The organism is Neobacillus sp. PVCKKU3 (genome assembly GCF_058323225.1).
Window position 1 is genome coordinate 1 of sequence record NZ_JBLVQN010000012.1, and the last position, 115,343, is coordinate 115,343.

General features: G+C 42.3%; 110 protein-coding genes, 1 pseudogene and 1 other annotated feature. Of the genes and pseudogenes, 109 read left to right on the forward strand and 2 right to left on the reverse strand.

Annotated elements, in window-relative coordinates:
* The 43 genes and pseudogenes from ACNQGS_RS10125 to pyrE all read left to right on the forward strand — a co-directional run.
* Nucleotides 1-351: glycosyltransferase (locus ACNQGS_RS10125; protein ID WP_491487203.1), on the forward strand; the 351-nt coding region annotated here is incomplete at its 5' end.
* 185 nt (nt 352-536) lie between these two features.
* Nucleotides 537-968: a division/cell wall cluster transcriptional repressor MraZ gene (gene mraZ, locus ACNQGS_RS10130; protein WP_213140844.1), complete on the forward strand. Its 432-nt coding sequence runs from the start codon at nt 537-539 to the stop codon at nt 966-968.
* A 71-nt stretch (nt 969-1,039) separates the two neighbouring features.
* On the forward strand, nt 1,040-1,972 hold the full coding sequence (rsmH, locus tag ACNQGS_RS10135; RefSeq protein ID WP_491487204.1) for a 16S rRNA (cytosine(1402)-N(4))-methyltransferase RsmH: 933 nt from the start codon (nt 1,040-1,042) through the stop codon (nt 1,970-1,972).
* 32 nt (nt 1,973-2,004) lie between these two features.
* Nucleotides 2,005-2,364 (forward strand): cell division protein FtsL, encoded by a 360-nt coding sequence (gene ftsL / locus ACNQGS_RS10140; RefSeq protein ID WP_213140842.1) that lies wholly within the window; start codon nt 2,005-2,007, stop codon nt 2,362-2,364.
* Nucleotides 2,361-4,598 (forward strand): penicillin-binding protein, encoded by a 2,238-nt coding sequence (locus tag ACNQGS_RS10145; protein ID WP_491487205.1) that lies wholly within the window; start codon nt 2,361-2,363, stop codon nt 4,596-4,598. Before ftsL ends, ACNQGS_RS10145 begins: the two co-directional genes overlap by 4 nt.
* Before the next feature lie 128 nt (nt 4,599-4,726).
* Nucleotides 4,727-6,646, forward strand: coding sequence for a stage V sporulation protein D (locus tag ACNQGS_RS10150; protein WP_491487206.1), 1,920 nt, complete (start codon nt 4,727-4,729; stop codon nt 6,644-6,646).
* 169 nt (nt 6,647-6,815) lie between these two features.
* Nucleotides 6,816-8,285 (forward strand): UDP-N-acetylmuramoyl-L-alanyl-D-glutamate--2,6-diaminopimelate ligase, encoded by a 1,470-nt coding sequence (locus ACNQGS_RS10155; RefSeq protein WP_491487275.1) that lies wholly within the window; start codon nt 6,816-6,818, stop codon nt 8,283-8,285.
* A 20-nt stretch (nt 8,286-8,305) separates the two neighbouring features.
* The gene (locus tag ACNQGS_RS10160) at nt 8,306-8,734 is read left to right on the forward strand and encodes a hypothetical protein (RefSeq protein ID WP_491487207.1); all 429 of its coding nucleotides are present in this window, start codon (nt 8,306-8,308) and stop codon (nt 8,732-8,734) included.
* A gap of 1 nt (nt 8,735) precedes the next feature.
* The gene (gene mraY, locus ACNQGS_RS10165; RefSeq protein ID WP_491487208.1) at nt 8,736-9,710 is read left to right on the forward strand and encodes a phospho-N-acetylmuramoyl-pentapeptide-transferase; all 975 of its coding nucleotides are present in this window, start codon (nt 8,736-8,738) and stop codon (nt 9,708-9,710) included.
* Nucleotides 9,711-11,063 carry a UDP-N-acetylmuramoyl-L-alanine--D-glutamate ligase gene (gene murD, locus ACNQGS_RS10170; protein ID WP_491487209.1) on the forward strand — a complete coding sequence of 451 codons (1,353 nt, stop codon included), beginning with the start codon at nt 9,711-9,713 and terminating at the stop codon, nt 11,061-11,063.
* 150 nt (nt 11,064-11,213) lie between these two features.
* Nucleotides 11,214-12,278 (forward strand): stage V sporulation protein E, encoded by a 1,065-nt coding sequence (gene spoVE / locus ACNQGS_RS10175; RefSeq protein WP_378581848.1) that lies wholly within the window; start codon nt 11,214-11,216, stop codon nt 12,276-12,278.
* A 147-nt stretch (nt 12,279-12,425) separates the two neighbouring features.
* Nucleotides 12,426-13,517, forward strand: coding sequence for an undecaprenyldiphospho-muramoylpentapeptide beta-N-acetylglucosaminyltransferase (gene murG, locus ACNQGS_RS10180; RefSeq protein ID WP_491487210.1), 1,092 nt, complete (start codon nt 12,426-12,428; stop codon nt 13,515-13,517).
* An 80-nt stretch (nt 13,518-13,597) separates the two neighbouring features.
* Complete coding sequence (gene murB / locus ACNQGS_RS10185) at nt 13,598-14,506, forward strand: UDP-N-acetylmuramate dehydrogenase (protein WP_491487211.1); 909 nt, start codon at nt 13,598-13,600, stop codon at nt 14,504-14,506.
* Between the two features lie 251 nt (nt 14,507-14,757).
* Nucleotides 14,758-15,549 carry a cell division protein FtsQ/DivIB gene (locus ACNQGS_RS10190; protein WP_491487212.1) on the forward strand — a complete coding sequence of 264 codons (792 nt, stop codon included), beginning with the start codon at nt 14,758-14,760 and terminating at the stop codon, nt 15,547-15,549.
* Entirely contained in the window at nt 15,533-16,234 is a 702-nt protein-coding gene (locus ACNQGS_RS10195; RefSeq protein WP_213141307.1) for a DUF881 domain-containing protein, read from the forward strand. Before ACNQGS_RS10190 ends, ACNQGS_RS10195 begins: the two co-directional genes overlap by 17 nt.
* Before the next feature lie 42 nt (nt 16,235-16,276).
* Nucleotides 16,277-17,008 (forward strand): DUF881 domain-containing protein, encoded by a 732-nt coding sequence (locus ACNQGS_RS10200; RefSeq protein WP_491487213.1) that lies wholly within the window; start codon nt 16,277-16,279, stop codon nt 17,006-17,008.
* Complete coding sequence (locus ACNQGS_RS10205; RefSeq protein WP_491487214.1) at nt 17,008-17,370, forward strand: small basic family protein; 363 nt, start codon at nt 17,008-17,010, stop codon at nt 17,368-17,370. The genes ACNQGS_RS10200 and ACNQGS_RS10205 overlap by 1 nt, the downstream gene beginning before the upstream one ends.
* A 121-nt stretch (nt 17,371-17,491) precedes the next feature.
* Nucleotides 17,492-18,787: a cell division protein FtsA gene (gene ftsA, locus ACNQGS_RS10210; protein ID WP_213140833.1), complete on the forward strand. Its 1,296-nt coding sequence runs from the start codon at nt 17,492-17,494 to the stop codon at nt 18,785-18,787.
* A gap of 41 nt (nt 18,788-18,828) precedes the next feature.
* A complete protein-coding gene (ftsZ, locus tag ACNQGS_RS10215) occupies nt 18,829-19,980 on the forward strand; it encodes a cell division protein FtsZ (RefSeq protein WP_423801641.1) in 1,152 nt (383 codons plus the stop codon).
* 215 nt (nt 19,981-20,195) lie between these two features.
* The gene (gene spoIIGA / locus ACNQGS_RS10220; protein WP_491487215.1) at nt 20,196-21,134 is read left to right on the forward strand and encodes a sigma-E processing peptidase SpoIIGA; all 939 of its coding nucleotides are present in this window, start codon (nt 20,196-20,198) and stop codon (nt 21,132-21,134) included.
* Between the two features lie 45 nt (nt 21,135-21,179).
* Nucleotides 21,180-21,899 carry an RNA polymerase sporulation sigma factor SigE gene (gene sigE, locus ACNQGS_RS10225; protein WP_213116408.1) on the forward strand — a complete coding sequence of 240 codons (720 nt, stop codon included), beginning with the start codon at nt 21,180-21,182 and terminating at the stop codon, nt 21,897-21,899.
* 169 nt (nt 21,900-22,068) lie between these two features.
* On the forward strand, nt 22,069-22,848 hold the full coding sequence (gene sigG, locus ACNQGS_RS10230; RefSeq protein ID WP_040204876.1) for an RNA polymerase sporulation sigma factor SigG: 780 nt from the start codon (nt 22,069-22,071) through the stop codon (nt 22,846-22,848).
* 403 nt (nt 22,849-23,251) lie between these two features.
* Entirely contained in the window at nt 23,252-23,515 is a 264-nt protein-coding gene (locus tag ACNQGS_RS10235; protein ID WP_213116407.1) for a YlmC/YmxH family sporulation protein, read from the forward strand.
* Between the two features lie 81 nt (nt 23,516-23,596).
* Nucleotides 23,597-24,415, forward strand: a complete 819-nt coding sequence (pgeF, locus tag ACNQGS_RS10240; RefSeq protein WP_491487216.1) for a peptidoglycan editing factor PgeF — start codon at nt 23,597-23,599, stop codon at nt 24,413-24,415.
* An 8-nt stretch (nt 24,416-24,423) separates the two neighbouring features.
* On the forward strand, nt 24,424-25,101 hold the full coding sequence (locus ACNQGS_RS10245; RefSeq protein ID WP_423801644.1) for a YggS family pyridoxal phosphate-dependent enzyme: 678 nt from the start codon (nt 24,424-24,426) through the stop codon (nt 25,099-25,101).
* Nucleotides 25,102-25,111: 10 nt separating this feature from the next.
* Nucleotides 25,112-25,564, forward strand: coding sequence for a cell division protein SepF (locus ACNQGS_RS10250; RefSeq protein WP_213140828.1), 453 nt, complete (start codon nt 25,112-25,114; stop codon nt 25,562-25,564).
* Nucleotides 25,565-25,568: 4 nt separating this feature from the next.
* Complete coding sequence (locus tag ACNQGS_RS10255) at nt 25,569-25,832, forward strand: YggT family protein (protein ID WP_213116401.1); 264 nt, start codon at nt 25,569-25,571, stop codon at nt 25,830-25,832.
* A 28-nt stretch (nt 25,833-25,860) separates the two neighbouring features.
* Nucleotides 25,861-26,634: a YlmH family RNA-binding protein gene (locus tag ACNQGS_RS10260; RefSeq protein ID WP_491487217.1), complete on the forward strand. Its 774-nt coding sequence runs from the start codon at nt 25,861-25,863 to the stop codon at nt 26,632-26,634.
* Nucleotides 26,635-26,715: 81 nt separating this feature from the next.
* Nucleotides 26,716-27,231 (forward strand): DivIVA domain-containing protein, encoded by a 516-nt coding sequence (locus ACNQGS_RS10265; protein ID WP_213116399.1) that lies wholly within the window; start codon nt 26,716-26,718, stop codon nt 27,229-27,231.
* 48 nt (nt 27,232-27,279) lie between these two features.
* Nucleotides 27,280-27,519, forward strand: a binding site (T-box leader).
* 72 nt (nt 27,520-27,591) lie between these two features.
* Complete coding sequence (gene ileS / locus ACNQGS_RS10270) at nt 27,592-30,363, forward strand: isoleucine--tRNA ligase (RefSeq protein ID WP_491487218.1); 2,772 nt, start codon at nt 27,592-27,594, stop codon at nt 30,361-30,363.
* A gap of 142 nt (nt 30,364-30,505) precedes the next feature.
* The gene (locus ACNQGS_RS10275; RefSeq protein WP_491487220.1) at nt 30,506-30,799 is read left to right on the forward strand and encodes a hypothetical protein; all 294 of its coding nucleotides are present in this window, start codon (nt 30,506-30,508) and stop codon (nt 30,797-30,799) included.
* 79 nt (nt 30,800-30,878) lie between these two features.
* Nucleotides 30,879-31,370 carry a signal peptidase II gene (lspA, locus tag ACNQGS_RS10280; RefSeq protein ID WP_213116396.1) on the forward strand — a complete coding sequence of 164 codons (492 nt, stop codon included), beginning with the start codon at nt 30,879-30,881 and terminating at the stop codon, nt 31,368-31,370.
* The gene (locus tag ACNQGS_RS10285) at nt 31,342-32,253 is read left to right on the forward strand and encodes an RluA family pseudouridine synthase (protein ID WP_213140823.1); all 912 of its coding nucleotides are present in this window, start codon (nt 31,342-31,344) and stop codon (nt 32,251-32,253) included. Before lspA ends, ACNQGS_RS10285 begins: the two co-directional genes overlap by 29 nt.
* Before the next feature lie 169 nt (nt 32,254-32,422).
* The gene (gene pyrR / locus ACNQGS_RS10290) at nt 32,423-32,965 is read left to right on the forward strand and encodes a bifunctional pyr operon transcriptional regulator/uracil phosphoribosyltransferase PyrR (RefSeq protein ID WP_464493551.1); all 543 of its coding nucleotides are present in this window, start codon (nt 32,423-32,425) and stop codon (nt 32,963-32,965) included.
* 176 nt (nt 32,966-33,141) lie between these two features.
* Nucleotides 33,142-34,449 carry a solute carrier family 23 protein gene (locus ACNQGS_RS10295; protein ID WP_491487221.1) on the forward strand — a complete coding sequence of 436 codons (1,308 nt, stop codon included), beginning with the start codon at nt 33,142-33,144 and terminating at the stop codon, nt 34,447-34,449.
* A gap of 160 nt (nt 34,450-34,609) precedes the next feature.
* Entirely contained in the window at nt 34,610-35,551 is a 942-nt protein-coding gene (locus ACNQGS_RS10300; protein WP_491487222.1) for an aspartate carbamoyltransferase catalytic subunit, read from the forward strand.
* Nucleotides 35,511-36,797: a dihydroorotase gene (gene pyrC, locus ACNQGS_RS10305; RefSeq protein ID WP_491487223.1), complete on the forward strand. Its 1,287-nt coding sequence runs from the start codon at nt 35,511-35,513 to the stop codon at nt 36,795-36,797. The genes ACNQGS_RS10300 and pyrC overlap by 41 nt, the downstream gene beginning before the upstream one ends.
* A pseudogene (locus ACNQGS_RS10310) lies at nt 36,794-37,911 on the forward strand (carbamoyl phosphate synthase small subunit). The gene pyrC and the pseudogene ACNQGS_RS10310 overlap by 4 nt, the downstream one beginning before the upstream one ends.
* Nucleotides 37,878-41,084 (forward strand): carbamoyl-phosphate synthase large subunit, encoded by a 3,207-nt coding sequence (gene carB / locus ACNQGS_RS10315; RefSeq protein WP_491487224.1) that lies wholly within the window; start codon nt 37,878-37,880, stop codon nt 41,082-41,084. The pseudogene ACNQGS_RS10310 and the gene carB overlap by 34 nt, the downstream one beginning before the upstream one ends.
* Nucleotides 41,081-41,854, forward strand: coding sequence for a dihydroorotate dehydrogenase electron transfer subunit (locus ACNQGS_RS10320; protein ID WP_491487225.1), 774 nt, complete (start codon nt 41,081-41,083; stop codon nt 41,852-41,854). Before carB ends, ACNQGS_RS10320 begins: the two co-directional genes overlap by 4 nt.
* On the forward strand, nt 41,851-42,762 hold the full coding sequence (locus tag ACNQGS_RS10325; RefSeq protein ID WP_491487226.1) for a dihydroorotate dehydrogenase: 912 nt from the start codon (nt 41,851-41,853) through the stop codon (nt 42,760-42,762). Before ACNQGS_RS10320 ends, ACNQGS_RS10325 begins: the two co-directional genes overlap by 4 nt.
* A gap of 1 nt (nt 42,763) precedes the next feature.
* On the forward strand, nt 42,764-43,480 hold the full coding sequence (gene pyrF, locus ACNQGS_RS10330) for an orotidine-5'-phosphate decarboxylase (RefSeq protein ID WP_491487227.1): 717 nt from the start codon (nt 42,764-42,766) through the stop codon (nt 43,478-43,480).
* On the forward strand, nt 43,477-44,109 hold the full coding sequence (gene pyrE, locus ACNQGS_RS10335; RefSeq protein ID WP_491487228.1) for an orotate phosphoribosyltransferase: 633 nt from the start codon (nt 43,477-43,479) through the stop codon (nt 44,107-44,109). Before pyrF ends, pyrE begins: the two co-directional genes overlap by 4 nt.
* Nucleotides 44,110-44,145: 36 nt before the next feature.
* On the opposite strand, the gene ACNQGS_RS10340 is transcribed toward pyrE, so the two are convergent.
* Complete coding sequence (locus ACNQGS_RS10340; RefSeq protein ID WP_491487229.1) at nt 44,146-45,855, reverse strand: Rqc2 family fibronectin-binding protein; 1,710 nt, start codon at nt 45,853-45,855, stop codon at nt 44,146-44,148.
* Between the two features lie 220 nt (nt 45,856-46,075).
* Here ACNQGS_RS10340 and ACNQGS_RS10345 point away from each other — a divergent pair, with 220 nt between their 5' ends.
* The 18 genes from ACNQGS_RS10345 to spoVM all read left to right on the forward strand — a co-directional run bounded on the left by ACNQGS_RS10345 (nt 46,076) and on the right by spoVM (nt 64,141).
* A complete protein-coding gene (locus tag ACNQGS_RS10345; protein WP_491487230.1) occupies nt 46,076-48,754 on the forward strand; it encodes a calcium-translocating P-type ATPase, SERCA-type in 2,679 nt (892 codons plus the stop codon).
* 95 nt (nt 48,755-48,849) lie between these two features.
* On the forward strand, nt 48,850-49,725 hold the full coding sequence (locus tag ACNQGS_RS10350) for a YicC/YloC family endoribonuclease (RefSeq protein WP_491487231.1): 876 nt from the start codon (nt 48,850-48,852) through the stop codon (nt 49,723-49,725).
* Nucleotides 49,726-49,785: 60 nt separating this feature from the next.
* Nucleotides 49,786-50,049, forward strand: coding sequence for an extracellular matrix/biofilm regulator RemA (gene remA, locus ACNQGS_RS10355; protein ID WP_213116381.1), 264 nt, complete (start codon nt 49,786-49,788; stop codon nt 50,047-50,049).
* A gap of 12 nt (nt 50,050-50,061) precedes the next feature.
* Nucleotides 50,062-50,676, forward strand: a complete 615-nt coding sequence (gmk, locus tag ACNQGS_RS10360) for a guanylate kinase (RefSeq protein WP_213140809.1) — start codon at nt 50,062-50,064, stop codon at nt 50,674-50,676.
* A 1-nt stretch (nt 50,677) separates the two neighbouring features.
* Complete coding sequence (gene rpoZ, locus ACNQGS_RS10365; RefSeq protein WP_491487232.1) at nt 50,678-50,896, forward strand: DNA-directed RNA polymerase subunit omega; 219 nt, start codon at nt 50,678-50,680, stop codon at nt 50,894-50,896.
* 64 nt (nt 50,897-50,960) lie between these two features.
* Nucleotides 50,961-51,149 (forward strand): hypothetical protein, encoded by a 189-nt coding sequence (locus tag ACNQGS_RS10370; protein ID WP_491487233.1) that lies wholly within the window; start codon nt 50,961-50,963, stop codon nt 51,147-51,149.
* A gap of 122 nt (nt 51,150-51,271) precedes the next feature.
* Nucleotides 51,272-52,486 (forward strand): bifunctional phosphopantothenoylcysteine decarboxylase/phosphopantothenate--cysteine ligase CoaBC, encoded by a 1,215-nt coding sequence (gene coaBC / locus ACNQGS_RS10375; RefSeq protein ID WP_491487234.1) that lies wholly within the window; start codon nt 51,272-51,274, stop codon nt 52,484-52,486.
* Nucleotides 52,483-54,894, forward strand: coding sequence for a primosomal protein N' (gene priA / locus ACNQGS_RS10380; protein ID WP_491487235.1), 2,412 nt, complete (start codon nt 52,483-52,485; stop codon nt 54,892-54,894). The genes coaBC and priA overlap by 4 nt, the downstream gene beginning before the upstream one ends.
* Nucleotides 54,895-55,069: 175 nt before the next feature.
* Entirely contained in the window at nt 55,070-55,555 is a 486-nt protein-coding gene (def, locus tag ACNQGS_RS10385) for a peptide deformylase (protein ID WP_491487236.1), read from the forward strand.
* Nucleotides 55,552-56,496 carry a methionyl-tRNA formyltransferase gene (gene fmt, locus ACNQGS_RS10390; RefSeq protein WP_491487237.1) on the forward strand — a complete coding sequence of 315 codons (945 nt, stop codon included), beginning with the start codon at nt 55,552-55,554 and terminating at the stop codon, nt 56,494-56,496. Before def ends, fmt begins: the two co-directional genes overlap by 4 nt.
* 1 nt (nt 56,497) lies before the next feature.
* Complete coding sequence (gene rsmB / locus ACNQGS_RS10395; RefSeq protein WP_491487238.1) at nt 56,498-57,850, forward strand: 16S rRNA (cytosine(967)-C(5))-methyltransferase RsmB; 1,353 nt, start codon at nt 56,498-56,500, stop codon at nt 57,848-57,850.
* A 3-nt stretch (nt 57,851-57,853) separates the two neighbouring features.
* Entirely contained in the window at nt 57,854-58,942 is a 1,089-nt protein-coding gene (gene rlmN / locus ACNQGS_RS10400; protein ID WP_491487239.1) for a dual-specificity RNA methyltransferase RlmN, read from the forward strand.
* A gap of 4 nt (nt 58,943-58,946) precedes the next feature.
* On the forward strand, nt 58,947-59,699 hold the full coding sequence (locus ACNQGS_RS10405; RefSeq protein ID WP_491487240.1) for a Stp1/IreP family PP2C-type Ser/Thr phosphatase: 753 nt from the start codon (nt 58,947-58,949) through the stop codon (nt 59,697-59,699).
* On the forward strand, nt 59,699-61,681 hold the full coding sequence (gene pknB / locus ACNQGS_RS10410) for a Stk1 family PASTA domain-containing Ser/Thr kinase (RefSeq protein WP_491487241.1): 1,983 nt from the start codon (nt 59,699-59,701) through the stop codon (nt 61,679-61,681). The genes ACNQGS_RS10405 and pknB overlap by 1 nt, the downstream gene beginning before the upstream one ends.
* Before the next feature lie 37 nt (nt 61,682-61,718).
* The gene (gene rsgA, locus ACNQGS_RS10415; RefSeq protein ID WP_491487242.1) at nt 61,719-62,600 is read left to right on the forward strand and encodes a ribosome small subunit-dependent GTPase A; all 882 of its coding nucleotides are present in this window, start codon (nt 61,719-61,721) and stop codon (nt 62,598-62,600) included.
* Between the two features lie 2 nt (nt 62,601-62,602).
* Nucleotides 62,603-63,247 carry a ribulose-phosphate 3-epimerase gene (gene rpe, locus ACNQGS_RS10420; protein ID WP_491487243.1) on the forward strand — a complete coding sequence of 215 codons (645 nt, stop codon included), beginning with the start codon at nt 62,603-62,605 and terminating at the stop codon, nt 63,245-63,247.
* Between the two features lie 48 nt (nt 63,248-63,295).
* The gene (locus ACNQGS_RS10425) at nt 63,296-63,946 is read left to right on the forward strand and encodes a thiamine diphosphokinase (RefSeq protein WP_423801672.1); all 651 of its coding nucleotides are present in this window, start codon (nt 63,296-63,298) and stop codon (nt 63,944-63,946) included.
* Nucleotides 63,947-64,057: 111 nt separating this feature from the next.
* Nucleotides 64,058-64,141: a stage V sporulation protein SpoVM gene (gene spoVM / locus ACNQGS_RS10430; protein ID WP_042356285.1), complete on the forward strand. Its 84-nt coding sequence runs from the start codon at nt 64,058-64,060 to the stop codon at nt 64,139-64,141.
* Nucleotides 64,142-64,283: 142 nt separating this feature from the next.
* Here spoVM and rpmB read toward each other — a convergent pair whose 3' ends face one another.
* The gene (gene rpmB, locus ACNQGS_RS10435; protein WP_007087786.1) at nt 64,284-64,472 is read right to left on the reverse strand and encodes a 50S ribosomal protein L28; all 189 of its coding nucleotides are present in this window, start codon (nt 64,470-64,472) and stop codon (nt 64,284-64,286) included.
* A 283-nt stretch (nt 64,473-64,755) separates the two neighbouring features.
* Between rpmB and ACNQGS_RS10440 the strand changes: the two genes are divergently transcribed.
* The 48 genes from ACNQGS_RS10440 (at nt 64,756) to rbfA (ending at nt 115,268) form a co-directional block, all read left to right on the forward strand.
* The gene (locus ACNQGS_RS10440) at nt 64,756-65,118 is read left to right on the forward strand and encodes an Asp23/Gls24 family envelope stress response protein (protein ID WP_213116367.1); all 363 of its coding nucleotides are present in this window, start codon (nt 64,756-64,758) and stop codon (nt 65,116-65,118) included.
* Between the two features lie 15 nt (nt 65,119-65,133).
* Entirely contained in the window at nt 65,134-66,816 is a 1,683-nt protein-coding gene (locus ACNQGS_RS10445; protein ID WP_491487244.1) for a DAK2 domain-containing protein, read from the forward strand.
* A gap of 113 nt (nt 66,817-66,929) precedes the next feature.
* Nucleotides 66,930-67,592 (forward strand): L-serine ammonia-lyase, iron-sulfur-dependent subunit beta, encoded by a 663-nt coding sequence (gene sdaAB / locus ACNQGS_RS10450; RefSeq protein ID WP_491487245.1) that lies wholly within the window; start codon nt 66,930-66,932, stop codon nt 67,590-67,592.
* 27 nt (nt 67,593-67,619) lie between these two features.
* A complete protein-coding gene (sdaAA, locus tag ACNQGS_RS10455; protein WP_213116364.1) occupies nt 67,620-68,504 on the forward strand; it encodes an L-serine ammonia-lyase, iron-sulfur-dependent, subunit alpha in 885 nt (294 codons plus the stop codon).
* A complete protein-coding gene (gene recG, locus ACNQGS_RS10460; protein ID WP_491487246.1) occupies nt 68,501-70,549 on the forward strand; it encodes an ATP-dependent DNA helicase RecG in 2,049 nt (682 codons plus the stop codon). The genes sdaAA and recG overlap by 4 nt, the downstream gene beginning before the upstream one ends.
* Nucleotides 70,550-70,760: 211 nt before the next feature.
* Nucleotides 70,761-71,327 carry a transcription factor FapR gene (gene fapR, locus ACNQGS_RS10465; protein WP_491487247.1) on the forward strand — a complete coding sequence of 189 codons (567 nt, stop codon included), beginning with the start codon at nt 70,761-70,763 and terminating at the stop codon, nt 71,325-71,327.
* A 12-nt stretch (nt 71,328-71,339) separates the two neighbouring features.
* The gene (gene plsX, locus ACNQGS_RS10470; RefSeq protein WP_284037542.1) at nt 71,340-72,341 is read left to right on the forward strand and encodes a phosphate acyltransferase PlsX; all 1,002 of its coding nucleotides are present in this window, start codon (nt 71,340-71,342) and stop codon (nt 72,339-72,341) included.
* Nucleotides 72,342-72,354: 13 nt separating this feature from the next.
* A complete protein-coding gene (gene fabD, locus ACNQGS_RS10475; protein WP_491487248.1) occupies nt 72,355-73,302 on the forward strand; it encodes an ACP S-malonyltransferase in 948 nt (315 codons plus the stop codon).
* Nucleotides 73,299-74,042 (forward strand): 3-oxoacyl-[acyl-carrier-protein] reductase, encoded by a 744-nt coding sequence (gene fabG / locus ACNQGS_RS10480; protein ID WP_213116359.1) that lies wholly within the window; start codon nt 73,299-73,301, stop codon nt 74,040-74,042. Before fabD ends, fabG begins: the two co-directional genes overlap by 4 nt.
* Before the next feature lie 65 nt (nt 74,043-74,107).
* Complete coding sequence (gene acpP / locus ACNQGS_RS10485; protein ID WP_213116358.1) at nt 74,108-74,341, forward strand: acyl carrier protein; 234 nt, start codon at nt 74,108-74,110, stop codon at nt 74,339-74,341.
* 152 nt (nt 74,342-74,493) lie between these two features.
* On the forward strand, nt 74,494-75,240 hold the full coding sequence (gene rnc, locus ACNQGS_RS10490; protein WP_491487249.1) for a ribonuclease III: 747 nt from the start codon (nt 74,494-74,496) through the stop codon (nt 75,238-75,240).
* 51 nt (nt 75,241-75,291) lie between these two features.
* Nucleotides 75,292-78,858: a chromosome segregation protein SMC gene (gene smc / locus ACNQGS_RS10495; RefSeq protein WP_491487250.1), complete on the forward strand. Its 3,567-nt coding sequence runs from the start codon at nt 75,292-75,294 to the stop codon at nt 78,856-78,858.
* Between the two features lie 17 nt (nt 78,859-78,875).
* On the forward strand, nt 78,876-79,862 hold the full coding sequence (gene ftsY / locus ACNQGS_RS10500) for a signal recognition particle-docking protein FtsY (protein ID WP_217032884.1): 987 nt from the start codon (nt 78,876-78,878) through the stop codon (nt 79,860-79,862).
* Between the two features lie 274 nt (nt 79,863-80,136).
* The gene (locus tag ACNQGS_RS10505; RefSeq protein WP_213140788.1) at nt 80,137-80,469 is read left to right on the forward strand and encodes a putative DNA-binding protein; all 333 of its coding nucleotides are present in this window, start codon (nt 80,137-80,139) and stop codon (nt 80,467-80,469) included.
* A gap of 12 nt (nt 80,470-80,481) precedes the next feature.
* Entirely contained in the window at nt 80,482-81,834 is a 1,353-nt protein-coding gene (gene ffh, locus ACNQGS_RS10510) for a signal recognition particle protein (protein WP_491487251.1), read from the forward strand.
* Between the two features lie 268 nt (nt 81,835-82,102).
* Entirely contained in the window at nt 82,103-82,375 is a 273-nt protein-coding gene (gene rpsP / locus ACNQGS_RS10515) for a 30S ribosomal protein S16 (protein ID WP_213116352.1), read from the forward strand.
* 13 nt (nt 82,376-82,388) lie between these two features.
* Complete coding sequence (locus tag ACNQGS_RS10520; protein WP_213116351.1) at nt 82,389-82,619, forward strand: KH domain-containing protein; 231 nt, start codon at nt 82,389-82,391, stop codon at nt 82,617-82,619.
* An 82-nt stretch (nt 82,620-82,701) separates the two neighbouring features.
* On the forward strand, nt 82,702-83,091 hold the full coding sequence (locus ACNQGS_RS10525; RefSeq protein ID WP_213140785.1) for a YlqD family protein: 390 nt from the start codon (nt 82,702-82,704) through the stop codon (nt 83,089-83,091).
* Between the two features lie 6 nt (nt 83,092-83,097).
* The gene (gene rimM, locus ACNQGS_RS10530; protein ID WP_491487252.1) at nt 83,098-83,616 is read left to right on the forward strand and encodes a ribosome maturation factor RimM; all 519 of its coding nucleotides are present in this window, start codon (nt 83,098-83,100) and stop codon (nt 83,614-83,616) included.
* A complete protein-coding gene (gene trmD, locus ACNQGS_RS10535; RefSeq protein ID WP_491487253.1) occupies nt 83,613-84,356 on the forward strand; it encodes a tRNA (guanosine(37)-N1)-methyltransferase TrmD in 744 nt (247 codons plus the stop codon). Before rimM ends, trmD begins: the two co-directional genes overlap by 4 nt.
* Before the next feature lie 142 nt (nt 84,357-84,498).
* On the forward strand, nt 84,499-84,843 hold the full coding sequence (gene rplS / locus ACNQGS_RS10540; RefSeq protein WP_213116348.1) for a 50S ribosomal protein L19: 345 nt from the start codon (nt 84,499-84,501) through the stop codon (nt 84,841-84,843).
* Nucleotides 84,844-85,014: 171 nt separating this feature from the next.
* Nucleotides 85,015-85,575 (forward strand): signal peptidase I, encoded by a 561-nt coding sequence (gene lepB, locus ACNQGS_RS10545; protein ID WP_213116347.1) that lies wholly within the window; start codon nt 85,015-85,017, stop codon nt 85,573-85,575.
* 42 nt (nt 85,576-85,617) lie between these two features.
* Complete coding sequence (gene ylqF / locus ACNQGS_RS10550) at nt 85,618-86,487, forward strand: ribosome biogenesis GTPase YlqF (RefSeq protein WP_491487254.1); 870 nt, start codon at nt 85,618-85,620, stop codon at nt 86,485-86,487.
* A 57-nt stretch (nt 86,488-86,544) separates the two neighbouring features.
* The gene (gene rnhB, locus ACNQGS_RS10555; RefSeq protein WP_491487255.1) at nt 86,545-87,342 is read left to right on the forward strand and encodes a ribonuclease HII; all 798 of its coding nucleotides are present in this window, start codon (nt 86,545-86,547) and stop codon (nt 87,340-87,342) included.
* Nucleotides 87,343-87,549: 207 nt separating this feature from the next.
* Entirely contained in the window at nt 87,550-88,710 is a 1,161-nt protein-coding gene (gene sucC / locus ACNQGS_RS10560; protein ID WP_491487256.1) for an ADP-forming succinate--CoA ligase subunit beta, read from the forward strand.
* Between the two features lie 23 nt (nt 88,711-88,733).
* Nucleotides 88,734-89,636 carry a succinate--CoA ligase subunit alpha gene (gene sucD / locus ACNQGS_RS10565; protein WP_213140779.1) on the forward strand — a complete coding sequence of 301 codons (903 nt, stop codon included), beginning with the start codon at nt 88,734-88,736 and terminating at the stop codon, nt 89,634-89,636.
* Nucleotides 89,637-89,718: 82 nt separating this feature from the next.
* Nucleotides 89,719-90,597, forward strand: coding sequence for a DNA-processing protein DprA (gene dprA, locus ACNQGS_RS10570; RefSeq protein ID WP_491487257.1), 879 nt, complete (start codon nt 89,719-89,721; stop codon nt 90,595-90,597).
* A 317-nt stretch (nt 90,598-90,914) separates the two neighbouring features.
* Entirely contained in the window at nt 90,915-92,993 is a 2,079-nt protein-coding gene (gene topA / locus ACNQGS_RS10575; protein ID WP_491487258.1) for a type I DNA topoisomerase, read from the forward strand.
* Nucleotides 92,994-93,144: 151 nt separating this feature from the next.
* Nucleotides 93,145-94,449 carry an FADH(2)-oxidizing methylenetetrahydrofolate--tRNA-(uracil(54)-C(5))-methyltransferase TrmFO gene (gene trmFO / locus ACNQGS_RS10580; RefSeq protein ID WP_491487259.1) on the forward strand — a complete coding sequence of 435 codons (1,305 nt, stop codon included), beginning with the start codon at nt 93,145-93,147 and terminating at the stop codon, nt 94,447-94,449.
* 328 nt (nt 94,450-94,777) lie between these two features.
* Nucleotides 94,778-95,320 carry an ATP-dependent protease subunit HslV gene (gene hslV, locus ACNQGS_RS10585; protein ID WP_213116339.1) on the forward strand — a complete coding sequence of 181 codons (543 nt, stop codon included), beginning with the start codon at nt 94,778-94,780 and terminating at the stop codon, nt 95,318-95,320.
* Nucleotides 95,321-95,339: 19 nt separating this feature from the next.
* Nucleotides 95,340-96,743: an ATP-dependent protease ATPase subunit HslU gene (hslU, locus tag ACNQGS_RS10590; protein ID WP_213140775.1), complete on the forward strand. Its 1,404-nt coding sequence runs from the start codon at nt 95,340-95,342 to the stop codon at nt 96,741-96,743.
* A gap of 89 nt (nt 96,744-96,832) precedes the next feature.
* Nucleotides 96,833-97,612 carry a GTP-sensing pleiotropic transcriptional regulator CodY gene (codY, locus tag ACNQGS_RS10595; protein WP_491487260.1) on the forward strand — a complete coding sequence of 260 codons (780 nt, stop codon included), beginning with the start codon at nt 96,833-96,835 and terminating at the stop codon, nt 97,610-97,612.
* Between the two features lie 192 nt (nt 97,613-97,804).
* Nucleotides 97,805-98,509: a 30S ribosomal protein S2 gene (gene rpsB / locus ACNQGS_RS10600; RefSeq protein ID WP_213116336.1), complete on the forward strand. Its 705-nt coding sequence runs from the start codon at nt 97,805-97,807 to the stop codon at nt 98,507-98,509.
* Between the two features lie 132 nt (nt 98,510-98,641).
* On the forward strand, nt 98,642-99,526 hold the full coding sequence (gene tsf / locus ACNQGS_RS10605; protein ID WP_491487261.1) for a translation elongation factor Ts: 885 nt from the start codon (nt 98,642-98,644) through the stop codon (nt 99,524-99,526).
* Between the two features lie 118 nt (nt 99,527-99,644).
* Nucleotides 99,645-100,370, forward strand: a complete 726-nt coding sequence (gene pyrH / locus ACNQGS_RS10610; RefSeq protein WP_491487262.1) for a UMP kinase — start codon at nt 99,645-99,647, stop codon at nt 100,368-100,370.
* Nucleotides 100,370-100,927 carry a ribosome recycling factor gene (gene frr, locus ACNQGS_RS10615; RefSeq protein ID WP_213116333.1) on the forward strand — a complete coding sequence of 186 codons (558 nt, stop codon included), beginning with the start codon at nt 100,370-100,372 and terminating at the stop codon, nt 100,925-100,927. Before pyrH ends, frr begins: the two co-directional genes overlap by 1 nt.
* Before the next feature lie 248 nt (nt 100,928-101,175).
* Nucleotides 101,176-101,952 carry an undecaprenyl pyrophosphate synthase gene (uppS, locus tag ACNQGS_RS10620; protein WP_213140770.1) on the forward strand — a complete coding sequence of 259 codons (777 nt, stop codon included), beginning with the start codon at nt 101,176-101,178 and terminating at the stop codon, nt 101,950-101,952.
* A gap of 32 nt (nt 101,953-101,984) precedes the next feature.
* Nucleotides 101,985-102,773: a phosphatidate cytidylyltransferase gene (locus ACNQGS_RS10625; protein ID WP_491487263.1), complete on the forward strand. Its 789-nt coding sequence runs from the start codon at nt 101,985-101,987 to the stop codon at nt 102,771-102,773.
* Between the two features lie 29 nt (nt 102,774-102,802).
* Nucleotides 102,803-103,945 carry a 1-deoxy-D-xylulose-5-phosphate reductoisomerase gene (dxr, locus tag ACNQGS_RS10630; protein ID WP_491487264.1) on the forward strand — a complete coding sequence of 381 codons (1,143 nt, stop codon included), beginning with the start codon at nt 102,803-102,805 and terminating at the stop codon, nt 103,943-103,945.
* Nucleotides 103,946-104,032: 87 nt separating this feature from the next.
* The gene (rseP, locus tag ACNQGS_RS10635; protein WP_491487265.1) at nt 104,033-105,295 is read left to right on the forward strand and encodes an RIP metalloprotease RseP; all 1,263 of its coding nucleotides are present in this window, start codon (nt 104,033-104,035) and stop codon (nt 105,293-105,295) included.
* Between the two features lie 154 nt (nt 105,296-105,449).
* Nucleotides 105,450-109,775 carry a PolC-type DNA polymerase III gene (locus ACNQGS_RS10640; protein WP_491487266.1) on the forward strand — a complete coding sequence of 1,442 codons (4,326 nt, stop codon included), beginning with the start codon at nt 105,450-105,452 and terminating at the stop codon, nt 109,773-109,775.
* Nucleotides 109,776-110,030: 255 nt separating this feature from the next.
* Nucleotides 110,031-110,501 carry a ribosome maturation factor RimP gene (gene rimP / locus ACNQGS_RS10645; RefSeq protein ID WP_213140765.1) on the forward strand — a complete coding sequence of 157 codons (471 nt, stop codon included), beginning with the start codon at nt 110,031-110,033 and terminating at the stop codon, nt 110,499-110,501.
* A gap of 38 nt (nt 110,502-110,539) precedes the next feature.
* Nucleotides 110,540-111,667 (forward strand): transcription termination factor NusA, encoded by a 1,128-nt coding sequence (gene nusA / locus ACNQGS_RS10650; RefSeq protein ID WP_491487267.1) that lies wholly within the window; start codon nt 110,540-110,542, stop codon nt 111,665-111,667.
* 17 nt (nt 111,668-111,684) lie between these two features.
* Nucleotides 111,685-111,969, forward strand: coding sequence for an RNase P modulator RnpM (rnpM, locus tag ACNQGS_RS10655; protein ID WP_213141303.1), 285 nt, complete (start codon nt 111,685-111,687; stop codon nt 111,967-111,969).
* The gene (locus ACNQGS_RS10660) at nt 111,966-112,268 is read left to right on the forward strand and encodes a YlxQ family RNA-binding protein (RefSeq protein WP_213140763.1); all 303 of its coding nucleotides are present in this window, start codon (nt 111,966-111,968) and stop codon (nt 112,266-112,268) included. Before rnpM ends, ACNQGS_RS10660 begins: the two co-directional genes overlap by 4 nt.
* Nucleotides 112,269-112,288: 20 nt before the next feature.
* Nucleotides 112,289-114,601 carry a translation initiation factor IF-2 gene (infB, locus tag ACNQGS_RS10665; RefSeq protein ID WP_491487268.1) on the forward strand — a complete coding sequence of 771 codons (2,313 nt, stop codon included), beginning with the start codon at nt 112,289-112,291 and terminating at the stop codon, nt 114,599-114,601.
* Nucleotides 114,601-114,879, forward strand: a complete 279-nt coding sequence (locus ACNQGS_RS10670; RefSeq protein ID WP_213141302.1) for a DUF503 domain-containing protein — start codon at nt 114,601-114,603, stop codon at nt 114,877-114,879. Before infB ends, ACNQGS_RS10670 begins: the two co-directional genes overlap by 1 nt.
* 17 nt (nt 114,880-114,896) lie before the next feature.
* Nucleotides 114,897-115,268 carry a 30S ribosome-binding factor RbfA gene (gene rbfA / locus ACNQGS_RS10675; RefSeq protein ID WP_213140761.1) on the forward strand — a complete coding sequence of 124 codons (372 nt, stop codon included), beginning with the start codon at nt 114,897-114,899 and terminating at the stop codon, nt 115,266-115,268.
* Nucleotides 115,269-115,343 lie beyond the last annotated feature (75 nt).

Below are 115,343 nucleotides of genomic sequence, written 5' to 3' on the forward strand. Positions count from 1 at the left end.
ATTAAGGGGAGGCTTTCTGCGGGTTTGAGCACAACTGAGCATTGTGTCCTAATAGTTGGCGGGTCGAGAGGGGCGAGGCCTATAAACGAGGCGGTTATTAAGGCGATTCCTGAGTTTGCAGGTAAACCATATCAGGTGCTTTATGTAACCGATGAAGTGCATTATGAAGATGTTAAAAAAGAAGCCGAATTGATTGGAAACCCCTTTTTATTTGTTTGCTTGGGGAGGAAGTCTGTTGGTTTCCGCCCCAGGGGCTCGCTTTCCGCGGGCGTTACGCAGGACCCCCCCGCGGAAAGCGAGTGCCCGGAGCGGAAATCGACAGGCCCATTAGCAGGGGCAATCGATCAATAAAAAATTGCTGAGAAAAATACATTTTTTACAATCCGAGAAAACTTCGCCTATGTGGGGTTTTCTTTTTTTTGAAAAAATCACCACTTTATAAAGGATTTTTGGGTTTTAAGAAGAATAGTTAAAAAATAGGTGGTGGAAAGTGGGGGAATGTGGTACATTTTTAATAGAAAGTGGGGGTAGTGGGTATGTTCATGGGTGAATACCATCATAGCATTGATAACAAAGGCCGAATGATTGTGCCCTCCAAATTCCGCGATGAACTCGGCGAGATGTTCATCATCACTAGGGGTTTGGATCAATGTTTGTTTGGTTACCCATTATCAGAATGGAAGCTGATTGAAGAAAAATTAAAAGGCTTGCCGCTGACGAAAAAAGACGCCCGTGCCTTTACACGATTCTTCTTTTCCGGTGCAACAGAGAGTGAACTGGATAAACAAGGAAGAATCAACATCCCCGCACCATTATTGCAGTATGCAAAATTAGATAAAGAATGTGTGATTTTGGGTGTTTCCAATCGAATCGAAATTTGGAGCAAGCAGATTTGGGAAGACTATTTTTCACAGTCTGAGGAATCTTTTGCGGAAATTGCAGAAAATATGATTGGCTTTGATATATAATGGATAAAGTTATCTTAATATATTTTCTGCATACAAATGTTTTGCGATAGATTGGAAAAGGTGGTACGTAAATGTTTAAACATACAACTGTGTTATTGGATGAAGCGGTAGAAGGCTTGAATATTAAGCCTGATGGTATTTATGTGGATTGTACATTGGGTGGTGCCGGGCATAGCTCTTTAATCCTCTCGAAACTTGGGACAGAAGGCAAATTGTTTGCATTTGACCAGGATGATACAGCCATCAGAAATGCAGAGCAGAAATTAGCCGAATATGGCGACCGCTTAACCATTATTAAAAGCAATTTTTTACATTTAAAAGAAGAGCTTGAAAAACAAGGAATTCAAAAAGTTGATGGAGTTCTGTATGACTTGGGTGTGTCCTCCCCGCAGCTTGATACTCCTGAGAGAGGCTTTAGTTATCATCATGATGCCCCTCTCGATATGAGGATGGATACGGGTGCGCCAATCTCTGCCTACGATGTCATTAACCATTGGTCTTATGAGGAATTAGTCCGAATCTTTTTTCACTATGGTGAGGAAAAATTCTCGAAACAAATCACCCGTAAGATTGAAGCGGCGAGAGCGGTCAAACCAATTGAAACGACATTTGAATTGGTGGACTTGATCAAGGAAGCGATTCCCGCTCCAGCAAGGAGAAAAGGCGGACACCCTGCCAAACGAATTTTTCAAGCGGTCAGAATTGCAGTGAACGATGAACTGGGCGTGTTTGAGAAGTCTTTAAACCAGGCGATTTCTTTGCTGAATAAAGGCGGACGAATCAGCTGCATCACGTTCCATTCGCTTGAGGACAGAATTTGTAAAGCAACATTTAAAAAGGCAAGTGAAACACCACCGCTGCCGCCAGGTTTGCCGATCATTCCGGATGAGTACAAGCCTATTTTAAAATTAATCACAAGGAAACCGATTCTTCCATCTGAAGAAGAGGTGGAACACAACAATCGCGCGCGGTCGGCAAAGCTACGTATTGCCGAAAAAATATAGAATATAAATAATCAAACCGGAGGGGAAAAAGATTGAGTAATCTTGCCAGGAAAGTTCAAGAGCAGCAGCGAACAGAACAAACAGTACGCGACGAAAGACAGGTAAAAATAAAAAAATCCTGGCTTACTCCAGGGGAAAAAATAATCGGAGTTGTTTTTGCGGGTGTCGTTTGCTTTGGGGCGGCCCATCTCCTAAACAATCAGGCAAAAATCTATGACGTGAATAAAGAAATCCAAACGGTTGATGCCAAAGTGAAGGAACAGCAGAAAGTTAATAGTGACCTGCAGGTACAAGTTAGTGAATTAAGTACGTACGAACGGATATATGAAAAAGCCAAACAAATGGGATTAATATTAAACGAAAATAACGTCAAGGTTGTGCAGCAGAAATGATCAAGAAACAGCCATATATAAATTCCGGAGCAGCGATATTGTTTATAATATTCAGCCTGCTCTTTTTTGTCTTATTGTGCAGATTTCTTTTCATTCAAGTTACTGGTGAAGCAGCAGGCCAGAAGTTATCAGCACTTGCTCAGGAAAAATATAACCGAAATGGAACTATCCCTGCAGTACGGGGAGTTATTTACGATCGGAATGGTGAGGTGGTTGCGGAGGATACTGCATCTTATACCTTAGTAGCAATCCTTGATAAGAAAATGACGACTGACCCGAAGAAACCGATGCATGTGAAGGATCCGGACAAAACGGCAAAAGCGCTGGCCAAATATTTAAAAATGGATGAATCAGAGATTTATCGGAGACTGACGATTAAAGGCCGATTTCAAGTGGAATTTGGTAAAGCAGGAAGAGATATTTCCCATGATACCAAAACAAAGATAGAGGCACTGAAGCTGCCGGGAATTACATTTCTTCGTGATTCGAAAAGGTTTTATCCAAATGGTACATTTGCCTCGCATTTAGTTGGTTATACAGACAGCGTTAAACAAAAGGATAATACCTTCAAATATGAAGGAATAATGGGTGTTGAAAAATCGTATAACGATGCCTTATCTGGCATAGATGGAAAAATACAATATGAAAGTGATAAATGGGGATATATTCTTCCTACTGGAAAGGAAAAAGTCACCCCCGCAAAAGATGGAAATGATGTCTATTTAACGATTGATAAGAAAATCCAGACATTTTTAGAGGATGCCATGGACAAAGTGGTTAAGGATTACAAGCCGAAGAAAATTATTGCGATTGTGGCCGACCCGAAAACAGGAGAGATATTAGCGATGGGCCAGCGGCCGTCCTTTGATCCAAAGACAAAAGACGGGATTGATAAAAGTTGGCATAACGAAGCGATTGAAACTTCGTTTGAGCCTGGTTCGACGATGAAAATCTTTACACTTGCTGCAGCCGTTCAAGAAAATGTGTTTGATCCAAATGAACTGTATCAGTCCGGGTCTTATCGGGTGACGGATAAGGATAAAGCCATCCATGACCACAACGGGTCTGGCTGGGGCAGCATTACGTATCTTGAAGGTGTACAGCGCTCCTCAAACGTGGCGTTTGCGAAAATTGCTAAGGAAAAATTGGGCTTTGAAAGATTCAGAGAATATTTAACGAAGTTTGGTTTTGATAAGCCGACAGGCATTGAACTGCCAAATGAAACATCTGGGAAAATTCAATACACTTATCCAATTGAAAAAATTACCACCGCATATGGTCAAGGAACAGCGATCACACCAATGCAGCAAATCCAGGCGGCTACGGCCGTTGCCAATGGCGGGAAAATGGTAAAGCCGCATGTGGTCAAGAAAATTGTCAATCATGATACTGGCGAAACAATAAAAGAAGAAACTGCCGAGGTTGTTTCTAGCCCGATTTCTGCCGAAACAGCCAGCAAGGTTCTCGATTACCTAGAAACGGTGGTCACCTCTCCAAAAGGCACCGGCGGGCGTTATAAAATTGACGGCTACAGTGTGGCAGGGAAAACAGGAACAGCTAATATTCCCGGTCCGGATGGAAAATACCTAAGCGGGGTTAACAACTATATGTTTTCCTTTTTAGGGATGGCTCCAAAGGAGGACCCGAAACTGATTGTTTATGTGGCCGTACAGCAGCCGGATCTGAAAGGACTTGATGCAGGCCAAGGCGCCATTCCTGTGTCCGCCATTTTTAACCCTGTCATGCAGAATAGCTTGCATTACTTAAATATTCAGCCTTCCACTACAGAAAAAACGAATGTCAGCGAATTGCCTGATTTACAGGGAATGGACGTGAATGAGGCGGTAAAAAGTCTAAAGGACAAGGGAATTGAGGCGGTGGTTCTCGGAACCGGAACCGAGGTGGACAAGCAGCTGCCTAAAGCCGGAACGGAGATTCTCGAGGGTGAAAAGGTGGTTATTCGAACAAATGGTGAATTGACTGCTCCGGATCTAACAGGCTGGTCACTAAGGGATGTCATGAAGGTTGCCAATTTGGCAGGATTAAATTTGAATCCAAAAGGCAAAGGATATGTTGTTAGTCAAAATATTCAACCACAAGCGTTATTGCGTAAGGATGATTTCTTGATTGTCGAACTTAAAACGCCCGAAGAACAATGGACAGAGGAAATAAATGGGCAGCAGCAAGAGGGAACAAAGCAAGAGGACAATCAGGAAGAGAAAGTGCAGGATTAACTAAGGGAAGAGGCTGTAATCGGACAGCCTCTTTTCCGCGGTTTGAACCGTTTGGACCCGTTCTAATCAAGGAAGTACAAGCATATAAATGAACGATAACGTAAAGGAGTAGGAGGCATTGTTCAAATATGCGCGTTTCAAATGTAACGGTCCGTAAACGGTTATTACTTGCACTAATCATCGGAATTATGATCTTTTTGATTATTGATGTCAGGCTAGGTTATGTACAATTTTATCTCGGAGACATGTTGACTGGACGTGCAAAGGATTCTTGGAGCCGGAATATTCCATTTGAGCCCCAGCGAGGCGAAATTGTTGACCGCAATGGTGTTCCGTTAGCGACTAATATGAGTGCCCCAACTGTCTGGGTTGTCCCAAGGCAGGTTAAAGACCCGGCGGCAACAGCTGAAAAACTGGCCTCAGTCTTAAATATGCCTAAAGAAACAGCCTATCGCGAGATAACACAAAAAGAAAGAATTGTTCGGATAAAGGAAGGTCGAAAGATCTCCCATGAAAAAGCAAAGGAGATCCGGGCATTAGGTCTTGAAGGTGTATACATTGGGGAAGATTCTAAACGACATTATCCTTATGGCAGCTATTTAGCCCATGTTCTAGGCTTTGCAGGAGTGGACAACCAGGGATTGATGGGTCTTGAAAAATATTATGATAAAGAGCTGAGCGGGGAAAGAGGCTCTGTTAAATTTTATGCAAATGCCAAAGGCGAACGAATGAATGATATGGCGGATGATTATGAGAAGCCCGTCAATGGTCTTGACCTAAAATTAACGATTGACACAAAGGTCCAGACGATTGTAGAAAGAGAGCTGGATATTGCTGAAGCTAAGTATAACCCTGATGGACTTATTGCCATTGCGATGAACCCGAACAGCGGGGAGATTTTAGCGATGTCAAGCAGGCCATCCTTTGACCCGGCAAATTTTCAAAACGTTCCGCAGGAGGTTTACAACCGGAATTTACCTGTCTGGATGACGTATGAGCCGGGGTCGACTTTTAAAATTATTACGCTGGCAGCGGCATTGAATGAGGGAAAGGTAGACTTAGAGAAAGAACATTTTCATGATTCCGGCTCAGTTCAGGTAGCCGGTGCCAGGTTGAAATGCTGGAAACGAGGCGGACACGGAGATCAAACCTTCTTAGAAGTGGTGCAGAATTCCTGCAACCCCGGATTCGTGGAGCTTGGTCAAAGGCTGGGAAAGGAAAAGCTTTTCCAATATGTAAAGGATTTTGGCTTTGGACAAAAGACAGGGATAGATTTACAGGGGGAAGGAACCGGGATTCTATTTAATATGAACCGCGTCGGCCCGGTTGAATTGGCAACAACTGCTTTTGGACAAGGGGTGTCTGTTACGCCAATCCAGCAGGTTGCTGCAGTGTCTGCCGCCGTAAACGGCGGGATCTTATATAAACCTTTTATTGCAAAGGAATTAATCGATCCTGTAACAAAAGAAATTGTAATGAGAAATACTCCAGTTGAAAAGCGCAGGGTTATTTCTGAGGAAACATCTAAAGAAATTCGCCATGCCCTAGAAAGTGTTGTTGCCCAAGGAACTGGAGGTAAAGCATTTGTTGATTCATATCGGATTGGCGGCAAAACTGGGACAGCCCAAAAAGCCCAGGGCGGCCGATACTTAGAAAATAATTTTATCGTCTCGTTTATTGGCTTTGCTCCCGCGGATGATCCCCAAATTGTTGTTTATGTGGCTGTTGATAACCCGAAAGGCGTAACCGCATTTGGAGGTACTGTTAGTGCTCCGATTGTAGGGAATATAATGAAGGACAGTTTAAGTGCGATGGGAGTAGAACCAAGAAAAGAGCAAATTGAAAAAGAAATCAAATGGCCTGATACTGCACCAATCGAACTGCCTGATTTTGTCGGCATGACAAAAATTGAGCTTATGGAACAAATCTTGAACCTTCGAGTTGATGCAAGCGGCGAGGGCGATGTTGTTGTGAGACAATCTCCTGCACCTGGAACGAAAGTTAAGGAAGGTTCAAAAATTAGACTATACTTCGGCAGTGGTGATTAATTAATAAGTCTTAAATCATTTCTCACCTCTAGTTTTTGCCGATACAAAGAACAAAATGGCAAAAAAATTTATTTTCAGGTAAAATAAAGTGAAACTTTCGCCCACTAGTCTCTTCTAAAGGGGCATCGGCAAAAACAGAGGTAAGGTAATGAGAGGATTTGAGATGAACATGAAGCTGAAAAAGCTGCTTGAGAGTTTGCATCTGATAATTCCCTATGAAGGAGAAGACCGGGAAATCACTTCAATCGAAAATGACAACCGCAAGGTGCAAAACGGGAGCTTATTTATTTGTATTAAAGGCTACACCGTGGACGGTCACGATTTTGCTGAATCGGCCGCAGCGAGCGGTGCTGCTGCTATTCTCGCGGAACGTCCGCTTAAGCTTGATGTTCCTGTAATCGTCGTGAATGATACAACAAGAGCGATGGCGGTGCTGGCTGATACCTTTTTCGAACAGCCTTCAAAGAAACTGCATTTGATTGGAATTACAGGTACAAACGGAAAAACAACAACCAGCCACATGATTGAAAAAATTTTTGCTGATTATGGGCGGACTACCGGATTAATTGGCACGATGTATACAAAAATAGCTGATAAGCTGATTGAAACTAAAAATACCACACCTGAAAGCTTAACGCTGCAAAAAACCTTTAAACAAATGGTGGATGATGGGGTGGAAACAGCCATCATGGAGGTTTCTTCACATGCTTTGGATTTAGGAAGGGTCCATGGCTGCGACTTTGACGTGGCTGTATTTACCAACCTTACTCAAGACCATCTCGATTATCATAAGACAATGGATGAATACCAACGGGCGAAGAGTCTATTATTTGCTCAGCTTGGCAACACCTTTAACCAGCAAAAAGCTAAATTTGCCGTGTTAAATGCTGATGACCCTGCGTCAAGCATGTTTAAACGGTCGACGGCCGCCCATGTTGTGACCTATGGGATCGATTCAAAAGCGGACATTCAAGCGGAAAATATCCAGATGAACGCATCAGGCACCGAATTTGAGGTCGTGTTTGGCAATCATAGATATCCCGTAAACATTCAGTTTATCGGCAAATTCAGCGTTTATAATGTTTTGGCCAGTATCTCGGCCTCTCTGGTATCAGGGCTTCCAATAGAGTCGATTATTCGTTCTCTTGAAAGTATTAAGGGAGTGGCAGGAAGGTTTGAGCTTGTGCAAGCAGGACAAGATTTTACCGTGATTGTCGATTATGCCCATACACCGGACAGCTTGGAAAATGTTTTGAAAACAATCCAGCATTTTGCCGAGAAAAAAATCTTTGTTGTGGTCGGGTGCGGCGGCGACAGGGACAGGACGAAACGTCCGCTGATGGCGCAAATTGCCTGTCAATATGCAACTGATCCGATTTTCACTTCGGATAATCCACGCAGTGAGAATCCGCTTGAAATTTTAAAGGAAATGGAATCGGGGGTTCAAGGCAGGAACTATATTTATCGGGTGATTCCTGACCGTAAAGAAGCCATTGGTGAAGCGGTAAAGCAGGCAACAGCAGGTGATGTCATTTTGATTGCCGGCAAGGGACACGAAACCTATCAGATTATCGGCAGTGAAGTTTATGATTTCGATGACCGGCTTGTCGCTAGGGAAGCAATTGAGGAGAGAAAATAATGGTTTTGACCTATCGGGACTTGGCTGAAATTTTTTTGGAAAAACAAGGAGTCCAAGGCGATTTTGCTTTTTATACGGTGACTGATATGGCGGGGGATATACAGCCAAAGGGACTGTTTATCCCTATAAGTGAAAATAGCGGCAGTCTATCTGAAGCGATTGCTCAAGGTGCTATTGCGGTTCTTTGGGACAAACGAAAAAAACTGCCGAATTACACTCCAAATCATTTTCCGGTATTTTTTACAGATGATTCAGGGGATGCAATTGTACAGATTTTAACACGATATATCGAAAAATTGGATGGAGAAGCAACTGCAAAAATGGAGACAACTAACTTTAAATTTTCAAATAAAAAACTTCTTAATAAAAATAACGAATCATATGATATTGCTGTAATGCTAAAAAAAATAATCGAAAAACAAGAAAAGATACACGGGGGGAGGGGATAATATGCTGGAGCAAGTTATATTTTTCACAATCATCATGGCGTTTCTAATATCGGTGCTGCTTTCACCAGTTTTTATTCCCTTCTTAAGAAGGTTGAAATTTGGACAAAGCATCCGGGAGGAAGGACCTAAATCACACCAGAAAAAATCAGGAACACCAACGATGGGCGGCATCATGATTTTATTTGCCATTGTCATAACAACGCTGGTGATGACGGGCAAATTTTCCGAACCGACAGTTAAAACGTATTTGCTGCTTTTGGTCACGCTTGGGTTTGGTTTATTGGGATTTTTAGATGATTTTATAAAAGTAGTCCTGAAGAGAAACCTGGGATTAACCTCCAAGCAAAAGTTTTTAGGACAAATTATTATTTCCTTTATATTTTACTTGGTGTACAAACAAAACGGGTTTTCAACCGAAATCATCCTTCCATTTACCGACAAGTCGCTTGATTTGGGATGGTTTTTTGTCATTTTTATTGTTTTTTGGCTAGTTGGTTTTTCCAATGCAGTCAATTTAACGGACGGATTAGATGGCTTGGTGTCCGGTACTGCTGCTATTGCGTTCGGCGCGTTCGCCGTCCTTGCCTGGAATCAGTCGCAAATGGAAGTTGCGATTTTTTCTGTTGCCATTGTCGGTGCTGTCCTTGGCTTTTTGGTGTTTAATGCCCATCCGGCCAAGGTTTTTATGGGGGATACAGGCTCGCTTGCGCTGGGAGGGGCGATTGCCGCCATTTCGATCCTAACGAAACTAGAAGTATTGCTCCTGATCATTGGCGGGATATTTGTGATTGAAACATTATCAGTCATTCTTCAGGTTGCTTCCTTTAAAACAACTGGAAAGCGAATCTTCCGAATGAGTCCCCTGCATCATCATTATGAGCTTGTCGGCTGGTCTGAATGGAGAGTAGTTGTTACTTTTTGGAGTGTCGGCCTAATTTTTGCGATTCTTGGAATCTATATCGAGGTGTGGTTGTAATTGAAGCAGATTGAATCTTATCGCCATAAAAAAATTCTTGTCTTAGGGTTAGCCAAAAGCGGAGTAACGGCCGCCGCTCTTTTACATAAACTTGGAGCCTTTGTAACAGTTAATGACAAAAAACCACTGTCGGAAAATCCTGAGGCTCAAGGGCTGTTAGAACAAGGGATTAAAGTAATTTGCGGGGAGCATCCGGTTGAACTGCTGGATGAGGGATTTGAGTTGATTGTCAAAAATCCCGGAATTCCATATACCAATCCAATGATTGAAGGCGCACTTGAAAAAGGCATTCCTGTCATAACTGAAGTGGAGATTGCCTATGAAATCTCAGAAGCCCCACTTATCGGAATTACCGGAACGAATGGGAAAACCACTACGACAACCCTCGTTTATGAAATGCTGAATGAGGGTGCAAAGCAGCCGTTAATTGCAGGGAATATCGGGACAGTTGCTTCTGGTGTTGCTGAGATAGCGGGGAAAGACAATACCATTGTTATTGAATTATCATCGTTTCAATTAATGGGGATTGATACTTTTAAACCGAAGATTGCTATTATTACAAACATCTACGATGCCCATCTGGATTATCATGGGACTAGAGAGGAATATAAAAGGGCAAAAGCAAACATTACGAAAAACCAAACCGAGGAAGATTATCTGATCGTAAACGCCGACCAGGAAGAAACTTTCGAAATGGCCCGCCATTCGAAAGCAAAAATCATTCCTTTCTCCACCAAAAAAGTGCTGATGGAAGGGGCCTGCATCAAGGACGGCTGGATTTGTTTTAATCAAGAAAAAGTCATGGAAATTGAAAAAATTGCACTGCCGGGCCGCCATAATCTTGAAAATATCTTATCGGCTATGGCTGCTGCCAAACTTTCTGGTGTAGAAAATGAGGCTATTCAGGAGGTTCTGCTTACATTTACCGGTGTTAGACACCGATTGCAGTATGTTTCTGAGGTAAATGGGAGAAAGTTCTATAATGATTCAAAAGCAACCAATACGTTAGCCACAATAAATGCTCTGTCAGCATTTAACAGTCCGATTGTCCTGCTTGCAGGCGGTCTGGACCGCGGGAATGAGTTTGATGAACTGATTCCTTACTTTAAAAATGTAAAAGCAATGGTTACATTCGGCCAGACAGCACCGAAGCTTGAACGCGTGGGGAAGGAAGCGGGAATAAAATGCATAAAGCGTGTCGATAATGTTGACATGGCTGTACCTGCTGCATTCGGATTTTCGGAACCGGGTGACGTTATTTTGTTATCTCCTGCCTGCGCCAGCTGGGATCAATATAAAAGTTTTGAAATCAGGGGAGACATTTTTATCGAAGCGGTGCATAGACTTAAGTAGGGGACTTGTCCAAAGAAAAGCTTCAAGCGCCTTCGGACCAAGCACAACTTGGTTCTGCGATTGTCCTAAGAAGCTTTCCTTTGTGCCCTAAAACTTGTAGTTGAGGTGTTTGTGGTGCCGACAAAGAGAACAACTCCCGATTTTATTTTAATGATCGTTACCTTTACCTTGCTTGCCGTAGGGTTGATTATGGTGTACAGCGCGAGTGCAATCTGGGCTGAATATAAATTCGAAGATTCCTTTTTCTTTGCAAAACGGCAAACCTTATTCGCGGGTGTAGGCATACTGGCTATGTTTTTTATTATGAATATTAACTACTGGACATGGCGGACGTGGTCTAAAACTATTTTAATTGTTTGCTTTGTTTTATTAATTCTCGTCCTAATCCCGGGTATCGGAAATGTTCGGAACGGGTCACGAAGCTGGATTGGCGTAGGGGCGTTCTCGATTCAGCCGTCAGAATTTATGAAGCTTGCGATGATTGCCTTTTTGGCAAAGTATCTTTCGGAACGGCAAAAATTGATTACTTCCTTTAAAAAAGGACTTGTACCTTCATTGGGCCTCGCTTTCGTTGCGTTTGCAATGATTATGCTTCAGCCTGATTTAGGGACTGGTACCGTCATGATGGGCACGTGTGTGGTGATGATCTTTATCGCGGGGGCTCGCATCAGTCATTTTGCCTTTCTGGGACTCATGGGAGTAGCCGGATTTGTCGGCTTAATTGCCTCTGCTCCCTATCGGATTAAAAGGATTACGTCGTTTCTAGATCCGTGGTCCGACCCCTTGGGAAGCGGATTTCAAATTATTCAATCGCTTTATGCCATAGGCCCTGGCGGTTTGTTCGGGCTTGGTCTTGGTGAAAGCCGGCAAAAGTTTTTCTACCTGCCAGAACCGCAAACCGATTTTATTTTCGCGATTCTCTCGGAGGAACTGGGCTTTATTGGTGGATCATTCGTTATTCTTTTATTTGCGCTTTTATTATGGCGCGGGATCCGTATTGCCTTAGGAGCACCTGACTTATATGGGAGTTTTCTAGCCGTCGGAATAATCGCAATGGTTGCGATTCAGGTTATGATTAATATAGGTGTTGTTACAGGACTGATGCCGGTTACGGGGATTACCCTGCCATTCCTAAGCTATGGAGGATCTTCCTTGACACTTATGCTAATGGCAATCGGTGTGCTCCTGAATATAAGCCGCTATTCAAGATATTAAAGAGTACCCTGTTGGTTGACAGGGTCTTTTTGTTTGTTTCTAATTTTCTTTTTTCATTACAAATAGATAACATTCTTTTTTCGATAGCTTTTTTCATATAATTTTTATAGTAGAATGTGTTTAGCTGACTTTTAAGAGGTGAGAAATTTGAAAATAGCGGTAAGCGGCGGCGGTACAGGAGGTCATATATACCCTGCACTTGCACTTATTCGAGAAATCCAAAAGGAAAATAATCAAGCCGAATTTCTATACATAGGTACAAATAATGGTTTGGAGAGTAAACTTGTTCCCAGGGAAAATATCTCTTTTAAGTCTATCCACATTACAGGCTTTAAGAGAAAGCTATCCTTTGAAAATGTGAAAACGATTTGGCGGTTTCTTAAAGGAGTAAGAGACAGTAAAAAAATATTAAAAGAATTTAAACCGGACATAGTGATTGGGACAGGCGGATATGTTTGCGGGCCGGTTGTCTATGCTGCTGCCAAACTGAATATCCCTACGATTATCCATGAGCAAAATAGTGTTCCTGGCTTAACAAACAAGTTCTTGAGCCGTTACGTCAGCAAAATTGCCATTTGTTTTGATGAAGCGAAGGAATTCTTCCCTAAAGACAAAGTAGTCTTTACAGGTAATCCCCGCGCATCTGAGGTTATTGGTACGGATGGCATTAAGGGGAGGCTTTCTGCGGGTTTGAGCACAACTGAGCCTTGTGTCCTAATAGTTGGCGGGTCGAGAGGGGCGAGGCCTATAAACGAGGCGGTTATTAAGGCGATTCCTGAGTTTGCAGGTAAACCATATCAGGTGCTTTATGTAACCGGTGAAGTGCATTATGAAGATGTTAAAAAAGAAGCCGAATTGATTGGAAACCCCAAAAATGTCGTCATCAAACCTTTTATTCATAATATGCCCGAAGTTTTGGCAGGGACTGATTTAGTGGTAGCGAGAGCAGGGGCTACCACATTGGCAGAGCTCACTTCGCTTGGAATACCTAGTATTTTAATCCCAAGTCCGTACGTAACGAATAATCATCAAGAAAAAAATGCCAGGTCACTTAGCAGTCATGGAGCTGCACAAGTATTACTGGAAAAGGATTTAACCAGCGTGGCCCTTGTTAAGGAAATAGATCGGATTTTGCTAAATAAAGAGATCCTGAAGGAAATGAAACAAAAATCTAGGGAAATGGGTGTTCCGGATTCAGCTGTTAGACTTTACAAACTGATGAGGAATCTGATGAAATAATGGTAATCATTAGTAGCCCAAATTATTTTTTTGGCATAAACTAAAACGATATGTAAGTTAGGAAAGCTAGGTGGTATAAATTGGTTGAAGCTGTAAAAGAATTGCAAGAATTAAATATCGGAAAAGTGAAGATAAATGAACCTCTTGCCCATCACACCACAATTAAAATCGGCGGTCCCGCTGATATATTTATTGAACCTTCTTCAGTTGAAAATTTGCAAAAGGTAATGGAAGTTATTAGAAACCATCACTTAAATTGGAGGGCCATCGGCAGAGGCTCCAACCTTTTAGTGTCAGATAAAGGAATTGAGGGAGTTGTCCTTAAACTGGGCAATGGCATCGATTCGCTTGAGATTAATGGAACTGAAATGACTGTTGGGGGTGGACATTCGCTTGTTAGTCTATCTACCCTAATTAGCAAAAAAGGTCTATCCGGTCTAGAATTTGCCAGCGGAATTCCCGGTTCTGTAGGCGGGGCCGTGTACATGAATGCTGGAGCGCACGGGTCTGACATCAGCAAGGTTCTTACAAAAGCCCATATCCTATTTTTGGATGGTTCAATGGAATGGCTTTCTAATGAGGAGCTAGAGTTTTCTTATCGGACCTCCATTCTGCAGAATAAACGTCCGGGTATCGTCGTCGAAGCTGTATTTCAACTCGAGGCAGGAGAAAAGAACTCGATAGTAGCCCAGATGCAAAAAAACAAAGATTACAGAAAGGAAACTCAGCCTTGGAATTTTCCGTGTGCAGGCAGTATTTTTCGGAACCCGCTGCCTAATTACGCCGGAAAACTAATTGAAGTAGCAGGCCTCAAGGGCTTTAGTATTGGCGGTGCAAAGATTTCCGAAATGCATGGGAATTTTATTGTCAATGCCGGCAATGCCACGGCAGGGGATGTGCTTGCCTTAATTCAGCATGTTAAAGATACGATTTACCATTTATATCAAATAAAAATGGAAACAGAAGTTGAAATCATCGGGAGAAAATAAGCAATGCCGCCTGTGGTATTTTCCTGACATTAGTTCCAAAATTTTACCCTTATTTTGAGCAAGAAATGTCTTACGAATGACAAATATTGTGATATAATTACTGGTAATATTATAGGGAAAATGCGGTAGAAAATGAATGACGGCATGACTTTTCGTGCCGTTGTTTCTCTTTCTTAGAAGCGTCTTCCAATGTTTTGGACAAGCAGGACAATAATAAAGGGAAACCACTTTTTATGGTGGAGGAATTATAAATGGAAAATGGAAAAATAGTTGCTCTAGAGGATCGAATTCCTAAATTAAAAGAACAAAGGCGGAAAAAAGCAAACAAAAGGCTTGTGCTTTTATTGTTTTTGTTTTTTACGATGATAGCAGCTGTTGCTTATACACAATCACCGTTAGCCCATATAAAAAAGATTACCATAAAAGGAAATGAGGTATATTCCCAAGCCGAAATCATCAAAACAAGCGGCCTAACGAACAGCACGAACATTTGGGAAGTCAGAAAGGATAATGTAGCCGCCAACCTGAAACAGCTATCTGAAATTAATAGTGCTGAAGTTAAGGTTGTATGGCCGAATTCAATTATGATCCAAGTAAAAGAACATAAAAGGATGGCTTACCTATACCAAGACAATGCCTACCTTCCGGTGATGGAGAACGGAAAAATCCTAACCAATAAAAAAACTGATATGATTCCCAGCAATTCTCCGATTCTAGTTAAATTCAAAGAAGGACCAGTCCTCGATGAAATGGTTGAAGGGTTAAAAAATCTTCCGGTTGGAATTGTGAACTCCATTTCTGAAATTCATTACACTCCGAAAAAAACCGACAAATATCATATTACTCTTTTTATGAATGATGGTTTTGAGGTAAGTGCGACACTTAGAAGCTTCGCTGAAAAGATGGTCCACTACCCTTCCATAATCAGCCAGTTAGACCCAAATAAAAAGGGCATTATTGATTTAGAGGTAGGTTCATATTTTAAGGCTTTTGATACGGAAGTGGAGGAAAATAAAGTTGAAAATCATGAAGGTGAAGGGTAATCATCTCGTTTTATCCCTTGTCTGTTTAGTTTTGGGGTTCATCATGGCATTCTCCTATCATTTAACCCAATTGGAACATGAATCGGAAAGGACAAGCCTTTCTGATAACCAATATAAAACAACGCTAGCCTTACGAAACCAGTTAATTTCGCAGGAAGAGGAGAATCGAAAACTGCAAAAGGAACTGCGACAAAAACAGGCCAGTGTGACAGAAAACGAAAAAAACCTGGCAAAGGAAGCACAGGTGTTTACCAACCTTGCCGAGGATGCAGAAAAATACAGGATGTTTTTAGGTAAGGTAAAGGTAACGGGAAAGGGAGTAAAAATTACTCTGACTGATGGTGCTTACAATCCGAAAGAACAGAATATAAACAGTTATTTGGTTCATGAACATCATGTTTTCAAGGTGATCAATGAGCTTTACATATCAGGAGCGGCTGCGGTTGCAATAAATGGCCAAAGGTTAACGAGCCATTCTTATATTAACTGTGAGGGCCCTGTCATAACGGTTGATGGAGTGCAGCATCCAGCCCCTTTTGTCATCACAGCTATCGGAGACCCTGAGGTCCTTGCTTCATCTATTAACTTAGTCGGCGGGGTGAAGGATCAGCTGGTTAACGATAATATTATTTTCACATTAGAAAAAGAAAGTGAAATTGCTTTAAACCCTATTCTTGGCGGTTAATAATGTGTCCACGAGTATATATGAGAAGGCTGGGTGGAAAAAGTGGACAAACGGAAAATGAAAATAAACTTTACCCTGATTGCGGCGATAATTGGTTTTATGATTGCAGTCCAATTTCAAACGGTAAAAAAGCCTGAGCTCAGGGATACAAGGGACATTTGGCAGCTTAGAGAAGCCTTGTTAAAGGAAAAGGAGCTGCAATCTAATTTATTGAATGAAATTCGATCAAATGAGGAAAAACTATCAGCCTACAAATCTAAAAGAGAGCAAAGCAAAGAAAAGGCTTTGCGAGACACCCTAAATGAATTAAAAACAGACGCGGGCTTAACAGAAGTAACTGGCCCGGGAATTACTTTAATGATTGAACCCGTCATGGAAAATATTCAACTTGGGGAAACGACGAAGAATGTTGTTTCACCGGAACTCTTGAAAAGACTGTTAAATGAGGTAAACATGTATGAAGCAAAATATGTTTCGATTGATGGCCAAAGGGTTATTAATACGACTGTTATCCGGGATATCAATACCGAAACAAAAATTGATGGCCATACCATAAAGGAATTGCCAATCGAGGTAAAAGTAGTCGTCAATGACCTTAGTACGGCTGAAAAATTATATAACCGAATGAAAGTTTCCAAAGCGAGAGACGAATTTTTTACGGAGAACTTAAGGCTCGATGTGAATGCACCAAATCCGGAAATAACAGTCCCTGCTTATCAGAATCCAATTCGTATCCGGTATATGGAGCCGGTTAAAGAGGGGAGCGGTTCCTAATGTGGCTTCCGGTCGTGGGGTTAATAATTGGCATTATTCTAGGCTTGCTGACAGAAATTCGGATTCCTGAAGAATATTCCAATTATTTGTCGATTGCTGTCTTAGCAGCACTCGACACATTATTCGGAGGAATCCGTGCCTATTTGCAAAATATTTATGATGAAAAGGTCTTTGTTTCTGGATTCTTTTTTAATATAATACTTGCGGCAAGTTTAGCTTTTCTCGGTGTTCATCTTGGTGTAGACTTGTATTTAGCAGCGGTTTTTGCGTTTGGCGTAAGGCTTTTTCAAAATATTGCTGTAATTCGTCGAATTTTGTTAACGAAATGGTCAACAAAGAAAGAAAAATTAGAAAAAAGTTGAAAATTTTTAAAGGGAATCATTTAGTTTTGACGAATATTTTTATAAGATATGACTATGAATAATTCATTTGAACAAATAAATTGTTGTTCAATAAAAGGGAAATTAAAGGAGGTGCCAGAGAATGAACAGCAATGAAATATACGTAAGTCTTGACATCGGTACATCCAGTGTAAAAGTAATCATTGGTGAAATGGTCAATGACTCAGGAAAAGGCTCGTTAAATATAATTGGAGTTGGCAATGTAAATTCTGAAGGCTTGCGCAAAGGCTCAATCGTCGACATGGACGACACCGTTCATTCTATTAAAAGGGCGATTGAACAAGCGGAAAGAATGATTGGAATGGAAATTCATGAGGTTGTTGTCGGGATACCGGGACACAATATCATGATGCAGCCCTGCCATGGAATTGTAGCAGTCTCTGGTCAAAACCGGGAAATTACGAACGATGACGTTGCACGTGTTATTGAAGCTTCCTATGCTGGTTCTATACCACCTGAGAGAGTGAATATGGGGGTTATCCAAAGGCAATTTATTTTGGATGGAAAAGATGAAATCAATGACCCTCGCGGGATGATAGGTGTCCGCCTTGAGATGGATGGAACACTTGTGACCGGATCAAATTCAGTTCTGGCAAATATCATTCGCTGCGTTGAGCGCGCCGGACTTCAATTTTCAGATATTATTCTTCAGCCTTTGGCAGCGGGAGATTACGCTTTATCAAAGGATGAAAAAAATCTTGGCGTTGCTATGATTGATATGGGTGGCGGCTCGACTACAATTGCGGTTTATGAGGAAGGCTATTTAAAAGCTACAAGTGTCATTCCTGTAGGTGGGGATTTGCTCACGAATGATCTATCTAAAGTGCTGCACACATCCACGGAGGATGCAGAAAATATAAAATTAAAATATGGACATGCATTCTATGATCATGCATCTGAAGATGAATTTTTCAGTGTACCGATTATCGGAAGCGACCAACATCAACAATTCAATCAGCTTTATGTATCAGAGATTATTGAAGCCAGAATGGAAGAGATTTTTGAGCTTATAGCAAAGGAATTAAAACGCATGGGCGTGTCCGACCTGCCAGGCGGTTTCGTGTTAACGGGCGGAACAGCCAATATGCAGGGGTTACTGGAACTTGCTCAGGATATGTTTAAAAATCCCGTCCGTATTGCCCGTCCCGATTATATAGGCGTAAGAGAGCCTCAATATACAACAGCGGTTGGCTTGATAAAGTATGCTTACAAGAATGCTAGATTACCAGGGAGCGTGGCGAGCCCGCAATCCGCAGTTTCAGAGCCAGTCGAAAAGAGGGCCCCGAAGCAGCAGCAGCCAAAAACAAAAGTAGAAAAGCATCCGGAAGAAAAAATGACTTCAAGAGTAAAAAAATTCCTTGGATACTTTTTCGAATAAGCTAAATTGAAAAGGATATCGAAGAATTAGGAGGATTTTTCATGTTAGAGTTTGATACAAATTTAGATTCTCTTGCCACAATAAAGGTAATCGGGGTTGGCGGCGGCGGTAATAATGCAGTAAACCGAATGATCGAGCATGGTGTGCAAGGTGTGGAATTTATTGCAGTGAATACAGACGCACAAGCGTTAAATCTTTCAAAAGCAGAAGTAAGAATGCAGATCGGCGCTAAGCTAACCCGTGGTCTTGGGGCAGGGGCAAACCCTGACGTGGGCAAAAAGGCCGCTGAAGAAAGCAAAGAGCAACTTGAGGAAGCATTGCGCGGTGCGGATATGGTGTTCGTTACAGCCGGTATGGGCGGCGGTACTGGAACTGGGGCTGCACCTGTAATTGCTCAAATTGCCCGTGATTTAGGAGCTTTGACAGTAGGAGTAGTTACCCGTCCGTTTACGTTTGAAGGTAAAAAGCGGGCTACACAAGCCTCCGGCGGAATCGGCTCAATGAAAGAGGCAGTGGATACACTAATTGTGATTCCAAATGACCGCCTGCTTGAAATTGTGGACAAGAGCACTCCAATGCTTGAAGCATTCCGTGAAGCGGATAATGTTCTTCGCCAAGGTGTTCAAGGTATTTCCGATTTGATTGCCGTGCCTGGTCTTATTAACCTGGACTTTGCCGATGTTAAAACGATTATGTCGAATAAAGGTTCTGCTTTAATGGGTATCGGTGTATCTGCAGGTGAAAACCGTGCTGCAGAGGCGGCGAAGAAAGCCATCAGTTCTCCTTTATTGGAAACTTCCATTGACGGTGCTCAAGGGGTCCTAATGAACATTACCGGCGGAACGAACTTAAGCCTTTATGAGGTTCAAGAAGCTGCAGACATCGTTGCTTCTGCTTCCGACCAAGAAGTTAATATGATCTTCGGTTCTGTCATCAACGAGAACCTTAAAGATGAGATCATCGTAACAGTAATTGCTACAGGCTTTAAGGAAGAGGTAATCCAGCCTAAGGTAACACGTCCAACCTTTGGACAAGTTAAACCTCCAGTCGGCGGCGTCAAGAGAGAGCCAAAACGCGAAGAAGCACCACAACAGCAGGCTCCACAACAAGAGCCAGTTCGCAATAATAACAATTACCAGGAAGACACACTCGACATCCCAACCTTCCTGCGCAACCGCAACAGAAGACGATAGAAATTTTATATTAAATAAATGGAAAAGGTATGGCCTGATATAAAAAGGCTGTACCTTTTTTATTTTTAAAAAATCATCTGACAAATTCCGAATAGAATAGGGAAAATTTCTGTTTTTTTGATTACAGAAAGTGACACACTTCAGACATACATCTAAGGTATACTTTTCCATAATCAGAATAATAGAAAGGGCCTTGAAGAAGGAGGAAGCGTTTTTTGATTGTCTATTTGGATGTGATTTGGGCTCTAAACCTGCTATTTGATAGTCTTCTCCTTTTTTTAACAGCTATTATTCTCAAAAGAAGGATTCGGCTGTGGAGAATCTTTGCCGGGGGATTCATTGGTTCACTGATCATTCTATTATCTTTTACGCCAGTAAATGCCATCTCCGGCCACCCGCTTTCAAAACTGTTATTTTCGATTGTGATGGTCTTAATAGCCTTTGGGTATAAGCGTTTGTCCTTTTTTATAAAGGCATTGATGACGTTATATGTGTCAACTTTTTTAATTGGCGGCGCATTAATGGGTGTTCATTTTTTTATCCAATATGACCCAAAACTTACCGTCGGTGTTCTAAGGTCGAGTGTGTTGGGATTTGGCGATCCGATTAGCTGGCTGTTTGTCCTTATCGGGTTTCCTGTTGCGTGGCACTTTTCAAGAAAAAATATTGAAAGTATGGAAATGACAAAAATTCAATACGATCAAATTGTAACTGTAACCGTAGTGATTGAGGAACAGACTTTATATTTGAAGGGCTTAGTCGATAGCGGCAATCAGCTATATGACCCTCTGTCAAAGCTACCTGTCATGTTTGTTTCTATTAAGAATCAATTTGATAACATGTCGGACCTAATTAAGAAAATGGCGGCGGACCCTGAAGCACTTGTATTAGGTAATTCTGAGTTTCCCGAAGAGTGGCAGAGCAGAATGAGAATTATCCCTTACCAGGTAGTAGGCCAAACTTCTCAGCTCATTATTGCGGTTAAACCCGATAGGATATTGATTGAACATAATGGTTTCGAATACTTGTGTGATAAGGGGCTGGTAACATTTACACTTCAGCAGCTTTCATCTGATGATGTATTTCAGTGTATTGTTCATCCAAAAATGTTAACCGGGCCAAGGCAGAATGGGGAAACAGTGAAGGTAAGTTAATATTACTATACTCAGAAAAACAAAATTTTAGAAGGAGGAATACACATGAAAAAATGGAGACTTCGCTTATCCTATTATTGGTATAAACTATTAATGAAATTAGGTCTAAAAACAGATGAAATATATTATATTGGCGGAAGCGAAGCCCTGCCGCCTCCTTTAACAAAAGACGAAGAAGAAATGTTATTAAAGAAACTGCCTGGCGGCGATAAGGCGGCAAGATCGATATTAATCGAGCGAAATCTCAGACTCGTAGTCTATATCGCCAGGAAGTTTGAAAATACCGGCATCAACATTGAAGACTTAATCAGCATTGGGACAATTGGCTTAATTAAGGCCGTTAATACATTTAACCCGGAAAAGAAAATTAAACTGGCTACATACGCTTCAAGATGTATCGAAAATGAGATTCTCATGTACCTTAGACGCAATAATAAAATCAGGTCAGAGGTTTCCTTCGATGAGCCGCTTAATATTGATTGGGACGGCAATGAGCTGCTTTTGTCAGATGTTTTGGGAACGGATGACGACATCATTACAAAGGATCTTGAAGCAAATGTGGACCGAAAATTGTTAACCAAAGCATTGCATCAGCTTAGCGACCGGGAAAAGCAAATCATGGAGTTAAGGTTCGGCCTCACAAATGGGGAAGAAAAGACACAGAAGGATGTTGCCGATATGCTTGGCATCTCCCAATCCTATATATCAAGACTTGAAAAAAGAATCATTAAAAGGCTCCGCAAGGAATTTAATAAAATGGTCTAAAAGACTAGGACTAGAAAAAATTTTTTCCATAAAAAAGCTTTGAAAAATATTGCCTCTAATGCATTTTTCGACAATAGCTTACTTTTCCTTCCATTCATCAAGTGCATATTTTTCCTCCTCAAGGAGATACTGTTTTTTGTACAGCAGCTCTCTCGAGGAGGGAAAAGAATTGACTCGAAATAAAGTAGAAATTTGCGGTGTAGATACATCAAAACTTCCTGTACTGAAAAACGAAGAAATGAGAATACTCTTCAAGCAAATGCAAGAGGGCGATATAAGCGCCAGAGAAAAGCTAGTAAACGGCAATTTACGCCTCGTATTAAGTGTTATCCAACGGTTTAATAACCGGGGCGAGTTTGTTGATGACCTGTTTCAGGTTGGCTGTATTGGACTGATGAAGTCTATCGATAATTTTGATTTAGGTCAAAACGTGAAGTTTTCCACTTATGCCGTGCCGATGATTATTGGCGAAATCCGGCGCTATTTGCGTGACAATAATCCAATCCGAGTATCCCGCTCCCTTAGGGATATTGCTTACAAAGCCCTCCAGGTAAGGGAGAGGCTGATGAGTGAAACCTCTCGGGAACCGACTGCTGAAGAAATCGCGAAGGTCCTGGAAGTACCCCATGAGGAAATTGTCTTTGCGCTAGATGCAATACAAGACCCGGTATCACTTTTTGAACCGATTTATAATGATGGCGGGGATCCAATTTATGTAATGGACCAGCTAAGCGATGAGAAAAATAAAGATATCCATTGGATTGAAGAAATCGCCCTTAAAGAGGGAATGAGAAGATTAAATGAACGAGAAAAATTGATTTTGAGAAAGCGTTTCTTTCAGGGGAAAACACAAATGGAAGTTGCGGACGAAATTGGCATCTCCCAAGCGCAAGTATCCCGCTTAGAAAAAGCAGCAATCAGACAAATGAATAAGAATATCCAAAGCTAAGCTGCCTTTTAAGGGCAGCTTATTATATTGCCGGGAAAGGGTATTTTCTCGGCAATTTTTTGTTTAAATGAATGGATTGTCTATGCTAACGGGCCTGTTGATTTCCGCTCCGGGCACTCGCTTTCCGCGGGGAGGTTCCTGGAGCCTCCTCGGCGCTGAAAGCGCCTGTGGGGTCTCCAGTGACCTCTCTATCCCGCAGGACAATGAAAAGCTTCCTCGAATCGGCCCACGCACGAAGGAAATGCGATAGCATTTTCGAGGAGTCGAGTGCCCTCCGCTCCAATCAACAGACCTATTGAGACATAAAAGGCTATCAAAAGGACAGCTTAATTTTTTCCTTTCTAATTTACCTAATACAAACATATATTTTTTATAGTATCGTAAGATTGGGAGTGGTTGTTTAATGGTTAAAATTTCCGATTTTCAGATAAAAGATGTTGTGAATGTTTCAGATGGCAAAAGACTAGGGAATGTTGGAGATATAGAAATTAATTTAACGACGGGAAAAATAGAAGCGGTTGTCATTTCCGGAAACGGGCGAGTGCTTGGCTTTTTTGGGAAGGACGAAGATATAGTGATCCCGTGGAAAAACATTATCAAAATTGGGCAGGATGTCATCTTGGTCCGATATAAAATCAGCGATGAAAAAATAACGGAAGAAGAGTAGCCTTTGCATGAAATAAAACTGCTTCGGTGACCAATGCCCGGTTTCATGGTAAACTATAGAAAAAAGTTCAGAGGTAATGGAATGGAACCATTTATTATAAAGAATGAATCTTTATTAACCATCGACGGTTGGATGAATAGCAACCCTGGCCTTGTTGCCGGAATAACAACTAAGCTGGGGGGACAAAGTAAAGGCAGCTTTGAAGCCCTAAATCTTGGCTTTCATGTTGGTGATATTGTCAATGATGTTTGCGCAAATAGAATGAAAGTTTCCGAACTGCTTGATTTTCCATTAGATTCATGGGTTAGCGCTGAGCAAACACATGATATTTTCCTGCAAAAAATAACAAAAGCAGATCGCGGGCGAGGGTCTATTTCCTACGAACAGTCTTTTAAGAGCACGGACGGCTTCTATACAAATGAAGAGGGAATATTGTTAACGCTCTGTTTTGCCGACTGTGTCCCTCTTTTTTTTATTGCTCCCGAATATCGGATGATTGGGGCGGCACATGCTGGATGGAAGGGGACGGTAGGACAAATTGCCCGTGAGATGATAAAAAAATGGGAAGAGGAAGGCATCAAGGCTGAGAAGGTTTTTGTCGCAATCGGTCCATCAATCTGCGAAAAATGTTATATTGTGGATGAACGTGTCGTTAACTTGGTTGAAAATATACTAGAAGATGTCGATAGAAAACCCTATAATTTAATTAGTGAAGGTCAATATTCATTAAACCTAAGGGAATTGAACAAGCAGATTCTCGTTAAGGCAGGAGTACCAAAGGAAAATATAATCGTCACCGATTATTGCTCAAGCTGTAACAACCATTTGTTTTTTTCCCACCGGAAGAGCCATGGCAAAGCCGGAAGAATGTTAAGCTTTATTGGCTGGAAGGAGAATTAGAACCGCTTATGAGAGTAGCAGCAAAGTATGAACTTATTAGACAGCAAATAAATGAAGCGTGCGAAAAGACAGGCAGGAAACCAGATGAAGTAACTATAATTGCCGTTACAAAATACGTCAGTACCCAAAGAGCGCAAGAAGCGCTTGATGCAGGCATTCAGCATCTTGGCGAAAACCGGGACGAAGGAATGCTTGAAAAATGGGAAGTTCTTAAGGACAAGCCAATTTGGCATTTTATTGGAACCCTGCAGACACGAAAGGTAAAGAATATTATCGATAAAGTGGAGTACATTCATTCTCTTGACCGTCTTTCTTTGGCACAAGAAATAAATAAACGTGCCAATTCAAAAGTAAAGTGTTTGGTACAGGTTAATGTAGCAGAAGAGGACTCAAAACACGGTTTAGCGGTTGAAGAAGTGATCGACTTTATTAAATCACTTGGGTCCCTAGAGAATATTATTGTTGCTGGTTTAATGACAATGGCCCCACTCACGGACGATGAAGAAGTCTTGCGTGATTGTTTTCAAAAACTTAGAGAACTTCGTACTCAAGTTCAATCCTGTCACTTAGACTATGCTCCTTGTTCAGAGCTGTCGATGGGGATGTCTAATGATTTTGCCATTGCCATCGAAGAAGGGGCTACGATGGTAAGAATAGGTACAGCGCTTGTTGGTGAAGCTGGTTAGGAGAGTTGATATGACAATTAAATCTAAACTAAAAACATTTTTCTTTTTAGACGACGACAATGATGAGCAAAATGAAGATTATAGTGAGCCGAAGGAACCAATAAAGCAGAAAAAACAGCCGTTAAAAAGTCATAATGTAGTCAGCCTGCAAAGTGTGCAAAAGCCACCTGTCCAAGTAAAGCCCTCAAAGCTTATTTTGGCGGAACCGCATTCCGAATCTGAGGCAACCGAGATTGCCGACCATCTAAAAAACCGCCGTCCAGTGGTGGTGAATTTGCAGCGGATTGATCAAGAGGAAGGCCGGCAGATCGTTCATTTCTTAGGAGGAGTAGTATATGCTCTAGGTGGGGAAATCCAGAAAATTGGCGCCAATATTTTCTTGTGCACCCCGGATAATATGGAAGTATCGGGGAATATTTCGGAACTGCTCCCTGACCACGAAAATATGAATACGAGGTGGTAAAGAGATGTTTTTTGTTATCGGTTTAATACAAAAACTCATTTGGGCTTACTCGTGGGCATTAATTATTTACATATTGATGTCCTGGTTTCCGGGTGCTAAAGAATCTGCGATCGGTCAATTCTTAGCAAGAATTTGTGAGCCATATTTGGAACCATTCAGAAGGATTATTCCCGCAATCGGCATGATTGACATTTCTCCGATTGTCGCATTTCTTGTGCTCAACTTTGCAACACGGGGCTTAAGCTATGTAGCTGTCTGGCTCTCATAATAATTAAAAATAGGTTGGTTTTTAGAGCATGAATATATATCAGCATTTTCGTCCAGAAGAACGGGATTATATTGACCAGGTCATGCAGTGGAAAAACACTGTGGAACTTCAGTATGCCCCGAAATTATCGGACTTTCTTGACCCAAGAGAACAGAATATCTTAAAAACGATCATCGGTGAAAATGGTGATGTAAAATATCAACTCTTTGGAGGATGGCCAGGGGCAGAACGAAAAAGGGCTCTTCTTTTCCCGGAATATCTAGTCCCAGCTCAAGAGGATTTTCAAATCAGCTTGTTTGAAATTGACTATCCAAAGAAGTTTGTCAAAATTGAACATCCCAACGTCTTAGGCACATTGATGTCGTTGGGACTAAAACGTGGGAAATTTGGCGATATTCTTGTCGATGATGGACAAATCCAGTTCTTGGCAGCCAAGGAAATCGGCGGCTATATCAGCAGTAATCTTGAATCAATCGGTAAAGCAACGGTTCATTTAATCGAGAAGCCGCCCGAAAACATAATTTCCCCTAAAGAATTATGGGAGGAACATGAATTAACAGTATCTTCATTAAGGCTGGATACTGTTATTTCTGGTGTTTATAATCTTTCCCGGCAAAAATCGCAAAACTATATTGCCGCAGGCTTAGTTAAGGTCAATTGGACTCAGATTGAAAGCCCGGCCTTTATTTGTGAAATTGGCGATATGCTGTCGGTCCGGGGCCATGGAAGGGTAAGATTGTCCAGTATTGACGGAAAAACAAAGAAAGAAAAATGGCGAATTTCTGTCGGAAGACAAAAATAATTTATTTTCTTGCAGGATTTTCGAAAAACTTGTCGAATATTCACATTTACATATATTGCACAGATTGTTGGAGGTGGCATCATGCCGTTAACGCCGTTAGATATTCATAACAAAGAATTTAATAAAGGATTTAGAGGGTATGACGAGGATGAAGTAAACGAATTTCTTGACCAGGTAATCAAGGATTACGAACTTGTCCTTAGAGAGAAAAAAGAATTGGAAGAGCGCTTAACTGACCTGCAGGAACGTTTAGGGCATTTTACAAGTATTGAAGAAACACTTAATAAATCGATTGTGATTGCCCAGGAGGCAGGGGAAGAAGTAAAACGCAATGCGCAAAAGGAAGCGAAATTAATCGTCAAGGAAGCGGAAAAGAATGCAGACCGTATCGTTAACGAATCCCTATCTAAAGCGAGAAAGATTGCTCTGGAGATAGAAGATTTAAAGAAGCAGTCGAAAATTTTCCGCACCCGTTTCAAAATGCTGATTGAGGCACAGCTCGATATGCTGAATACTGACGATTGGGATCACCTTTTAGAGTACGAACTTGATGCCACCGAGTTGAAAATCCACGAAGAAGAGGATTCATTAGCTTGACGAACAGCTATTTAGTAGCATATAATTTCTTAACAGATTAATTGAATGAAAATGACGAAGACAGGGACAGTACAATTTTTCAAAAAAGCTTATTAGCGAGTCGGGGACGGTGGAAGCCCGATAAAGCCGAAAGATTGGAAAATCACCCTCGAGTTCCGAGGTCGAACCTCTAAATTTAGAACAGTAGACTAAGGCGTGTATTCACGTTACGAATTCGCAAGAGGATAGAATAAGACAGTTCTATCAATCAGGGTGGTACCGCGGGAATAAAACCTTCTCGTCCCTTTTTTGGGATGAGAGGGTTTTTTTATTTGCAAGAATGTCAATTCTGTTCAATAGAAAGGTATTGGAGGAAATAAAATGGAATACAAAGACACGTTATTAATGCCGCAGACGGATTTCCCAATGCGCGGTAATCTTCCGCAAAGAGAACCGGATATGCAGGCAAAATGGGAAGAAATGAATATTTACCAAAAAGTACAGGAGCGCACTAAAGGGCGTCCGATGTTTGTTTTGCATGATGGCCCTCCATATGCAAATGGTGACATCCATATGGGCCACGCCTTAAATAAAATCTTAAAGGATTTTATTGTCCGCTATAAGTCAATGAGCGGCTATCATGCCCCATATGTGCCGGGCTGGGATACGCACGGTCTGCCGATTGAACAGGCTTTAACCAATAAAGGGGTTAAACGGAAAGAAATGTCCGTAGCTGAATTCCGCCAGCTTTGTACAGAATATGCGCTTGAGCAGATCGACAATCAACGAATCCAGTTTAAACGCCTTGGTGTCCGCGGTGATTGGGAGAATCCATACATCACCTTAAAGCCTGAATACGAAGCCCAGCAAATTAAGGTTTTCGGAGAAATGGCGAAAAAAGGTTATATCTATAAGGGATTGAAGCCAGTATATTGGTCTCCGTCAAGTGAATCCGCTTTGGCTGAGGCAGAAATTGAATATAAAGATAAACGTTCACCATCCATTTATGTTGGTTTTCCGGTGAAGGATGGCAAGGGAGTTCTTGATACGGATACGGAAATCGTCATCTGGACAACAACCCCATGGACCATTCCTGCCAACTTGGGAATTTCGGTTCATCCTGAGCTAACTTATGTGGTTGTTGCGGTAAATGATAAAAAATACGTTGTGGCTGAAAGCTTATTGGAAAGTGTAACGAATGAAATTGGCTGGGAAGAAGCGGCCGTTCTTAAAAAGGTCAAAGGGGCTGATTTGGAATATGTTATAGCCCGTCATCCGCTTTATGACCGTGATTCTCTTGTCATGTTAGGCGAGCATGTGACAACGGATGCTGGTACTGGCTGCGTTCACACTGCTCCTGGTCACGGGGAAGATGACTTCCATGTTGGTCAAAAATACGGCTTGGATGTCCTTTGTCCGGTTGATGATAAAGGAAATATGACAAATGAAGCACCGGGATTTGAAGGGTTATTTTACGACGAGGCCAACAAACCGATTTCCCAAGCCTTAGAGGAAAAAGGAGCTTTGTTAAAGCTTACATTTATTACCCACTCCTATCCACATGACTGGAGAACAAAGAAGCCGGTTATTTTCCGGGCAACTGCACAGTGGTTTGCGTCCATTAAAGATTTCCGCGAGCAATTGCTCGAAGCTGTGAAAGAAACCAAATGGGTGCCGGCTTGGGGCGAAACAAGGCTTTTCAATATGGTCCGTGACCGCGGCGATTGGTGTATTTCCCGCCAGCGCGTCTGGGGTGTGCCAATTCCGGTATTCTACGCTGAAAATGGTGAAGAAATCATTACGGACGAAACAATCGAACACGTTTCTAATTTATTCCGCGACAATGGCTCAAACATTTGGTTTGAGCGCGAAGCAAAAGACCTGCTTCCGGAAGGGTTTTCGCATCCTGGCAGCCCGAACGGCAAGTTTACGAAGGAAACCGACATTATGGACGTTTGGTTCGACTCCGGTTCTTCCCATCAGGCTGTACTGCTTGAAAGAGAAGACTTGGTGCGCCCTGCCGACCTATATCTTGAAGGTTCTGACCAATACCGCGGCTGGTTTAACTCCTCTTTATCTACTGCAGTTGCTGTCACAGGCAAGGCACCATATAAGGGAGTATTAAGCCATGGATTTGCTCTTGATGGTGAAGGTCGAAAAATGAGTAAATCATTAGGTAATGTCGTCGTTCCGGCGAAGGTTATGAATCAATTGGGAGCAGATATTTTACGCCTATGGGTGGCTTCTGTTGATTATCAATCAGATGTCCGCGTATCGGATGCAATTTTAAAGCAGGTTGCTGAAGTATATCGGAAAATCCGCAATACATTCCGCTTCTTGTTGGGGAATTTAGCGGACTTTGACCCGGCTGTTAATAAGGTTGCTTACGAAAACCTTCGTGAAGTAGATCAATTTATGCTGGTTAAATTAAATAAGCTGATTAAGAGTGTTCGCAATTCTTATGAAAATTACGATTATGCAGGCATTTACCATGCTGTCAATAATTTCTGTACGCTTGATTTAAGCGCATTTTACCTAGATTTTGCAAAGGATGTTCTGTACATTGAAGCAGTTGATCATCCAGAACGTCGGGCGATTCAAACCGTTTTATATGAATCATTGCTTGCTCTGACCAAATTGGTTTCGCCAATCCTTTCTCACACTGCAGACGAGGTATGGAAATATATTCCGAAGGTTCAGGAGGAAAGTGTTCAGTTGACAGATCTTCCAGAATATCAGGAACTTCCTGGTGCTAAAGAGTTAGAGGAGAAATGGTCTGCATTCATGGAGCTTCGCGATGATGTCTTAAAGGCACTTGAAGAAGCCCGGAATGCAAAGGTGATTGGTAAGTCATTAACAGCGAAAGTAACCTTATACGTAAATGATAATACAAAAGCGCTGCTCGATTCTGTTTCAGAGAACTTGAAACAATTGTTTATCGTATCCGGTTTTGAAGTGGCTGGTGCCTATGATGAGGCGCCTGAAGAAGCTTTGAAATTAGATACAGCGGCCATTGTGGTCACAAAGGCAGAAGGTGAAACCTGTGAACGCTGCTGGGTAGTGACGCCTGATGTCGGTCAAGATGCGGAGCATTCAACTCTTTGCCCGCGCTGTGCCCAAGTTGTAAAAGAAAATTATTCACACTTAGCGTAAATAGAAAGGGGCTGACTTGTCAGCCTCTTTCATATTTTTTCCACCTCCGTTAATTGTTGTTGATGATGTCAAATTATTATCCGGGTCAATGGAAAACGATCGGTAATAATAAAACAAATAACATAACGGAGGTATTAACACTATGAATGCAATGCAGGAAAAGCTGTTTCAAGAACTCCGTCAAACAAAAACAGAAATCGAAAGGTCATTAAAGAACAAACAAACAGAGAATTGGTTTACAACCATTTTAGAGGAAGAAATGGCGGACATTGATTTGGCGTTGAAAAAAATCGAAGAAGGAAATTTCGGACAGTGTGAACTTTCCGGCGAATTATTACCCCTCGACTTGTTAAATTTAATTCCAACCATTAGAACAGTTAATGATCCCAGCTTGCTTGGCGGCTATTGCAAGAAACCGATCTTCCCCACGCTGTAATTTTTGTTTCATTGTGATATAGCGATTAAGTATGCTAAACTAGGGGAGCAAGTCTAGCTTAAGTTGGAGGTATTTCTTAGTGTATTATTACTTAATCGCCCTATTCGTTATTGTGCTCGACCAAATTACTAAATGGCTTATTGAAAAAAATATGTATATCGGTGAGAGTATACCCATCATTGATAAATTTTTATATATTACTTCTCACCGGAATCGCGGGGCCGCATGGGGAATCCTTCAAGGGCAGATGTGGCTTTTTTATGTCATTACGGTTATTGTCATTATAGCGATTATGTATTATCTTTACAAAGCGGCCAAAGGAAAATGGCTGTTAGGTGTATCTCTAGCTTTCATGCTTGGAGGTGCAATTGGGAATTTTATCGACCGAGTGGTTCGGAAAGAGGTTGTTGATTTTATTCATACCTTTATTTTTGGCTATAATTTCCCTGTATTTAATATTGCCGATTCAGCATTAGTGATTGGTGTTGGATTATTAATGATTCAAATGCTGCTTGAAGAGAAGTCGTCAAAGGAGAAGTCTTATGGAGAAAATGGAACACACCATTCTTGAGGAACAAAAAGGAGACCGGATTGATAAGGTAATCTCACGTATGAACGAAGAATGGTCTAGAACACAGGTACAGGATTGGATAAAAGAAGGCAATGTACTTGTGAATGGGAAAAATGTTAAAACAAATTACAAATGCAGTGTAAATGATACTATCGTTATTACCATTCCAGATCCGGAAGAATTGGACGTGGTTCCGGAGGAAATGGATTTAGATATTTATTATGAAGATAAGGATGTTTTGGTCGTAAATAAGCCAAAGGGTATGGTGGTCCATCCTGCACCTGGCCACCTTACAGGGACACTTGTTAATGGGTTAATGGCCCATTGTAAGGATTTATCCGGTATCAATGGTGTATTAAGACCCGGGATTGTGCATCGCATAGATAAAGATACATCAGGGCTGTTAATGGTAGCGAAAAATGATTTGGCCCACGAAAGTCTTGTTAACCAACTGGTGGAAAAGTCAGTGACCCGGAAGTATAAGGCGATTGTCCATGGAGTGATCCCTCACGAATATGGAACCATCGATGCTCCGCTTGGGAGAGACCAAAAAGACCGGCAAAGCATGACGGTTGTTGATAACGGCAAGCATGCTGTTACTCATTTTCGTGTCCTTGAGCGGTTTAATGATTTCACGTTTGTGGAATGTCAATTGGAGACAGGCCGGACCCATCAGATTCGTGTCCATATGAAATATATAGGTTATCCGCTTGCCGGTGATCCGAAATATGGACCAAGAAAGACACTCGATCTTAATGGCCAGGCATTGCATGCTGGTCTGCTCGGTTTCGTACATCCAAGAACAAATGAGTATCTAGAATTCGAAGCCCCGCTACCGGAGGATTTTGAAGAACTTCTGGACCGGTTAAGAAATAATCGTTGACAGGATAAATAAATTAAAGTATGCTTACTATAGTTTAATAAGCCTTTAAGTCGGTCCCGTGAGGCCGAGAAGGAACGGTTAAGATGTTATTTCCCTAAGGAAGAACTGTCTCCCTCTCGCCACCACAGGCGAGAGGTTTTTTATTTTAGTATAATAAGAAGGTGAGACAATGAGCCAAAAAGCACTTGTTCTGGATGAACAGGCAATCGGGCGGGCGTTGACAAGGATTGCCCATCAAATCATCGAAAAAAACAAAGGAATCGAAGACTGCGTACTGGTAGGAATTCGGACTAGAGGAATTTATATAGCAAAACGGCTCGCTTTGAAAATAGCCCAAATTGAGGGAAGTCCGATTCAAGTCGGTGAATTGGATATCACTCTTTATCGGGATGATCTAACAAAGAAAACGGAAAGTCAGGAACCACTCGTAAAAGGGTCAGATATACCGTTTGACATAAGTGACAAAAAGGTAGTCCTTGTGGACGATGTTCTTTATACAGGAAGAACAGTTAGGGCTGGACTTGATGCCCTTATGGACCTTGGACGTCCAGCTTCCATCCAGCTTGCGGTACTGGTCGACCGCGGTCACAGGGAACTGCCAATCAGAGCAGACTATGTTGGGAAGAATATCCCTACTTCAAGCAATGAAAAAATTGTTGTTGAACTGCTGGAAGTAGATAAAGTTGATCAAGTAAGTATATATGACAAATAAATAGCAGCCCTTTTAATTTCAGTCCCGTGAGGCTGACAAAGGGAAAAGCGCACATCTGGACCATTTTCTGGTGCGCCTTTCACCCCTCTTTGTCAACTACATGGCAAAGAGGGTTTTTTATTTGAACAATTGAAGAAAATAAAGAAAACAATATAGAAATTAGGAGAGAACAGAAAATGAGTAATAAACCAATCCTAGATGTTAAAGATAGACCAAAACCGGCCCAATGGCTGACCTTAAGCTTGCAGCATTTATTTGCAATGTTCGGGGCAACAATCCTAGTACCATACCTGGTTGGTTTAGACCCAGCGATAGCACTAATATCCAGCGGACTCGGAACGTTGGCATTCCTATTGATTACGAAATTTCAGGTTCCTGCCTATCTTGGTTCATCTTTCGCTTATATTGCACCGGTAATTGCTGCAAAAGCCTCTGGCGGACCTGCAGCGGCGATGGTCGGAACATTTTTAGCTGGCCTTGTTTATGGAATTGTCGCTTTAATTATAAGCAAAGCGGGGCATCGCTGGATTATGAACTTACTCCCCCCAATTGTTGTTGGACCGGTCATTGTTGTAATCGGCCTCGCCATTTCCGGAACTGCGGTGGGAATGGCTATGAACAACCCAGCTGGAAAGTATAGCATGCTTCACTTCTCAGTGGCGCTTGTGACGCTGGCAGCGACCATTATTTTCTCAATATACGCAAAAAAAATGCTCAGCATTATCCCTATCTTGGCCGGGATTATTGTCGGCTATGTATATGCCGTGATTGTAGGAATTGTTGATTTCAAACCAGTACTAGAGGCAAAGTGGTTTGCCGCTCCTGACTTCTTAATTCCGTTTGTCAGCTATGATGTAAAGTTCACGTGGAATATTTTCTGGTTAATGGTGCCTGTTGCCATTGTTACACTATCTGAGCATATTGGACACCAGCTTGTTCTTAGCAAGGTTGTCAGCCGCGATTACATAAAAGAGCCGGGCTTACACCGTTCAATCCTTGGTGATGGAACAGCCACAATTATTTCGGCGCTAGTCGGCGGACCTCCCAAAACCACCTATGGTGAAAATATTGGAGTCTTGGCCATTACAAGAGTCTACAGTGTATATGTACTAGCGGGTGCCGCGGTTCTAGCCATCATCTTCGGCTTTATTGGAAAAATAACAGCTTTAATCCAAACCATACCAACACCTGTAATGGGGGGAGTTTCCATTCTCCTGTTCGGAATTATTGCTTCCTCAGGATTAAGAATGCTGGTTGACAGTAAAATTGATTTTGGCGACAAACGCAATCTCGTAATTTCATCGGTAATCCTTGTCATCGGTATCGGCGGCGCGGTAGTCAAGCTGCCATTCAATATCGAAATCCAAGGAATGGCCCTGGCGGCAATTTGCGGGGTGTTATTAAACCTGATCCTCCCTGGAAAACCGAAAGTCAGTGAAAATATGTTTGAAACAGAAGAAACAACTAACAAAAAAACAGCATAAAAAAATGCCTTTTAAATTAAGTACAGAGAGACTTGGAAGGGTGTGTTACTTAACTTGGATATGGGCTGCAATTTTGTCCATATCTTAGGTTAAATTTTTGGCACCCTGACCACTTAGTCAGGGTGTTTTTTTTAGCAATCAGAGAAGGTGGGGAAAAAGGATGTTACAGCACCTATTAACAACAAACGAGTTAAAAGTTGAGGAGATTTATCAAATCCTTGAGGATGCTGAAAGGTTTTCACAAGGGCTGTTTTGGAAACCGGAAAGAAAAATGTATACAGCAAACCTTTTTTTCGAAGCTAGTACCCGAACGAAAAGCAGCTTTGAGATGGCTCAAAGAAGGTTAGGATTAAGCGTCATTCCTTTTGAAGTCCAAACCTCAAGCGTACAAAAAGGTGAGACATTATATGATACTGTAAAAACGCTGGAATCAATTGGTGTTGATACTGTAGTCATCCGCCACAGCCAGGATCGCTATTTTGATGAATTGGTTGAAAATATCAATATTCCAATTTTAAATGGAGGCGATGGCTGTGGACACCACCCGACACAATCTCTTCTTGATCTGTTAACAATAAAGCAGGAGTTTGGCAGTTTTTCAGGCTTGAAAATTGCCATTGTTGGAGACATCAGTCATAGCCGGGTTGCGCGTTCTAACGCGGATGCATTAACGAGGCTTGGGGCGGAGGTCATTTTCTCAGGACCGGAAGAATGGTTTGACTACCATAGTTTAAGTACCTCCCGCTTTAAACCAATTGATGAGGCAATTCACGAAGCTGATGTTGTCATGCTTCTTCGTGTACAGCATGAACGCCATCAGAAAAAGGGAAGCTTTACTGCCTCTGAATACCATAAAAAATATGGTCTAACCCTAGAGAGGGAAAAGCAAATGCAGCCGCACAGCATTATCATGCATCCGGCCCCGGTAAACCGAAACGTTGAAATCGCAGACAGCCTAGTTGAATGTGAACGTTCAAGAATTTTTAAACAAATGCAAAACGGAGTTTATGTAAGAATGGCGGCATTGAAGCGGTCACTTGAAAGTTTAGGAGGAGATAAATATGAAACTACTTATTCAGAACGCAAAATATATAGCATCTAATGGAGAAATGAAACAATCTGATATTTTAATAGAAAATGGGATTATTAGCAAACTGGGACCTAATTTAACAAATTTGGCAGAAAGAACTGTAGATGCACAAGGATTGCTTGTATCACCAGGGTTTGTTGATCTTCACGTCCATCTAAGGGAACCTGGCGGTGAGAAAAAGGAAACCATCGCAACTGGTACGATGGCAGCAGCCCGCGGCGGTTTTACGACAGTAGCGGCCATGCCAAATACGAGACCGGTGCCTGACACCAAGGAGCAGATGAATTGGGTGATGGACAGGATTAAGGAAACAGCTAGCGTACGCGTTTTGCCATACGCCTCCATTACAACAAGACAGCTTGGTCAAGAATTAACTGATTTTGCAGCACTGAAAGAGGCTGGAGCATTTGCCTTTACCGATGACGGTGTTGGTGTTCAATCGGCAGATATGATGCTTCAGGCAATGCAAAAAGCAAAAGAAGTAAATATGGCAATTGTAGCCCATTGTGAGGAAAATACATTGATTCATAAAGGCTGTGTCCATGAAGGTACCTTCTCCAAGCAGCACGGGTTAAACGGGATCCCTTCTATTTGTGAATCTGTTCAAATTTCCAGGGATGTCCTGCTCGCTGAAGCTTCTGGCTGCCATTATCATGTCTGCCATATCAGCACAAAGGAATCAGTGAGGACCGTCCGAGACGCTAAGCGGGCTGGCATTAAAGTTACCGCGGAAGTAACTCCGCACCATCTTCTATTATCAGAAAATGATATTCCGGGACTGGATGCTAACTTTAAGATGAACCCTCCGCTTCGGGGTGAAGACGATAAAAAGGCGTTAATTGAAGGGCTGATGGATGGTACGATTGATTTTATCGCTACTGACCATGCACCGCATACTGCCGAAGAAAAAGCTGAAGGAATGCAATTGGCGCCGTTCGGAATTGTCGGTTTGGAAACAGCCTTTCCGCTTCTTTACACTCATTTCGTCTTGAAAAACATCATCACACTTGACCAGCTAATTGCTTATATGACGACAAAGCCTGCCGATTGCTTTGAACTTCCTTTTGGAAGAATTGAAGAGGGTGCGGCAGCGGATATCGTGTTATTAGACTTAAACGAAGAAAAAGAAATCAATCCTGATGAGTTTTTATCAAAAGGGAAAAACACCCCATTTGCCGGTTGGAAGTGCAAAGGGTGGCCGGTATTAACAATTGCTTCAGGCCAAATAGTTTGGGAAAAAGGACGTGTTACAGCATGAAGGCTCAGCTAATATTAGAAGATGGAACTGTTTTTATCGGTGATGGCTTTGGAAGCCATGTAGATACAATTGGTGAAGTTGTTTTTAATACAGGAATGACAGGCTATCAGGAAATTCTATCCGACCCATCCTATTGCGGACAAATCGTTATGCTCACATACCCGTTAATCGGGAACTACGGAATTAACCGCGATGATTTTGAATCGATTACTCCTGCCGTAAAAGGCTTTATTGTTAAAGAATTCAGCGACTTTCCGTCTAACTGGAGAAGTGAGTTTACTGTTGATGAATATTTTAAAATGAAAAAAATCCCTGGAATTGCCGGGATTGACACTCGTAAACTGGCAAGAATTATCCGCCAGCACGGAACGTTAAAGGGTGCGATTTGCAGCATTGAAAACGATGCTTCAGAGGTGTTAAGAGAGTTAAGGAAAACACGCCTGCCAATTGACCAAGTAAGAAGGGTTTCCACAAAGAATCCTTATCCAAGCCCGGGACGCGGCAAAAGAATTGTACTTGTCGATTTTGGCATGAAGCATGGAATTTTACGGGAATTAAATGAACGCGGCTGTGATGTGGTCGTCGTTCCATACCATACAACAGCTGATGAGATTTTGAAGCTGCGTCCTGATGGAGTCATGCTCTCCAACGGACCTGGGGATCCAAAGGATGTGCCAGAAGGAATCCAAATGATAAAGGACATCTTGGGGAAAGTGCCTCTTTTCGGAATTTGTCTTGGCCATCAATTGTTTGCCCTGGCATGCGGAGCTGATACTGTTAAAATGAAGTTCGGTCACCGTGGGGCGAATCATCCGGTAAAGGAACTATCAACAGGAAAGGTGTCAATTACCTCTCAAAATCATGGTTATACAGTAGATGAAAAATCAGTTAAAAATACCAAACTAGAAGTGACCCACATTGCTTTAAATGATGGAACTGTTGAGGGTCTTAAATCTTTAGAGTATCCAGCCTTTACAGTACAATATCACCCAGAGGCATCACCTGGTCCAGAAGATGCAAACGGATTATTTGAACAGTTTCTTGCGATGATTGAAGCTGAAAAACAGGAGGTAGCAGCAAATGCCTAAACGTACAGATATCAACTCCATTCTAGTGATTGGCTCAGGGCCAATCGTCATCGGTCAAGCGGCAGAATTTGATTACGCAGGTACTCAAGCTTGTCTGGCCCTTAAGGAGGAAGGATACCGGGTGATCCTCGTCAACTCCAATCCTGCTACCATTATGACAGACGCAGAAATTGCCGATGCCGTTTATATTGAGCCTCTGACACTGGATTTTGTCTCGAGAATTATCCGTAAGGAGCGTCCTGACGCCGTTTTAGGAACATTAGGCGGTCAGACTGGGTTGAATTTAACTGTTGAACTGGCAAATTCAGGCGTTCTTGAAGAGTGTGGTGTTGAGATTCTGGGAACGAAGCTTACTGCCATTAATCAAGCAGAAGACCGTGAATTGTTCCGTGCGCTTATGAATGAACTGAATCAACCGGTACCTGACAGCGAAATTATCCATGGACTTAACGAAGCCAAAGTTTTTGTGGAAAGGGTAGGTTTTCCGGTCATTGTCCGTCCGGCCTTTACGCTGGGTGGAACTGGCGGCGGCATTTGCCATAATGACGCCGAGCTTGAGGAAATTGTAACAAGCGGTCTTAAGAACAGCCCTGTTCACCAATGTTTATTGGAAAAAAGCATTGCTGGTTATAAAGAAATTGAATATGAAGTGATGCGCGATGCCAACGATAATGCCATCGTCGTCTGCAACATGGAAAACATCGATCCGGTTGGTGTTCATACGGGTGATTCCATTGTTGTTGCGCCAAGTCAGACATTAAGTGATAGAGAATACCAATTATTAAGAAATGTGTCTTTAAAAATTATCCGTGCGCTGGGTATTGAAGGAGGCTGTAATGTTCAGCTTGCCCTAGATCCATACAGCTTTAACTATTATGTCATTGAAGTAAATCCAAGGGTAAGCCGTTCTTCGGCCTTAGCATCGAAGGCAACAGGATATCCGATTGCCAAGCTTGCAGCAAAAATCGCAGTTGGATTGACACTTGATGAAATGCTGAACCCTGTTACCGGAAAAACATATGCTAGCTTCGAGCCTGCCCTTGATTATGTTGTAACGAAAATCCCTAGATGGCCATTTGACAAGTTTGAGTCCGGAAACCGTTCGCTTGGAACACAAATGAAGGCAACTGGTGAGGTCATGGCAATTGGCCGTACATTTGAAGAATCTTTGTTAAAAGCAATTCGTTCCCTCGAAGCGGGTGTCTATCACTTTCAACTTAACGGTGCCGCTGAAATTGATAACGACCTAATTGAAAAGCGAATCAGAAAAGCCGGTGATGAGCGCCTCTTTTACATTGCTGAAGCGTTAAAACGCGGCATTATGATTGAGACGATTCATGAGTGGAGCAAGATTGACCTATTTTTCTTGAAGAAAATGGAGGGCATTATCAAGCTTGAGGCAAAATTAGCTGACAACCAGTTTGATATCGAACTTCTTAAAGAAGCAAAGCAAAAAGGCTTTACCGATAAGAAAATTGCTGAGCTTTGGGATAAAACTGAAAGTGAGATTTACAAGCTTCGGAAAGACTTAGGTCTCATCCCGGTTTATAAAATGGTAGATACATGCGCTGCGGAGTTTGAGTCAGAAACTCCATATTTCTATGGAACTTACGAAGAAGAAAACGAATCTCTTGTGTCAGATATAAAAAGTGTCATCGTGCTCGGATCAGGCCCAATTCGGATTGGCCAGGGGATTGAGTTTGACTATGCGACTGTCCATTCTGTAAAAGCCATTAAGGAAGCAGGCTATGAGGCAATTATCATTAACAACAATCCGGAAACAGTCTCGACGGATTTCAGTATCTCTGACAAGCTGTACTTTGAACCGCTGACAATTGAAGATGTAATGAGCATCATTGATTTGGAACAACCGATGGGAGTAGTCGTTCAATTTGGCGGTCAGACAGCGATTAACCTTGCTGCGAAACTTGAGGAAAATGGTGTTAACATTTTAGGAACAAGCTTAGAGGACTTAGACCGTGCGGAGAACAGGGATAAATTTGAGCAGTCGCTTGAATTGTTGAACATTCCGCAGCCGCTTGGAAAGACCGCCCTTTCAGTCGCGGAAGCAGTCATAATTGCTGAGGAAATCGGCTATCCGGTCCTTGTCCGTCCATCCTATGTGCTTGGCGGCAGGGCGATGGAAATTGTGTATCGCAAGGAAGAACTGCTCCATTATATGGAGAATGCCGTCAAAATCAATCCTGATCATCCAGTCTTAATTGACCGTTATCTAACCGGTAAAGAAATTGAAGTAGATGCCATTTGCGACGGTCAAAATGTCTTGATTCCAGGTATTATGGAACATATTGAGCGGGCAGGGGTGCACTCCGGTGACTCTATCGCCGTATATCCGCCGCAAACATTATCTGAGGATGTTAAGAAGACACTTGTTGAATATACAGAAAGATTAGCAAGGGGCTTGAACATTGTTGGTCTCCTAAACATTCAATATGTGTTATCGGGCGGTCAGGTTTACGTGCTGGAAGTGAATCCACGTTCGAGCCGGACAGTGCCGTTCTTAAGTAAAATCACCCATGTTCCGATGGCCAAGATTGCAACAAAAGCTATTCTTGGGGTCTCAATCGTTGAGCAGGGCTATCAGTCCGGACTGGTGCCAGAACAATCAGGTGTATATGTGAAAGTTCCGGTATTCTCTTTTGCCAAATTAAAAGATGTTGATATCACGCTTGGACCAGAAATGAAATCAACTGGCGAAGTTATGGGCAAGGATATCACCCTTGAGAAGGCTCTTTACAAGGGATTAGTTGCATCAGGAATGAATATTCAGCCGTTTGGGACGGTCTTGTTTACAGTCGCTGATAAGGATAAACAAGAAGCGCTTAAGCTTGCGAAACGGTTTGCCAGCATTGGCTATCGTTTGGTGGCCACAAGCGGAACAGCAGCTATAATAAAATCTGCCGGTCTTCCGGTTGAGGTAGTCGGCAAAATTGGTGCAGAAGGCAAGACGTTATTGGATATTATCCAAAATGGTGAAGCGCAGTTAATCGTTAATACATTGACAAAAGGGAAACAGCCTGAGCGTGACGGTTTTAGAATCCGCCGTGATGCTGTTGAAAATGGAGTTCCATGCTTGACCTCATTAGATACTGCCGATGCTATCTTAAAAGTGGTGGAGTCCATGAACTTTTCCGCGGAAGCGATGAGTGTACCAAGCAGGGAGGCTGTGTTTGCATGATACGGAAGGAAATTTGTAAAATCATCAGCCAAAAGTTAATTGCTGAGAACATTTATGAGCTTACCGTAAAGGCTGAGATGGTTCATGACATCACCGAGCCTGGACAATTTGTTCATATTCGGGTAGGAAATGGATTGGATCCACTTTTGCGAAGACCAATCAGCATTTCCTCGTATGATGTAACGGAAGAGCAGTTTACGATGATCTATAGAAAAGATGGAAAGGGAACTTCGCTATTGGCCTCAATGGTGCCGGGGATGGAACTCGATATCCTCGGACCTCTTGGCAATGGCTTCCCTATTAATGAAGCCAATATTGGTGAGACTGCTTTGCTCGTGGGTGGAGGAATTGGTGTCCCTCCCCTCTATGAGCTTGCGAAACAGTTGACAGCAAAAGGCGTAAAAGTCATCAATGTCCTGGGCTTCCAAGCTGAATCCGCCGTTTTCTACGAACAGGATTTTTCGGAACTGGGCGAAACATATGTGGCTACTGCGGATGGTTCTTATGGAGTTAAAGGGTTTGTAACGGATGTCATAAAAGATTTACAGTTTGATTGTGTATATTCTTGTGGCCCGACCCCGATGTTAAGAGCACTTGAACAGCAGTACTCTCATAAAAAAATGTTTTTATCGTTAGAGGAACGGATGGGCTGCGGCGTTGGGGCTTGCCTTGCCTGTGTATGCAAAAAGGTGGATGACCCGACGGGAGCTTCCTATAAAAAAGTATGCAGTGACGGACCTGTATTCCGTGCCGGAGAGGTGATAATATGAGCCGATTACATGTTGAATTGCCAGGACTTAGCTTGAAAAATCCAATCATGCCGGCCTCAGGCTGCTTCGGGTTTGGCCGCGAGTACAGCCAATTTTACGATTTAAGCAATCTTGGTGCAATCATGATCAAAGCAACAACGGCTGAGCCCCGGTTTGGAAACCCGACGCCAAGGGTCGCCGAAACTTCAGCAGGGATGCTAAATGCAATCGGGCTGCAAAACCCAGGACTCGAAAAGGTTGTTTCCGAAGAGCTGACATGGCTGTCCCAATATGATGTACCGATTATTGCCAATGTGGCTGGGTCGCTTGAAGAGGATTATGTGAAGGTTGCACAGGAAATCTCAAAAGCGCCAAACGTCCATGCACTGGAATTAAATATATCCTGCCCTAACGTTAAAACGGGTGGAATTGCCTTTGGAACCATCCCAGAAGTGGCTAAACAATTAACACGAAGAGTAAAGGAAGTTTCCGAAGTTCCGGTTTATGTAAAGCTGTCTCCAAACGTCACCAATATTGTCGAGATGGCAAAGGCGGTAGAGGATGGCGGTGCTGATGGCATTACAATGATTAACACGCTTGTAGGAATGCGGTTGAATCTAAAAACAGGCAAGCCAATTTTGGCGAATCGAACTGGCGGCCTTTCTGGCCCTGCTGTAAAACCTGTTGCGATTCGAATGGTCTATGAAGTAAGCCAAGCGGTAAATATACCGATTATCGGAATGGGCGGCATCGAATCTGCAGAGGATGTCATTGAATTTTTCTACGCAGGAGCAAGTGCCGTCGCTGTAGGTACAGCAAATTTTGTGAACCCGTTTGTCTGCCCCGAGATTATCGAACAGCTGCCGGTGCTTCTAAATCAACTAGGATTTGAACATATTAGTGAATGTACGGGAAGGAGCTGGAAATAGGATGAACAACTCGCTTATCATCGCGCTTGATTTTGCTAATGCGGCTGAAGTAGATCAATTTTTACAACCATTTGCCGGCAAAGAGCTTTTTGTTAAAGTAGGAATGGAGCTTTTTTACCAAGAAGGGCCTTCGATTATTCACCGTTTAAAGGAATCAGGTCACCGCATTTTCTTAGATTTGAAGCTTCATGATATACCAAATACTGTTTACAGTGCGATGATGGGGCTTGCTCGCATGAACTGTGACCTTGTCAATGTTCATGCTGCAGGCGGAAAAGAAATGATGGCTGCGGCGTTAGAGGGACTGGAGGCTGGTTCTGCGCCCGGAAAGAAAAGGCCGTATTGCATTGCCGTTACCCAGCTGACAAGTACATCGGAAGAGCAAATGAGGAGAGAGCAGCTGATTGGGGTTTCGCTTGAGGAATCGGTACTGCACTATGCTTCCCTGACAAAGGAAGCAGGACTCGACGGAGTTGTTTGTTCAGCATGGGAAGCAGCGTCCATCCGTGAAAAGATTGGCGCTGACTTTTTGTCCGTATGTCCAGGAATCCGGCTTTCTTCGGATTCTGTTGGGGATCAAAAACGGGTAGCAACACCAGAATTTGCAAGATCTGCAGGTGTCAGTGCGATTGTTGTCGGGCGTTCAATCACAAGGTCGGCTGATCCTCTTAAAAGCTATGAACACTGGATGGAAGCATGGAAGGGAGTACATCAATGAAACACACTATTGCTGAAAAATTACTAGACATTAACGCGGTGGGATTAAGCCCGCAAAATCCATTTACTTGGACTTCAGGGCTTCGTTCCCCCATTTATTGTGACAATCGGCTCACCTTATCCTATCCTGCCGTCCGCAGGGCTATTGCCAGTGGGCTGCAAAAACTAATCGCCGAGAATTTTCCTGGTACTGAAGTGGTGGCTGGAACAGCAACTGCCGGTATTCCTCACGCTGCCTGGGTCAGCGAGCTGATGGATTTGCCAATGTGCTATGTTCGCTCTAAAGCAAAGGGCCATGGCAAAGGGAATCAGATTGAAGGAAAAGTCGAGCAGGGACAAAAAGTGGTTGTGGTTGAAGATTTAATCTCCACCGGCGGTAGTGTCATCACAGCTGTAGAGGCCCTTAGAGAAGCAGGTTGTGAAGTACTTGGGGTCGTATCCATTTTTACATACGGTCTTGAAAAAGGTAAAGAAGCATTTGCTGCGGAAGGAATTACAAGTTACTCCTTGACTGATTTTCCTTCACTAGTTGAGACGGCCATTGAAAAAGGCTATATCAGCCAGGATGATCAGGAAAGCCTGCTTGCATGGAGTAAGAATCCTAGTGAGTGGAGCAAACAGTACGAGTAATATAAAAGCCCCGGATGTCAATCCAGGGCTTTTTATTTATCTTTTTAATTTCAGTACCATTTCCTCATCCGGCGTCACGTAAACCGTCTGCTGATGGTCATAAATGACAAATCCGGGCTTAGCACCGCTAGGCTTTTTGACGTGTCGCACTTTTGTAAAATCAACCGGAACTGAACTGGAATTTTTCGCCTTGCTAAAATAGGATGCCAGCATTGCGGCTTCGTGAATGGTCCCTTCAGATGGTTCCTTACTGCGAATAACGACATGCGAACCGGGAATGTCCTTTGTATGCAGCCAAATTTCATCCCTTGCCGCAAGCTTATTAGTCAGATAGTCATTTTGTTTATTATTTTTTCCAACGATAATTTCAGTTCCATCAGAGGACTGATAGAAATCAAGAACCGGCTTGGCGTTTTGCACTTTTTTGCCGTTCCGTTTTTTACGGTCGCGAATATATCCGCCCTCCACAAGCTCATCGCGAATCTCCTGCAAATCTCTTGGGGAAGCAGACTGGACCTGCTGCAGTAGGCTGTCAAAATAAGCTGCTTCAACGCGCGCTTTTTCAATCTGTTCGATGACAATCGAAACCGCGTTTTTCGCTTTCTGATACTTGGAAAAATATTTTTGCGCGTTATCAGAAGGAGATTTCCGAGGGTCAAGTGGAATGACAATCGTTCCGCCGTTTTCATCATAATAATCAAGAACCTCGATTTCTTTCATTCCCTTTTTGGCGGCATAGAGATTCGCTGTTAACAATTCCCCGTAACGCTGATATTCATCGGCTTTTTCCGCTTCCTTAAGGGTTGCTTCCAGTTTATCTATTTTCTTTTCATTTTTTTCTTTTTCATTCGTAATAAGCTTCTCAATATCGTTCCCTTGCTGTTTGACCCTGTCCCGTTCCGCCTTGCCGAAATAATAACGCTCCAACGTTTCGCTAAGGCTGGAAAAACTCTTCACCTCACCTTTCAGGTGCTCAAGCGGAAACAAATAAAAGGCTTCCTTTTCGGGAGCAGCGATGATAGACGGTGAAATTGCCCCTGATTGAATTTTTTTAATTAGGCTTAAAAATGTTTTGGGCACAGTCGTCCGATTGGCAAGTCCGCTTTGAAAAATGACCTCTTTCGCAAACAGCGGCGAAATGCCAGCGAACTGCTCCACGAGTTGGCGGTCAAGACGTCCTGCATTAAAATCGATGCCCTTTACAACATCCTCTTCATTTGCCAGAAATGGATTTTGCTTGTTTTGCTCAGGCGGGAACACAAATGGCTGTCCAGGCAGGATGGCCCTGTGACTGTTAACAGCAAACGACACGTGTTTGATACTGTCCAAAATAATATTCCGGGTTTTATCAACTAAGATGATATTACTGTGCCTGCCCATAATTTCGATAATTAATTGCTTATAACTGATATCGCCAATTTCATTCCGGCCTTTGATTTCAAAAATAATCATTCGGTCGGTTTCAACTTGATATAAATCCTCTAAAATATGACCCTCAATATGCTTCCTTAGCAGCATACAAAACATTGGCGGCTCACTAGGGTTTTCGTGGGTTTCGGTGGTAAGCTGTGCTCTGGCATAGCTCGGATGGGCAGATAAAAGCAGTCTGTGATTAACCCCTCCAGCTCGAATCGTTATAATAATTTCATTTTTATAAGGCTGATGAACTTTATTAATCCGCCCGCCTTTTAGGGCACGGGAAAGTTCATGACTAATCGCGTTTGTAAATAAACCATCAAATGACATGGTGAACATCCTTTTCTATTAACAATAGTTTTCTATATAAGTATAACCTTTCAATTGAGAATCTGTCTTTTATCATAGCATTTTTTTGGACGACCCTGAATAAGCTGTCTATAGAGTTCTTGCTTGAGAGTGCAAATGCATTGGCCGCAACTATTTTTTAATGCAGAGATTCACAGGCTTGTCATTAGAATTAGAGCTAAGGGGGAAGTGAGATGGTCGGATGAAGTTCCATGAGATGGAGATAAATCAAGTTGAAAAGGCTCTAGAAACCGACTTTTCATCTGGATTATCAGCAGAGGAAGTGAAAAAAAGGGTAAAGCAATATGGTTTAAATGAGCTAGAAGAAGGGGAGAAGCAATCGGCTTTACTCTTATTTTTTAGCCAATTTAAAGATTTCATGGTGTTGGTGCTCCTTGCAGCAACGTTAATATCGGGGCTGCTTGGTGAATATATCGATGCAATCGCGATCATTGCCATTGTCATTATCAATGGATTTCTTGGCTTCTTCCAAGAACGGAGAGCAGAAAAGTCACTTCAGGCCTTAAAGGAGTTATCAGCTCCGCAGGTCTCAGTGCTAAGAGATGGAAAATGGATTAAGATTCCGTCAAAGGAAATCGTCGTGGGCGATATTTTAAAATTTACAAGCGGCGACCGGATTGGTGCGGATGTTCGTCTGATTGAATCGAAAAGTTTGGAAATCGAGGAATCAGCGCTGACCGGTGAATCTGTACCCGTTTCGAAAATTACGGAAAAGCTGACGAATGAAAATCCTGGCATTGGCGATATGGAAAATACAGCCTTTATGGGAACGATGGTAACGAGAGGCAACGGTGTGGGTGTAGCCATTGCTACAGGTATGAAAACAGCGATGGGTCAGATTGCCGGACTTTTGCAAACAGCAGAATCCCAAGAAACACCGCTGCAGCGGAGGCTCGAACAGTTAGGGAAAATTCTAATTACAGTGGCACTTCTTCTGACCTTTCTAGTAGTAGTGGTTGGTGTGATTCAGGGACATGATATTTATACAATGTTTTTGGCAGGCGTTTCCTTAGCAGTAGCGGCAATACCTGAGGGTCTGCCGGCAATCGTGACGGTAGCTTTATCCTTGGGTGTCCAAAAAATGATCAAGCAAAAGGCAATTGTCCGCAAACTGCCGGCAGTTGAAACCCTCGGCTGTGCATCAGTCATTTGTTCCGATAAAACGGGAACCATGACACAAAACAAAATGACGGTAACCCATCTCTGGAGCGGCGGCCAAACATGGACAGTTGACGGTGGCGGCTATCAGCCAAAGGGTGATTTTTTCCGGCATGAAAAGAAGGTTCACCCTAAGGATGAAAAAGCCTTGCAGCAAATGCTGATTTTTGGGATGCTATGCAACCATTCTGAGATAAACCTTAAAGGTGAGGACTATATTCTTGACGGTGATCCAACGGAAGGCGCGCTTTTGGTAAGTGCCATGAAGGCAGGTTTTAGTCGTCCAAAGCTACTTGAGGAATTTACCATTATGAATGAATTTCCTTTCGATTCCTCAAGAAAAATGATGAGCATCCATGTCAAAGACAAACAGGGCAGGCATTTTATCATCACCAAAGGGGCCCCGGATGTTATTTTGGGAATCAGTGAATCGATTCTTTGGGACGGGAGAACCCAATATTTAAACAAGGAAACAAACCAAAAGGTTCAATCCGCGATTGACAATCTGGCATCACAGGCATTAAGGACGATTGCGATTGCCTTTAAGCCAATTCCTGCGAACACGTACATTTTCAGCGAAAAAGAAGCTGAAAGCAAATTGACATTTATTGGTGTCCAAGGGATGATTGACCCGCCAAGACCTGAAGTGAAATTAGCCGTTAAAGAGTGTAAAGAGGCAGGCATAAAAACTGTCATGATTACCGGCGACCATGCCATCACCGCTAAAGCAATTGCAGCTCAGCTTGGGATCTTAACGAGTAAGAGCAAGGTGCTTGACGGTAAGCAATTATCTGAAATGTCAGTTGAGGATTTAGAAAATGTGGTGGAAGATGTTTCGGTTTTTGCCAGGGTATCACCAGAACATAAACTGAAAATTGTTAAAGCCCTTCAGAACAGAGGTCATATTGTAGCGATGACAGGGGATGGCGTCAATGATGCTCCTGCCATCAAAGCTGCAGACATTGGCGTAGCCATGGGTATCACCGGAACGGATGTAGCTAAAGAGGCTTCGGCACTCGTTTTACTAGACGATAATTTTGCTACCATTAAAGCAGCCATCAAAGAAGGCAGAAATATTTATGAAAATATCCGCAAGTTCGTCCGTTACTTGTTAGCTTCAAACGTCGGTGAAATTTTGGTAATGTTGTTTGCCATGCTTCTGGGGCTTCCTTTGCCGCTCGTGCCAATCCAGATCCTTTGGGTAAACCTGGTGACAGATGGACTGCCTGCGATGGCACTTGGACTTGATCGCCCGGAGGAAAACGTTATGAAACGTGGGCCGAGAAGTCCTAATGAAGGAGTATTCTCACGTGGACTTGGCTGGAAGGTAGTCTCCCGCGGCTTTTTAATCGGACTGGTGACGCTTTTTGCCTTCATGATTGTCTATCATAATGACCCATCACAGCTGCAATATGCTCAGACTGTTGCTTTTGCCACCCTTGTTATGGCTCAGCTGATCCATGTCTTCGATTGCCGCAGTGAGAAATCTGTCCTGTCAAGAAACCCTTTTGGTAACCAATACCTTGTATGGGCAGTTATATCATCATTGCTAATGGTGTTGGTAGTAATCTACTATCCGCCGCTGCAGCCGATCTTCCACACCCTTCCAATCGCTGCAAAGGATTGGCTGTTGATTATCGGATTATCCTCCATCCCAACTTTTTTACTGGCAGGCTCATTTTTATTAAGAAAAACGAAATAAAGTGTGTTATAATCCAAAAGGTAATAGAATCCATTCTATTACCTTTTGGATTTTTTGGCTTATAGCATAAATTCAAAGAATGGATGTGCGCCTAGATGGTTGTAAGTATGACAGGCTTTGGAAGAGGCCGGGCAGAATCGGATTTCTTTATCGTGAATGCCGAAGTGAAGTCGGTTAATCACCGCTTTACTGAAATAAATATTCGAATGCCAAGACAGCTATTAAAAATAGAAGATAAAATTAAGAAGAAGCTGAATCAGTATATCCGCCGTGGCCGGTCGGAGGTATATATCAACATTGAAGGTGCAGGTCTAATTACTCGAAAACTTCAAGTTGATTGGAAATTGATTGATGAATATTATCAGTTTATCGAACAGGCAAAGAGCAGATATGGATTTGAAGGAAAAGTAACCCTTCAGGATTTGCTCCTTCGTGCAGACCTATTACATATTGAAGAAAATGAAGCCGGTAATGAAGAGCTTGAAAATTTAGTGCTATCCGCTACAGAGGAAGCGGTCATCCTGTTGAAACAAATGAGGCTCGCGGAAGGCGCAGTTTTAAAGAAAGGCTTGCTTGCTATTATTGCCCAGTTGGAAACCCATGTAAAGGAGCTCCAAAATTATGCGCCTGAAGTGGTTCAGCTATACAAGGAGCGAGTTTTAAAGAGAATGCAGGAGTTTACCGGCGGTCAGGTGGACGAGACAAGGCTTTTGACAGAAGTGGCTGTTTTTGCCGAAAAAGCCGATATTAATGAAGAGATTACCAGATTGACAAGCCATCTGGAGCAGTTTGTGCAAACATTAAATGAAGCTGAACCGATTGGAAGAAAACTTGATTTTATCGTTCAGGAGATGAATCGAGAGGTCAATACCATCGGGTCAAAAGCAAATGATGCAAAAATTGCCAAGAAGGCAGTTGAGATGAAAAGCTTGCTTGAGAAACTGAAGGAGCAGGTTCAAAATATCGAATAGGATTTGTTTAGAAATGCATTGACACGGTCAAAATATATTATTAATGATTGGATGATTTTCATGGCAATTAAATTAATTAATATTGGTTTTGGTAATATTGTATCGGCAAATCGAATTATTTCTATCGTAAGTCCCGAATCAGCTCCTATAAAAAGAATTATCCAAGATGCCCGGGACCGCGGGTCATTAATCGATGCTACATACGGAAGACGGACTCGGGCTGTTATTGTAATGGATAGTGACCATGTTATTCTTTCCGCCGTTCAGCCTGAGACAGTAGCGCACCGCTTAACGGACCGTGAGGATACTATTGAAGAAGGGTAGGATTTTAGTAATATGCCAGAAAAAGGATTGTTAATTGTACTTTCCGGTCCATCAGGGGTTGGTAAAGGAACTGTACGAAAAGAGATTTTTTCACAGCCTGATACGGCTTTTGAATATTCTATTTCAGTTACAACCCGAAAGCCTCGTGCTGGAGAAGTGGATGGAGTGGATTATTTTTTCCGAACCCGCGAAGAGTTTGAGGAAATGATCAGGCACGGCAAGCTGCTTGAGTATGCTGAATTTGTTGGTAACTATTATGGCACGCCAGTGGATTACGTCCGGCAAACCCTAGATGAAGGCAAGGATGTTTTCCTAGAGATAGAGGTCAAGGGTGCCCGCCAAGTTCGTGAAAAATTCCCTGAAGGTTTATTTATTTTTCTGATGCCGCCAAGTCTATCGGAATTAAAAAACCGAATTGTGACAAGAGGAACGGAAACAGAAGATATTATTCATAATCGGATGCTGACAGCCCGTGAAGAAATTGAAATGATGGAATTATATGATTATGTTGTTGAGAATGACCAAGTGGAACTCGCCTGCGAACGCATTAAAGCGATTGTAGTTGCGGAGCATTGCCGCAGGGAACGAGTAGAAAAACGTTATAAAAAATTGCTGGAGGTTGATTAGAATGTTATACCCTTCTATCGATTCATTGCTGGAAAAAATTGATTCAAAATATTCGTTGGTATCCGTGGCAGCTAAGCGTGCCCGCGCCATGTCGCAGGCAAAAGACGAAAGACTGCCAAAATACGTTTCCTACAAATATGTTGGAAAAGCACTTGAGGAAATTTACAGTGGCGAGCTAACCTACCGCATTGCCAAAAAAGCAGATAACTCTGCTGAATAAATGTAGAAAACCATTTAACGAAGGCTTGACATAACAGTCAGCCTTTTTATTTTTCGTAAAACTTATGAATGCATTTTTCCTTCTGTTGATTGGAGCGGAAGGCGCTCGACTCCTGCGGGAGTACGGGGCAGGGGAGACCCCACAGGCGCTTAAGCGCCGAGGAGGCCCCGTACCGCCCGCGGAAAGCGAGCGCCTCGGGACAGGCAAAGAGCAGCCTGTCCCTGCGATGATTATTCAAGAAAGATTCCCTTAGTGGAACGGAAATCAATAGACCCATTAATAGAATTTTGTCGAATTCAAATAGTAAAAGGTGAAAAATAAGTAAAATTCAATCATAATAGAGGAAAAAGTGTTTACATAAAGCGGGGGAAAAGTATGTTAACCAATAAAAAAATATTATTATGCGTAACAGGTGGAATTGCTGTTTACAAAGCAGCGGCCTTGACAAGCAAACTCGTTCAAGCCGGTGCCCAAGTAAAGGTTATAATTACCGAATCAGCCAGCCAATTCGTAACCCCATTAACCTTCCAAGCACTTTCACGCCATGAAGTTTATACAGATACATTTGATGAAAAAAATCCGCAGGTCATTGCCCATATCGACTTAGCCGACTGGGCCGATTTGGTCCTCGTGGCACCAGCCACTGCCAATACGATCGCCAAATTGGCGGGCGGGATTGCTGATAATATGGTCACGACTATGCTGCTTGCAACAACGGCACCTGTCTGGATTGCACCAGCCATGAACGTTCATATGTATGACCACCCAGCGGTTAAAAAGAATCTTGACACTTTAGCGGACTATGGATATCGCTTCATCGAACCAAGCGAAGGCTATCTTGCCTGCGGCTATGTTGGCAAAGGACGTTTAGAAGAACCAGAGAAAATTGTTGAATTAATCCAAGGTTTTTTTGCCAAAAAGGAATTTAAACCGCTTAAAGGGAAAACAGTCGTGATTACGGCTGGACCGACAAGGGAAAAAATTGACCCTGTCCGTTTTATATCCAATCATTCAAGTGGAAAAATGGGTTATTCCATTGCAGAAGAAGCTAGGAAGCAAGGGGCCCGTGTAGTATTGATTTCCGGTCCGGTTCAAATAACCGCTCCCTCTGGTGTTGACTTAGTCAAGGTGGAGAGCGCGGAGGATATGTATAACGCTTGTATAGAAGTTTTTGATAAGGCGGATATTGTGATAAAAACAGCGGCTGTTGCTGATTACCGTCCCAAAATTGCTTATGATGAAAAGGTGAAAAAACAGCCTGGCGGCACATCGTTAGAGCTTGAACGGACAAAGGATATATTGTTTGAACTTGGCCAAAGAAAGAAAAATCAGGTGCTGATTGGTTTTGCGGCGGAAACAAGTAATGTCGATGAATATGCTCGAAAAAAATTGTTAACAAAAAATGCTGATATGATTGTCGCAAACAATGTGAAGTCCGAGGGAGCGGGATTTGGCACAGATACAAACATCGTCACCCTATACAAACGTGACGGCTCAATTGTTGACTTGCCTTTGATGTCTAAAGCGGACGTCGCCGCGAAAATTATTGAAGAAATTGCTGCACTTCTTAAGGATTTGGAGAAAAAATGAAAATTGCCAGTGTCATTGTAGATGTGCCGGCTAAACAAACAGATAAAGCATTCGATTATCTTATTCCATCCCAATGGGAGGAGACGATTCAACCGGGAATGAGAGTCGTCGTTCCGTTTGGCCCGCGTCATATTCAAGGGTTTGTTATTGAGGTGAAGCGTGAGTCCGAATTCAAACAGTTAAGGGAAATTATTGAACCGATGGACCTTGTGCCGGTTTTGAATCAGGAATTATTAAAGCTTGGAACTTGGCTGACAGACCATACCCTATGCTTTAAGATTTTTGCCTTTCAGGTCATGCTTCCCGCGGCTTTAAAAGCTAAGTACGAAAAAAAGGTAAAACTTGCCCCTGGTGCGGCCGTCGCGGATTTGCAATTGCCGCTCCAGCCATACTTTGCTAACAGCAGCACGCTCAATTGGGAGATAGCATTAAAAAATGGCCTTGTTTCCTATCTACAGCGGGCTTCAGCTGAAGGGCTTCTTGAGGTCTTATATGAAGTCAAGGAAAAGGTTAGGAAAAAACTTGTCCATGTGATAGGCCCTGCTATAGGTGTGCAGGACATGAAGCTAGAGCTGGAGAGGCTGCCTGGAAACGCGGATAAGCAGAAGCAAGTGCTGGCGTATTTTATAGAACACGACAGTGAAATTGAATTGCGGCAATTAACCGAAAAGATTAAAGTCTCCTCGACCACAGTTAAAGCCCTTGTTGAAAAGAAACTGCTTTGGGAAGCGGAAAAAGAAGTCTACCGGGACCCATATGAAAACCGCACCTTTGAACAAACCAGCCCGCTGCCCTTGACAGAGGCCCAAACCACAGCCATTAAACCGATTCTTGATTCGATTGAAGGAAATCAACATGAGGTATTTCTGCTTTATGGGGTTACTGGCAGCGGTAAAACAGAAATTTACCTGCAATCCATTCAGGAGGTCATTGCAAAAGGCAAGGAAGCAATTGTTCTTGTTCCCGAGATTGCTCTTACACCGCAGATGGTCAATCGGTTTAAAGGAAGATTCGGTGATCAGGTTGCGGTGCTCCACAGCGGTTTATCGGCAGGTGAAAAGTACGATGAATGGCGGAAAATCCAACGGAAACAGGTTAAGGTAGCGGTCGGTGCAAGATCCGCTATCTTTGCCCCGTTTGAAAATATCGGCATTATCATTATCGATGAAGAGCATGAGACAAGTTATAAACAAGAGGAAATGCCGCGCTATCATGCTAAAGATGTGGCGATTGAAAGAGCGAAAACCTATTCTTGTCCGGTTGTATTAGGGAGTGCCACTCCGTCTTTAGAATCGTTTGCGAGAGCGCAAAAGAAGGTTTACCATCTTTTGTCCTTGCCGACACGAATGAATAATCAAGCATTACCGTCCGTGGAAATTATTGATATGCGTGAAGAGCTACGCGCCGGGAACCGTTCTATGTTTTCCACGAAACTTTTTGAAATGCTTAAGGACAGGCTTGAAAAAAACCAGCAGTCCGTTTTATTTTTAAATAAACGCGGACATTCTTCGTTTGTCATGTGCAGGGATTGCGGTTATGTTGTCAGCTGTCCTAACTGTGACATCTCGCTTACCTACCATCGGGCCGGAGTTCAAATGAAATGTCACTATTGCGGTTTTGAAAGCCCGGTTCCAAAGATATGCCCTGAGTGTTCAAGCGAATATATCCGCTACTTTGGAACAGGGACGCAAAAGGTTGAGGACGAACTTGGAAAAATTTTGCCCGAGGCCAGGGTCATTCGGATGGATGTGGACACAACAGGCCGTAAGGGTTCACATGAAAGATTGCTGAAGGAGTTTCAGGACGGCAAAGCGGATATTTTATTGGGAACGCAAATGATTGCAAAAGGGCTGGACTTCCCTAATATTACGCTTGTCGGTGTGCTTTCCGCTGATACGATGCTTCATTTGCCTGACTTCCGGTCATCAGAAAAAACCTTTCAATTATTAACACAGGTAAGCGGCCGGGCTGGGCGTCATCAGCTCCCCGGAGAGGTAATTATTCAAACCTATACTCCGGAACACTACAGCATCGAGCTGGCCGGAACACAGAACTATGACCTTTTTTATCAGCGGGAAATGTTTGTCCGAAAAATGCACCATTATCCGCCTTTTTATTTTCTTGCTCTTATTACGGTCAGTCATGAGCAGTTGATGACAGTCATGTCCGCGACAGAAAAAATTGCCCGTTTCTTGAGATCACAGGTTTCTAATCAGGCGGTTGTTCTTGGCCCCTCAGTCTCGCCAATCGCAAGGATTAATAATAGATATCGCTATCAATGTCTGATAAAATACAAGCGGGAACCGAACCTGACAAAAACATTGAAAACAATCATTGATCAGCATCAAAATGAGGCGAAAAACGGACTTCTTGTTTCCGTTGACGTAAATCCGTTTATCCTGATGTAATCTGGGTGAAAATGATTATAAAAGCGGAAGCGCCTTGCTCAGGGGCGACAGGCATAAGACGAGCCGGCGAGAAGGCTGTTCTTTAGCCTTCTTGTCGGATTGGCTTATGACCCCGAGCCCCTAGGCGCTGCAGCTAGAGATTAAACAAGTTAATAAGCTTATTGGAGGAACCGTTTTGGCGATACGTAAAATTGTAAACTACCCTGCGGAGATACTGGAAACAAAATGCCAAGAGGTAGTGAAGTTTGATAAAAAACTGGCAAAAATGCTAGATGATATGTATGACACCATGATTGAATTTGATGGGGTGGGGCTTGCCGCTCCACAAATTGGTGTAGACGCCCGCGTGGCGATCGTCGACATTGATGATGAATCAGGGACGATTGAAATGATAAATCCTTGTGTTCTCGAAACAGCCGGAGAACAAACAGGACCGGAAGGCTGTTTAAGCTTTCCCAATTTGTTTGGGGAAGTATCAAGACCAAATTTCGTGAAAATTGAGGCCTTGGACCGAAAAGGCAGAAAATATATAGTGGAGGCTGAAGGGTTCCTGGCACGGGCTATTCAGCATGAAATCGACCATTTAGACGGGATATTGTTTACGTCAAAGGTATTGCGATATCTCGAGGAAGATGAGTTAAAAGGAGTAGAGGCTGAATGACGAAAATTGTTTTTATGGGTACACCCGATTTTTCAGTGCCAATTTTGCGACAAATTATTGAAGATGGATACGAGGTAATTGGCGTGGTAACCCAGCCAGACAGGCCTGTAGGTAGAAAAAAGGTTTTAACGCCGCCACCTGTTAAGGTAGAAGCGGTAAAGCAGGGGATCCCTGTCTTGCAGCCGGAAAAAATTCGTCATTCAGAAGAGCTCAGTAAAATCCTCGCTTTGAAGCCGGACTTAATTGTAACGGCAGCCTTTGGTCAAATTTTACCAAAGGAGCTGCTGGATGCCCCAAAATTTGGCTGTATCAATGTCCATGCTTCCTTGCTTCCGGAATTACGCGGCGGAGCGCCAATCCACTATGCTATTATGCAGGGGAAAAAGAAAACAGGTGTTACCATCATGTATATGGTCGAGAAATTAGATGCCGGTGATATGCTATCAAAAGTGGAAGTTTCAATTGCCGAAGATGATAACGTTGGTACACTTCATGAAAAACTTAGTGCGGCAGGTGCCAAACTACTTTCAGAAACATTGCCTAGGCTTCTCGAGGGCAAATTAAACCCAGTGCCGCAGAATGACAGCGAGGCGACCTTTGCTCCCAATATTAAGCGAGAACAGGAAAAAATCAATTGGGCCAAAACAGGCGCTGAAATATATAATCAAATTCGCGGCTTAAATCCATGGCCTGTTGCTTTTACGATGTTAGATGGCCAGGTGTTAAAAATTTGGCAAGCGGAGAAAATTATAAATGCCAAGCAGGACGTACCCGGGACAATCATCAACATTGAGCCGGACGGCTTAACGGTCAGCACCGGAGATGATACGGCGATTAAAATTATCGAACTGCAGCCATCCGGAAAAACAAAAATGGCCAGCGAGCAATTTTTACGGGGAGCGGGTTCGAAAATTTCAACAGGCAGTAAATTAGGAGAATAAAATGACAACCAAAGCGAGAACGAATGTACGAGAAGCGGCAATGGACCTTCTTGTTACAATAGAAAAAAATCAGTCCTACAGCAATCTGCTTCTTAATCATGCAATCAATAATAATCAAATTTCGCCAAAGGATATCGGCTTATTAACGGAATTAACCTATGGAACGTTACAAAGAAGAATGGCCTTAGATTTCTTTCTCAAGCCTTTTATAAAAGACCATAAAAAATTGGCGGATTGGATTATTCATTTACTTAGACTTACCGTTTATCAAATGGTTTATCTTGACCGAATTCCTGATCGTGCTGCCATCTTTGAAGCAGTAGAAATTGCCAAAAAACGCGGACATAAAGGAATTGCAGGTTTGGTTAATGGCGTGCTTAGAAGCATTCAAAGAGAAGGACTTCCATCTTTAAATGAAGTTTCCGACCCAATTGAAAGATTATCACTGGAAACGAGTCACCCATTATGGCTTGTGGGCCGCTGGGTCAGCCAATTTGGCTATGAAAAAACAAAAGAAATGTGTGAGATCAATCTGACGGCACCGATGCAAATTGCCAGAGTCAATCTCACCAAGATTTCTCGAGATGAATGCGCTCAGGTGCTGGAAGAAGAGGGGTTTGAAATTGAAAAAAGCCCGATTATTCCCGAAGCGATTAGGTCGTTAAAGGGCAATCTGGCTACTAGCATTGCATTTAAATATGGAATGTTCACAATTCAAGATGAAAGTTCGATGCTTGTAGCTTATGCATTAGGCGCTGAAAAAAATGAATTTGTCCTTGATGCTTGTGCAGCCCCTGGAGGTAAAAGCACGCATATTGCTGAAAAGATGCAAAATACTGGCGAAGTGATTTCCGTTGACCTTCATCAGCACAAAGTAAGACTTATCAATGAAAATGCCCGCCGATTAGGGTTAACAAATATAAAGACAAATGTCTCTGATTCAAGATTGCTGCAGGAAAAGTTCAAGCAGGAATCATTTCATCACATTTTGCTTGATGCACCATGCTCAGGGCTTGGGGTGATGAGAAGAAAGCCTGATATGAAGTATACCAAGACCGAAAAGGATTTAGAGCGTTTAAGCAGTATTCAACAAAGTCTATTAACATCAGTTGCTCCTTTACTTAAGAAAGGCGGCACCCTTGTATATAGTACTTGTACAGTAGATAAAGAGGAAAATGAACATACAGTAAAGACATTTTTAGACAACAATCCGGAGTTTGAGGGAGATTTATCATTCAAAAACAGGATGCCAGAAGCGATTCAACCGCTCATTACTGGATTTGATTTGCAAATATTCCCACAGGATTTTGGGTCAGACGGCTTTTATATAGCCGCTTTAAAAAGGAAGGTGTAACGATTGGAACAATTAAATACAGCAGAGAAGAATACAGCATTGGACAAAAAGAAATCGATTTACTCACTTGAGCTTCAAGATTTAAAGGAATGGCTGAAAGAGAATGGCGAAAAACCATTTAGAGCCGAGCAAATTTTTGACTGGCTTTATAAAAAACGGGTCACTTCTTTTGAGGATATGAGCAATTTATCCATAGGATTAAGAGAGAAAATGGACGCCGCGTTTCAGATTACTACCTTAAATACGGTTATTCAGCAAACATCCTCGGATGGAACGATCAAATTTCTTTTTGAGCTTCATGATGGATATTCCATTGAGACAGTTTTAATGCGTCACGATTATGGAAACTCAGTTTGTGTAACGACTCAGGTTGGCTGCAGAATTGGCTGTACCTTTTGTGCTTCCACTCTTGGCGGCTTAAAAAGACATTTAGAAGCTGGTGAAATCGTTGCGCAGGTTGTCAAGGTCCAGCAAGCTCTTGATGAATCAGAGGAACGCGTCAGTTCCGTTGTCATTATGGGTATTGGCGAGCCTTTTGATAATTACGATAATATGCTGTCGTTTCTAAAAATTATTAATCACGAAAAGGCGTTAAATATCGGGGCGCGTCATATCACTGTTTCAACAAGCGGTATTATCCCGAAAATCTATCAATTTGCCGATGAAAATATGCAAATTAATTTTGCCATTTCCCTGCATGCTCCTAATACGGAATTAAGGTCAAGGTTAATGCCGATTAATAAAGCTTTTAAACTTGATGACTTAATGAAAGCAGTGCGGTATTATATCGATAAGACAGGCAGAAGAATAAGTTTTGAGTATGGGCTCTTTGGCGGTGTTAACGATTCAGTTGAGCATGCCGAAGAATTGGCAGAACTGATAAAAGGGCTTAAATGCCATGTGAATCTGATACCTGTTAACTACGTTCCGGAAAGGGATTACGTCCGCACGCCTAGAGAAAAGATTTTTGCTTTTGAGAAGACGCTAAAAACGCGTGGTATAAATGTAACCATTCGCCGGGAGCACGGACATGATATTGATGCAGCATGCGGGCAGCTTCGTGCAAAGGAGCGAAAAGAGGAGACGATGTAAAGGTATGAAAGAAGTATTTCAAACAGACCGAGGGAAAGTGCGTCTTCACAATGAGGATGCCGGGGGAGTTTTTATTAACCTTGACGGGGACCGCCTTGCCATCGTAGCCGATGGGATGGGCGGCCACCGTGCGGGTGATGTAGCAAGTGAAATGAGCGTATCGCATTTAAAACAAGAATGGGAAAAAACGAAAGGAATTAAAGATGCTGAGACGGCCGAAACGTGGCTCGAGGAGCATATTAAAAAGGTAAATGAAATTCTTTTTGAACATGCCTTAAGCCATACGGAATGTGACGGGATGGGGACGACGATTGTTGCTGCCATCGCCACGAGTTTGTTTGCGACAATGGCAAATATAGGCGACAGCCGCGGTTATATTCTGAATGAATCTGGTTTTAAGCAAATTACCGAAGACCATTCCCTTGTTAATGAATTAGTCAGAACCGGACAAATTTCCAAAGAGGATGCGGAGCATCATCCTCGTAAAAATGTATTGCTGAGGGCATTGGGGACGGAAAAAACAGTCGAAATGGATATTAAAACAATCACTTTCGAAGAAGGCGATTTACTCCTTTTATGTTCTGACGGTCTTTCCAATAAAGTCAGTGGAACAAGGATGAAAGATACGCTGTTAAGCAGCGGCCTTCTCGAGGAAAAAGCGAAAACCCTTATCTCACTTGCAAATGAAAATGGCGGAGAAGACAACATTACATTGGCTATAGTAGAGTTTTTTGAAGCCAGTGAGGGTGGTATGTAATGTTGATTGGTAAAAGACTAAGCGGCCGCTATAAAATCATTGATATGATTGGCGGAGGCGGCATGGCCAACGTTTACCTTGCTCATGATATGATCCTTGACCGGGACGTTGCGGTTAAAATGCTGCGGCTTGATTTTGCAAATGATGAAGAGTTTATTCGGAGGTTTCATCGAGAAGCACAATCTGCTACAAGCCTTGCACACCCAAACATTGTTAATATATTTGATGTCGGCGAAGAAGACGATTTATATTATATCGTTATGGAATTTGTAGATGGAAATACACTGAAACAATACATACAGCAAAATTCTCCTCTTAAGGTGGAAGAGGCAATTGAAATTATGAAGCAATTGACCTCGGCTATTTCTCATGCTCATCATAACCATATCATTCATCGTGATATTAAACCGCATAATATTTTGGTAGACCATGATGGGAATGTTAAAATTACGGATTTTGGTATTGCTATGGCTTTAAGTGCCACTAGTATTACGCAGACCAATTCAGTTCTTGGGTCTGTCCATTATTTATCGCCAGAGCAGGCCCGGGGCGGTATGGCCACTCGAAAGTCAGATATATACTCACTGGGGATTGTTATGTTCGAATTATTGACCGGCAGACTTCCTTTTTCCGGAGAATCAGCCGTATCAATTGCTCTAAAGCATTTACAATCCGAAACTCCGTCCGTCAGAAGATGGAACTCTAATATTCCACAGAGCGTAGAAAATATCGTCTTAAAAGCAACGGCAAAAGATCCATTTCATCGCTATGATACCGTCGATGAAATGGAGGAAGATTTACGGACTGCGCTTGATCCTGATCGACTGTTTGAACCAAAATTTATCATACCGATTGATGATGAAGCGACGAAGGCTATCCCAATTATTACAAATGATAAGTCATTAAAGAATCTAGATGAAACAATTGTTCACAGCAGTGAAAAAAACACTGGCGGTTCGGGTGGCACTTCTGATTCGAAACAAGGAAAAGGGGCAAATAAAAAGCGAAGAAAATGGCCAATCGTTCTTACTTCTCTTTTAGTTTTACTGGTTTTGCTTGGACTATCCGCCTATTTTGTTCCGGGATTAATTACCGCAAAGGATGTCAAAATTCCTGATGTCAGCGGAATGAAGGAAGACGATGCGATTTCAAAGTTAAGACAACAGGGACTGACTATTGATAAGAAAATTAAACTAACTGACGATGAAATCGAAAAAGGCAGTGTTATTAAAACGAATCCTGAAGCGGCTACAGTCGTTAAAGAACAATCAAAGGTAACACTTTATATAAGTACAGGAAAAGAAAAATATGAACTATCCGATTATGTGGGCCGGCAATATGATGATGTTGTTCGTTTGTTGGATAATCAGAATTTTAAAGATATAAAGAAGACTGAGAAAAACGATGACAGCGAACCAGGAACGATTCTCAGCCAAAATCCTTCCGGCGGGAAAAAGGTGGTTCCTGAGGATACTGTTTTGGAATTTGAAGTTAGTAAGGGCCCGGAAAAAATTGTATTAATGGATCTAACACAATATAGTGTAAAAGCTGCACAGGATTATGCGGCATCGGTTGGTGTAACGTTAGATGCTTCTCAGGAACAATATAATGAAACCATTCCAAAGGGTATGATTATTTCACAAGAACCTAAACAAGGAACTCAGCTTCAAAAAGGTGATAAAGTCACCGTGATTGTCTCAAAAGGAAAAGAAGAAAAACCCCCTAAGGAAATAACGAAAGAAGTTACCATTAATTTCGAACCTCCTTTGCCAGGCCAGCCTGGACAAAAACAAGAGGTAAGGATTTATATTGATGATATGAATCACAATATGAGTGTGCCTGCGGATGTCTTCTATATTACAGAAACAACAACAAAGCAAATTAAATTGATTATTGTGGAAGGTAAAAAAGCCAGCTATCAGGTGTTTCGTGATTCTAAAATTATTGCAGAAGAAACAATTAATTACAGCGACGTAGAATAACCTTTTTTAATTAAATCTTTTTACAAGGAGGGCTGCTATGCCTGAAGGTAAAATTGTAAAAGCATTGAGCGGTTTTTATTATGTTCTTTACAATGATGACTTAATTCAGTGCCGGGGTAGAGGAGTGTTTCGGAAAAATAAAATCACTCCCCTTGTGGGGGATGAAGTTGTTTTTCAAGCAGAAAATGACCAAGAAGGGTACATTTTGGAAGTGAAGGAACGCAAAAATGAATTGGTTCGCCCGCCCATTGCGAATGTCGACTTGGCGATTTTGGTTTTTTCCGCGGTCGAACCTGAATTTAGTACCGTACTCTTGGATCGTTTCCTTGTTCTGGTTGAATTTAATCAAATTGAGCCGATTATTTGTATTACCAAAATGGACTTAACAAATGATGTGGAGCAGCAGAAGATTTCGGAGTATGCCGCGCACTATCAGGCCGCCGGTTATGAAGTGATTATGACATCTTCCGAGACGGAAACAGGCATTGAATTATTGCATCCACATCTCGAGGATAAAATATCTGTTTTTGCCGGTCAATCAGGGGTTGGCAAGTCATCTTTGTTGAATGTATTAAGACCAGACTTGGAATTGAAAACAAATGATATCTCCACCCATTTGGGAAGGGGAAAGCATACAACAAGACATGTTGAACTGATAAAAGTCGGCAATGGATTATTAGCGGATACTCCGGGATTTAGCTCTTTGGATTTCACGGATATCGAAGCAGAGGATTTAACCTCCTGTTTTCCGGAAATCTTAAGGGCAAGTGAAAATTGCAAATTCCGCGGCTGCCTTCATCTGAGCGAACCGAAATGCGGTGTTAAACAGGCAGTGGAATCTGGTGAGATTCCAACGTATCGTTACGACCATTATGTCGATTTCCTCCAGGAAATTAAAGATAGAAAGCCGAGGTACTAGTTATGGTAAAAATCGCCCCATCCATTCTTTCAGCTGATTTTGCAAAATTAGGGGAAGAAATCTTAGCAGTTGAAAAAGGGGGAGCAGATTACATTCATGTAGATGTGATGGATGGTCATTTTGTCCCGAATATCACAATCGGTCCGCTTATCGTTGAAGCCATTCGTCCGGTAACCAAACTGCCGCTGGATGTTCATTTAATGATTGAAAATCCGGACCAATATATTGAAGCCTTTGCGAAAGCAGGTGCGGATTATATAACGGTCCATGTCGAATCATGCCGTCACCTGCACCGCACGATTCAAAATATTAAATCCTTTGGTGTAAAGGCCGGAGTTGTCTTAAATCCTGCCACACCTGTAGAGTCAATCCAGCATATTATCGGGGATATCGATATGGTGCTGTTAATGTCTGTAAATCCCGGATTTGGCGGGCAAAAATTTATTCCTGAGGTGCTGCCGAAAATCAAGAAAGTAAAACAAATGGCAGTGGAAAAAGGAGTAGAAGTTGAAATTGAAATCGATGGCGGTGTCAATCCGGAAACAGCAAAGCTATGTATAGAGGCCGGCGCAAATGTCCTTGTCGCCGGATCGGCCATTTATAATCAAGCGGATTATGCGAAGGCCATTTCGCATATAAGAGGGTAAACAAAGTCGGCTTAACGCCGGCTTTTTGTTTAGCAAAAAGGAGTTCAGATGATGATTATTAATATACTCGCCGGAGGTCCGGAGGATCTTCTGCCCGATTTAACGGAATATATCGAAGAGGATGCAATATGGGTGGGTGTTGACCGCGGCGTATTTCATTTGATATCGAGAAGCATTACACCAGCAATTGCCTTTGGCGATTTTGATTCCGTAACAAAAGCGGAATTAGCGGTTATCGAAGATAAGGTTACAAAATTAAAAAAATTTATTCCTGAAAAAGATGAAACCGATATGGAGTTAGCTTTAAACTGGGCATTAAAGCAACAGCCAGAAAAAATCCAACTGTTTGGTGCCACAGGGGGAAGGCTAGACCATTTACTGGCGAATGTCCAGCTCTTAATTCATCCGCTAAACGCCAAAACTGAAACGGAAATTTTTCTGATTGACCGTTACAATATTGCATTTTTAAAAGGGCCAGGCACATATACACTCAAGAAAAGATGGGATAAAAAATATATTTCATTTGTGCCATTAACCCTAGATGTTTTCGGGATTACTCTGGATGGGTTCAAATATCCTTTGAAGAACCGTCATATTTCCCTCGGATCCACACTATGTATAAGTAATGAACTTATTAGCGATTATGGTACTTTTTCATTTTCAGAAGGCATATTATTAGTGATAAGAAGCCATGATTAAAAGCCTCGAAAAATCGGTACTGATTTTGTTCGTTTGAATAAAATGGTAAGGGCGTACGGATTTAGGGTAAAGAATAAAATGTTAGACGTGAGATTTGTGAGGAGGGACAGTATGAAATTTTATACAATTAAACTGCCGAGATTTTTAGGTGGAATTGTCCGAGCGATGATTGGCGTGTTTAATAAAAAAGAATAGGAAAAAGGCCTCATTCCCCAAAATGGGCTTATTACCTTTCATAAACCTAAAGCACCCATTCGAATAAAATGGGTGCTTTTTATTTTTATATTAGGACAAAATAAAAGAAAATGAGGCTGTCACATGACAGCCTCACTAAAAATTATACGCGTTCTACTTTACCGGATCTTAACGCTCTTGCAGAAACCCAAACACGCTTTGGTTTTCCATCAACAAGGATACGTACTTTTTGTAGGTTAGCACCCCATGTACGCTTGTTAGCGTTCATAGCGTGAGAACGGGCGTTACCAGTAGTGGTTTTCTTTCCAGTTACTACACATTTGCGCGGCATTAAATTTCCCTCCTTAACACGAAAAGCTTAACCAGTATTCTAGATACTAATCATATAGAAAAATGGCATAGCCAAATTTTCTGTCTTAAGATACCTTAATAATTTATCACACAACCATTATGAATGCAATAGCTTAGTTAAATGGTTTCAAGAAAAAAACCTTGACATTACCCTGAAATAAATGCTGTTATAGTAAACGTACCAGGAATGACTTTCAATATTTAAGCTACTATAGTAAAATGACTGTAGTTAAAGAGCAATTTTTCAGGAGGGGGAACGATTCATGTCCATTGAATTAAAAACGAAGTACGGACAAATTGATATTTCAAATGAAGTAATCGCAACCATTGCCGGAGGAGCTGCGGTAGAATGCTATGGAATTGTCGGCATGGCCTCTAAAAATCAGATCAAAGATGGCATAACTGAAATTCTTAGAAGAGAAAATTTCACCCGCGGTGTCATTGTCCGCCAGGAAAATGAAGCGTTACATATTGATATGTATATTATTGTCAGCTATGGAACCAAGATTTCTGAAATTGCTCACAACGTGCAATCAAAGGTTAAGTACACCCTTGATAAGACAGTTGGACTTGCCGTTGATTCGGTTAATATTTTCGTTCAGGGAGTTCGTGTGACGAACCCGTAGTAAGGAGTGAAGTTTGTGTCAATTACAGCATTAGATGGAAAACGTTTTGCCGAGATGATTATTCAAGGCGCCAATCATCTCTCAGCCAATGCTAAAATGGTAGATGCTCTGAACGTTTTTCCAGTTCCGGATGGCGATACAGGGACTAATATGAATTTATCCATGACCTCCGGTGCAAAAGAGGTTAAAAATAATGTCCAAGAACATATTGGTAAAGTGGGGGTTTCTCTCTCAAAAGGACTGCTCATGGGAGCACGGGGAAACTCTGGCGTTATTCTTTCGCAATTGTTCCGCGGTTTTTCTAAAGCAATCGAAGCTAAAGCAATCATCAATGGAAAAGAATTTGCAGGAGCGCTTGAGGCCGGGGTTGAAACTGCTTATAAAGCTGTTATGAAGCCGGTTGAAGGAACAATTCTGACTGTTGCCAAAGATGCTGCAAAAAAAGCTGTGCAGACTGCGCAAAAATCAAATGATATTGTTGTTATTATGGAAGATGTTCTCAAGGAGGCTAAAGCTTCCCTAAAGCGTACGCCTGACCTATTGCCTGTTTTAAAGGAAGTCGGGGTTGTTGATTCCGGCGGGCAGGGGCTTGTCTGTGTGTATGAAGGCTTTCTTGCTGAATTAAAGGGAGAAAAACTGCCGGACTCACCAGAAGGCATGCCATCAATGGATGAATTAGTTAATGCCGAGCATCATAAAAGCGTTCAGGGCCATATTAACACTGAAGATATTGAATTTGGCTACTGTACAGAGTTTATGGTTCGTTTTGAAACAGAAAAGATAGCAAAGCATCCATTTAATGAGACTGCTTTCCGCAATGATCTAAGCAATTATGGAGATTCGTTATTGGTGATCTCTGATGATGATATTGTGAAAGTTCATATTCATTCCGAGCAGCCTGGTGAAGTATTAACATACGGTCAGCGCTACGGCAACCTTATTAATATGAAAATTGAAAATATGCGCCAGCAGCATTCCAATATTGTTGGAGAAACACATACTCCGCTTGCCACTGCGGTGAAAGAAACAACAAAAGAAAAGCAGGAATACGGAATTGTTGCTGTCTCAATGGGCTCGGGCGTTGCCGACCTTTTTAAGAGCATCGGGGCACATGCAGTTATTGAAGGCGGCCAGACGATGAACCCAAGCACAGAGGATATTGTCAAGGCTGTCAAAGAAGTAAATGCCAAAAAAGTATTTATTTTGCCGAATAATAAAAACATCATTATGGCTGCTGAGCAGGCTCGCGATGTATCGGATGAAGAAATTTATGTGATTCCATCCAAAACCGTTCCGCAAGGGCTTTCCGCTCTGCTTGTCTTTAATCCTTCCACAGATGCTGAGGCAAATGCTGCTGCCATGACGGAGGCGCTAAGCCATGTGAAAACCGGACAAATCACCTTTGCCGTCCGCGATACACAAATCGATGGATTGGATATTGAAACTGGGGATTTCATGGGGATTGCCGAAGGGAAAATTGTTGTTAAAAATAAAGATAAAGAAAAAGCAGCGGAAGACCTGTTATCAAACATGCTTGATGAAGATTCTGAAATTCTTACCATCATTTATGGTGAAGATGTGACAGAGGAAGAACTCAGCCAGCTTACCGAATTCGTTGAAGAAAAATTTAACGATGTGGAAATAGAGGTTCATAATGGCAAACAACCATTATATTCTTATATCTTTTCAATTGAATAAATAACGGCTAAAATAGAAGGGGGTCCCAAGGGACCACCCTTCTTTTTTTTGATAATATATACTAACCATTTTTTAATAAAGATAGAAAGACATAGGCAAGGGGGAATAAATTCATGAAGTATAGAAGCGTATTTGATATCATTGGCCCGGTCATGATTGGTCCTTCAAGCTCTCACACTGCCGGTGCTGCGAGAATCGGCCGCGTCGCTAGAAGTTTATTTGGCAGGGAGCCAAAATGGGCAAATATTTCGTTATACGGATCCTTCGCGCAAACGTATAAGGGTCACGGTACGGATGTTGCAATTGTGGGCGGATTATTGGATTTCGATACAGACGATAAAAGGATTATCAAAGCTATTGAGATTGCTGAAGGAAACGGAATGAAAATTCGCTTCATTGAAGAGGATGCAGTTACAGACCACCCCAATACCGCTAGAATCATAATTGGCGATCACAATGGGGAGCTTGAATTAGTAGGCATTTCCATTGGCGGCGGAAAGATTGAAATCATCGAGTTGAACGGTTTTGAATTGAAGCTTTCTGGCAATCACCCTGCTATCTTAGTTGTTCATAATGACCGGTTCGGTGCCATTGCAAGTGTCGCCAATGCACTGGCGAAATATGAAATTAATATTGGCCATATGGAGGTTTCCCGTAAGGAAGTTGGAAAAATGGCCCTGATGACAATTGAGGTCGACCAAAATATTGATGATACCCTGATCGAGGAACTCGAACAGCTGCCAAACATCTTGAAGGTCACAAAAATTGTTGATTAAACATACACAGCGAAAGGGGGTCATTTTATGTTTCGTAATGTAGCAGAATTAGTAGAACTGGCCAACAGTCAAAATAAAAAAATTTCCGAAATTATGATTGAGCAGGAAGTCACCGTAACGGGACGGTCCAAGGAAGAAGTAATCGGCTTTATGGACCGTAACCTCAAAGTGATGGAAGAAGCAGTTGAGCGCGGATTGAAAGGGGTTACTTCCGTTACCGGCTTAACGGGCGGAGATGCAGTACTATTGCAAAAATATATTGAAAAAGGCAATTTCTTATCCGGTGAAACGATTCTCGATGCCGTCAGCCGGGCTGTCGCAACAAATGAAGTAAATGCGGCGATGGGAACGATTTGTGCCACACCGACTGCCGGATCAGCAGGTGTCGTTCCAGGGACGTTGTTTGCTGTAAAGAAAAAGTTGCACCCAACAAGAGAGCAAATGATTTCGTTTTTATTTACCGCCGGAGCGTTCGGCTTTGTTGTTGCAAACAATGCCTCCATATCCGGTGCTGCCGGGGGCTGCCAAGCCGAGGTGGGATCGGCAGCAGGAATGGCCGCAGCAGCAATCGTCGAAATGGCCGGAGGAACTCCGGAACAATGTGCCGAAGCAATGGCCATCACATTAAAAAATATGCTTGGCTTAGTTTGTGACCCGGTTGCCGGTCTTGTGGAAGTGCCTTGTGTAAAGCGAAATGCCATGGGTGCAGCCAATGCCATGGTAGCCGCAGATATGGCACTTGCCGGAATCAAAAGCCGAATTCCATGCGATGAAGTGATTGACGCAATGTATAGAATTGGCCAATCAATGCCAACAGCCTTAAAAGAAACAGCGCAGGGAGGGTTAGCGGCAACACCAACTGGCCGGGCGCTGCAGGCCAAAATTTTCGGAATGCCGCTTACAGAAAAGTGAATCCATATCTAAACCAGCCAATAACAGTTATAAAGGGCATAGGTGACGAAACGGCGGAAATTTTTTCAGAAATGAACATTTTCAGCATTCATGATTTATTGGAATATTTCCCCTATCGTTATGAGGATTACCGTCTTCGCGATTTGATGGAAGTGCAACATGACGAGAAGGTGACGATCGCAGGGAAGGTTCAAAGCGAACCTTCTCTTGTCTATTATGGCAGGAAGAAGTCAAAGCTCTCCTTCCGCTTTTTTGCAGGACAATACTTAATCAAAGTCGTTTTCTTTAACCAGCCCTATTTAAAAAATAAAATCACCATCAATGAAACGTTAACAATTACAGGAAAGTGGGATGCCCATCGACAGACGATTACTGCCAGTGAACTCCAGATGGGGGAAAATGCGAAAGGTAAAGATTTTGAACCTGTATATTCTCTTAAAGGAAGACTGACAACAAAGGGCATGCGTAAATTTATTAACTTAGCTTTTCAACAATTTGGAACGTATATTGATGAAACGCTGCCGGAATACTTCATAACAAAATATCGGCTTTTAAACAGGAGAGATGCCATAAAAGCGATGCATTTTCCTGGCGGCGGGGAGGATCTCAAGCAGGCGAGACGGCGCTTTGTGTACGAGGAATTTCTAATCTTTCAGCTAAAAATGCAGGCACTTCGGAAGTTTGAGCGTGAGCATTCACCGGGGATCAGCCAAAACTATGACCTTGGGAAATTAAAGGAATTCATCGCCCGCCTGCCGTTCCCATTAACAAATGCCCAGAAACGAGTTGTAAATGAAATACTATCCGACCTTAAGTCGCCTTATCGAATGAACCGCCTGCTCCAGGGAGATGTTGGATCAGGAAAAACGGTGGTGGCAGCGGTTGGTCTGTACGCAAGTGTTACGTCAGGCTATCAGGGAGCGCTGATGGTACCGACGGAAATATTGGCTGAGCAGCATGCAGAATCATTGAAAACCTTGTTGGAACCTTTTGGAATAAAGTGTGAATTGCTGACAAGCTCCATAAAAGGGAAGCGCCGCCGGGAAATCCTTGAGCAGCTTACGAATGGAAATATTGATATTTTAATAGGGACACATGCGTTAATTCAGGATGAAGTAACATTTAAGAAATTAGGTTTTGTTATTACCGATGAGCAGCATCGCTTCGGTGTGGAGCAGCGCCGTATCCTGAGGGAAAAGGGAGAAAATCCAGATGTGCTGTTCATGACTGCCACCCCGATACCCCGGACGCTTGCCATTACCGTTTTTGGCGAGATGGATGTATCCATCATTGACGAAATGCCTGCTGGCAGGAAAACGATTGAAACCTATTGGGCCAAACCAGAAATGCTTGAACGGGTATTGGCGTTTGTAGAAAAAGAATTACAGAAGGGCCATCAGGCATACGTTATTTGTCCATTAATTGAGGAATCGGAAAAGCTTGATGTGCAAAATGCTATTGATGTGCATGCAACATTAAGCAGCTATTTTCAAAATCGCTTTACAGCAGGGCTGATGCATGGGAGATTAAGCTCTGAGGAAAAGGATTCCGTTATGAAGGCGTTCAGTGCAAACGAGGTTCAAGTGCTCGTCTCGACAACTGTAGTTGAGGTTGGCGTGAATGTGCCCAATGCAACAGTCATGGTTATTTATGATGCAGAAAGATTTGGTCTCTCCCAGCTTCATCAGCTCCGTGGCCGTGTCGGCCGGGGGAGTGATCAAGCCTATTGCATTTTGCTTGCCAGTCCAAAATCAGAGACAGGCCAGGAAAGAATGCGGATCATGACGGAAACCAATGATGGTTTTGTATTAAGTGAAAAAGATTTGGAGCTAAGGGGACCGGGAGACTTTTTTGGCAAAAAACAAAGCGGCATGCCAGAATTTAAAGTAGCCGATATGGTTCATGACTACCGCGCCCTCGAAACCGCCCGAAGTGACGCCGCCACCCTAATCCAATCCGAAACCTTATGGAAATCGGAAGAATATCAAATTTTAAGAAATCAGCTTGAAGACTCCGGCGTACTTGAAGGGGAGAAGCTGGATTAGTTTTTTGCTACGTACAAGTTACAATCGTGATGATTGGAGCGGAGGGGGCTCGACTCCTGCGGGAGTACGGGACAGGGGAGCCCCCGGAGCGGAAATCAACACTTTATAAGTAAAAAGCAGACTGCAGGAGAAAACTAATCCTTGCAATCTGCTTTTTTAAATTTTATACTACTCTTAGTACCTAGTCATAAGTTTTCGGACGGTGTGAAAAATGAGAAGAAGCAAAAAAGAACGTCAGCAGCTGCTTAGCTCAACCATTCAAGAAAATCCATTTATAACCGATGAAGAGCTTGCTGAAAAGTTTCAGGTAAGTGTCCAAACAATTCGCTTAGACCGCCTGGAATTATCGATACCCGAGCTTCGCGAACGAATTAAAACAGTCGCTGAAAAACGCTTCGATGATGAGGTTCGTTCCCTTCCGCTTGAAGAAGTAATTGGGGAAATCATTGATATCGAATTAGACCAAAGCGCCATCTCCATTTTTGATGTAAAAGAGGAGCATGTTTTTAAACGAAACCAAATTGCCCGGGGCCATCACTTATTCGCCCAGGCAAATTCGCTTGCTGTTGCGGTCATTAACGATGAATTAGCATTAACGGCAAAAGCCAACATCCAATTTAAGCGCTCCGTAAGATTAAATGAACGGGTCATTGCCAAAGCAAGGGTCATGAATATTGATGATGTGACGGGCCGGACGTTGGTCCAGGTATCAAGCTTCGTAAATAATGAACTTGTTTTTACGGGTGATTTTCAAATGTACCGTTCGAAAAACAACTAAAGGATGAGACATATGAAACTTGCGATTGATGCAATGGGCGGAGATAATGCCCCAAAGGAAATCGTTTTGGGAGCCATGAAGGCGGTAGAAACCTTTCCAGACTTACATATCACCCTTGTCGGGGATGAAAATAAAATTAACGAAACTTTAAAGAAACATGACCGGATTACGGTTTTACATACGACAGAAGTTATTCTCGGAACAGATGAACCGGTAAGAGCAGTCCGCCGAAAAAAAACGGCCTCAATGGTTCTAGCGGCGCAACAAGTTGCCGACGGTGCAGCAGATGCCTGTTTGTCCGCGGGGAATACGGGTGCGCTTATGGCTGCCGGACTTTTTGTGGTCGGAAGAATTGAAGGAATTGACCGGCCTGCCTTAGCCCCGACTCTGCCGACCATAGGTGGGGAAGGATTTTTATTGCTTGATGTGGGCGCTAATGCAGATGCCAAACCGGAACATCTAGTGCAGTATGCCATCATGGGCTCTATTTATAGTAAAAAAGTAAGAGGGATTGAGAGTCCGCGTGTCGGACTTTTAAATATTGGAACAGAAGAGAAGAAAGGCAATGAACTAACAAGACATGCCTTTGATCTTTTAAAACAGGCCGACTTGAATTTTGTTGGCAATGTCGAGGCCCGTGATCTGCTTGATGGCGTCGCTGATGTCGTCGTAACGGATGGTTTTACAGGTAACATGGTATTGAAAACCATTGAGGGAACGGCCCTTTCCATGTTTAAAATGTTAAAAACAGCGCTGATGAGCAGTTTTACAAGCAAGCTGGCAGCAGCCGTTTTAAAACCGAATTTAATGCAGTTAAAAGGTAAGCTGGATTATTCAGAATATGGCGGGGCAGGGTTATTTGGCTTAAAGGCACCGGTTATTAAGGCGCATGGTTCGTCAAATGCCCAGGCTGTCTTTAGTGCCATCCGCCAGACAAGAGAGATGGTTACAAACGATGTAGTCGGCTTAATTAAACAAACCGTCGAAGCAAATAACGAAACCATAGTACGATAGGGGGATTCTTATTTTGAGTAAAATAGCTTTTGTGTTTCCTGGGCAAGGTTCCCAAACAGTTGGAATGGGTAAAGACCTGGCAGAAAAATATCCTGAAGTGATGTCCTATTTTAAAAAGGCGGATGAAACTCTTAAAGTCCCTTTGAGCCAGCTGATTTTTGAAGGGCCTAAAGAAGATTTGACACTGACAATTAATACACAGCCAGCCCTTTTAACAACCAGTTTGGCGGTTTTGTCGTTCTTCCAAAATTCAGGGGTTAAACCAGACTTTGTCGCCGGTCACAGCTTAGGGGAGTATACAGCCCTTGTAGCGGCAGGCGTGATGAGTTTTGAAGAAGGCGTATATGCCGTTAGAAAAAGAGGCGAGTTCATGGAAAATGCCGTGCCTAATGGGGAAGGCTCCATGGCGGCAGTTCTTGGTCTTGATCGGGATAAGTTAGCTGCGGTAACCGAAGAAGTGACTAATGAGGGCAATCCGGTGGCACTGGCCAATTTAAATTGCCCAGGGCAGATTGTCATTTCCGGATCCAAAAAGGGTGTTGAAGATGCAGGAGCGAAAGCAAAAGAGGCAGGTGCCAAAAGGGTCCTGCCATTGGAAGTGAGTGGTCCGTTCCATTCACCGCTGATGAAGCCTGCATCCGGACAATTGCGTGAAGTTTTAGATGGAATCGATATGAAAGATGCCGAGGTACCGGTAGTTGCTAACGTATCGGCTGAGCCGGTAACCTCCGCAGCTGAAATTAAGGATAAATTAATTGAACAGTTATATTCACCTGTTTTATGGGAAGATTCTGTTCAAAAAATGATTGAATTAGGTGTCGATACCTTTATTGAAATTGGTCCGGGCAAGGTTCTTTCCGGCTTGATCAAGAAAATCGATAAAGCGGTGAAAATCTATTCTGTATCAGATGAGGAAAGTTCACTCGCAGTAATCGACGCGTTGAAGGAGGAAAAGCTATGAGTTTAGCAGGAAAAGCTGCTCTTGTTACCGGTGCATCACGGGGAATCGGCAGGGAAATTGCTCTTGAATTGGCAAGGCAGGGCGCAAATGTAGCTGTTAATTTTTCCGGAAGTGAAGCTAAGGCAAATGAAGTTGTCGACGAGATTAAGGCTCTCGGCCAAGAAGCTTTCGCGATTAAATGTAATGTTTCAAATACTGAAGAAGTAAGTGAAATGGTCAAGGCAGTTATTGAGCAATTTGGCAGGCTCGACATCCTTGTTAATAATGCTGGAATAACAAGGGATAATTTGTTAATGAGAATGAAGGAAGAAGAATGGGATGATGTCCTCAATATTAATCTCAAGGGAGTCTTCCTGGTCACAAAGGCTGTTACAAGACAGATGATGAAACAGCGGGTTGGCAGAATTATTAATATTTCCTCTGTTGTCGGCGAAAGTGGAAATCCTGGACAGGCCAATTATGTGGCAGCGAAAGCCGGTGTGATTGGTTTAACGAAAACAACCGCAAAGGAACTGGCGTCCCGCAATATTACGGTTAATGCGATCGCCCCAGGGTTTATTACAACAGATATGACCGATAAACTGCCTGAGGATGTAAAAGCGGAAATGTTAAAACAAATTCCGTTAGCTAGACTTGGCGAACCAAAGGACATCGCCAAAGCCGCAGCATTTCTTGCTTCCGATGATTCTGCATACATTACAGGACAAACGCTGCATATCAACGGCGGCATGGTAATGTAAAAAATAAAAAACAATTTGTATTCATTCAGGAAAATCACTATAATACTTGAGGGGAGGTGAAAGTGATGGCAGAAGTATTAGAGCGTGTAACAAAGATCATCGTTGACCGTTTAGGAGTAGACGAATCTCAAGTTAAACTTGAAGCGTCTTTCAAAGACGACCTTGGCGCAGATTCCCTTGACGTTGTAGAACTAGTGATGGAATTAGAAGATGAATTCGATATGGAAATTTCCGACGAAGATGCCGAAAAAATCAGCACTGTTGGTGATGCTGTGACCTACATAGAAAGCCAAAAGTAATCTTCTTGGAATAATTCCTAAAGCTCCGTTTTCAAACGGAGCTTTATTCTGTAATATAGAACTTGGCACAACAATTGCCAAGTTTCTTTGCGTTTTACACGTAAATTACTTAAACTTAGGCTATGCAAATTGGAAACAAGGTGGAGAATTTAATGCGCAAGAACTGGAAGGAAAAAGAAATTAACAATCGCGCAAACGAAAAACAATTTAAGGAACTGCAAAATTCAATCGGTGTCATATTTGAAAACGAAAAATTACTAAAACAGGCTTTCACCCATTCATCATATGTGAATGAGCATCGCAGAAAACCTTTTGAAGATAATGAGAGGCTCGAATTTTTAGGAGACGCTGTGCTGGAACTGACGATCTCCCAATTCCTTTTTAAAAAATATCCGACTATGACCGAAGGAGAATTGACCAAGCTTAGAGCTGCCATAGTATGTGAACCATCCCTGGTAGCATTTGCGAATGAACTTCATTTTGGCAAACTAATCTTGCTTGGCAAGGGTGAAGAAATGACCGGCGGCAGGGAGCGCCCTGCTCTTTTGGCCGATGTGTTTGAAGCGTTCATCGGCGCTCTCTATTTGGATAAAGGAATCGAAGTGGTTATTCAGTTTCTTGAAAAGGTCGTTTTTCCTAAAATTGATGCTGGTGCTTTTTCTCATGTGATGGATTTTAAAAGCCAATTGCAGGAGCTAATCCAAAGAGATGGATCAGGCATGATTGAATATTGTGTCCTTCAAGAAAAAGGCCCTGCACATAGCAAGGAGTTTGTCTCTAAAGTGACCTTAAACGGCGCTGAGCTTGGCGTAGGTACAGGAAGGTCGAAAAAGGAAGCAGAACAGCATGCCGCTCAAATGGCACTACAAATGTTGAAAAATGAGTCAGCCCAGAATTAACAAAAGAAGTTTTTGAGGAGAAATCCCCGGGCATTTTAGGAGGATTAATGAATGTTTTTAAAACGGTTGGACATTATTGGCTTTAAATCCTTTGCGGAGCGAGTTGGCGTGGAGTTTGTCCCTGGCATTACCGCAGTGGTTGGTCCAAATGGGAGCGGCAAAAGTAATATTACCGATGCCATCCGCTGGGTGTTGGGGGAGCAATCGGCCAAATCACTGAGAGGCAGCAAAATGGAGGACATCATTTTTGCCGGCAGCGATACGCGAAAAGCGGTCAATTTTGCCGAAGTAACCTTGACATTAGATAATCAGGATCAGGGACTCTCGATTGATTATAACGAAGTAAGTGTCACGAGAAGGGTGACTCGCTCAGGGGATAGCGATTTTTATATTAATAAACAGCACTGCAGGCTAAAGGATATTATTGATTTATTCATGGATTCCGGGCTTGGCAGGGAAGCCTTCTCAATCATAAGCCAAGGAAAGGTAGAAGAAATTTTAAACAGCAAGGCTGAAGACCGAAGGACTATTTTTGAGGAAGCGGCCGGGGTATTAAAATATAAGAACCGCAAGAAAAAGGCAGAATTGAAGCTTTCAGAAACCCAGGAGAACCTCAATCGCGTTCATGACATTTTATTTGAGCTGGAAAGCCAGGTAGAACCATTAAAAATTCAGGCATCCATGGCCAAAGACTATTTGGAGAAAAAGGAAGAGCTTGAAAAATTTGAGGTTTCGTTGACGGTGTATGAAATTGAAGACCTCCATCAAAAGTGGGAAAGCCTTTCGAAACAGCTTGATGAGCATCAACACGAAGAACTTGGGATTTCTTCGGATTTGCAGCTAAAAGAAGCAAAGATTGTTGAAATAAGGGATCAAATTGCTGCGTTGGATGAGTCGATAACCGACCTTCAGAATGTCCTCCTTCATGCCAGTGAAGAGCTTGAAAAGCTTGAAGGGCGTAAGGAGGTTCTGAAAGAACGGAAGAAAAACGCATCGCAAAATAAAGATCAGCTCAAGCAAAATATCAATGATTTAACGAATCGTATCGCCGAGCTGTCAGGTGCCAGGGACTTGCAAACTGAGACTTTCAACACATTGGAGAAACAGGTTAAGGAATTGCAGGCCCAACTGAAGGAAAAGCAAGAGAAGCTTCAGTTGTTTGCGGAAAATTTGGATGAGAAAATTGATAGCTTAAAGAGTGAGTATATTGACCTGTTAAATGAGCAGGCCGGTGCTAAAAATGAGTGGAAATACATTAACGAACAGCTTGAGCAGCAGGATCATAAAAGTGCGCGGCTTGATGCGGAAAATGAAAAATTCCTGTTAGAACGGGAGACGGCCCTAACTAAAAAGCAGCAGGTTCAGTCTTCTTTAGTTGACATTCAGGCTAAGCTGGAAGCACAGGTTGTCACCTTCCGCGAGCAGCAGCGAAAGCTGGAGTCACTCAGGGCCAATTATCAAAAACAGGAAAAAACATTATACCAAGCATATCAGCTGCTTCAGCAGGCAAAATCAAAAAAAGAAATGCTCGAAGAAATGGAAGAGGATTTTGCAGGCTTTTTTCAAGGGGTTAAGGAAATCCTTAAGGAGCGTGGAAAAAAGCTTGCCGGCATTGAAGGTGCCGTTGCTGAACTCGTCACTGTTCCCAAGGAATATGAAACAGCTCTTGAAACAGCCTTCGGCGGGGCGCTGCAGCATATCGTCGTAGATACTGAGGAAAACGCCCGCAAGGCAATTGGATACCTTAAACAAAATTCTTTTGGCCGCGCCACCTTCTTACCATTAACGGTCATTAAAGGGAGGCCCTTATCAGCGGCTCAATTGAATTTAATACATCACCATCCGGCTTTAATTGGAACGGCCGTAAGCCTCGTTCAGTTTGACGGGAAATATGCAGAGGTTATGAATAATCTCCTTGGTAATGTAGTCATCGCAAAGGACCTAAAAGGGGCTAATGAACTGGCAAAGATGCTGCAATATCGGGTACGCCTGGTAACCCTAGACGGGGACGTCGTAAATCCTGGCGGTTCGATGACAGGTGGTGCCGTCAAACAAAAAAGTTCATCTTTATTATCACGAAAAACAGAGCTAGAGGGTTTAAAAGAAAAACTGGTCATCATGGAAGATAAAACGGCTGATTTAGAGAAGACCGTTAAATCCCTGAAAGAGGAAGTACAGACCTCAGAGGCTGCGCTTGAGGAAATCCGCAAATCCGGGGAGGATTTAAGACTATCGGAACAGTCGATTAAAGGGGATTTACGAGAAGCGGAGCTAGAAGAAAAGAATATTAATGACCGATTGGCCATTTATGATTTGGAAAAGAATCAAATAGCCAAAGACCGTTCAGAACTTTTGGCAAGAAAAACGAAGGTGTCCGACTCACTCGAAACATTTAAAAAGACCATTGCTGACTTGGATCAGAAAATCCTGATCCTGACAGATCAAAAGACAAAGGATTTAACATCCAAAGAATCGCTCACCACTGCGATAAATGAACTTAAGATTGAATTTGCCTCGAAAAATGAACAGTTTTTACATGCAAAAGAACGGCTCGAGCAAATGAAGCGGGATATAGTTGAAAACGATCAAAAGCTGACTATTTTCACCGAGGACCTGAATTTCCTGACAGCGGAAATGACTAACAGTTCAACCGGTGAGGAGCAGCTAGAGGAAGCCGCCAAACGCAAGCAGCAGGACAAAGAAAATACGCTTAAGCTGATTGCGGCCAGGAGACAGGAACGCCTTGAGCTGCAGGGCGACCTGGAGAATTTGGAGCTTGAAACAAAGGAATTAAAACGAGTTCATAAAGGATTAACCATCGCCATCAAGGACGAGGAAGTAAAAATGAACCGTTTGGATGTAGAGCTTGAAAACAGGCTGACGCATCTTAGAGAGGAGTATTTATTATCCTTTGAGGGAGCCAAGGAGCAATTCCCACTAACTGTTCCGGTCGAAGAAGCCCGCAAAAAGGTGAAATTGATTAAGCTTGCCATTGAAGAGCTAGGCCATGTTAATCTTGGTGCGATTGAAGAATATGAGCGGGTATCGGAACGCTATGAATTTCTAAGTGAACAAAAGGCTGATCTTCAAGAAGCAAAGGATACACTATTCCAAGTCATTGGAGAAATGGATGAAGAGATGAAGAAACGGTTCAGCCAAACCTTCGAGGGAATCCGGGAACATTTTGAACCGGTTTTCCGGGCATTATTTGGCGGCGGCCGCGCAGATCTAATCTTAACAGAGCCAGAAGATCTTTTGAATACCGGTGTTGAAATCGTTGCCCAGCCGCCTGGTAAAAAACTGCAAAATCTAGGGCTTTTGTCTGGGGGAGAGCGGGCCTTAACGGCGATTGCTCTGTTATTTTCGATTTTAAAGGTACGGCCTGTTCCATTCTGTATCCTTGATGAGGTTGAAGCCGCCTTAGATGAGGCCAATGTCCACCGTTTCAGTCAATATTTAAAACGCTTTAGTAAGGAAACCCAGTTTATTGTTATCACTCATCGAAAAGGGACAATGGAGGGTGCTGATGTCCTTTACGGGGTGACAATGCAGGAATCAGGCGTATCAAAGCTTGTATCGGTCCGCTTGGAGGATACCAAAGAACTAGTAGAATCATAAGATCAGGAAGTGAGAAAATGAGTTTTTTTAAAAAATTAAAAGAAAAGATTACAAAGTCGACGGATAATGTAACTGAAAAATTTAAGGAAGGACTCACAAAAACAAGGGACAACTTTTCCGGCAAGGTCAACGACCTGATTGCAAGATACCGAAAAGTGGACGAGGAATTCTTTGAAGAACTCGAAGAAATCTTAATCCAGGCGGATGTCGGTTTTGATACAGTTATGGAACTGATCGATGAGCTGAAAATGGAGGTAAAGCGCCAAAATATTCAGGACCCTGTTGAAGTCCAAAGTGTTATTTCTGAAAAGCTGGTCGATATTTATAATTCAGGGGAAGAACAGTCATCGCAATTAAATATTCAGAAGGATGGACTGACGGTAATTCTATTCGTCGGAGTAAACGGTGTCGGTAAAACAACTACTATCGGCAAGCTTGCCTATAAGTTTAAGTCCGAGGGAAAAAAAGTAATATTAGCGGCTGGAGACACCTTCCGTGCCGGTGCGATTGATCAGCTTGAGGTTTGGGGAGACCGGGTGGGAGTCGAAACCATTAAGCAGGCTGAGGGCTCTGATCCGGCAGCTGTCATGTATGATGCCATCCAGGCCGCAAAATCAAGAAACGCTGATATTCTCATCTGCGATACAGCAGGAAGATTGCAAAACAAAGTAAACCTGATGAAAGAGCTTGAAAAGGTGAAGCGGGTAATTGAAAGGGAGATCCCGGGTGCGCCCCACGAAGTTCTCTTGGTGCTTGATGCCACAACCGGCCAAAACGCACTCATTCAGGCAAAAACCTTTAAAGAAGCCACCAATGTAAGCGGAATTGTCCTGTCCAAACTCGACGGAACCGCCAAAGGCGGAATCGTCCTAGCGATCCGCAACGAATTGAAAATCCCCGTTAAATTCGTAGGGCTGGGAGAAAAAATGGACGACCTGCAAGAATTCGACGCCGAAAAATACGTCTATGGACTATTCGCGGAGCAGATTGAAAAGTCTGAATAGAATAATGTCCAGCTTCAGCGCCTAGGGGCTCAAAGGTCTACAGCCAATCCGTCAAGAAGGCTAAAAAGCAGCCTTCTCGCCGGCTCGTCTTATGCCTGTCGCCCCTGTGCACTAAGGAAAGCTTCTTAGGATAATCCTCGCAGGACCAAGCTGTGCTTGGTCCGAAGGCGCTTCCGCTTTTCTTTTTGTAAAGATATTTTGCTTGACACTAACGGTTAGCCCATGTAAACTACTTCGTAAAGGCTTTTCGCTTTACAAAAGGGGGATTTGCGGCATGCTTGAAAAGACAACACGAATGAACTACCTGTACGACTTCTATCATTCGCTGTTAACGCCAAAGCAGCAAAGCTATATGTCTCTCTATTATTTGGAAGACTACTCACTCGGTGAAATCGCCGAAGAATACGAAGTCAGCCGTCAGGCCGTTTATGATAATATCAAACGGACAGAGGCAATGCTCGAAGAGTACGAAGAAAAGCTATTATTATTTCAAAAATTTCAAGAACGCAACCGGCTCGTCAAGCTTCTGAAAGAACTGCTCGATGAAGAGCAGCCAAGCAAGCAGGCGATGCAAGCCACAATCGCTGAGCTGGAGAATTTAGATTAGGAGTTGGGATAAATGGCGTTTGAAGGATTAGCCGACCGACTGCAAAATACAATCCAAAAAATCCGCGGCAAAGGGAAAGTCACTGAAGCGGATGTTAAAGAAATGATGCGTGAAGTGCGTCTCGCCCTGCTTGAGGCAGACGTTAACTTCAAGGTCGTCAAAGATTTTGTCAAAAAGGTAAGCGAACGCGCCGTTGGACAAGAGGTGCTAAAGAGCTTAACTCCCGGACAGCAAATCATTAAAATCGTTAACGAAGAATTAACGGAATTAATGGGTGGCGAGCAAAGCAAAATTGCCGTGTCAAATCGCCCGCCAACGGTCATCATGATAGTCGGTCTGCAGGGGGCTGGTAAAACAACGACCTCAGGAAAGCTGGCCAATTTGCTGCGGAAGAAGTATAACAAACAGCCGATGCTCGTTGCTGCCGATATTTATCGCCCAGCCGCAATCAAACAGCTTGAAACACTAGGCAAGCAACTAAGTATGCCTGTTTTCTCCCTTGGTGACCAGGTAAGTCCGGTTGAAATTGCCAGACAAGCCATCGCCAAAGCCAAAGAAGAGCATCATGATTATGTTTTGATCGATACCGCCGGCCGGCTCCATGTTGATGAGACCTTAATGAACGAACTAAAGGATATTAAGGAACTAACCAAGCCGGATGAAATCTTTCTCGTTGTCGATGCGATGACAGGTCAAGATGCTGTCAACGTGGCACAAAGCTTTAATGAACAGCTTGGCCTGACTGGGGTCGTGCTGACAAAGCTTGACGGTGATACAAGGGGCGGTGCTGCTCTGTCAATCCGGTCGGTCACTCAGACACCAATTAAATTTATTGGTATGGGTGAAAAGATGGATGCCCTTGAACCGTTCCATCCGGAGCGAATGGCATCAAGAATTTTGGGCATGGGTGATGTGCTGACCTTAATTGAAAAAGCAAAGGCCAATATCGACGAAGAAAAAGCCAAAGAGCTTGAGCAGAAAATGCGGACAGCGTCGTTTACACTTGATGATTTTCTTGACCAGTTAGGGCAGGTCCGCAAACTTGGTCCGCTTGACGAACTGTTAAAGATGATGCCTGGCGCTAATAAAATCAAAGGTTTGAACAATCTGCAAATCGATGAAAAGCAAATATCCCATGTTGAGGCCATTATCAGGTCGATGACGAAACAAGAAAAGCTTCACCCTGAAATCATGAACTCAAGCCGTAAACGCCGGATTGCCGCAGGAAGCGGACGTACCGTTGCCGAGGTAAACCGTTTGTTAAAACAGTTTGAGGACATGAAGAAAATGATGAAGCAAATGTCTGGCATGCAGCAAAAAGCCAAGAAAAAAGGCGGATTTAAATTTCCTTTTAAGCCGTTTTAATTCGAAATGCGGAAGCGCCTTGTTCAGGGGCGACAGGCATAAGACGAGCCGGCGAGAAGGCTGTTTTTTAGCCTTCTTGACGGATTGGCTGTAGACCTTCGAGCCCCTAGGCGCTGGAGCTGGACACCAGTCTAAGTTCATGTTTGCAAGCTGTTTTAATTCTGTAAAACTTGGAAATAATAACTGTAAAGAAAAAACACTTTACAAATAAAAAAACAATTGGTATTATACTATCTTGTGTGAAACTATTCGGAGGTGCTTATTTAAAATGGCAGTAAAAATTCGTTTAAAGCGTATGGGAGCTAAGAAAACTCCTTTCTATCGTATTGTAGTAGCAGATTCTCGTTCACCACGTGATGGACGTTTCATCGAAACAGTTGGAACTTACAACCCAGTTGCTGAGCCAGCTTTAGTTCAAATCAACGAAGAACTAGCTCTTAAGTGGTTGCAAAACGGCGCGAAGCCATCTGATACAGTACGTAACTTGTTCTCAAAACAAGGCATTATGGAAAAATTCCACAATGCAAAATTAAGCAAGTAATCGTGGAGAAGCGATGAAAGAACTGATCGAAACGATTGTTAAGCCCCTTGTTGATTTTCCTGAGGAAGTTCGGGTTGAAACCATTGAAGATGATACTCGAATCACCTATCACTTAACCGTCAATAAAACGGACATCGGTAAGGTGATTGGCAAGCAGGGGCGTGTTGCAAAGGCCATTAGGACTGTTGTCTACGCAGCAGGATCATCACAACAAAAGAAGATTTTCTTGGAAATTGGTGAATAGCTTTTTGCATCAAGAAAGAAAGGGAGGGATCAAAGTCCTCCCTTTTTTGTTAGTTGTTCAAATTTTTAAGGGGGCAATAAACATGCAAATTATTCAATCCGTTGTGGTGAAGCAAATCTTAACCGAAAAAAGCAAACAACAGCTTTTTGACAAGTATCATGCAAGAAAACGGCAGTTTGAAAAAGAATGCGACCAGCTCCAATTCGAATTAAAACGCTTGGAAAAATCGAAAAGCTACCCTCAGGGCACACTAAAAAAGCACTTTGAAAAAGAAATTGAAATGAGACGAGAAAAAATAAAATTACTTGATTTTCAAATAGAACAATTACATATCCTACCAATAGGCAGCGAATTAAAGGAAAAAGAAGTCCAGGCTCTCATTGAGGTTAAAGCAGGAGACCTTTGGATTGACCAAGATTTACAGCCTGAGATTCTTATTAAAGATGGTATTATTGAGGAAATTAGAAGGTGAGTACATATGGAAAGATGGTTCAATGTTGGTAAAATCGTCAATACCCATGGTATAAAAGGAGAAGTCCGCGTCATTTCGAAAACCGATTTTCCGGAAGAACGCTATAAACCGGGGAATACATTATATTTATTTCAAAAGGCATCAAGCACACCGCTTGAATTAACTGTTAAAAGCCACCGCAGCCATAAAAATTTTGATTTGCTTGTGTTTGAAGGGTATGAAAATATTAACCTGGTGGAGAAGTTTCGTGAAGGAATTTTGAAGGTTCCGGAGTCACAGCTAAGTGAACTCAAGGAAGATGAATTCTATTATCATGAAATTATCGGCTGTCTCGTGGCCACAATCGATGGGGAAGAGCTTGGAAAGATTACTGAAATCCTTACTCCGGGTGCGAACGATGTTTGGGTGGTCAAAGGAAAAGATGGAAAAGAGGTTTTAATCCCGTATATCCATGATGTTGTCAAGAAAGTGGATGTAAAGGAAAAGGTTGTCCTTATTGAACCAATGGAAGGACTATTGTCATGATGCAAATCGACATTCTTACCCTTTTTCCTGAGATGTTTACCGGGGTACTTGGGAGTTCGATTTTAAGCAAAGCAGCGGAAAAATCAGCAGTCCAATACAATGTCGTGAACTTCCGTGAATTCTCCGATAACAAGCATTCTTCTGTGGATGACTATCCATATGGAGGCGGTGCTGGCATGGTTTTAAAGCCGCAGCCGATTTTTGATGCGGTTGCCTCGCTTACAGAACAGGCTAACAGCAGCCGTCCAAGAATCATTTTGCTTTGCCCTCAAGGGGAGCGATACAGCCAAAGGAAAGCGGAAGAATTGGCCGGTGAGGAACATTTGATATTTATTTGCGGTCATTATGAAGGCTATGATGAAAGAATCAGGGAGTATCTGGTCACCGATGAAATATCAATAGGCGACTATGTTTTAACAGGTGGTGAGCTTGGTGCCATGGTTGTGATTGATAGTGTTGTCCGTCTGCTCCCCGAGGTGCTTGGCAATCAAGAATCCCATATGAAGGATTCGTTTAGCACAGGTTTGCTTGAACACCCTCACTATACAAGGCCTGCTGATTTCCGCGGCATGAAGGTGCCGGATATACTATTATCCGGCAATCACAAGTTAATTGAAGAATGGCGCAATAAAGAAACCCTAAGAAGAACTCTATTAAGAAGACCTGACCTATTTGAAAAAGTAGAACTAACACCAGAACAACAAAAGTGGCTGGAGGAAGTAAAAAAAGAAAACAAGTAGTATTGCAGGGGCTTTGAGATTATGTTATGATATTTCTTGTGACTTGAGCTGAGTCTATCAGTTTAATGTCTTATAACGATGTTCCGCTGCAATTGATAAATTCTTGGTTTGCATGAGCGTCTGTTGGAAGGAGTTGAAAACGATGCATAAATTAATTGAAGAAATCACAAAAGAACAACTTCGTTCTGATCTTCCTGCGTTCCGTCCTGGTGACACTGTACGTGTACACGTTAAAGTTGTCGAGGGTACTCGCGAGCGTATTCAGTTATTTGAAGGTGTTGTGATTAAGCGTCGTGGTGGTGGAATCAGCGAAACTTTTACAGTTCGTAAAATTTCTTACGGAGTAGGCGTTGAGCGTACTTTCCCTGTTCATACACCAAAAATTGCGAAGCTTGAAGTAATCCGTCGCGGTAAAGTTCGCCGTGCTAAACTTTACTACCTACGTGAACTTCGCGGTAAAAAAGCTCGTATTAAAGAAATTCGCTAATAAGAAAAAGAGAGCTTGCACTGCAAGCTCTTTTTTTATACCTAGTGAAAATATCTATTAACAAATTATTAAATTTAATTAAAAACATTAATCCCCTCGTGTTAATTAGTTCTAAGTTATGTAAAATAGGCTTTATAAGACATTTTTTACTGGATTGGTGGGGACAAAAGAATGGCAAAAAAGAAAAATGAATTTTGGGAATGGACAAAAGCGCTTTTAATTGCTGTCATCCTGGCAGCCGTAATTCGCTATTTTCTCTTTGCGCCGATAGTAGTGGACGGCTTATCAATGATGCCTACTTTAAAAAATCAGGATCGCATGATTGTTAATAAGTTGAGTTATAAAATAGGTGAACCGCATCGATTTGACATTATTGTTTTTCATGCACCTGAGCATAAAGATTACATAAAACGGGTCATCGGTCTTCCTGGAGATAGAATCGAATATAAGAATGACACTTTATATGTGAATGGTAAAGCGTATAAAGAGCCATATTTGGATGAATATAAAAAACAAGTGGAGGACGGTCCTTTAACAGACTCTTTCACATTGGAAGAAACACCGGTCGGTCAAATAACAGTTCCAAAAGGGGAATTATTTGTAATGGGTGATAACCGCCGCTTCAGCAAAGATTCCCGTCATATCGGATCCGTTCCAATGAGTAAAGTCATTGGCAAGACAAGCATCGTCTACTGGCCGCTAAACGATGCCCATATAGTTTCTGTGAAATAAATAATATTTTTGCAGAATGCATAGTAAAAGGAGGTGACTGCTTTGACGATCCAATGGTTTCCCGGTCACATGGCCAAGGCTCGCAGAGAGGTCACGGAAAAATTAAAATTAGTTGATATCATTTTTGAATTAGTAGATGCCAGAATTCCCTACTCATCAAGAAATCCGATGATTGATGAAATCATTCAACATAAACCGCGTTTAGTGTTATTGAATAAAGCGGATATGGCCGATAAGAATATTACCAAGGAATGGATTGCTTTTTTTGCCAAAAAAGGTGTGAAGGCAATTGCGATTAATTCCCAGGCAGGAGAAGGAATGAAGGAAATTGCCAATGCTGCCCAGGAAATTTTGAAAGAAAAATTTGATCGCATGCGGGCAAAAGGGGTAAAGCCGAGAGCCATCCGGGCCATGATTGTCGGCATTCCTAATGCCGGTAAATCAACACTGATTAACCGCCTGGCGAAAAAAAATATCGCCAAAACTGGCAATACCCCAGGTGTGACAAAATCCCAGCAGTGGATAAAAGTAGGCAAAGAAATGGAGCTACTAGATACTCCGGGAATATTATGGCCAAAGTTTGAGGATCAAGAGGTTGGAAAGAAATTGGCGATTACTGGAGCCATTAAGGATACGCTCTTAAATCTGCAGGACTTGACCGTTTACGCCCTGGATTTTTTAGAGCGAGAATATCCTGAACGCTTGAGGGAGCGCTATAAGTTTACCGACATTCCGGATGATGTTGTACTTAAGTTCGACCACATCGGCAAGCTCCGCGGCTGCCTGATGGGCGGAGGAGTGGTAGACTACGATAAAGTGGCGGAATTGGTGATCAGAGAAACCCGTTCCGAGAAGTTTGGTCCTTTATCATTCGAAAGGCCCAAGGATTTTCAAACTGAAAATGAAGAATAACGAAAAGCTCTCCTATCGGGGGAGCTTTATTAAACGCTACCTAAAAGGTGAATTAGAATGAAACGTTTGTCGATTGCAGAAATTGAAGAACAGCTGAATAACGTTAAAGCAGATAACGACCCTTTCCTAATCAGTCTTGAAGGAGATGAGCGAAAAGGGGTGCAAACCTGCCTGGCGAGATGGAAGAAGCAGAGAGCTCAAGAAAAAGGCCTTGCTGAGAAGTTCTTTGAAATGACGGCCTTTGAGCGTAAATACCGCGGTCAAGGTTTTCAGTATATAGCAGGTGTGGACGAAGTAGGCAGGGGGCCGCTGGCTGGTCCGGTTGTGTCCGCAGCGGTCATTTTGCCGACGGATTTTTTCCTGCCAGGGATTGATGATTCGAAAAAGCTGTCCGAAAAAAAACGGCTTCAATTTGATGAAATCATTAGGAGAGAGGCGCTTGCATTCAGTGTGGCCATGGTTCATGCCGCGGAAATAGACGAAATCAATATCTATCAGGCCACTAAAAAAGCAATGAAATCGGCTATAGCAGGTCTGGGAACAAACCCGGATGTAGTGCTCATTGATGCCATGAAACTTGACACTCCTTACCTGACAGAATCGATCATTAAAGGGGACGCCAAAAGTATTTCAATCGCAGCCGCATCTATTGTCGCTAAAACAGCAAGAGATTCCCTTATGAAAGAAATTTCGGGGCGGTTTCCGCAATATGGTTTTCAAGAAAACGCAGGCTATGGAACGAAGGAACACCTGCTTGCGATTGACCAATATGGAATCACTCCTTATCATCGTAAGAGCTTTTCACCCATCAAGGATACTCTGACAAATCAATTATCGTTTTCGTTAGGTACATAAATCTAGCTTAAGTGATTTATAATAAAACAGGCTGAATAAAGCCTGTTTTATTTTTGGAAAATAATAGTTTTGCATTATATTACTAATTATTTTCCTTGATTTTTATATAAATATTATTTATAGCATAATGGTGGACAAGGTTTGTTTCATTATATAAAATGTAAACGGAGTCAAATTTTTTGAACAGTTTGATTAGGAGGATGGGAAATGAATATCCATGAGTATCAGGGGAAAGAAATCCTCAGAAAATATGGGGTAGCGGTTCCGAATGGAAAAGTGGCTTTCACTGTTGAAGAAGCAGTTGAAGCTGCGAAAGAATTAGGCACACAAGTATGTGTGGTAAAAGCGCAAATCCACGCAGGCGGACGGGGAAAAGCCGGCGGTGTTAAGGTTGCCAAAAACCTTGATGAGGTTCGTACATATGCCAGCGAAATTCTTGGTAAAACATTGGTTACACACCAAACAGGACCTGAAGGTAAAGAAGTTAAGCGTCTCCTAATTGAAGAGGGCTGCGACATTAAAAAAGAATACTACATTGGATTAGTATTAGACCGTGCTACTTCCCGCGTGGTATTAATGGGTTCTGAAGAAGGCGGAACAGAAATTGAAGAAGTTGCCGCTAATACACCTGAGAAAATTTTCAAAGAGGAAATTGATCCAGTTCTTGGATTAATGCCATACCAAGCTCGTCGTTTGGCATTTAATATCAATATTCCAAAGGAATTAGTCAATAAAGCTGTTAAGTTTATGACAAGCCTTTACAACGCTTATATTGAAAAGGATTGCTCGATTGCCGAAATCAACCCGTTAGTTGTAACTGGCGATGGTAACGTAATGGCATTGGATGCAAAATTAAACTTCGATTCCAATGCACTGTACCGTCAAAATGAGGTTTTAGAGTATCGTGACCTTGAAGAAGAAGATCCAAAAGAAATCGAAGCTTCTAAGTATGACTTAAGCTATATTGCATTAGACGGCAATATCGGCTGTATGGTTAACGGTGCCGGACTGGCTATGGCTACAATGGATATCGTTAAGCACTATGGCGGCGATCCGGCAAACTTCCTTGATGTTGGGGGCGGTGCAACAGCTGAGAAGGTTACGGAAGCATTTAAAATTATCCTTTCCGATCCTAACGTAAAAGGTATTTTTGTTAATATCTTCGGCGGTATCATGAAGTGTGATGTCATTGCTGATGGAGTAGTAGAAGCAGCAAAACAAGTTGGCCTATCTATTCCGCTTGTCGTTCGTTTAGAGGGAACAAATGTTGACCTAGGTAAGAAGATCCTATCTGAGTCAGGTCTTAATATCACAGCTGCTGAATCCATGGCAGACGGCGCACAAAAAATCGTTTCATTAGTGAAATAGGATCAAGAGAAAGGGGAATTAACGTGAGCGTTTTTATTAATAAAGACACAAAAGTAATTGTTCAAGGAATAACAGGCGGAACAGCCCGTTTCCATACAAAGCAGATGCTTGAATACGGCACACAAATCGTCGGCGGAACTTCACCGGGTAAAGGCGGCCAAGAGGTGGAAGGTGTTCCTGTTTTCAATACTGTGAAAGAGGCAGTCGAAGCAACAGGCGCAAATGCTTCCGTTATTTATGTTCCAGCTCCATTTGCTGCAGATTCCATTATCGAAGCGGTTGATGCTGAACTAGATCTTGCTATTTGTATTACAGAGCATATTCCAGTATTGGATATGGTGAAAGTTAAGCGTTACATGGAAGGCAAGAAGACTCGCTTGGTTGGTCCAAACTGCCCTGGCGTGATTACAGCTGATGAATGTAAAATCGGCATTATGCCTGGCTACATTCACACTAAAGGACATGTTGGCGTTGTTTCCCGCTCTGGTACTTTAACATATGAGGCTGTTCATCAATTAACTCAAGCAGGTATCGGCCAGACAACTGCAGTTGGTATTGGCGGAGACCCTGTTAACGGAACAAACTTCATCGATGTATTAAAGGCATTCAATGAAGACCCTGAAACATATGCTGTTATCATGATTGGTGAAATCGGTGGAACAGCAGAAGAGGAAGCGGCACAGTGGGTTAAAGCAAACATGACTAAGCCTGTTGTCGGCTTCATCGGCGGACGTACTGCACCTCCAGGAAAGCGCATGGGCCATGCTGGTGCGATTATTTCCGGCGGAAAAGGTACTGCTGATGAAAAAATCCGCGTTATGAACGAATGTGGCATGAAAGTAGCTGCAACACCATCCGTAATGGGTGAAACTTTAATTGAAGTACTTAAAGAACAAGGCTTATACGAAAAGTGTAAAACTCACTAAAATACACCATGATAAACAGATAGTCCCTCATACTATGAGGGGCTCTTTCTGTTTAAAAAATTTAAAATGGAGGAAATTAACAGTGAATGAGTTTACTGAAAAACTAATCTCCCTGCTTCATTATCCTGATATATCGTGGCATACGATCTATCAAATATTAAAAAGAGACCCGGGACTTGAATCTTTAAAATCTTATCAACCAACAGCCCAATTGAGCATGTTCCCCCCTCCGGCCTCCGCCATTGCTGCATACCCTGCTACTGAACCCTTTTATCCCGAAATCATTTATGACCAAATTCGCCAATACAAAACAAATGATATCTCCGTCATTACCGTATTTGACCCGCTGTATCCCCGTTATTTAAAAGAAATTTATCAGCCTCCTTGGGCAATCTTCGCAAAAGGTGACTTATCCCTGCTAGAGAAAGATCCGAAATTAGCTGTGGTTGGTTCTAGGCAAGCAACCCAGTACGGAAAAAATGCCATCCGTTTAATTTTCCCGGAATTAATTGATAATGGAGTGGTAATAGTCAGCGGTTTAGCAAAAGGTATTGATAAACTCGCCCATGAATACGCTATTAAAAATGGCGGAAAGACGATTGCTGTGATTGCCGGAGGGCTGTACCATATTTATCCAAAGGAAAATATGAATCTGGCATTGGAAATGATGAAAACACAGCTTGTACTGTCCGAATACCCCCCGGATACACGGCCGCAGAGATGGCATTTTCCGGCGCGAAACCGAATCATTAGTGGGATGTCTCGGGGAACATTTATTATAGAAGCAAAGAGGAAAAGCGGCTCATTAATAACGGCCAACTATGCCGTTAATGAGGGCAGAGATGTTTTTTCGCTTCCTGGAAGCATTTTTAATCCCTATTCAATCGGGGCAAATGAACTTATTCAGCAGGGAGCAAAACTTGTCACAAAAGCCGGGGATATATTAGAGGAAATAAGATAAAACTGTATTTTATTGAATAAATTTTTAATTTTTGCAGGGTTTTTTGTATAAATGAAGAAAAGTTAGGATAAAAAGGTTGAAATAATTTCTAATATGTATTACATTTTCCAACATAAGTTCAAAAACTAGAATGAGACAATAATATTGAAAGTATTATATAAATAATTTGGGATATGGGAGTTTTGGAAAGTATTTCTTGAAGCAAAGTTGTCATAACTAGAATTTAGAAAACTTCTCAAAAAAATCGAGCATCTTAGAAGCAGGCTTTTGCCAGATTCGGGGCGCTTTCACACTTTCCCTCTTAAGGAGGAACATACATGTCGGAGTTTCTTGTCATCGTTGAATCGCCTGCAAAAGCGAAAACGATTGAGCGATATTTAGGAAAAAAATATAAAGTAAAAGCATCAATGGGTCACGTTAGAGATTTGCCGCGCAGTCAAACGGGGGTGGATGTTAACAACGGCTTTGAACCGAAATATATTACGATACGCGGAAAAGGCCCTGTTTTAAAGGAATTAAAGACAGCAGCCAAAAAAGCTAAGAAAATTTTTCTGGCGGCCGACCCCGATCGCGAAGGAGAAGCAATCGCTTGGCATTTGGCGCATAGCCTTGATGTGGATATTAACTCGGACTGCCGGGTAGTATTTAATGAAATCACTAAGGATGCCATCCAGGAATCCTTTAAACATCCACGGCCAATCAATAAAGACTTGGTAGATGCACAGCAGGCCCGCAGAATTCTTGACCGCCTGGTGGGCTATAATATCAGTCCGCTGTTATGGAAAAAGGTCAAAAAGGGGTTAAGTGCGGGAAGAGTCCAATCGGTTTCTGTCAGATTGATTATTGACCGGGAAAATGAAATTAAAGCCTTCATTCCAGAAGAATATTGGACGATTGACGGCGAATTTTTAAAGGGGAAAGATCAATTCAGCGCTTCGTTTCATAGTCTTGTAGGACTGAATAAAACAGAAGTAAGCTCTGAAGAAGAGGTGCAAAAGATCCTGCAGCAAATGGAGGGAAACAAGTTCACGGTCATTGCCGTAACAAAAAAGGAGCGGCGCAGAAATCCTGCCCCGCCATTTATAACCTCCTCCCTGCAGCAAGAAGCAGCCAGAAAATTAAACTTTCGGGCCAAAAAGACAATGATGCTGGCCCAGCAGCTGTACGAAGGAATCGAACTTGGCAAAGAAGGGACAGTCGGTTTGATTACCTATATGAGAACAGATTCCACCAGGATTTCTGAAATAGCTCAGGAAGAAGCGGCTAATTATATCAAGACTGAATATGGGGAGCAATTTCTAAAAACAGAGCAAAGGAAAGAGAAGAAACAGACAAATGCTCAAGATGCTCATGAAGCGATTCGGCCGACCAGCACATTCAGAGATCCGAGCAGTTTGAAGGAGTTCCTTTCAAGAGATCAACTGCGTTTATATAAATTAATTTGGGAACGGTTCTTAGCCAGTCAAATGGCCCAAGCTGTAATGGATACAATGAGTGTTGATTTACAAAATGGCAATGTGGTGTTTCGCGCTACTGGATCGAAAATAAAGTTCCCTGGCTTTATGAAGCTATATGTTGAAGGTACGGATGATCAAGTGGAGGAATCCAACAAAATGCTTCCTGACCTCAATGAAGGGGATGAAGTGTTCCAGAAGGATATTGAGCCGAAACAGCATTTTACCCAGCCGCCGCCTCGGTATACGGAGGCAAGGCTTGTAAAGACACTTGAGGAACTCGGAATCGGCAGGCCTTCAACCTATGCCCCAACGCTCGATACCATTCAAAAAAGGGGCTATGTAGCGCTCGACAATAAACGTTTTGTTCCGACGGAGCTTGGAGAAATTGTCCACGAATTAATGGTAGAGTTTTTTCCGGAGATTGTGAATGTCGAGTTTACCGCCAAAATGGAACAGGATTTGGATAATGTTGAAGAAGGAAAAACACCGTGGGTAAAGATTATCGATGAATTCTATAAGGATTTTGAAGTTCACCTGAAAAAAGCAGAAAAAGAAATGCAGGAAGTTGAAATCAAAGACGAACCTGCCGGTGAAGACTGTGAAAGTTGCGGCAGCCCGATGGTGTTTAAAATGGGCCGCTACGGCAAATTCATGGCTTGCAGTAATTTCCCGGACTGCCGAAACACAAAACCGATTGTTAAAGAAATCGGCGTTACCTGTCCTACTTGTAAAGAGGGGACAATCGTTGAAAGAAAAAGTAAGAAAAAGAGATTGTTCTACGGGTGCAGCCGCTTCCCAGAGTGCGATTTCCTATCTTGGGATAAGCCGCTTCCTAGAAACTGTCCAAAATGTGAGGGACTCCTTGTCGAGAAGAAACTCAAAAAGGGTGTCCAAGTCCAATGTGTATCCTGTGACTATAAAGAAGAACCACAAAGCTAAGGAGTGGGAAATATTCCACTCTTTTTTATTTTTTTAAACATAAAACTTTTTTGTTTGTCAATCGTATAGTAAAATGCAAGATGGACTGAATTCGAGGGAATGGTAAAAAGTAAGGACTTAATTAATATTTGAATGTTTCAGGAGGATTAACATGGATATAACAGTAAACGTTGTCGGTGCCGGTTTGGCAGGCAGCGAAGCAGCGTGGCAGCTCGCCAAGCGCGGTGTCAAGGTCCGTCTTTACGAAATGAGACCAGTCAAACAAACTCCAGCCCATCATACAGATAAATTTGCCGAACTGGTCTGCAGTAACTCGCTTAGGGCTAATACTCTAACAAATGCAGTCGGTGTTTTAAAAGAAGAAATGAGAATGCTTGATTCCGTTATTATCGCTGCTGCTGATGCCTGCAGTGTTCCTGCCGGAGGGGCATTGGCTGTTGACCGTCATGAATTCGCGGCAAAAGTTACCGAAATGGTGAAAAACCATGAAAATGTGACAGTCATCCATGAAGAGGTCATAGATATTCCGGAAGGACTAACGGTCATCGCAACCGGCCCACTAACAAGTCCGGAATTATCGGCCAAACTGAAAAGTTTAACGAATGAAGACTATCTATATTTTTATGATGCAGCGGCGCCGATTATCGAAAAAGACAGCATTGACATGGATAAAGTTTATTTAAAGTCCCGTTATGATAAAGGGGAAGCGGCATATTTAAATTGTCCGATGACGGAAGAGGAATTTGATCGTTTTTATGAAGCTTTGGTCTCAGCTGAAACCGTCCCTTTAAAGGAATTTGAAAAGGAAATCTTTTTCGAAGGCTGCATGCCGATTGAAGTAATGGCAGCAAGAGGGAAGAAAACGATGCTGTTCGGTCCATTAAAGCCAGTCGGGCTAGAGGACCCAAAGACAGGTAAAAGACCCTTCGCGGTTGTTCAGCTAAGGCAGGACGATGCAGCAGGTACGCTGTATAATATTGTTGGTTTTCAAACCCATTTAAAGTGGGGCCCGCAGAAGGAAGTGCTACAATTAATACCGGGTCTTGAAAATGCCGAAATTATTCGCTATGGAGTTATGCATCGCAATACCTTTATCAACTCACCAAAGGTGCTAAAAGCAACTTATCAATTTAGAAACCGGGAAAATTTATTTTTCGCTGGACAAATGACGGGTGTTGAAGGGTACGTGGAATCTGCTGCGAGCGGTTTAATTGCAGGAATTAATGCGGCAAGACTCGCGACGGGAATGGAAACTGTAGAATTCCCAGCGGAAACGGCAATCGGCAGTATGGCGCGGTATATTACTTCTGCAAACCCGAAAAGTTTTCAGCCGATGAACGCCAATTTCGGATTGTTTCCTGAACTGCCTGTGAAAATAAGAGGAAAGCAAGAACGGAATTTGCAGCATGCTAATAGAGCTTTAGAAACAATTCAGAACTTTGTGAAAGTTTTGTAAAATTTATTGCAAGGGCTATTGAATTGTGATACGATTTAGAAGCCCTTGCGATAGAAAATGTTGATAATTGTGAATGTTTTGTTAACATTTTTGATTCGTTATTTACAACTGGACAGGAATTGCGCAAAATACTAAGGGGCTTATTCAACTTTTTTATAGTGATTTTGTTATGTTCATGGCTGAGCAAAAGGTGAAGAAAAATGTATAGAAAAAAACATCCCGGGGTATAAATGAATACAGTTTTCATAATTATCTTGTAGAAGGATTTTTTTACATATTTTACTTTGAACTAAAAGAAAAAACTCCAAAAATGAAGGAGGATATCTTAATGGAACAATTTCATGCCACCACGATATTTGCCATCCACCATAATGGCGAGTGCTCAATGTCCGGTGATGGCCAAGTTACCATGGGCAACGCTGTTGTGATGAAACATACAGCTCGTAAGGTTAGAAAGATATTTAATGGGAAGGTATTGGCAGGCTTTGCTGGTTCTGTGGCAGATGCTTTTACTCTTTTTGAATTGTTTGAAGGTAAGTTAGAGGAATTTAATGGGAATCTTCAAAGAGCAGCAGTTGAGCTTGCAAAAGAGTGGCGAAGTGATAAAGTCCTGAGAAAACTGGAAGCCATGCTGATTGTGATGAATCGTGAAAGTTTGCTGCTTGTGTCCGGCACAGGTGAAGTTATTGAGCCCGATGATGGAATTCTTGCAATTGGATCAGGCGGGAACTATGCATTATCAGCAGGCCGCTCATTAAAGAAATATGCCGGAGATCATTTATCGGCTAGGGAAATTGCGAAAGCATCGTTAGAAATCGCTGCTGAAATCTGCGTCTATACAAACCATAATATTATCGTGGAAGAGCTATAGCGGGAAGGAGCTAAAAATAATGGTCAGAACAACCAATTTAACCCCCCGGCAAATTGTTGAAAAGCTGGATCAGTATATTATTGGCCAAAAGGATGCCAAGAAAGCCGTTGCGGTAGCCCTAAGAAACCGATACAGAAGGGGCCTTCTGGATGATAAGCTTCGAGATGAAATTATCCCTAAAAATATCTTAATGATTGGCCCGACTGGTGTTGGGAAAACGGAAATTGCCCGGAGAATTGCGAAGCTTGTCGGTGCACCATTTGTTAAGGTGGAAGCAACGAAGTTTACCGAAGTCGGCTACGTTGGTCGTGATGTAGAATCCATGGTTCGTGATCTGGCAGAAACATCTGTCCGTCTGGTAAAGGAAGAACGGATGCTAAGCGTGAAAGAACGGGCCGAAGAAAATGCCAACAGCAGACTTGTTGAACTTTTGGTTCCATCAGCGAAAAAATCATCTAACTATAAAAACCCGCTCGAAATGTTATTTGGCGGCGGGAACAATGCAAACGAGCAGGAAACACACCAGGAGGATTATTCTATCCAGGAAAAAAGAAAGATTGTCAAAGAAAGATTGGCACTTGGACAAATGGAGGATGAAATTGTCACGGTTGAAGTGGAAGAGCAGGCGCCTTCCATGTTTGACATGCTCCAAGGCTCAGGTATTGAACAAATGGGGATGAATATGCAGGATGCCCTAAGCAGCTTCATGCCGAAAAAGCGCAAAAAAAGAAAACTTACTGTTCGAGAAGCAAGAAAAGTATTAACGAGTGAAGAAGCTGCGAAGCTTATTGATATGGATGAAGTAACATCCGAGGCCATTTATCGCGCCGAGCAAAACGGAATCATTTTTATTGATGAAATTGATAAAATTGCCAGCAAAAATAATGGCGGCTCATCGGCAGATGTTTCCAGAGAAGGTGTGCAAAGGGACATTCTGCCAGTGGTTGAAGGTTCCACAGTGGTAACAAAATTTGGGCCGATTAAAACCGACCATGTCTTATTCATTGCTGCGGGTGCCTTTCATATGGCGAAGCCTTCCGATTTGATTCCGGAATTGCAAGGGCGTTTTCCAATCCGGGTGGAATTAACAAAGCTTACAGTCGATGACTTCTTTAGGATTTTAATCGAACCGGACAATGCTTTAATAAAGCAATATCAAGCATTATTGGAAACAGAAGGTATACAAATTGAATTTTCTGACGATGCTATTCGTAGAATAGCTGAAGTAGCATTTGAAGTGAATCAGAATACCGACAATATCGGTGCCAGACGGCTTCACACGATCCTCGAAAAACTATTAGAGGATCTATCCTTCGAAGCACCAGATATTACGATGGATAAAATCACCATAACACCTCAATATGTTGACGAGAAGCTAGGCGCTATATCGAAAAACAAAGATTTGAGTCAATTTATTCTTTAAGTTCTTATCTTGTTACCTAATACGTTGCAAAAATCGTATTACCAATAAAAATTTAATAATGGTTGTAGTTATTTAGGAGGAAGAAACAGATGGATTTACTAACAAAAACTAGAAGGATTAATATTTTGCTGCAAAAGGCAGCAGGGAAACCGGTAAACTTTAAAGAAATGGCACAAACATTAAGTGAAACCATTGAAGCAAATGTTTACATCGTCAGCCGCCGTGGGAAACTACTTGGCATTACGATTTATCAGCAAATCGAAAACGAACGTATGAAAAAAATGTTCGAGGATCGTCAATTTCCGGAAGAATACACAAACAATTTGTTCTCAATTACCGAAACATCCCCGAATTTAGATGTGGATAGTCAATATACAGCTTTCCCTGTTGAAAATAAAGATTTATTCCAGGAAGGTTTAACAACAATTGTTCCGATTATTGGTGGCGGTGAACGTCTGGGTACTTTGATCCTGGCAAGATTGCATGATAAGTTCAATGATGACGATTTAATCTTAGCTGAATATGGTGCAACTGTTGTCGGAATGGAAATCCTTCGTGAAAAATCTGAAGAAATTGAAGAGGAAGCACGAAGCAAAGCTGTTGTGCAAATGGCCATCAGCTCCTTATCTTACAGTGAGCTAGAAGCCATTGAACATATTTTTGAAGAGCTAAACGGTAATGAAGGGTTATTAGTCGCTTCAAAAATTGCAGACCGTGTAGGAATTACCCGCTCCGTTATTGTCAACGCTTTAAGAAAGCTCGAAAGCGCTGGAGTTATCGAGTCTCGCTCCCTTGGAATGAAAGGAACTTACATTAAAGTTCTTAATGACAAGTTCTTGGTCGAACTTGAAAAATTAAAATCACATTAATGTTTTAAAGGATTCCCGGCAGGAGCCGGGAATTTTTTTTAATCTAAACCTTGATTGTTTAATGGCCATGTGCTATATTATTTCATGGTGTTATTACACACGCTTGTTGATTTAGGCAGAGGGTGCTTAACTTTAAGTCCTGCTTAAAGATGAGATGAGCGGAGGAAAACAAACCATTAGGAGGAAAAAAACATGTCAGTAATTTCTATGAAGCAATTGCTTGAAGCTGGTGTACATTTCGGACACCAAACTCGCCGTTGGAACCCAAAGATGAAGAAATATATCTTCACAGAGCGTAACGGCATCTACATCATCGACCTTCAAAAGACAGTTAAGAAGGTAGAAGAAGCTTATAACTGGGTTAAGGAACTTGCTGCAGAAGGCGGTACAGTCCTTTTCGTTGGTACAAAGAAACAAGCTCAAGATTCTGTTAAAGAAGAAGCAGCTCGTTCTGGTATGTACTATGTTAACCAACGCTGGTTAGGTGGTACATTAACAAACTTTGAAACAATTCAAAAGCGTATCGGCCGCTTAAAAGATATTGAAAGAATGTCAGAAGACGGTACTTTTGAAGTATTACCTAAGAAAGAAGTTGTTCAACTTAAGAAAGAACAAGAACGTCTTGAGAAATTCTTAGGCGGAATCAAAGATATGAAACAGCTTCCAGATGCATTGTTCATCATCGACCCTCGTAAAGAGCGCATTGCAGTAGCAGAAGCTAAGAAATTAAACATTCCTATCGTAGGTATCGTTGATACAAACTGCGATCCGGATGAAATCGATGTTGTTATCCCTGCTAACGATGACGCAATCCGCGCTGTTAAACTTTTAACTGGTAAAATGGCGGATGCTATCCTAGAAGCTAAACAAGGCGAAGAAGTAGCTGTAGAAGCGTAAATTTATAGCCTTATCTAAAAAAGGTGATAAGAGGGAGACCCTTTATCACCTTTTTTTAAAGATTGAAAGTTTAACCCGGGTCTCATTGGTAAAGATATGAATACATAGTTAATTGAAGGAGGATATTAAATTATGGCAATTACTGCTCAAATGGTTAAGGAATTACGTGAAAAAACTGGCGCAGGTATGCTTGATTGCAAAAAGGCGTTGACAGAATCAGACGGTGACATGGACAAAGCAATTGACTACCTACGCGAAAAAGGTATCGCAAAAGCTGCTAAGAAAGCAGACCGTATCGCGGCAGAAGGCTTAACTTCCATTTCAACAAATGGCAATGATGCTGTTATCCTAGAAGTAAACTCCGAAACTGACTTCGTTGCGAAAAACGAAGGCTTCCAAACACTTGTAAAGGAGCTTGCGGAACATTTACTTAAGAACAAGCCTGCTACTGTGGAAGAAGCATTAACACAAACAATGGAAAACGGTGCAACAGTTGATGCTCATATCAATGCGGCAATCGCAAAAATTGGTGAAAAACTATCTCTTCGCCGCTTTACAGTAGTTTCTAAGACAGACAGTGATGCATTTGGCGCTTACCTTCATATGGGCGGACGCATTTCTGTATTAACTGTTCTTGAAGGTTCTACAGATGCCGATGCTGCAAAAGATGTTTCTATGCACATCGCTGCGTTAAATCCAAAATATGTTTCCCGCGATCAAGTTTCTCAAGAGGAAGTAGAACATGAGCGTCAAGTATTAACTCAGCAGGCACTTAACGAAGGCAAGCCTGAAAATATCGTGACTAAAATGGTTGAAGGCCGCCTTGGCAAATACTTTGAAGATGTTTGTGTTCTTGACCAGGCATTCGTTAAAAATCCTGATCAAAAGGTTCGCCAATTTGTTGAATCTAAAGGCGCTACAATCCGTGAATTCATTCGCTACGAAGTAGGCGAAGGTATCGAAAAGCGTGAAGATAACTTTGCTGAAGAAGTAATGAACCAAGTGAATAAAAAATAGTCAATTATTCTTGGGCTAACAGGTTTGAAGTATTTGTAATTGATGTTTGAATAGGGGACACGCTGTGTTCCCTATTTTTTAAGATGAAAAAAAGTTAGAATTTTTTATGGAGGTTTATATGAACGGTCCTAAGTACAAACGCGTTGTGTTAAAATTAAGCGGAGAGGCTCTTGCTGGTGATTCGGGCTTTGGAATTAAACCATCTATCATCAAATCAATTGCCACTCAAGTAAAAGAAATTGCCGAGCTCGGTGTAGAAGTGGCCGTTGTTGTCGGCGGCGGCAATATTTGGCGCGGGAAGATTGGCAGTGAAATGGGGATGGACCGGGCAACTGCTGATTATATGGGGATGTTGGCAACGGTAATGAACTCTCTTGCGTTACAAGACAGTTTAGAGCACTTAGGGATTGAATCACGGGTACAAACCTCAATTGAAATGCGTCAAGTTGCAGAACCTTACATAAGACGCCGTGCGATCAGACACTTGGAGAAGAAGCGGGTAGTCATTTTTGCAGCAGGAACAGGAAATCCGTATTTCTCGACAGATACAACAGCGGCCTTAAGAGCAGCTGAAATTGATGCGGAAGTTATCCTGATGGCGAAGAATAATGTCGATGGTGTTTATTCTGCTGACCCACGTGTTGATTCAGGCGCTGTAAAATATGATGATCTTTCATTCCTTGATGTTTTAAAGGAAGGCTTGGCAGTTATGGATTCAACTGCATCATCCCTATGTATGGATAATGATATTCCACTTATTGTCTTTTCTATCATGGAGCAGGGCAATATCAAACGGGCTGTTATGGGTGAAAAAATCGGAACGATTGTTAGGGGGAAAAACTAATGGCAAAAGAAGTCATCAATTCCGCAAAAGAAAGAATGACAAAAGGAATTCAAGCTTATACTCGCGAGCTTGCCAGTATTCGTGCCGGCAGAGCGAGTGCTTCACTTTTAGATCGAATTACGGTCGATTATTATGGGGCGCCAACGCCTGTTAATCAGTTGGCGGGAATATCGACTCCGGAAGCCCGGTTATTGGTCATCCAGCCATATGATAAAACGATCCTTGGCGATATTGAAAAAGCGATTCTGAAATCTGATTTAGGCTTAAATCCTTCCAATGATGGTTCTATCATTCGGCTTGCAATTCCTCAATTAACAGAGGAGCGCCGTAAAGAATTGGTAAAAGTGGTGAAGAAGGAATCAGAAGAAGCGAAAATCGCGATCCGAAATGTTCGCCGCGATGCCAACGATGAGTTGAAAAAGCTTGAAAAAAATGGTGAAATTACAGAAGACGCCCTGCGCGGATACTCTGATGATATTCAAAAACTTACCGATGACCACATCCATAAAATTGATCAAATCACAAAAGATAAAGAAAAAGAAATTATGGAAGTGTAACGTAAATAGTAAAGAATGACCCTCTTTTTAGGGGGTTTTTTCACTATTAATAGAAAAATTTTAAAATACATAAGTTAGGATTGTTTGACATTATTCTTAATTCTTTCTATTTTACATAGTATGAAATGAGATATCTTTTTTCTTTTTTGGTATGATATAGGCATGCTGGATTTAAATCTACTACATACTATAACAAGTTCGATGAAGTTTATTATCGGAGGAAAGCTAATAATGGAGGAGCGCTTGCCATGTTAAATAAAATAAAAATCTGGAAGAACCAAAATAACTCTTCCACACTCCGAGATAAAATTGAAGAAATTAAAAAATTGCCGGTACCCGAACATGTGGCCATTATTATGGATGGAAATGGCCGATGGGCTAAAAAACGGGCACTGCCGCGCATTGCCGGTCATCATGAAGGGATGAAGGTTGTCCGAAAAACAACTATGCTTGCCAATGACCTTGGGCTAAAAGTGCTGACTTTGTATGCTTTTTCCACAGAGAATTGGAAAAGGCCAAAAAATGAAGTGGATTATATTATGAAGCTTCCAGAGGAATTCCTAGGAACCTTCCTTCCAGAATTGGTGGCCAATAATGTTCAAGTGAAAATGATGGGCTATAAGCATCAACTGCCAAAACATACTTTAAATGCCATTGAAAAGGCGATGGAACAAACAAAGAATAATACAGGACTTGTGTTAAACTTTGCTTTGAATTATGGAAGCAGGGCTGAGATTCTTGATGCGGTCAAGCAAGTCTTAAATGATTATAATAGTGGCATACTGAAGGAAACCGATTTAAATGAGGAGGCATTTTCCTCCTATCTAATGACTTCCAATTTCAAAGATCCTGACCTATTAATCCGGACAAGCGGCGAAATTCGCTTAAGCAATTTTATGTTATGGCAGTTAGCCTATTCGGAGTTTTGGTTTACTGATGTGTTGTGGCCAGATTTCAGTGAGGATCATTTGTTAGAGGCAATCGAAGTGTTTCAAAAGCGCCAGCGTCGATTTGGAGGAATATAAATTTGCAGTCAAAAAAGGTGTTGAAACAGTAAATGAAACAAAGAATTATTACAGGAGTCGTAGCAGCGGCACTTTTTTTGCCAATCGTATTTTACGGCGGGCTTCCGTTCGTATTATTGACTTATTTGCTAGCAACCATTGGGCTATATGAACTATTAAGGATGAAGGGCTTGAGCCTTTTTTCTCCATACGGGTTCCTTTCTCTGCTTTTCCTTTGGGTTATTTTATTCCCTGCACAATATAATGAAATAATGGCGGACTTTTACTATTCAAAAACGGAGCTAGGCATTGCATTTATTCTATTGTTATTGACCTATACGGTCATTACAAAAAATCGTTTTACTTTTGAGGATGCCGCTTTTACAGTACTTTCGGCAATTTATACAGGTATTGGTTTTTATTTTCTCATGGAGACGCGAGAAGCTGGTCTTGTGTATGTTTTTTATTCCTTATTCATCATTTGGGCAACGGACTCAGGGGCTTACTTTATTGGCAAGGCGATGGGCAAGAAGAAATTATGGCCGGAAATCAGTCCTAACAAAACGGTTGAAGGCTCAATTGGCGGTATTGTTTGTGCCGCTGTAGTGGCAATTATGTTTGCTATTTTTGGCGATATGAATGCCGGAATTGTTACAATAGTAGGCATGACTATCGTTCTATCCGTTTTTGGACAAATCGGAGATCTTGTCCAATCTGCCTATAAACGCCATTTTAATGTAAAAGATTCAGGAACCATTTTACCGGGACATGGAGGCATTCTAGACCGGTTTGACAGTTTATTATTTGTTTTGCCATTATTGCATTTTTTCCACCTTTGGTAAGAGGCTTTTCTTTTTAGGAGTTGACTTGTTTGAAGACAATTAGTTTACTGGGTGCGACCGGGTCCATCGGTACCCAAACCCTGGATATTTTCCGGGAGCACCCTGAAGAGTTTAAATTAGCTGCCATTTCCGTTGGCAAAAACATCGATTTAACGCGAAAAATAATTGCGGAATTTCAGCCTGAGCTTGTTTCTGTACAAACGATGGTTGATTATAATACATTAAAAGCAGAATTCCCTAAGCTTAAGTTTACGTTTGGCGAGGAAGGGCTGATTGAAGCAGCGGTTTATGACAAGTCGGATATTCTTGTCAATGCCGTTCTCGGCAGCGTAGGGCTAAACCCCACGCTGCAGGCGATTGAATGCGGGAAAACAATCGCAATCGCCAATAAAGAAACGCTGGTGACGGCCGGACATTTAGTGATCGAAGCAGCGAAGAAAAATAATGTGGCACTTCTCCCAGTAGACAGCGAGCATTCGGCCATTTTTCAAGCCCTGCAAGGAGAGAAGGAGAAAAACATTGAACGCTTAATTCTAACTGCCTCCGGCGGCAGTTTCCGTGACCGCACCCGTAGTGAACTGGAGGAAGTGACAGTTGAGGAAGCATTAAATCATCCGAACTGGTCGATGGGTGCGAAAATCACGATTGATTCGGCAACGATGATGAATAAGGGCCTCGAAGTTATTGAAGCACATTGGCTGTTTTCACTTGGCTATGAAAAAATTGATGTACTGCTTCACAAGGAAAGTATTATTCATTCTATGGTTGAATTCCATGATACAAGTGTGATTGCCCAGCTGGGAACACCGGATATGCGGGTACCGATTCAATTTGCACTGTCCTATCCGGACCGATTGCCTCTTACCACAGGGAACCGCTTAAATTTGGCGAAAATTGGGACACTCCATTTTCAGGAAATGGATATGGAAAGGTTCCGCTGTTTGAAGTTTGCCTATGAGGCTGGGAAAATAGGTGGGACGATGCCAACTGTTTTGAATGCGGCAAATGAAGCGGCAGTCGCAGCATTCTTAGAAGGAAAGATTCGCTTCCTGCAAATAGAAGATTTGATTGAGCAGGCGTTAAGTGCTCATCAAACGATTCGGCATCCGAGCTTAAGTGTAATCCAAGAGGTTGACAAGGAAACGCGGCAGTTTGTAAATTCACTGCTATAAAGTTAATAAGCGCCTTGACCAAGGGCGACAGACAGATATTGAGGTCTAAAGGTACTTTCTAAACCAAATAAAAAGGTGGTTTTATTATTGAGTACAGTCATTGCCTTTATTGTGATATTTGGCGCACTCGTTTTTTTTCATGAATTAGGACATTTTATTTTTGCAAAACGGGCAGGCATCCTTTGCCGCGAATTTGCGATTGGGATGGGTCCGAAGGTCTTTTCCCATAAAAAAGGAGAAACCACATACACTATTCGTCTATTGCCAATCGGCGGATTTGTCCGGATGGCTGGCGAAGATCCGGAAATGGTTGAAATAAAGCCTGGCTACCGAATTGGACTATTATTTGATAAGAACGGCCAAGCAACCAAGCTTATCTTGAATAATAAAGAAAAGTACCCAAATTGTCGTATTGTTGAGGTTGAATATGCAGATATTGAAAAGGACCTAATCATTAAAGGGTTCCCTGAGGATGACGATGAAAATTTGCAAACCTTTACGATTCATCCAAAGGCAGTCATTGTCGAAAATGGCGTAGCATCACAAATAGCACCATTGGATCGGCAATTTGCTTCAAAAACGTTAGGACAAAGATTTATGGCCATTTTTGCGGGCCCGATGATGAATTTTGTATTGGCATTTGTGGTATTTATTATCATTGCTTTATTGCAGGGAGTACCGACAAACGATCCGAAACTGGGTGAGATTACCCCGGATGGTGCCGCGAAAGCAGCAGGACTACAAAAAGGGGATATTGTCCAAAGTATCGATGGTTCTGAAATTAGCAGCTGGTCTGATGTTGTTGAAATTATCCGCAAGAATCCAAACGAAAAGCTTGATTTTTTAGTTGTACGTAATGGAAAAGAAATGGATATTTCGGTTACGCCTAATGAGAAAACGGTGGAAGGCAAAAAAATGGGGATTATCGGTGTTTACAGCCCAGTTGAAAAGTCGCCAGTCCAAGCCGTTACAGCAGGCGCCAAAGAAACCTATTTCTGGACAACGCAGATTTTTGTAATGCTCGGTAAATTAGTAACCGGACAATTTTCCATTGATGCCTTATCAGGCCCGGTTGGAATTTATGTTTCCACGGATGAAGTGGCCAAATCGGGGATCTTCTACCTCATGAAGTGGGCTGGAATTTTAAGCATCAACCTTGGGATTATGAACTTACTTCCAATCCCGGCATTAGACGGGGGAAGGCTGATGTTCTTCGCAGTAGAGGCCGTGCGCGGCAAGCCGATTGACCGTCAAAAAGAAGGTATGGTCCACTTTATCGGGTTTGCGCTGCTAATGCTGCTGATGCTCGTTGTGACCTGGAACGATATCCAACGATTTTTCTTAAAATAATTAAGCAGGGGCCGGTTTTTGGCCCCTTATTTTTTTGCTAAAAATGGATAAAGGTTTCTGTCGAATTAACCCGAATCTTTTCCGATGATATGGTATAATTACTTTCTGAAATAGACTAGAAAAAGAGATTTTTAAAGAGGGGAGAGATGAGAGGATGAGCGAAAATGCCTTAGGCAAAAAAGAGCGATTCCAACTCTTACTCCAGCAGCTGCAACTAACTGAAGATGCAGTCGTTATGCATTTCCAAAATGCGCAAATCGAAAGGCTACTGGTAGAAAAGAAAGCGAGAAAATGGCACTTTCAATTTTTATTAGAGAAAGTCCTGCCATTCAATGTATTCACGCGGTTTACTGCCCAAATCGAGCGAACTTTTTCAAACATTGCAGCAGTATCATATGATATAAAAGTTACTAATCAAGATAACGCCTCAGAATTAATCAGCGAATACTGGAGCTATTGCATCCAGCAAATTGATGGAATCTCCCCGCCGCTCATTAAACTTTTACATGAACAGTTGCCTGTGGTAAGCGGCAATAAGCTTACCGTTTCGGTTAGAAACGAGGCAGAGGGATTAACCCTAAAACGTAAATATGGGCCATTAATCGGTGAAATTTATCAATCCTTCGGGTTCCCGCTGTTTTCCTTTGAGATTGATATAAAAAGTGAAGAACATAACGAGGAATATCAACAATTTTTAATTGCTAAACAAAAGGAAGACCAAGAACGTGCCTTAATGGCAATGGTCGAAATGCAGAAACAAGATGCCGAGAAGGAGCAGGGAGGCGGTGATGTGCCGCAAGGTCCGCTTTCAATCGGTTTGACAATTAAGGATAACAACGAGCTCCGCAGCTTAATTGATATTGTCGATGAAGAAAGACGAGTTGTCGTCGAAGGTTATATATTTGATGCGGATATTCGCGAGCTGCGCAGCGGCCGCTCCTTGTTAACCTTTAAAATTACCGACTACACCAGTTCCATAATGGTTAAAATGTTCTCCCGCGACAAAGAGGACGCAAATGCCTTCCAACTTGTTAAAAAGGGAATGTGGGTAAAGGTTCGCGGCAGCATTCAAAATGATACTTTCGTTCGTGACCTTGTCATGATTGGTAATGATATTAACGAGATTAAGCCTGCTGGCAGGAAAGATACTGCTCCAGATGACGAAAAAAGGGTCGAACTACATTTGCATACCCCGATGAGCCAGATGGATGCCGTCACTCCTGTCGCCACTTTAATAGCCCAAGCAAAAAAATGGGGCCATAAAGCCATAGCTGTTACCGACCACGCCGGAGCCCAATCCTTCCCGGAAGCCTACAGTGCCGGGAAAAAGAATGATATAAAGATTCTTTATGGTGTAGAAGTGAATCTGGTCGATGATGGTGTACCGATTACCTTTAATGATGCCCACAGGCTTCTTGCTGAAGATACTTATGTCGTGTTTGACGTTGAAACAACGGGCCTTTCAGCCGTATACGATACGATAATCGAGCTTGCTGCTGTAAAGATTAGGAACGGCGAAATCATCGATCGGTTTGAATCATTCGCTAATCCGCATCATCGCTTATCAGCGACAACCATCAACCTGACAGGCATCACCGATGACATGGTGCAAAATGCTCCAGAGGTCGCTGAAGTTTTACAGAAATTCTATGACTGGACTGGGGATGCTGTCTTAGTTGCCCACAATGCTTCCTTTGATATGGGATTCTTGAATGTCGGTTATAAAAAAATTGGTATTGGAAAAGCCAAAAACCCTGTCATCGATACGCTGGAATTGGGCCGTTTCTTGTATCCAGAATTAAAAAACCATCGATTAAATACCTTGGCGAAAAAATTTGATATCGAACTGACCCAGCACCATAGGGCGATTTATGATGCAGAAGCAACCGGATACTTATTATTGAAAATGTTGAAGGATGCTCAGGAAAAAGAGATTATTTACCATGATGAATTTAATGATCACATGGGAAAAGGAAATGCCTATCAAAGAGCCCGTCCTTATCACTGTACGCTTTTGGCGCAGACTGAGCATGGGTTGAAAAATTTATTTAAGCTCGTTTCTATTGCACATATTGAATATTTTTATCGTGTACCGCGTATACCACGGTCGGTGCTGCAAAAATATCGCGAAGGAATACTTGTTGGTTCCGCCTGTGATAAAGGAGAAGTTTTTGAGGGGATGATGCAAAAGTCTCCTGACGAAGTGGAGGCCGTAGTAGGCTTTTATGATTATATCGAGGTTATGCCGAAACCGGTATATGCTCCGCTCCTTGAAATGGAACTGGTTCGTGATGAACGGGCGCTTGAGGAAATTATCAGCAACATCGTTGCACTTGGTGACAAGCTCGGAATACCGGTTGTAGCTACAGGTAATGTTCACTACTTGAACGAAAACGATAAGATATACAGAAAAATATTAATCAGCTCACAGGGCGGTGCTAACCCACTGAACCGCCATGAGCTTCCAGATGTTCACTTTAGAACGACAAATGAAATGCTTGATGCCTTTTCATTCTTAGGAAAAGAAAAGGCAAAGGAAATCGTCGTCACAAATACAAATAAAATTGCGGATATGATTGACGTCATAAAGCCAATAAAGGATGATTTGTACACACCTAGAATTGAAGGTGCCGATGAAGAAATGCGGGAAATGAGTTATGCCATGGCCCGGAAAATTTATGGCGACGAGCTTCCGGAAATTGTTGAGGCCCGTTTGGAAAAAGAATTAAAAAGTATCATTGGGCATGGATTTGCCGTTATTTATTTGATTTCCCATAAGCTTGTTAAAAAATCTTTGGATGATGGGTACCTGGTCGGATCGCGTGGATCGGTCGGTTCCTCATTGGTCGCGACAATGACGGAAATAACTGAGGTTAACCCCTTGCCTCCGCATTATATTTGTCCATCCTGCAAGCATTCGGAGTTTTTTAATGATGGTTCGGTTGGTTCAGGCTTCGATTTGCCTGATAAAGATTGCCCGCATTGCGGCACAAAATATCGAAAAGATGGCCATGACATCCCGTTTGAAACCTTCCTTGGCTTTAAAGGAGATAAGGTTCCCGATATTGATTTGAATTTCAGCGGAGAATATCAGCCCCGGGCCCATAACTATACGAAGGTGCTTTTCGGGGAGGAATACGTTTATAGAGCTGGAACAATTGGTACCGTTGCAGACAAAACGGCCTTTGGTTACGTTAAGGCCTATCAGCAGGACAATAACCTCCAAATGCGCGGGGCCGAAGTGGAACGGCTTGCTTCCGGCTGTACGGGTGTAAAAAGAACAACTGGTCAGCATCCCGGCGGTATCATCGTTATTCCTGATTATATGGACGTTTACGATTTTACGCCAATCCAATTTCCAGCTGATGATCGAAATTCGGAATGGAAAACGACCCATTTTGATTTCCATTCGATTCACGATAACGTTTTAAAGCTTGATATTCTCGGACACGATGACCCGACAGTGATCAGGATGCTGCAGGATTTGAGCGGTATCGATCCAAAAACGATTCCGACCGATGACCCTGAAGTAATGAAAATATTCAGCGGTACGGAATCCCTTGGGGTAACAGAAGAACAAATCATGTGTAAAACGGGAACGTTAGGCATTCCCGAATTTGGTACCCGGTTTGTTCGACAAATGCTTGAAGATACAAAGCCAACAACCTTCTCAGAACTTGTTCAGATTTCTGGTTTATCACATGGTACGGATGTTTGGCTGGGAAATGCACAGGAATTGATTCAGAATAAGACTTGCACCCTAAGTGAAGTAATCGGCTGCCGGGACGATATCATGGTTTACCTAATTTATCAGGGACTTGAGCCATCCTTCGCTTTCAAAATAATGGAATCCGTCCGTAAAGGAAAAGGATTATCGGAAGAAATGGAAGCGGAAATGAGAAGGAACGAGGTACCGGAATGGTACATTGACTCCTGTAAAAAAATTAAGTACATGTTCCCGAAAGCCCACGCTGCTGCATATGTCTTGATGGCTGTGAGGATAGCCTATTTTAAAGTTCATCTTCCCCTTCTTTATTATGCTGCTTATTTCACTGTCCGGGCAGAGGACTTTGACTTAGAAACAATGACGCGCGGCTCTGAGGCCATTCGTGCAAAAATTGGCGAAATCAATGCGAAGGGTTTGGAAGCATCGAACAAGGAGAAAAACCTGCTGACGGTGTTGGAGCTTGCGCTTGAAATGACTGAACGCGGCTATTCCTTCCAGAATTATGATTTATACAAATCGGATGCATCTGATTTTATCATTGAAGGGGATACGTTAATTCCGCCTTTCAACTCCATTCCAGGGCTGGGAACAAATGCTGCCGTAAATATTGTTAATGCCCGCGGTGCTGGAGAATTTTTATCGAAAGAAGACCTCCAGCAAAGAGGGAAGGTTTCCAAGACAATCCTTGAGTATCTGGACAAGCAAGGCTGCCTCAGTGCATTGCCTGAGCAAAACCAGCTTTCGCTGTTTTAACACCTTCCGCTTTTCTGACTCTAGCTCCTGTGCCTAGAGGCTCGGGGGCATAAGCCCCTGCGCAAGGCACTTCCGCTTTTGATATTTGCAACTAATTCATGGTTATGTTATAGTTTTATTGGAAATACTAAGACATACTCTCGTGTACAAGAGTGGGGATTCTCCCACTCTTTCGTGTTGTTTAGGATGGTTTTTCATCAGTATTTTAAACTTGCATAGCTACATAGAAGATATTGCTGGAAAAGGAGGTAGGGCATGAGTAAAGTCACCGAGGTTGTTGAAGAACTGGCTGCACCTATTTTTCAAGAGCTTGGCTTAGAATTAGTAGAAATTGAATACGTTAAAGAAGGAAAAAGCTGGTTCCTTCGCGTATATATCGATAAAGACACAGGCGTTGATATTGAAGACTGCGGAATTGTCAGTGAACGACTTAGTGAAAAACTTGATGAAGTGGATCCAATTCCTCATAACTATTTTCTTGAAGTATCATCGCCAGGTGCAGAACGCCCTTTAAAGAAGGATAAAGATTTTGAAAAAGCAATCGGGAAAAATGTTTTTATTAAAACTTATGAGCCTCTTGATGGTGAAAAAGGTTTTGAAGGGACTCTTTTAGCTTTCGATGGTCAAACTGTTACAATCGAAGTGAAAATAAAAACCCGTAAAAAAACGATTGAAATTCCATATGAAAAAGTGGCAAATGCAAGGCTTGCTGTAACGTTTTCTTAAACTTAGAAAAATACAATAGAATAGGGGGAAATACTCAAATGAGCAGCGAACTAATAGATGCTCTTATTGTCCTGGAAAGAGAAAAAGGTATTTCCAGGGATGTTTTAATTGAAGCCATTGAAGCAGCACTTATCTCGGCTTACCGCCGCAATTTTAATCAAGCGCAAAACGTCAGAATTGATTTAAACCTGGAAACTGGTTCAATGCGTGTTTTTGCACGTAAAGAAGTAGTGGACGAAGTGTTTGATCCACGTCTTGAAATTTCCTTAGAAGATGCTATAAGAATCAATCCAAACTATCAGGTTGAGGACATCGTCGAAATGGAAGTAACGCCGAAGGATTTCGGCCGAATTGCTGCCCAAACTGCTAAACAGGTTGTGACACAAAGAGTCAGAGAAGCGGAAAGAGGAATTATTTATTCTGAATTTATTGACCGTGAAGAAGATATCATGACTGGTATCGTCCAAAGACTCGATTCAAAATTTATTTATGTCAGCCTTGGTAAAATAGAAGCTCTGCTCCCAATCAATGAGCAGATGCCAAATGAACGTTATAAGCCGCATGATCGAATTAAAGTATTTATTACCAAGGTGGAAAAAACAACAAAAGGACCTCAAATATTTGTTTCAAGGACTCATCCGGGATTATTAAAACGTTTATTTGAAATCGAAGTGCCGGAAATCTATGATGGGACGGTAGAAATTAAATCCGTTGCCCGCGAAGCAGGCGACCGTTCGAAGATTTCAGTTCACTCCGATAACCCCGAGGTAGATCCAGTTGGATCCTGTGTTGGTCCGAAGGGTGCTCGCGTCCAAGCAGTTGTAAACGAATTAAAGGGCGAAAAAATCGATATTGTAAAATGGTCTGATGACCCGGTTGTTTTTGTAGCTAATGCGCTCAGCCCATCGAAAGTGCTGGATGTATCAGTAAATGAAGATGAGAAAGCGACAACGGTTGTCGTGCCGGATTATCAGCTTTCATTAGCAATTGGGAAACGCGGCCAAAATGCCCGTTTAGCGGCTAAATTAACCGGCTGGAAAATTGATATTAAATCAGAATCTGAGGCTCGTGAAATGGGGATTTATCCTCGTGAAGAAACAATTCGTCTATTCGATGATAGAGCGGATACTGATTTTGACGATTTTAACGATGAAGAAATAGATTAGATCAGAGGTGAATGATGGTGAACACAAAGAAAAAAGTTCCTATGCGGAAATGTGTGGCCACTGGTGAAATGAAGCCGAAAAAAGAACTCGTTCGCATCGTTCGCTCAAAAGAAGGAGATGTATCCGTCGATTTAACTGGAAAAAAATCGGGCAGGGGTGCATATCTTTCAAAGGAAAAAGATGCCGTCCTCTTGGCAAAGAAAAAGAATATTTTGGCAAACCATTTAGAGGTTACGATTTCCGAATCGTTATATGATGAACTGCTTGAGTTGATAGAGAAGGAGAACGGGTCGTCTAAATGAACGAAAACCAATGGATGTCATTGCTTGGACTGGCCAATCGAGCACGAAAGGTAATATCTGGTGAGGAGCTGTCCGTTAAGCAAATCCGCAGTGGAAATGCGAAGCTCGTTTTATTATCCGCAGATGCATCACAAAATACGACAAAAAAAATTACCGACAAATGTAATTCGTATGAGGTTCCAATTAAAATGGTTGAAAATCGTTATCTTCTTGGCCAGGCGATTGGCAAAGAGGCCCGCGTTGTGGCAGCCGTTTTGGATGATGGATTTGCCAAAAAACTTAAACAAGTGCTCGATTAAATCTTGCGGGGGTGAAAATAATGAGTAAAATGCGTGTTTATGAATATGCAAAAAAACATAACCTATCTAGTAAAGAAATCATTACAAAATTAAAAGAAATGAACATAGAGGTTTCAAATCATATGGCAACTCTAGAATCATCAGATATTAAAAAGCTTGATGCTGCCTACAATAAAAAGGAAAATAAAGAGCAGCAGAAAAAGACTGGAAATACGGCTGAACAAAACCGTAGCAATAACAATAATAATAACAATGGTCGACAAACTCAACAAAAGGTTCAGACAAAGCCTCAGGTACAGCCTAAAACAACGCCAAAGGCTTATGAGGAAGATGATGAAAAACTTGTCGTGCCTTCCAAAGTAAAGGTTGCTCCTGCAGCCCCAAAAGCCAAGGAAGGCAAAAAACACGAACAGGAATATCAATCCAAAGAAAATAAAGCATTTCAAGCTGGGAAAAACAAAAGTCGTCCCCATAATAATCAACAACAAAATCGTAATCATCAACAAAATAAGAAGCGGAATCATCAACAAAACCATACGCAGCAATCCCAAGCGCCACAAAAGAAGAAAGAGAAGGAGCTTCCAGCTAAAATTACCTTCAGTGAATCTTTAACGGTTGCAGAATTGGCCAAGAAGCTGCACAGAGAGCCTTCTGAATTAATCAAAAAGCTGTTCCTGCTAGGCATCATGGCAACGATCAATCAGGATTTAGACAAAGATGCGATTGAATTAATTGCTGGTGAATATGGTGTTGAGGTCGAAGAAGAAATTAAAGTTGATGCGACCGATTTGGAAATTTATTTCACAGAAGATACAGCGGAAAACCTAGTGGAACGCCCTGCTGTTGTGACAATCATGGGACACGTTGACCATGGTAAAACAACCTTGCTTGACTCCATCCGTAATACAAAAGTTACCGAGGGAGAGGCAGGCGGAATCACTCAGCACATTGGTGCCTACCAGGTAATCGAAAACGGAAAGAAAATTACATTCCTTGACACACCTGGACACGCTGCGTTTACAACAATGCGGGCCCGTGGTGCGCAAATTACAGATATTACAATCCTGGTGGTTGCTGCTGATGACGGTGTTATGCCGCAGACAGTGGAAGCAATTAACCATGCTAAGGCAGCCGAAGTTCCGATTATTGTTGCTGTTAATAAAATGGATAAACCAGCAGCAAATGCCGACCGGGTTATGCAAGAGCTTACTGAGCACGGTTTAGTAGCCGAGGCTTGGGGCGGGGATACTATATTTGTTCCGCTATCCGCTAAAACAGGTGAGGGAATCGACAGTCTTCTTGAAATGATCCTGTTAGTAAGCGAAGTAGAAGAATATAAAGCAAATCCAAAACGGAATGCAGTAGGAACCGTCATTGAGGCTAGATTGGATAAAGGACGCGGATCCATTGCAACCTTGCTTGTTCAGAATGGAACGCTAAAAATTGGCGACCCAATTGTCGTCGGAAATACATTCGGACGTGTGCGGGCAATGGTGAATGATTTAGGACGCCGGGTTAAGGATGCAGGTCCATCTACACCGGTTGAAATTACCGGACTAAGTGATGTACCTCAGGCTGGCGACCGCTTCGTTGTATTTGACGATGAGAAAACAGCCCGTCAAGTTGGAGAATCACGTGCTCAAATCGCATTGGTTGCCCAGCGCGGTGAAAAAACCCGCGTCAGCCTAGACAATCTCTTTGAACAATTAAAGCAGGGAGAAATGAAGGATCTGAATGTCATTTTGAAATCAGACGTTCAAGGTTCTGCAGAGGCGTTAGCTGCTTCCTTGCAAAAAATTGATGTCGAAGGTGTAAACATCAAAATTATCCATAATGGAACAGGCGCCATTAACGAATCTGATATCACGCTCGCAGCTGCTTCAAACGCCATTGTCATCGGCTTTAATGTTCGTCCTGACGTGAATGCCAAACGTGCAGCAGAAGCGGAAAAAGTAGATGTCCGTTTGCACCGCATTATTTATAAAGTCATTGAAGAGATGGAAGCGGCCATGAAGGGTATGCTTGATCCGGAATTTGTTGAGAAAGTTATCGGTCAGGCTGAGGTCCGCCAGACATTCAAGGTTTCAAAGGTCGGAACGATTGCCGGTTCATATATAATCGACGGGAAAATTACCCGTGATAGCGGTATCCGTGTCATTCGCGATGGGGTTGTTATTTTTGAAGGTGAGATTGATGCCTTAAAACGCTTCAAGGATGATGCCAAGGAAGTATCCCAAGGCTACGAATGCGGTATCACCATTAAAAACTTTAATGATGTTAAAGAGGGAGATATTATTGAAGCGTATGTAATGGAGGAAATCGAGCGGAAATGATAATCGGCGCCGCCGTTTGTGAATGCATCATTTACGATGCACATTCCTTAAAAGAGAAGCGAGCTGTTTTACAGCGAATTCTTACTCGTTTAAAACAAAAATTTAATGTGTCAGCAGCCGAGGTTGACTATCACGATGTCTGGCAGCGGACTAAAATAGCCATTGTGGCTGTTACGGCAGCGCGGGTCTCAACAGAACATGAGCTGCAGAATGCATTAAAACTAATTGACTCGTTTCCAGAGATAGAAAGAACAGTCACCGAAATGGAATGGCTTTAAATGAAGAGGTGAATTGAATGAGCCACAGACCAAATCGTGTTGGAGAGCAAATGAAGAAAGAACTGAGTGACATTATCGGACGCAAGATAAAAGATCCTCGGATTGGTTTTGTGACCGTTACAGACGTTCAGGTAACAGGCGATTTGCAGCAAGCTAAGGTGTTTATTTCGGTATTGGGTGATGATGAACAGAGGGAGAATACGCTTAAAGGCCTTGCAAAAGCAAAAGGATTTATTCGAAGCGAAATCGGCCATCGTATTCGCCTTCGCAAAACTCCCGAAATTATCTTTGAATTCGACGAATCCATTGATTATGGGAATCGCATCGAAACACTTCTTCATGATTTACATTCGGACGGAAGCCCGATGGAAAAAAATGAAGAAGAATAACTCATCTTATACCAAATAGTTTGCATATCCTCACAAATGAGGAAAATGGATAGACGAAAAAGTCTATCCATTTTT

Excerpts from the sequence above, each read along its gene's own strand:
- mraZ (WP_213140844.1), top strand. The coding sequence starts at position 537 with ATGTTCATGGGTGAATACCATCATAGCATTGATAACAAAGGCCGAATG.
- rsmH (WP_491487204.1), top strand. The coding sequence starts at position 1,040 with ATGTTTAAACATACAACTGTGTTATTGGATGAAGCGGTAGAAGGCTTG.
- ACNQGS_RS10145 (WP_491487205.1), top strand. The coding sequence starts at position 2,361 with ATGATCAAGAAACAGCCATATATAAATTCCGGAGCAGCGATATTGTTT.
- ACNQGS_RS10150 (WP_491487206.1), top strand. The coding sequence starts at position 4,727 with ATGCGCGTTTCAAATGTAACGGTCCGTAAACGGTTATTACTTGCACTA.
- ACNQGS_RS10155 (WP_491487275.1), top strand. The coding sequence starts at position 6,816 with ATGAAGCTGAAAAAGCTGCTTGAGAGTTTGCATCTGATAATTCCCTAT.
- mraY (WP_491487208.1), top strand. The coding sequence starts at position 8,736 with ATGCTGGAGCAAGTTATATTTTTCACAATCATCATGGCGTTTCTAATA.
- spoVE (WP_378581848.1), top strand. The coding sequence starts at position 11,214 with ATGATCGTTACCTTTACCTTGCTTGCCGTAGGGTTGATTATGGTGTAC.
- ACNQGS_RS10190 (WP_491487212.1), top strand. The coding sequence starts at position 14,758 with ATGGAAAATGGAAAAATAGTTGCTCTAGAGGATCGAATTCCTAAATTA.
- ACNQGS_RS10195 (WP_213141307.1), top strand. The coding sequence starts at position 15,533 with ATGAAGGTGAAGGGTAATCATCTCGTTTTATCCCTTGTCTGTTTAGTT.
- ACNQGS_RS10205 (WP_491487214.1), top strand. The coding sequence starts at position 17,008 with ATGTGGCTTCCGGTCGTGGGGTTAATAATTGGCATTATTCTAGGCTTG.
- ftsA (WP_213140833.1), top strand. The coding sequence starts at position 17,492 with ATGAACAGCAATGAAATATACGTAAGTCTTGACATCGGTACATCCAGT.
- ftsZ (WP_423801641.1), top strand. The coding sequence starts at position 18,829 with ATGTTAGAGTTTGATACAAATTTAGATTCTCTTGCCACAATAAAGGTA.
- sigE (WP_213116408.1), top strand. The coding sequence starts at position 21,180 with ATGAAAAAATGGAGACTTCGCTTATCCTATTATTGGTATAAACTATTA.
- ACNQGS_RS10235 (WP_213116407.1), top strand. The coding sequence starts at position 23,252 with ATGGTTAAAATTTCCGATTTTCAGATAAAAGATGTTGTGAATGTTTCA.
- pgeF (WP_491487216.1), top strand. The coding sequence starts at position 23,597 with ATGGAACCATTTATTATAAAGAATGAATCTTTATTAACCATCGACGGT.
- ACNQGS_RS10245 (WP_423801644.1), top strand. The coding sequence starts at position 24,424 with ATGAGAGTAGCAGCAAAGTATGAACTTATTAGACAGCAAATAAATGAA.
- ACNQGS_RS10250 (WP_213140828.1), top strand. The coding sequence starts at position 25,112 with ATGACAATTAAATCTAAACTAAAAACATTTTTCTTTTTAGACGACGAC.
- ACNQGS_RS10255 (WP_213116401.1), top strand. The coding sequence starts at position 25,569 with ATGTTTTTTGTTATCGGTTTAATACAAAAACTCATTTGGGCTTACTCG.
- ACNQGS_RS10260 (WP_491487217.1), top strand. The coding sequence starts at position 25,861 with ATGAATATATATCAGCATTTTCGTCCAGAAGAACGGGATTATATTGAC.
- ACNQGS_RS10265 (WP_213116399.1), top strand. The coding sequence starts at position 26,716 with ATGCCGTTAACGCCGTTAGATATTCATAACAAAGAATTTAATAAAGGA.
- ileS (WP_491487218.1), top strand. The coding sequence starts at position 27,592 with ATGGAATACAAAGACACGTTATTAATGCCGCAGACGGATTTCCCAATG.
- ACNQGS_RS10275 (WP_491487220.1), top strand. The coding sequence starts at position 30,506 with ATGAATGCAATGCAGGAAAAGCTGTTTCAAGAACTCCGTCAAACAAAA.
- ACNQGS_RS10285 (WP_213140823.1), top strand. The coding sequence starts at position 31,342 with ATGGAGAAAATGGAACACACCATTCTTGAGGAACAAAAAGGAGACCGG.
- pyrR (WP_464493551.1), top strand. The coding sequence starts at position 32,423 with ATGAGCCAAAAAGCACTTGTTCTGGATGAACAGGCAATCGGGCGGGCG.
- ACNQGS_RS10295 (WP_491487221.1), top strand. The coding sequence starts at position 33,142 with ATGAGTAATAAACCAATCCTAGATGTTAAAGATAGACCAAAACCGGCC.
- ACNQGS_RS10300 (WP_491487222.1), top strand. The coding sequence starts at position 34,610 with ATGTTACAGCACCTATTAACAACAAACGAGTTAAAAGTTGAGGAGATT.
- pyrC (WP_491487223.1), top strand. The coding sequence starts at position 35,511 with ATGAAACTACTTATTCAGAACGCAAAATATATAGCATCTAATGGAGAA.
- carB (WP_491487224.1), top strand. The coding sequence starts at position 37,878 with ATGCCTAAACGTACAGATATCAACTCCATTCTAGTGATTGGCTCAGGG.
- ACNQGS_RS10320 (WP_491487225.1), top strand. The coding sequence starts at position 41,081 with ATGATACGGAAGGAAATTTGTAAAATCATCAGCCAAAAGTTAATTGCT.
- ACNQGS_RS10325 (WP_491487226.1), top strand. The coding sequence starts at position 41,851 with ATGAGCCGATTACATGTTGAATTGCCAGGACTTAGCTTGAAAAATCCA.
- pyrF (WP_491487227.1), top strand. The coding sequence starts at position 42,764 with ATGAACAACTCGCTTATCATCGCGCTTGATTTTGCTAATGCGGCTGAA.
- pyrE (WP_491487228.1), top strand. The coding sequence starts at position 43,477 with ATGAAACACACTATTGCTGAAAAATTACTAGACATTAACGCGGTGGGA.
- ACNQGS_RS10340 (WP_491487229.1), bottom strand. The coding sequence starts at position 45,855 with ATGTCATTTGATGGTTTATTTACAAACGCGATTAGTCATGAACTTTCC.
- ACNQGS_RS10345 (WP_491487230.1), top strand. The coding sequence starts at position 46,076 with ATGAAGTTCCATGAGATGGAGATAAATCAAGTTGAAAAGGCTCTAGAA.
- ACNQGS_RS10350 (WP_491487231.1), top strand. The coding sequence starts at position 48,850 with ATGGTTGTAAGTATGACAGGCTTTGGAAGAGGCCGGGCAGAATCGGAT.
- remA (WP_213116381.1), top strand. The coding sequence starts at position 49,786 with ATGGCAATTAAATTAATTAATATTGGTTTTGGTAATATTGTATCGGCA.
- gmk (WP_213140809.1), top strand. The coding sequence starts at position 50,062 with ATGCCAGAAAAAGGATTGTTAATTGTACTTTCCGGTCCATCAGGGGTT.
- rpoZ (WP_491487232.1), top strand. The coding sequence starts at position 50,678 with ATGTTATACCCTTCTATCGATTCATTGCTGGAAAAAATTGATTCAAAA.
- ACNQGS_RS10370 (WP_491487233.1), top strand. The coding sequence starts at position 50,961 with ATGAATGCATTTTTCCTTCTGTTGATTGGAGCGGAAGGCGCTCGACTC.
- coaBC (WP_491487234.1), top strand. The coding sequence starts at position 51,272 with ATGTTAACCAATAAAAAAATATTATTATGCGTAACAGGTGGAATTGCT.
- priA (WP_491487235.1), top strand. The coding sequence starts at position 52,483 with ATGAAAATTGCCAGTGTCATTGTAGATGTGCCGGCTAAACAAACAGAT.
- fmt (WP_491487237.1), top strand. The coding sequence starts at position 55,552 with ATGACGAAAATTGTTTTTATGGGTACACCCGATTTTTCAGTGCCAATT.
- rsmB (WP_491487238.1), top strand. The coding sequence starts at position 56,498 with ATGACAACCAAAGCGAGAACGAATGTACGAGAAGCGGCAATGGACCTT.
- ACNQGS_RS10405 (WP_491487240.1), top strand. The coding sequence starts at position 58,947 with ATGAAAGAAGTATTTCAAACAGACCGAGGGAAAGTGCGTCTTCACAAT.
- pknB (WP_491487241.1), top strand. The coding sequence starts at position 59,699 with ATGTTGATTGGTAAAAGACTAAGCGGCCGCTATAAAATCATTGATATG.
- rsgA (WP_491487242.1), top strand. The coding sequence starts at position 61,719 with ATGCCTGAAGGTAAAATTGTAAAAGCATTGAGCGGTTTTTATTATGTT.
- rpe (WP_491487243.1), top strand. The coding sequence starts at position 62,603 with ATGGTAAAAATCGCCCCATCCATTCTTTCAGCTGATTTTGCAAAATTA.
- ACNQGS_RS10425 (WP_423801672.1), top strand. The coding sequence starts at position 63,296 with ATGATGATTATTAATATACTCGCCGGAGGTCCGGAGGATCTTCTGCCC.
- spoVM (WP_042356285.1), top strand. The coding sequence starts at position 64,058 with ATGAAATTTTATACAATTAAACTGCCGAGATTTTTAGGTGGAATTGTC.
- rpmB (WP_007087786.1), bottom strand. The coding sequence starts at position 64,472 with ATGCCGCGCAAATGTGTAGTAACTGGAAAGAAAACCACTACTGGTAAC.
- ACNQGS_RS10440 (WP_213116367.1), top strand. The coding sequence starts at position 64,756 with ATGTCCATTGAATTAAAAACGAAGTACGGACAAATTGATATTTCAAAT.
- sdaAB (WP_491487245.1), top strand. The coding sequence starts at position 66,930 with ATGAAGTATAGAAGCGTATTTGATATCATTGGCCCGGTCATGATTGGT.
- sdaAA (WP_213116364.1), top strand. The coding sequence starts at position 67,620 with ATGTTTCGTAATGTAGCAGAATTAGTAGAACTGGCCAACAGTCAAAAT.
- fapR (WP_491487247.1), top strand. The coding sequence starts at position 70,761 with ATGAGAAGAAGCAAAAAAGAACGTCAGCAGCTGCTTAGCTCAACCATT.
- plsX (WP_284037542.1), top strand. The coding sequence starts at position 71,340 with ATGAAACTTGCGATTGATGCAATGGGCGGAGATAATGCCCCAAAGGAA.
- fabG (WP_213116359.1), top strand. The coding sequence starts at position 73,299 with ATGAGTTTAGCAGGAAAAGCTGCTCTTGTTACCGGTGCATCACGGGGA.
- acpP (WP_213116358.1), top strand. The coding sequence starts at position 74,108 with ATGGCAGAAGTATTAGAGCGTGTAACAAAGATCATCGTTGACCGTTTA.
- rnc (WP_491487249.1), top strand. The coding sequence starts at position 74,494 with ATGCGCAAGAACTGGAAGGAAAAAGAAATTAACAATCGCGCAAACGAA.
- smc (WP_491487250.1), top strand. The coding sequence starts at position 75,292 with ATGTTTTTAAAACGGTTGGACATTATTGGCTTTAAATCCTTTGCGGAG.
- ftsY (WP_217032884.1), top strand. The coding sequence starts at position 78,876 with ATGAGTTTTTTTAAAAAATTAAAAGAAAAGATTACAAAGTCGACGGAT.
- ACNQGS_RS10505 (WP_213140788.1), top strand. The coding sequence starts at position 80,137 with ATGCTTGAAAAGACAACACGAATGAACTACCTGTACGACTTCTATCAT.
- ffh (WP_491487251.1), top strand. The coding sequence starts at position 80,482 with ATGGCGTTTGAAGGATTAGCCGACCGACTGCAAAATACAATCCAAAAA.
- rpsP (WP_213116352.1), top strand. The coding sequence starts at position 82,103 with ATGGCAGTAAAAATTCGTTTAAAGCGTATGGGAGCTAAGAAAACTCCT.
- ACNQGS_RS10520 (WP_213116351.1), top strand. The coding sequence starts at position 82,389 with ATGAAAGAACTGATCGAAACGATTGTTAAGCCCCTTGTTGATTTTCCT.
- ACNQGS_RS10525 (WP_213140785.1), top strand. The coding sequence starts at position 82,702 with ATGCAAATTATTCAATCCGTTGTGGTGAAGCAAATCTTAACCGAAAAA.
- rimM (WP_491487252.1), top strand. The coding sequence starts at position 83,098 with ATGGAAAGATGGTTCAATGTTGGTAAAATCGTCAATACCCATGGTATA.
- trmD (WP_491487253.1), top strand. The coding sequence starts at position 83,613 with ATGATGCAAATCGACATTCTTACCCTTTTTCCTGAGATGTTTACCGGG.
- rplS (WP_213116348.1), top strand. The coding sequence starts at position 84,499 with ATGCATAAATTAATTGAAGAAATCACAAAAGAACAACTTCGTTCTGAT.
- lepB (WP_213116347.1), top strand. The coding sequence starts at position 85,015 with ATGGCAAAAAAGAAAAATGAATTTTGGGAATGGACAAAAGCGCTTTTA.
- rnhB (WP_491487255.1), top strand. The coding sequence starts at position 86,545 with ATGAAACGTTTGTCGATTGCAGAAATTGAAGAACAGCTGAATAACGTT.
- sucC (WP_491487256.1), top strand. The coding sequence starts at position 87,550 with ATGAATATCCATGAGTATCAGGGGAAAGAAATCCTCAGAAAATATGGG.
- topA (WP_491487258.1), top strand. The coding sequence starts at position 90,915 with ATGTCGGAGTTTCTTGTCATCGTTGAATCGCCTGCAAAAGCGAAAACG.
- trmFO (WP_491487259.1), top strand. The coding sequence starts at position 93,145 with ATGGATATAACAGTAAACGTTGTCGGTGCCGGTTTGGCAGGCAGCGAA.
- hslV (WP_213116339.1), top strand. The coding sequence starts at position 94,778 with ATGGAACAATTTCATGCCACCACGATATTTGCCATCCACCATAATGGC.
- hslU (WP_213140775.1), top strand. The coding sequence starts at position 95,340 with ATGGTCAGAACAACCAATTTAACCCCCCGGCAAATTGTTGAAAAGCTG.
- codY (WP_491487260.1), top strand. The coding sequence starts at position 96,833 with ATGGATTTACTAACAAAAACTAGAAGGATTAATATTTTGCTGCAAAAG.
- rpsB (WP_213116336.1), top strand. The coding sequence starts at position 97,805 with ATGTCAGTAATTTCTATGAAGCAATTGCTTGAAGCTGGTGTACATTTC.
- tsf (WP_491487261.1), top strand. The coding sequence starts at position 98,642 with ATGGCAATTACTGCTCAAATGGTTAAGGAATTACGTGAAAAAACTGGC.
- pyrH (WP_491487262.1), top strand. The coding sequence starts at position 99,645 with ATGAACGGTCCTAAGTACAAACGCGTTGTGTTAAAATTAAGCGGAGAG.
- frr (WP_213116333.1), top strand. The coding sequence starts at position 100,370 with ATGGCAAAAGAAGTCATCAATTCCGCAAAAGAAAGAATGACAAAAGGA.
- uppS (WP_213140770.1), top strand. The coding sequence starts at position 101,176 with ATGTTAAATAAAATAAAAATCTGGAAGAACCAAAATAACTCTTCCACA.
- ACNQGS_RS10625 (WP_491487263.1), top strand. The coding sequence starts at position 101,985 with ATGAAACAAAGAATTATTACAGGAGTCGTAGCAGCGGCACTTTTTTTG.
- ACNQGS_RS10640 (WP_491487266.1), top strand. The coding sequence starts at position 105,450 with ATGAGCGAAAATGCCTTAGGCAAAAAAGAGCGATTCCAACTCTTACTC.
- rimP (WP_213140765.1), top strand. The coding sequence starts at position 110,031 with ATGAGTAAAGTCACCGAGGTTGTTGAAGAACTGGCTGCACCTATTTTT.
- nusA (WP_491487267.1), top strand. The coding sequence starts at position 110,540 with ATGAGCAGCGAACTAATAGATGCTCTTATTGTCCTGGAAAGAGAAAAA.
- ACNQGS_RS10660 (WP_213140763.1), top strand. The coding sequence starts at position 111,966 with ATGAACGAAAACCAATGGATGTCATTGCTTGGACTGGCCAATCGAGCA.
- infB (WP_491487268.1), top strand. The coding sequence starts at position 112,289 with ATGAGTAAAATGCGTGTTTATGAATATGCAAAAAAACATAACCTATCT.
- rbfA (WP_213140761.1), top strand. The coding sequence starts at position 114,897 with ATGAGCCACAGACCAAATCGTGTTGGAGAGCAAATGAAGAAAGAACTG.